This is a genomic window from Dietzia sp. UCD-THP, assembly GCF_000349585.1.
Lineage (GTDB): Bacteria > Actinomycetota > Actinomycetes > Mycobacteriales > Mycobacteriaceae > Dietzia > Dietzia natronolimnaea_A.
In genome coordinates, this window is sequence record NZ_AOSR01000032.1 from 57672 (window position 1) to 146493 (window position 88822).

Annotated in this window: 83 protein-coding genes and 2 pseudogenes; 52 read left to right on the forward strand and 33 right to left on the reverse strand. The window is 70.9% G+C overall.

The window, feature by feature from the left end; translation table 11 throughout:
• The first annotated feature begins 241 nt into the window (after nucleotides 1–241).
• From H483_RS24610 to chrA, 3 genes are all read left to right on the forward strand, one after another.
• A complete protein-coding gene (locus H483_RS24610; protein WP_238556230.1) occupies nucleotides 242–724 on the forward strand; it encodes a Chromate resistance protein ChrB in 483 nt (160 codons plus the stop codon).
• Nucleotides 721–1152, forward strand: a complete 432-nt coding sequence (locus tag H483_RS24615; RefSeq protein ID WP_017835938.1) for a chromate resistance protein ChrB domain-containing protein — start codon at nucleotides 721–723, stop codon at nucleotides 1150–1152. The genes H483_RS24610 and H483_RS24615 overlap by 4 nt, the downstream gene beginning before the upstream one ends.
• Nucleotides 1153–1226: 74 nt before the next feature.
• Complete coding sequence (gene chrA, locus H483_RS24620; protein ID WP_017835939.1) at nucleotides 1227–2558, forward strand: chromate efflux transporter; 1332 nt, start codon at nucleotides 1227–1229, stop codon at nucleotides 2556–2558.
• Nucleotides 2559–2661: 103 nt separating this feature from the next.
• Here the strand turns inward: chrA and H483_RS24625 are convergent, their stop codons facing one another.
• From H483_RS24625 to H483_RS24640, 4 genes are all read right to left on the reverse strand, one after another.
• The gene (locus H483_RS24625) at nucleotides 2662–3699 is read right to left on the reverse strand and encodes an NAD(P)/FAD-dependent oxidoreductase (protein WP_017835940.1); all 1038 of its coding nucleotides are present in this window, start codon (nucleotides 3697–3699) and stop codon (nucleotides 2662–2664) included.
• A complete protein-coding gene (locus H483_RS24630; RefSeq protein ID WP_017835941.1) occupies nucleotides 3696–4409 on the reverse strand; it encodes a hemerythrin domain-containing protein in 714 nt (237 codons plus the stop codon). Before H483_RS24630 ends, H483_RS24625 begins: the two co-directional genes overlap by 4 nt.
• Nucleotides 4410–4720: 311 nt before the next feature.
• The gene (locus H483_RS24635; protein ID WP_031264599.1) at nucleotides 4721–5602 is read right to left on the reverse strand and encodes a manganese catalase family protein; all 882 of its coding nucleotides are present in this window, start codon (nucleotides 5600–5602) and stop codon (nucleotides 4721–4723) included.
• A gap of 468 nt (nucleotides 5603–6070) precedes the next feature.
• Nucleotides 6071–6397, reverse strand: a complete 327-nt coding sequence (locus tag H483_RS24640; protein WP_017835943.1) for a YrhK family protein — start codon at nucleotides 6395–6397, stop codon at nucleotides 6071–6073.
• Nucleotides 6398–6790: 393 nt separating this feature from the next.
• Here H483_RS24640 and H483_RS24645 point away from each other — a divergent pair, with 393 nt between their 5' ends.
• The 3 genes from H483_RS24645 (at nucleotide 6791) to H483_RS24655 (ending at nucleotide 9569) form a co-directional block, all read left to right on the forward strand.
• Entirely contained in the window at nucleotides 6791–8353 is a 1563-nt protein-coding gene (locus tag H483_RS24645) for an acyl-CoA synthetase (RefSeq protein ID WP_017835944.1), read from the forward strand.
• 7 nt (nucleotides 8354–8360) lie between these two features.
• A complete protein-coding gene (locus H483_RS24650) occupies nucleotides 8361–9233 on the forward strand; it encodes a sigma-70 family RNA polymerase sigma factor (protein ID WP_017835945.1) in 873 nt (290 codons plus the stop codon).
• 99 nt (nucleotides 9234–9332) lie between these two features.
• Nucleotides 9333–9569: a DUF1059 domain-containing protein gene (locus tag H483_RS24655; protein ID WP_017835946.1), complete on the forward strand. Its 237-nt coding sequence runs from the start codon at nucleotides 9333–9335 to the stop codon at nucleotides 9567–9569.
• A 24-nt stretch (nucleotides 9570–9593) separates the two neighbouring features.
• On the opposite strand, the gene H483_RS24660 is transcribed toward H483_RS24655, so the two are convergent.
• The gene (locus H483_RS24660) at nucleotides 9594–10937 is read right to left on the reverse strand and encodes an amidase (RefSeq protein ID WP_031264616.1); all 1344 of its coding nucleotides are present in this window, start codon (nucleotides 10935–10937) and stop codon (nucleotides 9594–9596) included.
• Nucleotides 10938–11127: 190 nt separating this feature from the next.
• On the opposite strand from H483_RS24660, the gene ftsH reads away from it, so the two are divergent.
• The 12 genes from ftsH to H483_RS24720 all read left to right on the forward strand — a co-directional run bounded on the left by ftsH (nucleotide 11128) and on the right by H483_RS24720 (nucleotide 21642).
• Nucleotides 11128–13653 (forward strand): ATP-dependent zinc metalloprotease FtsH, encoded by a 2526-nt coding sequence (gene ftsH, locus H483_RS24665; protein WP_042329030.1) that lies wholly within the window; start codon nucleotides 11128–11130, stop codon nucleotides 13651–13653.
• Between the two features lie 32 nt (nucleotides 13654–13685).
• Nucleotides 13686–14309, forward strand: a complete 624-nt coding sequence (gene folE, locus H483_RS24670) for a GTP cyclohydrolase I FolE (protein ID WP_017835949.1) — start codon at nucleotides 13686–13688, stop codon at nucleotides 14307–14309.
• A gap of 59 nt (nucleotides 14310–14368) precedes the next feature.
• Nucleotides 14369–15190 carry a dihydropteroate synthase gene (gene folP / locus H483_RS24675; RefSeq protein ID WP_042329052.1) on the forward strand — a complete coding sequence of 274 codons (822 nt, stop codon included), beginning with the start codon at nucleotides 14369–14371 and terminating at the stop codon, nucleotides 15188–15190.
• A complete protein-coding gene (gene folB / locus H483_RS24680) occupies nucleotides 15190–15582 on the forward strand; it encodes a dihydroneopterin aldolase (protein WP_017835951.1) in 393 nt (130 codons plus the stop codon). The genes folP and folB overlap by 1 nt, the downstream gene beginning before the upstream one ends.
• Complete coding sequence (gene folK, locus H483_RS24685; RefSeq protein WP_017835952.1) at nucleotides 15579–16103, forward strand: 2-amino-4-hydroxy-6-hydroxymethyldihydropteridine diphosphokinase; 525 nt, start codon at nucleotides 15579–15581, stop codon at nucleotides 16101–16103. The genes folB and folK overlap by 4 nt, the downstream gene beginning before the upstream one ends.
• A 1-nt stretch (nucleotide 16104) precedes the next feature.
• Entirely contained in the window at nucleotides 16105–16581 is a 477-nt protein-coding gene (locus tag H483_RS24690) for a DUF3180 domain-containing protein (RefSeq protein WP_017835953.1), read from the forward strand.
• A gap of 104 nt (nucleotides 16582–16685) precedes the next feature.
• Nucleotides 16686–17624, forward strand: a complete 939-nt coding sequence (locus tag H483_RS24695) for a DUF6779 domain-containing protein (RefSeq protein WP_017835954.1) — start codon at nucleotides 16686–16688, stop codon at nucleotides 17622–17624.
• Between the two features lie 172 nt (nucleotides 17625–17796).
• The gene (locus H483_RS24700; protein ID WP_031264602.1) at nucleotides 17797–18750 is read left to right on the forward strand and encodes a Rossmann-like and DUF2520 domain-containing protein; all 954 of its coding nucleotides are present in this window, start codon (nucleotides 17797–17799) and stop codon (nucleotides 18748–18750) included.
• Nucleotides 18747–19733 carry a pantoate--beta-alanine ligase gene (gene panC, locus H483_RS24705; protein ID WP_017835956.1) on the forward strand — a complete coding sequence of 329 codons (987 nt, stop codon included), beginning with the start codon at nucleotides 18747–18749 and terminating at the stop codon, nucleotides 19731–19733. Before H483_RS24700 ends, panC begins: the two co-directional genes overlap by 4 nt.
• Nucleotides 19734–20159 carry an aspartate 1-decarboxylase gene (gene panD / locus H483_RS24710; protein WP_017835957.1) on the forward strand — a complete coding sequence of 142 codons (426 nt, stop codon included), beginning with the start codon at nucleotides 19734–19736 and terminating at the stop codon, nucleotides 20157–20159.
• A gap of 16 nt (nucleotides 20160–20175) precedes the next feature.
• Complete coding sequence (locus H483_RS24715) at nucleotides 20176–20946, forward strand: type III pantothenate kinase (protein WP_017835958.1); 771 nt, start codon at nucleotides 20176–20178, stop codon at nucleotides 20944–20946.
• A gap of 33 nt (nucleotides 20947–20979) precedes the next feature.
• Nucleotides 20980–21642, forward strand: a complete 663-nt coding sequence (locus H483_RS24720; protein ID WP_152427872.1) for a TMEM175 family protein — start codon at nucleotides 20980–20982, stop codon at nucleotides 21640–21642.
• Between the two features lie 64 nt (nucleotides 21643–21706).
• Here H483_RS24720 and ygiD read toward each other — a convergent pair whose 3' ends face one another.
• Nucleotides 21707–22498, reverse strand: coding sequence for a 4,5-DOPA dioxygenase extradiol (gene ygiD / locus H483_RS24725; protein ID WP_017835960.1), 792 nt, complete (start codon nucleotides 22496–22498; stop codon nucleotides 21707–21709).
• A 251-nt stretch (nucleotides 22499–22749) separates the two neighbouring features.
• Here ygiD and H483_RS24730 point away from each other — a divergent pair, with 251 nt between their 5' ends.
• From H483_RS24730 to H483_RS24745, 4 genes are all read left to right on the forward strand, one after another.
• A complete protein-coding gene (locus H483_RS24730; protein ID WP_042329054.1) occupies nucleotides 22750–23178 on the forward strand; it encodes a rhodanese-like domain-containing protein in 429 nt (142 codons plus the stop codon).
• A 104-nt stretch (nucleotides 23179–23282) separates the two neighbouring features.
• Complete coding sequence (gene glsA / locus H483_RS24735; RefSeq protein WP_017835962.1) at nucleotides 23283–24245, forward strand: glutaminase A; 963 nt, start codon at nucleotides 23283–23285, stop codon at nucleotides 24243–24245.
• Nucleotides 24246–24266: 21 nt separating this feature from the next.
• Nucleotides 24267–25919, forward strand: coding sequence for a lysine--tRNA ligase (gene lysS / locus H483_RS24740; RefSeq protein WP_017835963.1), 1653 nt, complete (start codon nucleotides 24267–24269; stop codon nucleotides 25917–25919).
• A 103-nt stretch (nucleotides 25920–26022) separates the two neighbouring features.
• Nucleotides 26023–26634: a L,D-transpeptidase gene (locus H483_RS24745; RefSeq protein ID WP_017835964.1), complete on the forward strand. Its 612-nt coding sequence runs from the start codon at nucleotides 26023–26025 to the stop codon at nucleotides 26632–26634.
• Nucleotides 26635–26651: 17 nt separating this feature from the next.
• On the opposite strand, the gene H483_RS24750 is transcribed toward H483_RS24745, so the two are convergent.
• The 3 genes from H483_RS24750 to hrpB all read right to left on the reverse strand — a co-directional run bounded on the left by H483_RS24750 (nucleotide 26652) and on the right by hrpB (nucleotide 30589).
• Nucleotides 26652–27248 (reverse strand): hypothetical protein, encoded by a 597-nt coding sequence (locus H483_RS24750; protein ID WP_017835965.1) that lies wholly within the window; start codon nucleotides 27246–27248, stop codon nucleotides 26652–26654.
• 106 nt (nucleotides 27249–27354) lie between these two features.
• A complete protein-coding gene (locus H483_RS24755; RefSeq protein ID WP_017835966.1) occupies nucleotides 27355–27891 on the reverse strand; it encodes a hypothetical protein in 537 nt (178 codons plus the stop codon).
• A gap of 112 nt (nucleotides 27892–28003) precedes the next feature.
• A complete protein-coding gene (gene hrpB / locus H483_RS24760) occupies nucleotides 28004–30589 on the reverse strand; it encodes an ATP-dependent helicase HrpB (RefSeq protein WP_017835967.1) in 2586 nt (861 codons plus the stop codon).
• A 218-nt stretch (nucleotides 30590–30807) separates the two neighbouring features.
• Between hrpB and H483_RS24765 the strand changes: the two genes are divergently transcribed.
• On the forward strand, nucleotides 30808–33459 hold the full coding sequence (locus H483_RS24765; RefSeq protein ID WP_017835968.1) for an ATP-dependent Clp protease ATP-binding subunit: 2652 nt from the start codon (nucleotides 30808–30810) through the stop codon (nucleotides 33457–33459).
• A 96-nt stretch (nucleotides 33460–33555) separates the two neighbouring features.
• Here H483_RS24765 and H483_RS24770 read toward each other — a convergent pair whose 3' ends face one another.
• Entirely contained in the window at nucleotides 33556–34080 is a 525-nt protein-coding gene (locus tag H483_RS24770) for a flavin reductase family protein (RefSeq protein ID WP_017835969.1), read from the reverse strand.
• Between the two features lie 82 nt (nucleotides 34081–34162).
• Nucleotides 34163–35338: an ROK family protein gene (locus tag H483_RS24775; protein ID WP_031264606.1), complete on the reverse strand. Its 1176-nt coding sequence runs from the start codon at nucleotides 35336–35338 to the stop codon at nucleotides 34163–34165.
• A 149-nt stretch (nucleotides 35339–35487) separates the two neighbouring features.
• On the opposite strand from H483_RS24775, the gene H483_RS24780 reads away from it, so the two are divergent.
• Genes H483_RS24780 through H483_RS24795 form a run of 4 tightly spaced genes read left to right on the forward strand, consistent with a single transcriptional unit; the run spans nucleotide 35488 to nucleotide 39434 of the window.
• Complete coding sequence (locus tag H483_RS24780) at nucleotides 35488–36714, forward strand: LLM class flavin-dependent oxidoreductase (protein WP_017835971.1); 1227 nt, start codon at nucleotides 35488–35490, stop codon at nucleotides 36712–36714.
• A 20-nt stretch (nucleotides 36715–36734) separates the two neighbouring features.
• Nucleotides 36735–37601: an ABC transporter permease gene (locus H483_RS24785; protein WP_017835972.1), complete on the forward strand. Its 867-nt coding sequence runs from the start codon at nucleotides 36735–36737 to the stop codon at nucleotides 37599–37601.
• Between the two features lie 16 nt (nucleotides 37602–37617).
• Nucleotides 37618–38385, forward strand: coding sequence for an ABC transporter ATP-binding protein (locus H483_RS24790; RefSeq protein ID WP_042329036.1), 768 nt, complete (start codon nucleotides 37618–37620; stop codon nucleotides 38383–38385).
• Entirely contained in the window at nucleotides 38382–39434 is a 1053-nt protein-coding gene (locus H483_RS24795) for an ABC transporter substrate-binding protein (protein WP_017835974.1), read from the forward strand. Before H483_RS24790 ends, H483_RS24795 begins: the two co-directional genes overlap by 4 nt.
• 52 nt (nucleotides 39435–39486) lie before the next feature.
• Here H483_RS24795 and H483_RS24800 read toward each other — a convergent pair whose 3' ends face one another.
• The 3 genes from H483_RS24800 to H483_RS24810 are packed head-to-tail and all read right to left on the reverse strand — an operon-like array spanning nucleotide 39487 to nucleotide 41134.
• On the reverse strand, nucleotides 39487–39879 hold the full coding sequence (locus H483_RS24800) for a DedA family protein (RefSeq protein ID WP_017835975.1): 393 nt from the start codon (nucleotides 39877–39879) through the stop codon (nucleotides 39487–39489).
• Nucleotides 39880–39916: 37 nt separating this feature from the next.
• A complete protein-coding gene (locus H483_RS24805; RefSeq protein ID WP_017835976.1) occupies nucleotides 39917–40225 on the reverse strand; it encodes an antibiotic biosynthesis monooxygenase in 309 nt (102 codons plus the stop codon).
• A gap of 39 nt (nucleotides 40226–40264) precedes the next feature.
• Nucleotides 40265–41134, reverse strand: a complete 870-nt coding sequence (locus H483_RS24810) for an A/G-specific adenine glycosylase (protein WP_017835977.1) — start codon at nucleotides 41132–41134, stop codon at nucleotides 40265–40267.
• Between the two features lie 38 nt (nucleotides 41135–41172).
• On the opposite strand from H483_RS24810, the gene H483_RS24815 reads away from it, so the two are divergent.
• A complete protein-coding gene (locus H483_RS24815) occupies nucleotides 41173–41826 on the forward strand; it encodes a carbonic anhydrase (RefSeq protein ID WP_017835978.1) in 654 nt (217 codons plus the stop codon).
• A 56-nt stretch (nucleotides 41827–41882) separates the two neighbouring features.
• The gene (locus H483_RS24820) at nucleotides 41883–42533 is read left to right on the forward strand and encodes a hypothetical protein (protein WP_017835979.1); all 651 of its coding nucleotides are present in this window, start codon (nucleotides 41883–41885) and stop codon (nucleotides 42531–42533) included.
• A gap of 59 nt (nucleotides 42534–42592) precedes the next feature.
• Here the strand turns inward: H483_RS24820 and disA are convergent, their stop codons facing one another.
• A complete protein-coding gene (disA, locus tag H483_RS24825) occupies nucleotides 42593–43684 on the reverse strand; it encodes a DNA integrity scanning diadenylate cyclase DisA (RefSeq protein ID WP_042329058.1) in 1092 nt (363 codons plus the stop codon).
• A gap of 10 nt (nucleotides 43685–43694) precedes the next feature.
• The gene (locus H483_RS24830; RefSeq protein WP_017835981.1) at nucleotides 43695–44258 is read right to left on the reverse strand and encodes a hypothetical protein; all 564 of its coding nucleotides are present in this window, start codon (nucleotides 44256–44258) and stop codon (nucleotides 43695–43697) included.
• A gap of 197 nt (nucleotides 44259–44455) precedes the next feature.
• Between H483_RS24830 and H483_RS24835 the strand changes: the two genes are divergently transcribed.
• The 5 genes and pseudogenes from H483_RS24835 to rlmB all read left to right on the forward strand — a co-directional run bounded on the left by H483_RS24835 (nucleotide 44456) and on the right by rlmB (nucleotide 48669).
• Nucleotides 44456–44950: a CarD family transcriptional regulator gene (locus tag H483_RS24835; protein WP_017835982.1), complete on the forward strand. Its 495-nt coding sequence runs from the start codon at nucleotides 44456–44458 to the stop codon at nucleotides 44948–44950.
• Nucleotides 44951–45023: 73 nt separating this feature from the next.
• Nucleotides 45024–45707, forward strand: a pseudogene (ispD, locus tag H483_RS39995) (2-C-methyl-D-erythritol 4-phosphate cytidylyltransferase); the annotation flags it as partial.
• Nucleotides 45708–45758: 51 nt separating this feature from the next.
• A complete protein-coding gene (gene ispF, locus H483_RS40000) occupies nucleotides 45759–46241 on the forward strand; it encodes a 2-C-methyl-D-erythritol 2,4-cyclodiphosphate synthase (protein ID WP_238556233.1) in 483 nt (160 codons plus the stop codon).
• Nucleotides 46242–46283: 42 nt separating this feature from the next.
• Nucleotides 46284–47699, forward strand: coding sequence for a cysteine--tRNA ligase (gene cysS, locus H483_RS24845; protein WP_017835984.1), 1416 nt, complete (start codon nucleotides 46284–46286; stop codon nucleotides 47697–47699).
• Nucleotide 47700: 1 nt separating this feature from the next.
• Complete coding sequence (rlmB, locus tag H483_RS24850) at nucleotides 47701–48669, forward strand: 23S rRNA (guanosine(2251)-2'-O)-methyltransferase RlmB (RefSeq protein ID WP_017835985.1); 969 nt, start codon at nucleotides 47701–47703, stop codon at nucleotides 48667–48669.
• Between the two features lie 19 nt (nucleotides 48670–48688).
• Here rlmB and H483_RS24855 read toward each other — a convergent pair whose 3' ends face one another.
• The 5 genes from H483_RS24855 to otsB all read right to left on the reverse strand — a co-directional run bounded on the left by H483_RS24855 (nucleotide 48689) and on the right by otsB (nucleotide 53482).
• Nucleotides 48689–49702 carry an aminoglycoside phosphotransferase family protein gene (locus H483_RS24855; RefSeq protein ID WP_017835986.1) on the reverse strand — a complete coding sequence of 338 codons (1014 nt, stop codon included), beginning with the start codon at nucleotides 49700–49702 and terminating at the stop codon, nucleotides 48689–48691.
• 34 nt (nucleotides 49703–49736) lie between these two features.
• A complete protein-coding gene (locus tag H483_RS24860; protein ID WP_017835987.1) occupies nucleotides 49737–50585 on the reverse strand; it encodes a metal ABC transporter permease in 849 nt (282 codons plus the stop codon).
• 2 nt (nucleotides 50586–50587) lie between these two features.
• A complete protein-coding gene (locus H483_RS24865) occupies nucleotides 50588–51457 on the reverse strand; it encodes an ATP-binding cassette domain-containing protein (RefSeq protein ID WP_042329060.1) in 870 nt (289 codons plus the stop codon).
• A gap of 41 nt (nucleotides 51458–51498) precedes the next feature.
• A complete protein-coding gene (locus H483_RS24870; protein ID WP_017835989.1) occupies nucleotides 51499–52626 on the reverse strand; it encodes a metal ABC transporter solute-binding protein, Zn/Mn family in 1128 nt (375 codons plus the stop codon).
• An 85-nt stretch (nucleotides 52627–52711) separates the two neighbouring features.
• Nucleotides 52712–53482 (reverse strand): trehalose-phosphatase, encoded by a 771-nt coding sequence (gene otsB / locus H483_RS24875; RefSeq protein ID WP_017835990.1) that lies wholly within the window; start codon nucleotides 53480–53482, stop codon nucleotides 52712–52714.
• A gap of 118 nt (nucleotides 53483–53600) precedes the next feature.
• On the opposite strand from otsB, the gene H483_RS24880 reads away from it, so the two are divergent.
• Nucleotides 53601–55082 (forward strand): amidase, encoded by a 1482-nt coding sequence (locus tag H483_RS24880; RefSeq protein WP_017835991.1) that lies wholly within the window; start codon nucleotides 53601–53603, stop codon nucleotides 55080–55082.
• Nucleotides 55079–55804: a GntR family transcriptional regulator gene (locus H483_RS24885; RefSeq protein ID WP_017835992.1), complete on the forward strand. Its 726-nt coding sequence runs from the start codon at nucleotides 55079–55081 to the stop codon at nucleotides 55802–55804. The genes H483_RS24880 and H483_RS24885 overlap by 4 nt, the downstream gene beginning before the upstream one ends.
• 9 nt (nucleotides 55805–55813) lie before the next feature.
• Here the strand turns inward: H483_RS24885 and H483_RS24890 are convergent, their stop codons facing one another.
• Nucleotides 55814–56431: a response regulator transcription factor gene (locus H483_RS24890; protein ID WP_017835993.1), complete on the reverse strand. Its 618-nt coding sequence runs from the start codon at nucleotides 56429–56431 to the stop codon at nucleotides 55814–55816.
• 95 nt (nucleotides 56432–56526) lie between these two features.
• Between H483_RS24890 and H483_RS24895 the strand changes: the two genes are divergently transcribed.
• Entirely contained in the window at nucleotides 56527–56799 is a 273-nt protein-coding gene (locus tag H483_RS24895) for a WhiB family transcriptional regulator (protein ID WP_017835994.1), read from the forward strand.
• A gap of 69 nt (nucleotides 56800–56868) precedes the next feature.
• On the opposite strand, the gene H483_RS24900 is transcribed toward H483_RS24895, so the two are convergent.
• The 3 genes from H483_RS24900 to H483_RS24910 are packed head-to-tail and all read right to left on the reverse strand — an operon-like array spanning nucleotide 56869 to nucleotide 62725.
• Entirely contained in the window at nucleotides 56869–58332 is a 1464-nt protein-coding gene (locus H483_RS24900) for an NAD-dependent succinate-semialdehyde dehydrogenase (RefSeq protein ID WP_017835995.1), read from the reverse strand.
• A complete protein-coding gene (locus H483_RS24905; RefSeq protein ID WP_017835996.1) occupies nucleotides 58329–61454 on the reverse strand; it encodes an FAD-binding and (Fe-S)-binding domain-containing protein in 3126 nt (1041 codons plus the stop codon). The genes H483_RS24900 and H483_RS24905 overlap by 4 nt, the downstream gene beginning before the upstream one ends.
• The gene (locus tag H483_RS24910; protein ID WP_017835997.1) at nucleotides 61436–62725 is read right to left on the reverse strand and encodes an aspartate aminotransferase family protein; all 1290 of its coding nucleotides are present in this window, start codon (nucleotides 62723–62725) and stop codon (nucleotides 61436–61438) included. The genes H483_RS24905 and H483_RS24910 overlap by 19 nt, the downstream gene beginning before the upstream one ends.
• 85 nt (nucleotides 62726–62810) lie before the next feature.
• Here H483_RS24910 and H483_RS24915 point away from each other — a divergent pair, with 85 nt between their 5' ends.
• Together H483_RS24915 and H483_RS24920 are read left to right on the forward strand one after the other, a co-directional pair.
• Entirely contained in the window at nucleotides 62811–63800 is a 990-nt protein-coding gene (locus H483_RS24915; protein WP_017835998.1) for a D-2-hydroxyacid dehydrogenase, read from the forward strand.
• 83 nt (nucleotides 63801–63883) lie between these two features.
• Nucleotides 63884–64744 carry a phytanoyl-CoA dioxygenase family protein gene (locus H483_RS24920; RefSeq protein WP_017835999.1) on the forward strand — a complete coding sequence of 287 codons (861 nt, stop codon included), beginning with the start codon at nucleotides 63884–63886 and terminating at the stop codon, nucleotides 64742–64744.
• Nucleotides 64745–64783: 39 nt separating this feature from the next.
• Here H483_RS24920 and H483_RS24925 read toward each other — a convergent pair whose 3' ends face one another.
• Nucleotides 64784–65695 (reverse strand): LysR family transcriptional regulator, encoded by a 912-nt coding sequence (locus tag H483_RS24925; protein WP_017836000.1) that lies wholly within the window; start codon nucleotides 65693–65695, stop codon nucleotides 64784–64786.
• Nucleotides 65696–65845: 150 nt separating this feature from the next.
• Here H483_RS24925 and H483_RS24930 point away from each other — a divergent pair, with 150 nt between their 5' ends.
• Nucleotides 65846–67081, forward strand: coding sequence for a Glu/Leu/Phe/Val dehydrogenase (locus H483_RS24930; RefSeq protein WP_017836001.1), 1236 nt, complete (start codon nucleotides 65846–65848; stop codon nucleotides 67079–67081).
• Between the two features lie 152 nt (nucleotides 67082–67233).
• Here H483_RS24930 and kstR read toward each other — a convergent pair whose 3' ends face one another.
• On the reverse strand, nucleotides 67234–67983 hold the full coding sequence (kstR, locus tag H483_RS24935; protein ID WP_017836002.1) for a cholesterol catabolism transcriptional regulator KstR: 750 nt from the start codon (nucleotides 67981–67983) through the stop codon (nucleotides 67234–67236).
• Nucleotides 67984–68149: 166 nt separating this feature from the next.
• On the opposite strand from kstR, the gene H483_RS24940 reads away from it, so the two are divergent.
• From H483_RS24940 to H483_RS24960, 6 genes and pseudogenes are all read left to right on the forward strand, one after another.
• Nucleotides 68150–70381 (forward strand): acyl-CoA dehydrogenase, encoded by a 2232-nt coding sequence (locus H483_RS24940; protein ID WP_017836003.1) that lies wholly within the window; start codon nucleotides 68150–68152, stop codon nucleotides 70379–70381.
• An 89-nt stretch (nucleotides 70382–70470) separates the two neighbouring features.
• Nucleotides 70471–71520, forward strand: a pseudogene (locus H483_RS40510) (acyl-CoA dehydrogenase family protein); the annotation flags it as partial.
• A 42-nt stretch (nucleotides 71521–71562) separates the two neighbouring features.
• A complete protein-coding gene (locus H483_RS40515; protein ID WP_371204011.1) occupies nucleotides 71563–72780 on the forward strand; it encodes an acyl-CoA dehydrogenase family protein in 1218 nt (405 codons plus the stop codon).
• Between the two features lie 45 nt (nucleotides 72781–72825).
• Complete coding sequence (locus tag H483_RS24950) at nucleotides 72826–73935, forward strand: bifunctional MaoC family dehydratase N-terminal/OB-fold nucleic acid binding domain-containing protein (RefSeq protein WP_017836005.1); 1110 nt, start codon at nucleotides 72826–72828, stop codon at nucleotides 73933–73935.
• Nucleotides 73932–74366: a MaoC family dehydratase gene (locus H483_RS24955; protein WP_017836006.1), complete on the forward strand. Its 435-nt coding sequence runs from the start codon at nucleotides 73932–73934 to the stop codon at nucleotides 74364–74366. Before H483_RS24950 ends, H483_RS24955 begins: the two co-directional genes overlap by 4 nt.
• Nucleotides 74363–75550 carry a lipid-transfer protein gene (locus H483_RS24960; protein WP_017836007.1) on the forward strand — a complete coding sequence of 396 codons (1188 nt, stop codon included), beginning with the start codon at nucleotides 74363–74365 and terminating at the stop codon, nucleotides 75548–75550. Before H483_RS24955 ends, H483_RS24960 begins: the two co-directional genes overlap by 4 nt.
• Before the next feature lie 21 nt (nucleotides 75551–75571).
• On the opposite strand, the gene H483_RS24965 is transcribed toward H483_RS24960, so the two are convergent.
• Nucleotides 75572–76651, reverse strand: coding sequence for an alpha/beta hydrolase (locus tag H483_RS24965; RefSeq protein ID WP_042329040.1), 1080 nt, complete (start codon nucleotides 76649–76651; stop codon nucleotides 75572–75574).
• Nucleotides 76652–76838: 187 nt separating this feature from the next.
• Between H483_RS24965 and H483_RS24970 the strand changes: the two genes are divergently transcribed.
• On the forward strand, nucleotides 76839–78488 hold the full coding sequence (locus tag H483_RS24970) for an AMP-binding protein (RefSeq protein WP_017836009.1): 1650 nt from the start codon (nucleotides 76839–76841) through the stop codon (nucleotides 78486–78488).
• Between the two features lie 9 nt (nucleotides 78489–78497).
• On the opposite strand, the gene H483_RS24975 is transcribed toward H483_RS24970, so the two are convergent.
• Complete coding sequence (locus H483_RS24975; protein WP_017836010.1) at nucleotides 78498–79883, reverse strand: hypothetical protein; 1386 nt, start codon at nucleotides 79881–79883, stop codon at nucleotides 78498–78500.
• A gap of 11 nt (nucleotides 79884–79894) precedes the next feature.
• Nucleotides 79895–81706, reverse strand: a complete 1812-nt coding sequence (treS, locus tag H483_RS24980) for a maltose alpha-D-glucosyltransferase (RefSeq protein ID WP_017836011.1) — start codon at nucleotides 81704–81706, stop codon at nucleotides 79895–79897.
• Nucleotides 81707–81749: 43 nt separating this feature from the next.
• Between treS and H483_RS24985 the strand changes: the two genes are divergently transcribed.
• From H483_RS24985 to H483_RS24995, 3 genes are read left to right on the forward strand one after another with little or no spacing between them, the layout of a single operon-like run.
• The gene (locus H483_RS24985) at nucleotides 81750–82052 is read left to right on the forward strand and encodes a hypothetical protein (protein ID WP_031264614.1); all 303 of its coding nucleotides are present in this window, start codon (nucleotides 81750–81752) and stop codon (nucleotides 82050–82052) included.
• Nucleotides 82049–82456: a hypothetical protein gene (locus H483_RS24990; protein ID WP_017836013.1), complete on the forward strand. Its 408-nt coding sequence runs from the start codon at nucleotides 82049–82051 to the stop codon at nucleotides 82454–82456. The genes H483_RS24985 and H483_RS24990 overlap by 4 nt, the downstream gene beginning before the upstream one ends.
• Before the next feature lie 10 nt (nucleotides 82457–82466).
• The gene (locus H483_RS24995) at nucleotides 82467–83510 is read left to right on the forward strand and encodes an LLM class F420-dependent oxidoreductase (RefSeq protein WP_017836014.1); all 1044 of its coding nucleotides are present in this window, start codon (nucleotides 82467–82469) and stop codon (nucleotides 83508–83510) included.
• Between the two features lie 40 nt (nucleotides 83511–83550).
• Here the strand turns inward: H483_RS24995 and H483_RS25000 are convergent, their stop codons facing one another.
• Nucleotides 83551–84411, reverse strand: a complete 861-nt coding sequence (locus tag H483_RS25000) for a MaoC/PaaZ C-terminal domain-containing protein (protein ID WP_017836015.1) — start codon at nucleotides 84409–84411, stop codon at nucleotides 83551–83553.
• A 2-nt stretch (nucleotides 84412–84413) separates the two neighbouring features.
• Nucleotides 84414–86162, reverse strand: coding sequence for a 3-oxosteroid 1-dehydrogenase (gene kstD, locus H483_RS25005; RefSeq protein ID WP_042329070.1), 1749 nt, complete (start codon nucleotides 86160–86162; stop codon nucleotides 84414–84416).
• 60 nt (nucleotides 86163–86222) lie between these two features.
• Here kstD and H483_RS25010 point away from each other — a divergent pair, with 60 nt between their 5' ends.
• Nucleotides 86223–87008 carry a 2-keto-4-pentenoate hydratase gene (locus tag H483_RS25010; RefSeq protein WP_017836017.1) on the forward strand — a complete coding sequence of 262 codons (786 nt, stop codon included), beginning with the start codon at nucleotides 86223–86225 and terminating at the stop codon, nucleotides 87006–87008.
• Nucleotides 87009–87021: 13 nt separating this feature from the next.
• Here the strand turns inward: H483_RS25010 and H483_RS25015 are convergent, their stop codons facing one another.
• Complete coding sequence (locus tag H483_RS25015; RefSeq protein WP_017836018.1) at nucleotides 87022–87789, reverse strand: IclR family transcriptional regulator; 768 nt, start codon at nucleotides 87787–87789, stop codon at nucleotides 87022–87024.
• A gap of 127 nt (nucleotides 87790–87916) precedes the next feature.
• Here H483_RS25015 and H483_RS25020 point away from each other — a divergent pair.
• The coding region (locus H483_RS25020; protein WP_017836019.1) for a DUF222 domain-containing protein at nucleotides 87917–88822 on the forward strand (906 nt) is incomplete at its 3' end.

Below are 88822 nucleotides of genomic sequence, written 5' to 3' on the forward strand. Positions count from 1 at the left end.
CCCAGAAGGGACCCGATCTGCCCGATCGAAAGATTTGACTCGCGTCCCCACATCGAGTACTTCCCGTAGTGGATCTCGCGTGCGCCCCCTGGACAACGGAGCGCAGAGTGCTCGAGGGACCAATGCGCCCTGAGAAGACCGGAGGTCTGACTATCTGCGATTCGTCACGAGTTCCCGATGTAACCGTGGTTGCATTATGATGTGTCTGCGGGGCCAGTGTGCCTGGGTGGGGGGTGGCGTGGTGGATTCCGGACCGGGGGAGTGGGTGTTGTTGAGCTATCGGATACCTCGCGAGCCCTCCACCCCGCGTATCGCCGTGTGGCGCAAGCTCAAGAGGCTCGGGGTGGCGCAGGTCGGTGACGGGTTGGTCGCTCTGCCCGCTGATGCGCGCACCCGGGAACACCTGGACTGGATCGCCGAGGAGGTCATCGAGGCCGCAGGGTCGGCGACCGTCTGGATGGCCAGGCCCGCCTCCCTTGCGCAGGAGCGACGATTGGTGGAGGCCATGGTTCAGGATCGAGCGGCGGAGTATCTCGCCGTCCGGTCTGAGGCGATCGCCGCTCTGGGCGCAGCCGAGCCGGAGCGCCTTCGTGCGTTGAATCGCTTGCGCTCCCACCTGCGCCGCATCACCCGTCGCGATTACTTTCCCCCGCCCGAGCGCCGACTGGCCCGGGACGCGGTGGAGGCGCTACACCCAGATCACATCGACCAGGAGCGAACATGAAGTGGTCCACCCGAGCCGGTATTCACATCGACCGGGCCGCATGCGCCTGGCTGATTCGTCGGCACATCGACCCCGAAGCCGAGTTCGTGTTCGTCACCGACCCCTCGGAAGTGCCCGACCAGGCGATCGCCTTCGACATGCGTGGCGTCGAACTGGGACACCACGACGGTGACTGCAGCTTCGAGACCATCCTGCGCAGTTACGAGCTCACCGACCCGGCCCTGTGGCGGATCGCTGAGATCGTCCACGAAGCCGACCTGGAAGACGAACGGTATGACGCCCCGGAAGCGCCCGGAATGGATGTGGTCCTGCGCGGGCTGTCGATGATCGGTAACGACGAGGACACGATGGCGGTGTCCGGACCGGTCTTCGACGGACTCTACGAGTACTACCGGCGTCAGTTCCTGATCGGGCGTGATCCCGCATGAGCGAGGCGCCCCGGGAGCACGTGCCAGCAGATCCCGATGGTCGCTCGCCCGGGTCTTCGCCTGCCCGAGACCTGGTGCCCTTCCGGGAGGCTGTCTGGGTCTGGTTCCTGATCTCCCTGCAAACTTTCGGTGGCCCGGCCGGACAGATCGCTGTCATGCAACGGGTCCTGGTCGAAGACCGGCGGTGGATCGGGCAGCGGCGGTTCAATCACGCCCTGAACTACTGCATGCTGCTGCCCGGACCTGAAGCCCAGCAGCTGTCGATCTATCTGGGATGGCTGCTCAACGGCACTCGAGGCGGGATCGCCGCCGGCACACTGTTCGTTCTCCCCGGGGTCGTCACCCTGGGCGCGTTGTCGGCGATCTATGTCGCCTACGGTGACACCACCGCGGTGTCCGCGGTGTTCGCCGGGCTTGCTCCGGCGGTGCTGGCCATCGTCGCCCAGGCCGTTCTTCGGGTTGCTGGCAGGTCGCTGACCCACCGGTCGCTCATCGTCCTCGCCGTGGGCGCCTTCGTGGCGTTGGCCGTGTTCGCGGTGCCGTTCCCCGTCGTAATCGCCCTGGCCGCGCTCGCGGGTTGGATCCTCTCCCGCCGGGTGCCGGGCTTTGCCGAACCGCCCCAGAGTGCGGACGATCGGTCCGGCCCGGCCCCGGTCATCTCCGATGACGCGCTGCACTACGACCGGCCCACCCGGGGCCGATTCGTGCGGATACTGACGATCGGACTGGGATTGTGGGGGGCTCCGATCCTCGTAATCGTCGCGGTGTTCGGAGCGCAGAGCATCTTCACGACCCAGGGGCTGTTCTTCTCGTTGACCGCGGTGGTCACCTTCGGTGGCGCCTACGCGGTGTTGGCGTTCATCGCCCAGCAGGCGGTCGAGACCTACGGGTGGCTGGCGCCGGGGGAGATGGTGCGGGGTCTGGCTCTGGCCGAGACGACACCGGGACCGCTGATCATGGTGGTGCAATTCGTGGGGTTCCTCGCCGCCTACCGCAACCCCGGCGGTCTGGACCCCTGGGTTGCCGCGGTGCTCGGAGCGCTGCTGGTCACCTGGGTGACCTTCGTGCCCTGCTTCCTGTTCATCCTACTGGGCGCCCCGTACGTCGAGCGGTTGCGCCACAACACCGCGATCTCCGCAGCGCTGGCAGGAATCACCGCCGCCGTTGTAGGGGTGATCGCCAACCTCGCCCTGTACTTTGCGCTCAACACCCTGTTCACCACCACCGGTGTCTGGACCTGGGGGCCGGTCCGGCTCACCGTTCCCGACTTCGCGTCTGTCAACCCGGTGGCGATGGGTATCACCCTGATAGCGCTGCTGCTGACCTTCGTCCTGCGCTGGCCGGTCCTACGCATCCTCGGCGCATGCGCGGCGCTAGGTCTAGCGAGCGCCCTGCTCCCGCTATAGGTCGACTCGCGCGTCAAGACCATGGCCACAGGCGTTTCTTCTGCCCGGATTCCTTTCACTTCTGGGTGGAGGATGCTCTCGCCGCCTCCCCCTCGCAATAGAGCTAGCTGTCTGGCCGCGTGAAGGTCCGCGTCGGTGGCGCGGGGTCTGGAACATCCGCCGCGGTGGAGTGCCCGCGCAGCGACGTCGCACAGGCCACGCCCGCCGCGGCCCCGGTGCCCACCGCGATGGGGACGAGCTGCAGTCCGGTCACGATGTCACCGGCGGCGTACACACCGGCCACGCTGGTCAACTGCATCGCGTTGACCGAGAGTCCGCCCTCGTCGTCGATCTGGCAGCCCAGGTTCTTCGCGAGTTCGTTCGTCGGATGGTGCGCGTAGGAGAAGAACACCTTCGATCCGGTGATCATCGTGCCGTCGGCCAGGCGCACGCCCTGCAGTGCACCGGGTTCACCCACCAGTTCCCGGGCGACGCCGTCGACCACCTGGATGTCGTGTACGGCGCAGGCGGCGCGCTGATCGTCGTCGAAGGCCGGGTCGGAGTCGCTTTCGGTGATAATCACGACCTCAGACGCCCAGTCCAGCAGTTCCGAGGCGTACGCGGGTAAGTGCGCGCCGCCGCCGAGCACGATGACCCGCTGATCCGCGGCGGTGAGACCGTCGCAGGCGGGGCAGTGGTGGACGTCGACACCGTAGTGCTGGTCGATCCCGTCGAGCTCGGGGCGCCGGTCTCGGACTCCGGTGGCGAGGATGACCCGAGTGGCGGTGACAGAGATCGGGGCCCCGTCCCCGTCGCCCGATTCCGTGGCTCGCGCGATGCGGGCGACGAAACGGTCGTCGGATTCTCTGGCCAGTTCCGAGACGACACCGTCGAATCTCCGCACGGTCGGATAGCGGCGCAGGCCTTCGTGGACGTCGGCGTAGTACTCGTCCGGTGAGGTCGGGCCTGTGCCGAGGATGCCGTGGATCTTCTCGGCGGGCAGATTGCGTTGGCCTCCGTCGTCAACGAGCAGGGTGGAACGGCGATACCGGCCGAGCCATGTCGCAGCGGACAGCCCCGCCGGTCCTCCGCCCACGACGAGGACGTCGACCGTGTCGGGTGGCGGGTTGTCCGACGCGCCGGGAGAAGGTGGCCGGGTCATCGGTTCTCTGTGCGGGTGGTGGGATCCTCACCGCGGCGCAGGAGCGGTAGGTGCTCGATGGCGTGGGCGAGTGCGCCGAGGCGGGCGCTGGCCCGGTGAAGCGGCGATGCGGAGAGCGCCGGTCGGCGCAGCGCCGCGGTGTCGAGGGCATCGCGCACGCGATCGATGACGGTCAGCGGCAGTGCTGCGGCGACGTTGCCCGGCGGGCGGCGCGCGACCACCGGGTGAGCTCGTGTGGGGGCGGTACGGCGGACCACTTCCCAGGCCAGGCCGAGTGCGGTGAGTCGCCCGTGGCCCAGGCGCTCCTGGAGCCGGGGCAGCAATTGGTCCTCCTCGTCGCGGACGTCGTCGCGCAGCACCTCGACGAACCGCGCCAGGACGCCGGGCCTCGCAGGATCATCTGCGGGCAGGTTCTCGAGTCGGACGACCAGCTCGTTGACCTCCTGGTGCTCGTGTTCCACCTCGAGGGTCAGTTGGTGCCCGTCTGGGAGGACCCGTCGAAGCACGGGCCACAGCACGGCCTCCTCGGCGAACGCGTGGGGGAACACCAGGCGGTACACACGGAGAAGCACTTGTCGTTCTTCACGGGCGTCGGCGTGGTCGAGCTGGCGCAGGAGACGGTCCAGCTTGACGTGATCGAGCTTCTGTCGGCTCAGGACGCTCAGGCGGCCGCCGAGCTGGGTCGTCGTCTGGTCGGCGATCGATGTCACGTTCGCTCTCGTTTCTCTAGAGGGGGTCGGTGAGGGGGTCGCGGCCAAGGTGGCTGCGGTGAAATAGGAGACGGGGCCGGGGGAGATCCCCGCGACCCCGTCGCGCGCGCGAATCGAGCGGTGTCTCACTCTGTGCGTCGCTCCGTCTGAACCTCGTCGTCGCCGGCCCAGGGATCCGGGTGGCCCGACTCGGGATGGCAGCGGAGACCATGGTGATGCCCAGCAGATCGGCTGGCGTGTTCACCTCGGGTGCGCGCCACAAGATGACTTCCTCCGCGATGACGCGTGCCGGGGTGGTCCGTGGGTGGACCTCACTCCTTGTTGAGCTTGTCCTGGACGGTGCCCGCCACTTTCTCCACCGTGTTCGGCAGCTCCGTGGTGCCGTAGAAACGGGCATCCGGATGGGTCGGGGGTGGCATCGGCGGTCCCTCGAGCGGCTCGTCTGAGTACGAGAACTCACCGTGGCCGTCCGGGGTGGGGCCGGAGGCCCAGGAACCGTCGGCGGCGGTCGCACCGTCGGAGAAGTTGTACAGCGTGTACGCGTGCTCTTCGGCCTCCTTGGACTTGGGGAAGTTCGAGGGCACGGGCAGCTCCTCGAGGCCCTCGGCCTTGAGATCGTTGATCGCCGCGAGCCACTGGTTCTGGTGCATCGTGTCGCGGGCGAGCAGGAACGACAGCAGTTCCCGGATACCGGGGTCGTCAGTCATGTGGTACAGCCGGGCGACTGCGACGCGGCCCTGTGACTCGGCGTTGACGTTGGCGTACATGTCCGCGAGGAGATTGCCGCTCGCGGTGACGAACGCGCCCGACCAGGGGTTGCCCATCGAGTCGACGGGCCGGGCCCCGGCGCCGGCGAGGATGCCGTGCTGGACGTTGGTGCCGCCGACCACAGCGGCCACCGCCGGGTCGTTCTGAACGGCGTGATCGGTGACGCCGAGTGGTGCCTTCTCGAGCAGTTGGGCGACCATCGTCGCGAGCATCTCGACGTGACCGAACTCCTCGGTCGCGGTGCTGAAGAGCAGGTCCCGGTACTTCCCGGGAATATGGGCGTTCCACGCCTGGAAGCTGTACTGCATGGCCACGGTGATCTCGCCGTACTGTCCGCCGATGACCTCTTGTAGCTTGCGCGCATACACGGCATCGGGCTTCTCCGGCTTGGACTGAAATTGCAGTTTCTGCCTGTGATAGAATATGAGAACTCCAGCTCTGGACACTATGAATTCATCGAATTTCGACGAATGGATCCAGTGGATGCAACGGTAGGCTCGGCAACAGGGTATGGCCACCGCACGCACCCCCGGGTAGCCGCGTCGGATCGGCATACTTGCTGTTCCAAGCGATTTCTCGGACGGAAGATTCGGCGTGGTCGATGAAATGGCACCGGAGGCGGTGATCGAACCGCTCGGCCTCGACAGCGCGTGTCCGATTATCGTGCGCCAGGTCCACGGTCTTTTCTCGCGGTGGTGATTGAGGCACCCGCGGGCGTATAAGGATCGCTGCCCATCAATCGCATTATTTCCTCTCTGAGGCGTGCAGGAGAGATCAGCATGCCGAGAAGCCCTCAGACTGACCTGCCCGCCAAACCGGGTCCGAGTGCGCCGGTCTGACATCGATCAGGGCCAGGCGGACGTGCTGGGTCCCGCCATCAGCAGAGCCTCGGCTCAGTAGTCGTGGTCAGCGCCGCTGCTGCCCGTGGTCGCGCCGATCCGCCTGAGGTGGATCCGGCGGGCGAGACGAATGGCGGGCCGTGCCAAGAACTCCACTGAACCGAGAATGAACAGCCAGGTGCCGATGGTCTGGGTGGAGTCGGAGAGGAACAGGACGCTGCCGATGAGGAAGAACAGCGCTATGAGCACGTCGTTGGCGATCGACAGCGTCTCGTAACGATCGTTGATGACCACCTCGTCGTCCCCGAGGGGGAGCCGCAGTGACCAGTCGGATCCGGAGGCGGCAGTCGATGGGGTGCCCGTGTTGGGAGTGGCATTCATGGAAAAGCAACCTTGAAGTGAGTGGGTGTGGCCGTCGACCACGGCATCGCGGCGGCGGGCGGACTGCGCGCGGTCGCTTGGATTCCGGCCTCGTGGGCGCCTGCGACGCTACGCCGGGCGCCTGGAGGTCACTACCGAAGCCGATCCCGTCACTCGGAATGGATGAGAGGGTTCCCGGTGCCGGGGTGAGGGCTGCCCCAAGAAGTGACGGGCCCGACGGGGCCCGACTTCGCGTATGGCAGCGTGCCTCCTCCGTCGGGGTAACCGGAGCCGGAGGCGCCGTAGCCGTTGTCAGCGAGCCCACCCACGAATGCGCCAACGGCCCCGAAGGCGCGCTATCGCCGCCCTGATTCGGATCGCCCGATCGCGTGATCCGGATCACATGTGGGATATATGCTCCGAAGCAGGTTCCCGGGAACCTTCGCCGCCACCACGCCCGACAAGCCCGCCGTGATCCGCCCCGCGACGGGCGAGCAGATCACCTACGCCGGGCTCGAGGCCAGGTCGGCCCAGTTCGCGCACGTGCTCACCGACGACTGGGGGTTGCGCCCCGGTGACACCGTCGCCGTGGTCTCGGACAACACCCTCGAGATGGTCGAGATCTACTGGGCGGCGCTGCGGACCGGGCTCTACATCGCGGCCATCAACCATCATCTGACGGCCGACGAGTCCTCCTACATCATCGGCGACTGCGGAGCCCGCGCCCTCGTCGTCTCCGCGCCGGTGGCCGACCACGTGGACCTGTCCCCGGACGCGCACCCCGGCGTCGAACATCGGGTCGTGTTCGGCGGAACGCTCGACGGGTTCGCGGACTATCGCCAGCTGCTGGCCGGCAAGCCCACCGATCCGCCCGCCGACCAGCCCCGGGGCCACGACTTCCTCTACTCCTCCGGCACCACCGGCCGGCCCAAGGGCGTGCGCGTGGACCCGCCGGAGGGGCAGATCGACGAGTTGCCAGACGTTTACACCCCGGTGTTCAGCTTCCTCTACGCGTTCGACGCCGACAGCGTGTACCTGTGCCCCGCGCCGCTGTACCACGCGGCCCCGCTACGGTTCTGCGGCGTGGTCAACTCGGTCGGCGGAACGGTGGTCCTCATGGACCGCTTCGACGCCGAGGAGTCACTGCGGCTCATCCAGGAGTACCGCGTGACCCACTCGCAGTGGGTGCCGACGATGTTCGTGCGCATGCTCAAGCTGCCCGAGGAGACGCGGGAGCGCTACGACCTGTCCAGCATGACCCACGCGATCCACGCCGCCGCGCCGTGCCCGCCCGAGGTCAAGCGCAGGATGATCGAGTGGTGGGGCCCGGTGATCCACGAGTACTACTCGGCCACCGAGGGCATGGGAATCACGTTCATCAACTCGCAGGAGGCGCTCGAGCGTCCGGGGTCGGTGGGCCGTGACGGGCTCAAGGGCATCGCGCACATCTGTGACGAGGAGGGCCGCGAACTCCCCATCGGCGAGATCGGCACCATCTACTGGCAGCAGGACGAGGGCACCTTCTCTTACCACGGCGATCCGGACAAGACCGCGTCCGTCTTCCACCCCGAGCACCCCAACTGGTCCACCTTCGGCGACGTGGGGTACCTGGATGAAGATCGTTTCCTCTACCTCACCGACCGCAAGGCGTTCACCATCATCTCCGGAGGCGTGAACATCTACCCGCAGGAGATCGAGAACGCACTCGCATTGCACCCGGCGGTCGACGACGTCGCCGTGATCGGGATCCCCGACGAGGAGATGGGAGAGAGGGTCCACGCCGTGGTGGTGCCGGCTCCCGAGCGCGCCGGCGACCCCGGCCTGGCTGACGAGATCCTCGGATCGCTCCGCGGCCACGTCTCGGACTTCAAGATCCCGCGCGCGGTGGACTTCGTCGACGAACTCCCCCGGACCCCCACCGGGAAGTTGGTCAAGCGCCGGATCCTTGACCGCTACACGACCGGGGCCACGGCCTGAGCCGTCGATGGACCTGACCGCCGAATTCGAGCGCGAGCGGCCCAGACTCACCCGCATCGCCGCCCGCGTCCTCGGCGATCCGGTCGAGGCCGAGGACGCAGTTCAGCACGCGTGGCTCCGACTGGCGAGGGCTGACGTCTCCGCCGTCGACAACCTGCAGGGGTGGCTGACGACCGTCGTCACCAGGGTGTGCCTGGACCGTCTCAAGGCGGCGGTGCCGGCGCCCGGCGAACCACCCGACCGCGTGGGATCCGACCCCGACCCCGCAGAGGAGGCGGTCCTCGCCGAGTCCGTGGGTTCGGCGCTGCGCCTGGTGCTCGACCGGCTGACCCCTGCCGAGAGGGTGGCGTTGGTCCTGCACGACTCGTTCGGCGTCGACTTCGCCACCATCGCCGGAATCCTGGACAGCACCCCGGCCTCCGCCCGCAAGCACGCCTCCAGGGCCCGGTCCAAGGTCCGGGGGCCGTCGGAGGCACCCTCGGGCACGCAGTCGGAGGGCCGTGAAACGGCGGACTGGCGCGTCGTCGACGCCTTCCTCGCCGCCGCCCGCGAGGGTGAGTTCTCCCGACTGCTCGAACTCCTCGCGCCGGACGTCGTGGTGGTGGGTGACCCGGTTTCCGTGGACCTCGGAACCCCTGCGCTCATCGAGGGGCGCGACGCGGTGGCGGAGTTCTTCAACGGCGCCGCGGCCGCCGCTCTACCGGTCTTCGTCCACGACCGACCGGGGGCGGCGTGGTTCGACCGCGGTGTCGCCCGGGTGGCCTTTGACTTCCGCGTCGCGGGCGGCATGGTGACCCGCATCGACTTCCGGGCCCGGCCCGAGGCGCTGGAGACGATCGACCGCCGGCGGGACGGCGACCGGCGCTCACCTCCGGGGTAGAGCACCTCGCTGTCAGGGGACGGTCACATCTCCGGGCGACCGCTCGTCATCATGGTGGGGAGCGCACACCGCGCCACCCGGAACCGGGAGGAACCACCCATGAAGACCATGACCTGCAGAGACCTCGGCGGCCCCTGCGACCTCGCCCATTCCGGAGAGACCGCGGACGACGTGATCAACGCCCAGGACGCCCACCTGAAGGACCTCGTCAAGGCGGGGGACGAGGCGCACGGGCCTGCGCGCAAGGAGATGAGGGGGCGGTGGATGCGGCCCCGTCAGGCCCTCGGGTGGTACAACGACGTCAAGAAGCGCTTCGCCGAGCTGCCGGAGGACTGACGCGGACCCGGGCTCGCCCCCGGTTCAGCCAGCCCTCTCGATCGCGCCCGCACTCTCGACCACAGCGGCCAGCGAGAGCAGTGTCGACTCGGAACCCGGCCGACCGACGAGCTGCACCGACGTCGGCAGGTCCCGGCCGGCCGGGGTCGCGGTGCGACCGCACGGGACGGTCATCGCGGGCCAGCCCAGCACATTGGCCAGCGGGGTGAACGGCGAGAACCTCATCGACGCCCACAGGGAACGTCCCCAGGACCGCTGGTGCCAGTCGGTCGCCTCGGGCGGGAGGTCGGCCAGTGCCGGGGTGAGCCACACGTCCACGCCGGCGGTGTCCATGGCGCGCTCCACCTCAGTCCGCAGCGCCTCGGTGGCCCGGTTCCACCTGGTGTCCCCGTCGCCCGCCCCACCGCGGCGGAACACGGTACGACCGAGTAGTGCGTGGTGCCGGGTGCGGCGCTCCATCGCGGAGAGCGGGAGGTTCTCGTCCTCCGCGGCGCGGGCGACCGCGGAGGTCCATCGCGCCAGGTAGAGCATCGGGTCGCGGGGGGACGGCAGGGAGGACTCGACGACGACGAGATCGCGGTCCCGGAGCACCTCTGCGGCCTCCCGGGCCGCTCGGCTCCACGGCTCCCGGATCCGGACGAGATCCCGCCCGAGCCGGATCGGACTCGTGGTGGACAGGCCCACCCGCGTCTCACCGGGCACGGGTCCGACGGAGGCCAACTCGGGTCGCCCGGCCATCACCGACAGGGCCAGCGCCGTGTCCTCGACCGTCCGGGCCAGGGGCCCCGACTCGGCCAACCGGCCCCAGTTGTCGCCGGCGAGCCGGGTGGGGACGACCCCCGGGCCGGGCTTGATGGTGACGATGCCGCAGGCGGCGGCGGGGATCCGCAGTGACCCCATCCCGTCGTCACCCACCGCCAGCGGGACCATGCCGGAGGCGACCGCCGCGGCCGATCCCCCCGACGACCCGCCCGCGGACAGGGACTCGTCGCCAGGATTGCGGGTGATGCCGTGTTCCTCCGAATCCGTCATCCCCCACGTGCACAGCTGGGGTGCGGCGGTGATGCCCACCGGTATCGAGCCGGCCGCGAGAAGGGGGGTGATCACGGGGTTGTCGAGGGACACCGTGCTCTTGATGGCCAGGGGGACCCCCGCCAGTGGCAGCCCGGACCGTCCGGTCTCATCTGATGCGTCCACGGCGGCCGCGGCCGATCTGCCCTCGTCGTCGAGCAGGCTGGTGAAGGCGCGGAGGGCCGGGTCGAGACAGGTGATCCGGTCCAGGGCCGAGTTGAGCGCCTCTGTCGCGGTGCCGACCCCGGAACGCACGTCCTCTGCGGTCCGGCACGCGGGCGGTGTGGGGGTGGTCACGGTCCCGATGGTACGGGGCGGGTACGACACCGCGGCCCTGTCCGCCCACGGCGATCAGCCCGGTCGGGTGTCGGGCTTCGCAGGTAGCCTGGTGCGACAGAAACGACGTCGCGCACGAGACATCGGGCAGGACGTCGCGCACGACCAGGCCCGCCGACCGGTAGGGCTGTCCTTCGCATCCGAGGACCGAATGGAACGCAAGAGCAACACCGTCTTCCGCAACGTGGCGATCGCGGGCGTCATCATCCTGGCGATCGTCGGGTTCTCGTTTTTCGCGAACGACGAGCGGGGGTACACCGAGGTCGACACCTCGGTGGCGCTCGCCCAGATCGACGCCGGGAACATCCGGGAGGCGACGATCGAGGACCGGGAGCAGCAGCTCCGGCTCACCCTCGAGTCGCCGATCACCCCGGAGGAGGGTGCGGACGAGACCGATCAGGTGCTCGCCAAGTATCCGGAGGGGGCTGCGGAACAGATCTTCGACCGGATCGCCGCCGCCGAACCCGAGAACTTCGACACCACGGTGACGCAGCAGGGGTTCCTCACCCAGATGCTGTCGTTCCTGCTCCCCATGCTCATCCTCTTCGGGCTGCTGTTCTACTTCATGTCCCGGATGCAGGGGGGCAAGGGTGGCCTGTTCGGCGTCGGCAAGTCGCGGGCCGTCGAGTTCACCAAGGACATGCCCCAGACCACCTTCGCCGACGTCGCGGGTGAGGACGAGGCGGTGGAGGAGCTCAACGAGATCAAGGACTTCCTCCAGAACCCCGCACGCTACGAACGGCTGGGCGCCAAGATCCCCCGCGGTGTCCTGCTCTACGGGCCGCCCGGGACGGGCAAGACCCTGCTGGCGCGGGCCGTGGCCGGTGAGGCCGGGGTGCCGTTCTTCTCGATCTCCGGTTCGGATTTCGTGGAGATGTTCGTGGGCGTCGGCGCCTCGCGCGTCCGCGACCTCTTCGAGAAGGCCAAGCAGAACGCGCCGTGCATCGTGTTCGTCGACGAGATCGACGCGGTCGGCCGGCACCGCGGCTCCGGGACGGGTGGCGGACACGACGAGCGCGAGCAGACCCTCAACCAGCTCCTCGTCGAGATGGACGGGTTCAGTGACCGCGAGACGGTCATCATGATCGCGGCGACCAACCGGCCCGACGTGCTCGATCCGGCCCTGCTGCGCCCCGGCCGATTCGACCGGCAGGTGCCGGTGACGAACCCGGACCTGCGTGGGCGCGAGTCGATCCTCGGCGTCCACTCGGTGGGCAAGCCGCTGGCGGCCGACGTGGACATGAAGTCGCTGGCCCGGCGCACGATAGGCATGTCCGGGGCCGACCTGGCCAACGTGCTCAACGAGGGCGCACTGCTGGCGGCGCGGATGGGGCGGGACGAGATCTCGACCGACATCCTCGAGGAGGCCACCGACCGGGTGGTGGGCGGCCCTCGTCGCAAGCACCGCGTGATCAGCGAGCACGAGAAGAAGGTCACCGCCTACCACGAGTCCGGCCACGCCCTGGCCGCGTGGGCGATGGAGGATCTGGAGCCGGTCCACAAGGTCACGATCCTCGCGCGCGGCCGGACCGGCGGTCACGCCCTGGTCGTCCCGGAGGACGACAAGTCCCTCATGACCCGTGCGGACATGATCGCGCGGATCGTCATGGCCATGGGCGGCCGTGCGGCCGAGGAGTACGTCTTCGGCGAACCGACCTCCGGCGCCAGTTCCGATATCGAACAGGCCACCCGGATCGCCCGCACGATGGTCGCCGAGTACGGCATGAGTTCCAAGCTGGGCGCGGTCAAGTACGGCGGCGAAGGCGGGGACCCGTTCCTCGGACGTGGCGGCGGCGCGGGTTCCGAGTACTCCCCGGAGGTGGCCAAGGCCATCGACGACGAGGTCCGCAGGATCATCGACGCCGCGCACTCCGAGGCGTGGCGGGTCCTCGAGTCCAACAGGGACGTGCTCGACGCGATCGCGGCGGAGTTGCTGGAGAAGGAGACGCTCCGCCAGGACGACCTCGAGCGACTGTTCGCGGATGTGGTCAAGCGTCCGAGGATCACGGAGTTCGACGACTTCTCCGGTCGCGTCCCCTCGACCCGGCCGCCCGTCAAGACGCCGGGTGAGCTGGCGAAGGAGCGCGGTGAGCCGTGGCCGCCCCCGGTGAGTGACCCCTTCGCGATGCCCGTCCTGCCGGCGAGCCGTGACAACGGGGATGCCGGCCAGGACGGGGACACCGTTCAGGACTTGGGCCGGGGTCCGGTCGACCAGACCGGACGCGGGCGGGAGTCGGTCCCTGCGGGAGCCTCACCGACCGGGTCACCCGGGATCCCGGCTTACGGCACGCCACCGCCGCCCGGGTGGTCGGCCCCCGGCTGGCCGCCGCCGGGAGCCTCCCCGGGTGCGTCCTCTGGTGCGTCGCAGAGCGCGCCGACGGGTGCGGGCCGGGCACCGGTCACGCGGCCGGGCGGCGGCGCGGCACCCGACGAAGACCGGCCCCGGAGCGCGACGTATGGTCCGAGCGGAGCCGAGACGACTCGACTTCCGGCCGCGCCGGCCGAGCCGGAGCAATTGGACGTCGATCCCGAGCACACCGGAGACCGGGACGAGTCGCCGTCCGGTCGGTCGACCCGGGCGTGGTCGGCGGTGGACGGTGACGGGCGCCGGAGCGGGTCCCGCCGTCGCGAGGACAAGGAACCCGGGTGGCGGGCCCCGTGGGAACGTGACGACTGACCACCGGTCGGTTTCGTGCGAGAAGAGGATTGATGACGACCCCTGACCACATCCCCGCGGCAAACGCCCGGTCGGTGTCCGCCGGCCGGGTGTTCGATGCCGAGCGCGCCGAGGCGGCTGTCCGGGAACTGCTGATCGCCGTGGGTGAGGACCCGGAGCGCGAGGGCCTCCAGGACACCCCTGCGCGCGTCGCACGGGCGTACCGGGAGGTGTTCGCGGGGCTCTACACCGACCCTGCGGACGTGTTGTCCAAGACCTTCAACGAGGACCACCGGGAACTGGTCCTGGTGCGGGACATCCCCATCTATTCCACCTGCGAGCACCACCTGGTGCCGTTCCACGGGGTGGCACACATCGGCTACATCCCGGGGCGCTCGGGTGCGGTGACCGGGCTGAGCAAGCTCGCCCGGCTCGTCGACCTCTACGCCAAGCGGCCGCAGGTGCAGGAACGCCTGACCAGCCAGGTCGCCGACGCCCTGGTGGACAAGCTCCAGCCCACCGGGGTCCTCGTGGTGATCGAGTGCGAACACCTGTGCATGAGCATGCGCGGGATCCGCAAGCCGGGCTCCGTCACCACCACCTCCGCGGTCCGGGGCAGCATGCGGTCCAATGCCTCCACCAGGGCGGAGGCACTCGGCCTCCTGCGGGGTACGTGAACCACCCGGCCGCTCCGACGCGCCCCGCCGTGCTGTCGCGCCCGGGCCGCTGTGCGGTGATGGGCATCGTCAACGTCACGGAGGACTCGTTCTCCGACGGGGGGCGTCACCTCGCCCCGGAGGCTGCCCTCGCCCACGCCCGGCGACTGGTCTCGGAGGGGGCCGACCTCCTCGACGTCGGCGGGGAGTCCACGAGACCGGGGGCGATCCGGGTCGACCGGACCGACGAGGCGGACCGCGTGATCCCCCTCGTCCGCGCACTCGTGGAGGACGGGGTCACGGTCTCGGTCGACACCATGCGCGCCTCGGTCGCCGCCGAGGCCCTCGAGTCCGGCGCGGCGCTGATCAACGACGTCTCCGGTGGCCTAGCCGATTCCGGGATGCTGCCGGTCGTCGCCGACCACGGGTGCCCCGTGGTGCTCATGCACTGGGTCTCGCCCGACCAGTACCGGGCGGGCGCCGGAGGCCGCGCCGACTACGGCGGGGACGTGGTGACCTCGGTCCGTGACCACCTCTCGCGCCGTGCCGACGCGGCGGTGTCCGCCGGGGTCGACGCGGGTTCGATCGTGCTGGACCCCGGACTGGGGTTCGCCAAGAACGCCGCCGACAACTGGGCGCTGCTCCACCGGCTCGACGTGCTCCTCGACCTGGGGTTCCCGGTGTTGGTCGCCGCGTCGCGCAAACGCTTCCTCGGTGCGCTCCTCGCGGACACCGCGGGTGAGCCCCGCGCAGTGGCCGGCCGGGACCCGGCGACGGCGGCCGTCACCGCACTGGCGGCCGCGGCTGGGGCGTGGGCCGTGCGCGTCCACGATGTCCCGCCGAGCGCCGACGCCGTCCGGGTGGCCGCCGCGTGGGCGGCCGGAGCGGTGGGGGAGGACTGATGGCGGACCGGATCGAATTGAGGGGCCTACGGGTGCGCGGCCACCACGGTGTCTTCGAGCACGAGCGGCGCGACGGCCAGGACTTCCTCGTGGACCTGGTCCTGTGGACCGACTTCACCGCGGCCGCCGCGTCCGACGATCTGGCCGACACCGTCGACTACGGCGCGTTGGCGCTGTTCGCCCGGGACGTGGTGTCCGGGACTCCCCGCGACCTGATCGAGACCGTGGCCTCGCAGATCGCCGACGGGGTGATGGACCTGGCCCCCCACGCGCACGCGGTCGAGGTGACCGTGCACAAACCCCAGGCGCCCATCCCCGCCGAGTTCGCGGACGTCGCGGTGGTGGCCAGACGATCGCGTGGGAACGACGACGGTCCGGGTGCGGACCGGTGACCTGTCGGGCCGTCCTGTCGATCGGCGGAAACCACGGTGACTCACTCGAGCTCCTCCGCGGTGTCGTGGCCGCCGCCGCCGGAGCGGGCACCCTCCGCGACGTCTCGTCCGTCTATGCGACCCCTCCGTGGGGCGGGGTGGAGCAGGACGACTTCCTCAACGCGGTCCTCGTCGTCGACCACCCGGGTTCCCCCCGCGACGTGCTCGACTGGGGACTCGCGCAGGAGCGGGCCGCGGGCCGCACCCGTCGGGTCCGATGGGGGCCGCGGTCCCTCGACGTGGACGTGGTCTCCGCCGAGGTGGACGGTGTCCCGGTGAGCTTCAGGGACGACTCCCTGACCCTGCCCCACCCCCGGGCGGCCGAGCGTGCGTTCGTCCTGGTCCCCTGGTCGGAGATCGACCCGGGCGCACAGTTGGACGGCGCGCCGCTCTCGGCCCACCTCGAGGCCCTCGACCCCGCCGAAGTGGCCGCGATCCGGCGCACGCGCGACCGGCTGGCACCCGAAGGGTGGGTCCGCTGACATGGCCCGCATCGCGGTGTCCACCCTCGTCCTGGTCGCGCTCGTCACCGGCGTGGCCGCCTACTTCCTCACCGGCTCGTTCCTCGGGTCGCTTCCTCCGCTCGGGTGGGGATGGGTCACTCTGCCGGTGGTGGCGGTGATCGACCTCCTGTTGGCACTCCGCGTCCGATCCGCGATCTCTGACGGAGGAGTGGGTCAGGACCGCAGCCAGATGCACCCGGTGACGATCGCGCGGTGCGCAGCCCTCGGGCAGGCGTCGGCGGTCCTGGGAGCGGCGGCCGGCGGACTGGGAACCGGGCTGGTCCTGTACTTCCTGCCGAGACTGGGCGAGCTGGCCGCGGCCGGAGACGAGCTACCGGTGGCCGGGGCGGTACTGGTCTCGGGTGCGGTACTCGTGGGCGCGGGGCTGTTCCTCGAGGCGGCCTGCCAGACCCCTCCTTCCGACGATGACCTCGGGGGGCTGGCCCAGTCGACCTGACCGGCCCGACCTGACCGGCCCGAGGGACCGCGAGCGGCGGACATCTCGACGAACACGCGCAAGTTACCCGTGTGACTAGTGATTCTCCGCGTATTATCCCGGGCATGAGTTCCGACGGCGCGATCGACAAACCCCGATCCGTCCGCCCCGCTCGTGGTGACGATCGCGGCCTGGCGGGCATCGCTCTCGGTGCCCTCTTGGTGCTCGCGCTCGTCGCGACCGTCGTGATGGTCTTCTCGGACGATCCGGTGTGGATGCGGATCGGCACCCTCGCGGCGCTCTGGGCGGCGTTCATCGGGGCCTTCCTGGTGGCCCGCTACAGGCGGCAGGCAGCGGCTGAGGCCGCCCGGGTCCGCGACCTGCACACCGTGTACGAGCTGCAGCTCGAGCGTGAGATCTCGGCCCGTCGCGAACACGAGCTGGTGGTGGAGAAGGACCTCCGCGACTCCGTGCGCGCGGAGACCACCGATTCGATCCGCGCACTGCGCCACGAGATCGCCGCGTTGCGCGAGCAACTCGGGCAGATGGGCGTCCCCCTGAGCGACGAGCGCCCCGCCGTGGGCGGCGACACCGCCGCCGGGGAGCTGGGCGCCGGGTCGTACCTGCCGTCGGTCCCGTCCGTGCGTGTCGAGCCCCGCCGCCGGGCCCCGGAGCCGACCGTCACCGGCGTCGGTCGTGACGTCACCCCGAGCACCGAGCGCACCGAGAAGTTCTCTCCGGTCGAGGCGGAGACGGCGCGCCCCGCCGGCGCCGAGGACGGGCCGCCCCGGGGCCCGGCCGTCCGTCCGGTCGTGCGTCCGAGGTCGGAACCCTCGACGACGACGACGTCGGAGACCTCGACCGGGTCCGACACGCCGACCACCCGGCCGACGGAATCCGACACACCGGCCCCCCGGACGCCGAGGACCGAACCGCCGGCCGCCGAGTCCGGGCCGCACAGCAGGCACGGGGAGGGGGGTGGCCTCTCCGTGGCCGAGCTCATGGCCCGACTCGGGGACGAGGCCCCCGGGCGTGGTCGCCGCCACCGTCGCTCGGCGGACTGAGACGGACTGAGGCGGACTGAGGCGGCCTCCTCGTCCGGACGGTCCCGATCTTTGTGAGGTACGCCACTCGGGCGTGCCTCGCTCTCCATGGGCGACTACTCTCGCCCCCGAGATGTCCGGGACCCGTCATCCGCACGGGCCTGGAACGGATCGAGCACTGGAGCACCTCATGATGGCCGAGTTCGGCGTCACCGGAACCACCCCTGCCCGCCTGTCGGTCGGCCTCGTGTCCGCGGGACGCGTGGGCACGGCGATCGGCGCGGCGCTCGAACGGCGGGGACACGTCGTCTCCGCGGTCGTCGCGCGGTCCGAGCGCTCGCGCGACCTGGCCTCCCGCCGCCTGCCGGACGCGCGACTCGCCGATCCGGTCGAGGTGGCCGGAGCCGGGGAACTGCTGATCCTCGCCGTGCCCGACAAGGCGCTACCGGCAGTGGTCGCGGACCTCGCCGCCGCTGATGCCTTCCGTCCCGGCCACATCGTGGTCCACGTGGCCGGCGCGCTGGGAGCGGACGTGCTCCGCCCCGCGTCGGACGCCGGCGCGGTGGTCGTGGCGGCCCACCCGGCGATGACCTTCACGGGGGGCGAGGCGGACATCGAGCGCATGGAGGGCTGCTCGTGGGCCCTGACCTCCCCGGACGAGGTGGGGCTCGTCGTCGGACAGATGTTGGTGATGGAGACGGGTGGACTTCCCGTCACCGTCGCCGAATCCCACCGGGCTCTCTACCACGCCGCGCTCGCGCACGGTGCCAACCACCTGGTCACGCTGGTCAACGACGCCGCCGAGGCGCTCGCGGCGTCGTTCTCGGTGCTCCCCGGTGGCGGGGTCCAGGGGGACCCGGACGGCATGCTCGGCTCGGACGCCGGGGCGCTCGCCCGTCGCACCCTCGAGCCGCTGCTGCGGGCCGCCCTCGACAACGTCCTGGCCTCCGGCGACTCGGCGCTCACCGGTCCGGTCATGCGGGGCGACGCGGTGACCGTCTCGCGCCACCTCGACGCGCTCGAGGACGTCGACAGCGGAATCGCCGCCGGGTACCGCGCGCTCGCGTTGCGCACTGCGGACCGCTGCGGGGCCGGCCGCGACGTCACCGACCTCCTCGCCCCCGACCTGACGGAGCAGCTGCGATGACCACCTCGACCCTTCCCGTGCGGACGGCGGTCCCCGGTCGACCGGGGACCGGGTACAACCGGGGCGAGTTGACCGTCCACCACGAGCCCGAGTCCCTGCGCGCGGTCACCCGCTCACTGCGCAAGGTCGGGAGGCAGATCACCTTCGTCCCCACGATGGGCGCGTTGCACGAAGGGCACCTGGCCCTGGTCGAGGCCGCCCGCCGGACCCCGGGGTCCGTGGTGGTGGTGTCGATCTTCGTCAACCCGCTGCAGTTCGGACCAGGGGAGGACCTCGACGCCTACCCGCGGACACTCGACGAGGACGTGGCCAGGCTGGCCGCGGCCGGCGTCGAGCTGGTCCTGGCCCCGAGCGCCGCGGCGATGTACCCGAGCGGGCCGAGGACCACCGTCCTGCCCGGGCCGACGGGCGACATCCTCGACGGCGCCGCCCGCCCCGGCCACTTCGCCGGAATGCTCACCGTGGTGGCCAAGCTGTTCAACATCGTCGCCCCTCACCAGGCGTTCTTCGGCGAGAAGGACTATCAGCAGCTCGTCCTGATCCGTCAGATGGTCGCGGACCTGGACATGGACGTGCGCGTGGTGGGCGTCCCCACCGTCCGGGAGTCCGACGGCCTGGCCATGAGCTCACGCAACCGCTACCTCTCCGAGGACGAGCGGGAGCTGGCCACCACCCTCAACGCGGCGCTCGTCGCGGGGACGTTCGCGGCCAAGGGCGGTCGGCAGGCGGTGCTCGACGCCGCCCTCGCCGTCCTGGCCGAGCGCCCGCAGATCTCCGTTGACTACCTCGAACTCCGGGCGGGCGACCTCGGCGAGCCACCGGAGGAGGGGCCGGGGCGGCTTCTCGTGGCGGCCCGGATCGGGTCCGCCCGCCTCATCGACAACGTCGGCGTGGCCATCGGCACGGGATTCCTCGCCGCCGCCGAGGCGACCGTCGCCGCCCAGCAGGCCGAGTTGGCCGCAGACCTCAAGGAAGGCCTCTAGATGCAGCGCACCATGCTCCACTCCAAGATCCACCGGGCGACCGTGACCCAGGCCGACCTGCACTACGTGGGCTCCTGCACCATCGACGCCGATCTCATGGACGCCGCGGACCTGCTCGAGGGGCAGCAGATCGACATCGTCGACATCGACAACGGCGCACGCCTGACGACCTACGCCATCACCGGTGAGCGGGGTTCCGGGGTCATCAGCATCAACGGCGCGGCCGCGCATCTGGTCCATCCCGGCGATCTGGTGATCATCATCGCTTACGCGGTGATGGAGGACGCCGAGGCTCGCGCCTACTCGCCGCGGGTCGTGTTCGTCGACCCCCACAACCGGATGCTCACGGAGGGCACCGATCCGGCGGACGTCCCCGAGGGGTCGGGACTCAAGAACCCGCGCGTCCCCGAGCCCGTCACCGTCTAGGTGCCGGGGTAGGGCCGTGTTACTCACCGTCGACGTCGGCAACACCCACATCCGTCTCGGTGTCTTCCCGCCGGACGGCGGGCCGCTCGAGCGCACCTGGAGCATGAGGACGTCGCCGGCGGTGACCTCCGACGAGCTGGCGTTGACCATCCGGGGCCTGCTCGGGGACTGCGCCGGGCGCCTCTCGGGCATCTCGGCGATGTCGGTCGTGCCCTCGGTGACCGGCGAGCTGCGGCGGATGGCCGGCGACTACTGGCCCGAGCTGCCCGCGGTCGTGGTGGCTCCCGGCGTGAAGACCGGCGTACCGCTGCTCGTGGACAATCCCCGGGAGGTGGGGTCGGACAGGGTCGTCAACGCCCTGGCCGCCCACACGCTGTTCGAGGGCGCGGTGATCGTCGTCGACGTGGACACGGCGACCACGGTCGACGCCGTCTCCGCGCGCGGCGAGTTGCTTGGCGGGGCGATCGCACCCGGGATCGACATCTCCGTGGACGCGCTGGCCGAGCGCGCGGCGGCGTTGCGGAAGATCGAGGTGGTGCGGCCCCGGAGTGCTCTGGGCAAGAACACCGTCGCCGCGCTGCAGGCCGGGATCGTGATCGGGTTCGCGGGCCAGATCGACGCCCTGGTCGACCGCCTGCGGACGGACGTCGCCCAACTGTCCGACGCGGCGGTGGTGCTGACCGGACTGCGGGCGGACGTGGTGTCCGAGGAGTCGCGCACCATCACCGACGTGGAACCGGAACTCGCCCTCGAGGGTCTGCGGCTGGTGTTCGAGAGGAACGCCTGACCGACGCCCCGGGCCGATGGCATGCTGTCCGACATGGGCGGGAGCGGGCGGGAGAGGACCGATGACGACGAGGTGATCCGCCGGGACACCTCCGAGTTCGACCGCGGACTGTCCTTCTTCGACGCCATCTACGGCTTCGCCGTGACGCTGCTCATCGTGAACGTCGACCTTCCGGAGCCGGAGGCGTGGCAGGACCTCGGTTCCCTGGCGGCGTCGGGGGTGGGGCAGCAGTTGCTCGGGGTCGCGCTGAGTTTCGTGGTGATCTGTGCGCTGTGGCGGGTCAACGTCAGGATGATCAAGAGGCTGACCGGTCTCGACGGCCCGATGGTGTTCGGCAACCTCCTGGCCACGGGTCTGGTGATCCTGGTGCCGTTCACAACCGACGCGATCAGCAACCCGGCCACGGCGGATCTGGCCCTGCCGACCGCTCTCTACGCCCTGAACATCGCCGGGGTCGCCCTCGCGCAGGCCGCCGTGTACCAACGAGGTCGCGCAGCCGGACTGGAGCGCCGCCCGACGTCCGCGAGGGAGAACGGGCGGGTGCTCCTCGCGGCGACCACCACCCCGGCGGTCTTCCTGGCATCGGTCCCGGTGGCGCTGACGGTCGGCGCGCCGGCGGCCCAGTTCATGTGGGTGTCGTTGGTCGTGCTGCTGCCGTTGATGGGACGACTCGCGAACCGGGCGAGGGGAACCTGACGGCGGGTGTCGGCCAGGGGTCCCGGCGGTGCCGCCGGGACAGGCGAGCCACGCGGTCGGGGGGTCAGGCAGCAGAGCGGTAGCTGGTCATGGAGACCGACCCCCAGGCGTACCCCTCGCTGAAGGCATCGAGTCTTTCGCCGGACCCGGCGGCCATCCCCGCCGTGTAGAGCAGGGGCAGGAAGTGGTCGGCGCTGGGCACGGCCAGGCGGGCATCGGGGTGGTCGAGCAGCGACACCGCGTCCTCGGGTCGGTCGGTGAGCAGCGCCCGGGCGTGGTCGTCGAAGCGGTGCGCCCAGTCGGTCCCCGAGTCGCCGAGGGAGGGGTCGACGGCGGCAAGGTTGTGCACCACGTTGCCGCTGGCCAGGATCAGGACCCCGGAGTCCCGCAGCGCCGAGAGCCTGGTGCCCAGGTCGAAGTGGTAGTCGGCGGGTTTGGAGGCGTCGACCGACAACTGCGCCACCGGCACGTCGGCGTCGGGGAAGACGTGGGCCAGGACGGACCACGTGCCGTGATCGAGTCCCCACGAGTCGCGATCCTCGCCGATCCAGGTGGGACGGACCACCTCGGCCACCTCGGACGCGAGTTCGGGGGCGCCGGCGGCCGGGTAGTCGTACTCGTTGAGTTCCCGGGGGAAGCCGTAGAAGTCGTGGATCGTCCGGGGGCGCGCCATGGTGGTCACCGCCGTGGCGCCGATGTACCAGTGGGCCGAGACGGCCAGCACGGCCCGGGGGCGTTCGGTGAGTCCGGCTCCGAACGCAGCCCACTGTCGGGTCCACTGGTTGTCCTCGAGCGCGTTGAGGGGGACGCCGTGTCCGATGAAGACGGCGGGCTGGCGCGAGGGTGTGGTGGTCATGATGCTCCTTCTCTCTAGATATATGATGCATCAACTAACGGGCGGGCGCCAGTGGATGGGGGGCGGGGGTGTCCGACAGGCGCTCACCCTTGCGATAGATAGACCGGTCTGTCTATTATCGTGCTCGTGAACGCACGACGAATGCCCTCGGCCGGTCCGGTGGCATCCGCACGTGCGCAGCACTGGTGTCCCCGACCGGCAGCAACCCCCTCGACCCCGCCGCCCGGGACCCGCCTCACCAGGAGCACACGATGACCACTGTCGCCGTCGTCACCACCGACACCGTCACCGACACCACCGCCGTCACCGTGGACGTGACGGACTACCGCGCCACGATCGAGGCGGGCGCGCTGGTCGTGGACATCCGCTCGCGGGCCCAGCGCGAGCGGCAGGGCGTGCTGGCGGGCGCGGTCGCCGTCGAGGCACGTCCCGTCGTCGAGCTCCTCGATCCCCGGTCGCCGGCGCCGCTCGCCGCCGTGGAAGAGGGTCGCCAGGTGGTCCTGGTCAGTGACGACGGGCTCGACGCCGAGCTGTTCGCGCTGGAACTGCGCTCCCGCGGGGTGCGAGGGGTGCGAGCGGTGGACGGGGGGCACGAGGCACTCCGGGTAGCCGGGGCGCTCGGCCTGCTCTCGGATGCGGAGCACCTGCTGCGCGAGCGGTCCGCGATCTCCGCCCACTGAGTTCTTCGCGCTGAGCCCGACCCGCTCAGTTCGACCCGCTCAGTCCGACCCACTGAGAGCCCGACCGGGGGCGCGCCGACACCGACGACGGTACGGTCACGTCCATGACGGACCACATCTCGGCGGACCTGCTCGATGGCATTCTCGACGAGGTCCGCGACGACTCCTCGGGAGAGCTGGTCCCTCACCTCGGCGACTACGAACACCCGAACCCCGACGCGTTGGCGATCGCGGTGTGCGACCTCGGGGGCACAGTGGTCTCGGCGGGGGACGACGACATCCGCTTCGACCTGCAGTCCGCGTCGAAGCCGTTCGTGTACGCCCTGGCCCTGGACCAGAAGGGCGTCGGCGAGGTGGCCAAGCGGATCGGGGTGGAGCCCTCGGGTGAGGCGTTCAACGAGATCTCCCTGGAGGCCGGTACCGGCCGCGCCCCCAACGGGCTGGTCAACGCCGGGGCGTTGGCCGCCCACGCCCTGGTGGGGGACACCGACGACGACGAGGTCTCCCGCTTCGAGCACATCCGCGCGCTGCTCTCCCGGCTCGTCGGGCGAGAGGTGGAGGTGGACGAGGAGATCGCCGACATCGAGGCGAAGAGCGCCCACCGTAACCAGGCGCTCGCGCACCTCCTCGCCGAGGAGGGCACCCTCGCGGACGACCCCCACGAGGTGGTGGCGGGATACGGACGCCAGTGCGCGGTCCGCGTGGACGTCCGTGAACTCGCCCACATGGCGGCCATGTTCGCCAACGGCGGGGTGATCCCCGGCAGCGACGAGCGGATCCTCGGGCGCAAGGCGGTGCGCTACGCCAACAGTGTGATGTTCACCTGCGGAATGTACGACGCGGCCGGCGACTGGGTCTACCAGGTGGGGCTGCCCGCCAAGAGCGGGGTGTCGGGATGCCTGTTGGCGGTGGCGCCCGGCAAGTACGGCATCGCGGCGTACTCGCCGCGCCTGGACGAACACGGCAACAGCGTCCGGGCGGCGGCAGCGATCGAAGAGCTCTCGGACAGGTTGGACCTCCATGTGCTCGACCACGTGGGTGCCGACGGGTTCGGCTCCGACGCCTAGCGGCGACTATCCTCGACAGTCGTGACCGACACGACTCCCGCCGCGCCCGGGGCCGCCTCGACCGAGCCCGCTTCGACCGAGCCCGCCGACGACACCCCCGAGCAGTTGCGCATCCGTCGCGACAAGCGGCAGCGCATCCTCGACTCCGGCGTCGACGCCTATCCGGTCGGGGTCCCCCGCACGCACGGGCTCGTCGAGATCGCCTCGGATCCACGCTTCGTCGGACTCGAGCCGGGGGAGGAGACCGACGTCGTGGTCTCGGTCGCCGGCCGGGTCCTGTTCGTCCGAAACACCGGCAAGCTCTGCTTCGTCCGACTCCAGGACGGTGTGAGCCCCGAGGCGGACCTGTCGGTCCCGGCGGTCGAGGGCGAGCCCGATTCGTTCGCCCCGCAATTGCAGGCGATGCTCTCGCTCGCCAACGTGGGCGAGGAACGGCTCGAGGCGTGGAAGCAGGACGTGGACCTGGGTGATCACGTCTCGGTGACCGGCCGCGTGGTGCGCTCCAAGCGGGGCGAGCTGTCCGTCATGGCGGATTCGTGGGTGCTGGCGGCCAAGTCGCTCCGCCCGCTGCCGGTGGCGCACAAGGAGCTGAGCGAGGACACGCGTGTCCGCCAGCGCTACACCGACCTCATCATGCGAGACACGGCCCGGCGCAACGCCGTCACCCGCATCAAGGTCGTCCGGGCGCTGCGCGACGCGCTCGACCGGCGGGGATTCCTCGAGGTGGAGACCCCCATGTTGCAGACGCTGCACGGCGGCGCCGCCGCGCGGCCCTTCGTCACCCACTCCAACGCGCTGGACCTCGACCTGTACCTGCGCATCGCCCCCGAGCTCTACCTCAAGCGGTGCGTGGTGGGTGGGATCGAGCGGGTCTTCGAGATCAACCGGAACTTCCGGAACGAGGGCGTGGACTCCTCGCACAGTCCCGAGTTCGCGATGCTCGAGACCTACCAGGCCTACGGGGACTACAACACCTCCGCCACCATGATCCGCGAGGTCATCCAGGAGGTGGCGCTCGAAGTCTTCGGTTCCACGACCGTGACCCTGGCCGACGGCACCGAATACGACCTCGGCGGGCAGTGGCGCGAGATGCGGATGTACCCCTCGCTCAACGAGGCGCTGCGCGCCACGCACCCCGAGCTGGTGTCCGGTGACGACGACGAGGACATCGTCACGGTCGACTCGACGGTCGCCGAACTGACCGAGTTGGCCGGCGGGGTCGGGCTCGAGGTCCCCAGTGGCAGGGGGTGGCTGCACGGCAAACTCGTCGAGGAGCTGTGGGAGCACCTGTGCGGTGACCAGCTCGAGGGGCCGGTGTTCGTCCGCGATTTCCCGGTGGAGACCTCGCCCCTGACCCGCGACCACCGCACCGATCGCGGGGTCACGGAGAAGTGGGACCTTTACGTCCGTGGATTCGAGCTGGCGACCGGGTATTCGGAGCTCGTCGATCCGGTGATCCAGCGTCGCCGGTTCGAGGACCAGGCACGGCTCGCCGCGGCCGGTGACGACGAGGCGATGGTCCTGGACGAGGACTTCCTGGCGGCCATGGAGCAGGGGATGCCGCCCACCACCGGGCTGGGAATGGGTATCGACCGCCTGCTCATGGCGCTCACCGGGCTGGGGATCAGGGAGACGATCCTGTTCCCGATGGTCAAGCCGCTGCCGCGCGACTGAGGTGGCGCGGGCCCGGGTCCTGCGGTGGGCACCGGTGCGGGTCGAGACCCGAACGTGACTCCAGACGCCTGTCGAGGTGGCCGCCCCCGGAGATAATCACGGCATGAGAAGCACACTGTCGCGGCTGGCGATCGGTCTGGTGGCGGGGCTCGTCGCGGTGGGGACCGCGACGCCCGCCGCGTCGGCCCAGCCGGCGCTCCCGGTCGAAGTCCAACAGGTGGTCGATCAGGCCGCGGCCGGCTCAGCGCAGGTCGACGCGGACCTGCGCACCGCCGCCGGCGGCCTGTTGGAGTCGGCGGGGATCACCCCGCCGCCCGGATTCGTGCCCCCTCCACCGGCACCACCGCCGCCGCCGGACCCCACCCCGCAGAGTCCGTGCCCGCGCACGGCCGCCGCGTGCGTGGACCTCGACGGGAACCGGACCTGGCTGCAGTCCGGGGAGCGGCTGAGCTACGGGCCGGTACGGATGTCCCATGGACGGGCCGGATGGGAGACCCCTCGGGGGACGTACCAGGTCACCCGCAAGGTCCGCCACGAGGTCAGTCGTCTGTTCGACAATGCCCCGATGCCGTTCGCGGTGTACTTCGTGGGCGGGATCGCGTTCCACGAGGGGGACCCGGCCCACCTGTCGCACGGGTGCATCCGGATGGACCGGCCCGCAGCCGAGACCTACTTCGAGAGGCTGCAGGTCGGGGACACGGTCGTGGTGTTCTGACGACCGCGAAATCCGTCTCAGGAGCCCTGGGGGTCCTTGAACATGCGGGCTTCGGCCCGGTCCGGGAGGAGGTACTCGGCGGACTTGGCCGCCAGTACCGATCCGGCGATGACCAGGATGAAGCCGACGGCGGCGACGAACGGCCCGTAGGTGACGGAGGTGCCGTCTGGGAGTCCCGCCAGCATCGGATCGGCGGTGTCGGTCGAGTTGAACAGCACCCAGACGAAGATCAGATGGGCGATCAGCACCAGCGTCGCGAGAACCGCGTTGGCGGCAGCGAAGAATCCCAGTCGGGTGAACACGGTGACGGCCACCAGAACCAACAGCACGAGCAGGCCCAGGAAGTTCAGGGGCGCCATCGCGCGGAGGTCCAGCACCTCGGTGAGGTCGAGCGCGGTGATGCCCCCGCCGGTCGCTGTGGACAGCCAGGGGAGGTACAGGCTGAGAAGGGCGAGTGCCAGACCCGCGACCGCGATGAGTCCGCCGACGCGGCTGCGCAGAAGGGGGACGATCTTGCCGCCCCGCGTGGTCGCCGCCGGGGGCGGTGTCTGGGGGGTGGACCCTGTCTGGGAGGTGGGCGGCGTGGAGGAGGTGGGCGTTGTCTGTGCGGCCATGGCGTGCCCCTTAGTCGGACCGGAGTCTCCGAAGTGAGATAGGTCACATAATAGGTGGGTTTGTCCGCTCGTGCCACACCGGTGCGCGTCCGCCGGTGGGCGTCTGTCACTCTCGACGCGAGAGGGGATCGCTGGCGTACCTCGCCGACCGGGCAGCCCACGCTGAGGCGGCGGCGACCACCACGAACCCGGACGCCGCGACATAGGGCCCGAAGGTCACCGTGGCGTTGGCGGGCAGTCCCGACAGTGCCCGCGTCGTCGATCCCGTGGACAGGATGAGGGTCCAGACAAAGGCGAGGTGGCCCGCGAGCACTCCTACCGCCATCACCGCCGCCGCCACGGCGAACGCCCCGAGTCGGGTGAGCGCGGTCACCGTCACGAGCAGGGCAAGGACGATCAACCCGAGGAACAGCACCGGGGCGACACTGCGGACGTCGATGATCTCGGTGATGCCCAGGCCGGAGATCCGCTCGCCACCAGCGGACAACCACGGCAGAAAGAGGCTGAGCAGCGATACGGCCAGGCCGGCGAACGCCGTCAGGGCCCCGATCCGGTTCCGGACGCGCGGGATCCTCTTGGTGCGTGCGGGTGTCCTGGTCGGGAGGGGCGCACGGTGGGGTGAGGGTGGTGTGTACGGTGGCATGGCGATCACCCTCCGGGCGGAGTCGGATGGCGCAGGTGCGTCCCGTCCCATGGTAGAGGCCGGCCCGGACCGGGACCGTGCCGAAACGCACCCCGTTACGGGACCGGAATCGTCAGCGCCGGCGGTTGGTCCGGCGAGTGGGCTCCGCGACCAACGGATCCTCCGGCCAGGGATGCCGGGGATAGCGGCCCCGCATCTCCGCCCGCACTCCGGGATAGGCCTCGCGCCAGAAGAACTCCAGGTCGCGGGACACCCCGAGTGGCCGGCCGGCGGGGGAGAGCAGGTGGACCGTCACGGGTACCCGTCCGTCGCAGATCCGGGGTGAGGAGGTCCACCCGAAGCACTCCTGCAGCTTGACCGCCAGTACGGGGGACGCGTCGGATCCGGGTTCCGGGTAGTCGACGCGGTAGGAGGACGAACTGGGCACCTGCAGGCGATCGGGCACGAGCTCGTCGAACCGGGTTGCCTCCGGCCACGGGAGCAGTCGCCGCAGCGCGGCGCCGACATCGCGCCCCGCCAGCGTGCCACCTCGCGTCAGGGCCTCGATCTCCGGCCCGAGCCACTCCGAGAGGCGTTCAGCGAGTGCCTCGGTGGCCACGTCGGGCCAGGGGGGCCCGAGTTCCCGCCGGGCGAGCGCGAGCCGGTGCCACAGCCGTCGTGCGTCGTCGTCGGGTCCGAGCGCGTCGAGGCCACCTGATCGGATGGCGTCCGCGACCGCCGTCGCGGCGGCCTCGGGGCCCGGACGCACGGGGGTGACGGAGAGTTCGATCGCGCCGAGCCGTCGGATCCCTCTGGCCGTCACCGCGCCGCCCGAGAAGCGGGCCGTCTCGTCGTCGTCGAGTAGCCCCGACGCCGCGCTCTCGGCTCCCGCCCGGCTCAGTGGGGCCGCCGAACGGATCACGGCTCCTGCGTCCCCGGCGGTGCGCCCCGAGGCGCGGGCGACCTCGGCCACCGCGAGCCACTCGTGGCCGGCGAGGGCGGACCCCGCCGGGAGTACCGCGCCGGTGCCCGACGCGAACGTGTACTGCCCGCCCCGGCGGCGCGCGACCCGATCGGGGTGCGCCAGGGCCACGACCAGGCCGGCCGCCTCCTCGAGCGGGACCCCGTCCTCACCGCCACCGGTGTTCTTGCCGCCACCGGTACGGACGAGCCGTTCCAGGCGGCGGGCCTCGAGCTCCCAGGTCCGGTTGTCCGCGGTTCGGCGGCCGCGCAGCGCCCGCAGGTCCGCCACCAGGTCACCCGTCGGCGAGCGGCGGCCCGACGCCAGCAGCGCCACCACCTCCGCGGCCGTCGCGCGGCCCACCACAGGGGCGCCGTCGAGTAGCGCGCGGGCGTGACGCGGGTCCGCGGGGATCCGGGCCAGGTCACGCCCGCGGCCGGTGGCCCGGCCCAGCGCATCGAGCGCGCCCAGTCCCTGCAGCACCGCCTGCGCGCGACGGATCTCCCCCGACGGCGGGGGGTCGGTCAGCGCCAGGCCCTCGCCGCGGGGGGCGCCCCAGCAGGCGACGTCCAGGGCGAAGGACGTCAGGTCGGAGGTGGCGATCGCCGGGGTGCGGTGCGGGGCCAACCGTGCGAAGTCGTCCTCGGACAGGCAGCGCACCGCGATCCCCGGGCCGAGACGGGCCGCGCGACCCGAGCGCTGCACGCAGGAGTCGCGGGAAGCCGAGACGGTGACGAGGCCGGTCATGTCGCGGGCGGTGTCCCTGCGGGGTTCGCGGTTCAGGCACGCGTCCACCACCACCCGCACCCCGGGAACGGTGAGCGAGGACTCCGCCAGGTCGGTCGCGACCACGATCCGGGGCGGTGGGGCGGACCCGCCCTGACTATGCGGACCACCGCGGCCGGATCCCGAGACCACCCGGTCCTGCTCGGCGGCGTCGAGACCACCGTGCAGCGGCAGGATCTCGGCGCGCCCGCCCAGTCGCGCGGTGAGCGACCGCACCACCCGCTCGATCTCCCGCACCCCGGGGAGGAAGACGAGGGTGTCCGAGCCGCTCGCGGCCACCTCCTCGGCCGTGATGCCCGCGACGTGTTCGAGGAAGCCGTCGGTCACGCCCCGGGCGTCGAGGCGGGGAACGGGCGACGGACGGTAGTGGATGTCGAGGGGATGCAGGACGGCGGGGAGGTCGATCACCGGCGCCGCCCCGGTGGCGCCCGCTCCCGTGTCCTCCAGCAGGCGGGCGATGCGGCCGGAGTCGAGGGTCGCGGACATCGCCACCACCGGCAGGTCGTCGCGGAGCTGGCGTACCTCGCACAACAGGGCCAGCGCAAGGTCGGACTCGACGTCCCGCTCGTGGATCTCGTCGAGCACCACCGCTCCCGTCCCGGACAGGTCCGGGTCGGCGATCAGCCTCCTCACCAGCACGCCCGGGGTCACGAACTCCACGAGTGTGTCCCGGCCGACCCGCGTGTCCCCCCGTACGGAGTACCCCACCAGGCTGCCGACCGGCGTTCCGGACAGCGCCGCCAGTCGCCGCGCCGCCGAGCGGGCGGCCACCCGCCGGGGCTGGGTGACGACGACCCGTCCCGCGATCCCGTCCGCCGAGGCGACCGCCGGTGGTGCGAGCGTGGTCTTTCCCGTCCCGGGTGGAGCCTGGACCACCGCGGTACCCGTCGAGGCGAGCGCGTCAAGCAGGGCCGGGAGCGCGTCGGTGAAGGGCAGGCCGCGGCCGATCCGTTCCAGATCGAACGGGCTCATCACCCGGTCCCGCCCGACGCCACCATGTCCCCGAGGGTAGATGTCCGCTGCGTCCCGCACGGATTCGGCGGCGTTCGCTGACGGCGTACACGTATCCGCAATGATTCCCCGACCTGCCGCGTTGAACCCTGGTGACGGGCCGACTGCCACTCCTGTGGCTCCGGGCGTCAGACCGGGCCACTACAGTGGTGAACACCCGAGGAATGTGAGGTAGCACGATGTTCGAACGGTTTACCGACCGCGCGCGTCGCGTCGTCGTCCTGGCCCAGGAAGAGGCCCGGATGCTCAACCACAATTACATCGGCACCGAGCACATTCTGCTTGGTCTCATCCACGAGGGCGAGGGAGTAGCCGCCAAGGCGCTCGAGTCCCTGGGGATCTCGCTGGAAGCGGTGCGGAGTCAGGTCGAGGAGATCATCGGCCAGGGCCAGCAGGCGCCCAGCGGGCACATCCCGTTCACGCCGCGGGCCAAGAAGGTCCTCGAGTTGAGCCTGCGCGAGGCGCTGCAGCTCGGCCACAACTACATCGGGACCGAGCACATCCTGCTCGGACTCATCCGCGAGGGTGAGGGAGTGGCCGCGCAGGTGCTGGTCAAGCTCGGAGCGGACCTCACCCGGGTCCGTCAGCAGGTCATCCAGCTGCTCTCCGGCTACCAGGGCAAGGAGGCGGAGTCCACGGGCGCGCCGGCGGGGACCGGCGGTCGCGAGTCCGGTACGCCGTCGTCCTCGACGGTCCTGGACCAGTTCGGTCGCAACCTCACGCAGGCCGCCATGGAGGGCAAGCTCGACCCGGTGGTCGGCCGCGCCAAGGAGGTCGAGCGCATCATGCAGGTGCTCTCCCGGCGCACCAAGAACAACCCGGTGCTCATCGGGGAGCCCGGCGTGGGCAAGACCGCGGTCGTCGAGGGCCTGGCGCAGGCCATCGTCAACAACGAGGTCCCCGAGACCCTCAAGGACAAGCAGGTCTACTCGCTCGATCTGGGGTCGCTGGTGGCCGGGTCCCGCTACCGCGGTGATTTCGAGGAGCGCCTGAAGAAGGTGCTCAAGGAGATCAACCAGCGGGGCGACATCATCCTGTTCATCGACGAGATCCACACGCTCGTCGGCGCGGGTGCCGCCGAGGGCGCGATCGACGCGGCGTCGATCCTCAAGCCCAAGCTGGCCCGCGGTGAGCTGCAGACCATCGGCGCCACCACGCTCGAGGAGTACCGCAAGCACATCGAGAAGGACGCGGCGCTCGAGCGTCGTTTCCAGCCGGTGCAGGTCCCCGAGCCCAGCGTCGAGTTGTCCATCGAGATCCTCAAGGGTCTGCGGGACCGTTACGAGGCGCACCACCGCGTCACCATCACGGACGCCGCCCTGGCCGCGGCGGCCCAGCTGGCGGACAGGTACATCAACGACCGCTTCCTGCCGGACAAGGCGATCGACCTCATCGACGAGGCCGGCGCCCGCATGCGGATCAAGCGGATGACCGCTCCGCCGGACCTCCGGGAGTTCGACGAGAAGATCGCCGAGGCCCGGCGCGAGAAGGAGTCCGCGATCGACGCGCAGGACTTCGAGAAGGCAGCTGGTCTGCGCGACACGGAGAAGAAGCTCATCGCCGAGCGCTCGGAGCGTGAGAAGCAGTGGCGTGCGGGCGACATGGACGTGGCCGCGGTGGTCGACGAGGAGCAGATCGCCGAGGTGCTGGGCAACTGGACCGGGATCCCCGTGTTCAAGCTCACCGAGGAGGAGACCACGCGTCTGCTCCGCATGGAGGACGAGCTGCACAAGCGGATCATCGGTCAGGAGGACGCCATCAAGGCGGTCTCCCGGGCCATCCGCCGCACGCGAGCCGGTCTCAAGGACCCCAAGCGCCCGTCGGGGTCGTTCATCTTCGCCGGCCCGTCCGGTGTCGGTAAGACCGAGCTCTCCAAGGCGCTGGCCAACTTCCTGTTCGGCGAGGACGATGCGCTCATCCAGATCGACATGGGGGAGTTCCACGACCGCTTCACCGCCTCCCGCCTGTTCGGCGCACCTCCCGGGTACGTCGGATACGAGGAGGGTGGCCAGCTGACGGAGAAGGTCCGGCGCAAGCCGTTCTCGGTGGTCCTGTTCGACGAGATCGAGAAGGCCCACTCCGAGATCTACAACACGCTCCTGCAGGTGTTGGAGGACGGCCGTCTCACTGACGGGCAGGGTCGCATGGTGGACTTCAAGAACACCGTGCTGATCTTCACCTCCAACCTCGGCACGAGGGACATCTCCAAGGCTGTCGGGATGGGCTTCCAGTCCGCCGACAACACCGAGGACGCCTACGACCGGATGAAGCAGAAGGTCAACGACGAGCTCAAGAAGCACTTCCGGCCCGAGTTCCTCAACCGTATCGACGAGATCGTGGTGTTCCACCAGCTCACCAAGGACCAGATCGTCGAGATGGTCGACCTGATGCTCAGCCGTGTGGGCGTGGCGCTCAAGGCCAAGGACATGACCATCGAGGTCACGGACCGGGCCAAGGAGCTCCTGGCCAAGCGGGGCTTCGACCCGGTTCTGGGTGCGCGGCCGCTGCGTCGCACCATCCAGCGCGAGATCGAGGACACGCTCTCGGAGAAGATCCTGTTCGGCGAGGTCGCGGCCGGCGAGCTGATCACGGTCGACGTCGAGGGCTGGGACGGCGAGTCCGATCAGACGGAGAACGCCAGGTTCACCTTCACCGGGGTCCCGCGGCCGGACGCCGCCGAGTCCCGCGAGGGTGAGGAGATCACCGCGAGTGTCGCTCCGACCGGCGAGGCCGGACCGGGGGACTCGCTTCCGCCGAGCTCGGGTGGCTTCGGTGGTGGTGCCCCCGGTGGCTCCTCGGGTAGTGGTGGGGCGGCCCCCGCCACCACCTAGGCCGAAGGCGCCGTACCAACGAGGCGGCCCCCGCTCAGATGGGCGGGGGCCGCCTCGTCGTCAGTCGTGTTGTCGGCCCCGGGGGGCGTCCCGCCGTCAGTCGCGGGCCGTCGGCACGGCCCACAGGCCACCGTCGACCACCACGAGTGGATCACTCGGCTCGTCGTCGTCGAACCATGCGTCCAGCAGACGCGCGATCACCAGGACGTGGTCGCCCGCAGGCACGAGACGGTCCAGTGCGACCCGCAGTCGCGCCCGCCCGCCGTGGAGGAGAGGTTCGCCGGTCTCGGCCCGGGTCCACAGAGAGTGGTCGGCGAACCTCTGTGTCGCGGGCCCCGAGAACCTCAGCGCCAGGTGCCGGTCGGATTCCCCCAGCAGGTGGATCACCGCGGTGCGGGCGTCGAGCACCGCGGCCAGGCTGGACGAGGAGATCCCGACGTTGAAGCTCACCAGGGCCGGTTCGGACGACAGACTGGACGGCGACGACGCGGTGAACCCCACCGGGCCGTCGGCGCCGTCGAGGGTGATGATCGTGACCCCGGCGGGATGCAGACGCATCGCCCGGCGGTGGGTCTCCGCCGAGACGCTCTGGCGGTCGGAGGACAGGCTTCGTTCGGTCATGTCTGAAGTCTGGAGGCTCGTGCTACGGATGTCGAACGTTCTGGTCGCGGTGACGCGAAGTGCTGATGCCACAGGCACCACGTCAGGACACCGACAACAACCTGGCAGGCAGCGCGCTCGTGGGGTCCGCGGAGATGGCGTCGAGAGCCACCGCCATGGCCGCCAACTGCTGGATCCGCCCTCCCGCCGTCGACACCCTCAGTTCGGGTGCTTCTCCCGGCAAGGGGGTCTCCCGTGAGGCTCTCAGTACGGGGCCCAGGTATCGCGGATGGTCGGTGAAGGCCTGACCGCAGAGCACCACCGAATCAGGGCGGGTGATGGTCGAGAGCAGCCCCACCAGGCGGCCGAGTGCCGTGGCCCGCTCGACGAGGATCGCCTCGGCCATCGGATCGCCGTGTGCGCGTGCGGCGAGTTCCGCCACCGACCCGACGACGATGCCGCGGGCGGCCGCGGCGCGGACCAGTCCGGAATCGCCCACCACGTCCGTGAGGCCGCCTCCGCGGTCGTCGAGATACGTCGTGGGGCCCACGGGCAGGTGCGCCAGTTCGGCCGAGCCGGCGCGCGGCAGGTGCACGGCGCCGTCGATCACCAGGGCGGAGCCGAGATGCTCGCGGGCGTAGACGACGAGCGTCGTCCCGGTGTGTGTCTCATGCCCCACGAGGAGTTCCGCCGCGGCCATGGCCTCGACGTGCGGGGCCACGGAGAACGGCACCCCGAGCCGATCTGCGAACAGCTCGGTCACCGGGACGTCCCGCCACCCCAGCAAGTCTTGGTCGATCCTGCCCGGGGAGGTGATCCTCGCCGCCGTGGCCACACCACCCCAGACGAGCCGACGTCCACGGTGGCCGTCGAGAAGACGGAACGCGATCGCGGACAGCTCGTCCGCGATCTGCTCCGGATCCCGGCCCGGGGTGGGGATCGCGAACTCGGACAGGATCCGGCAGGCGAGGTCACTGATCGCCACGACGCAGCGGCTGAGGCCGATGTGGACAGCCACCACCACCGGCCCGCCCGGATCAATCTCGACAGGGATGCTCGGTCGACCCACGGAACCGTCGTGCATGAGTTCCGGTCGCTCCCGGATGACTCCTGCGGACAGCAGCGCCGCCGTGGCGCGGCCGACCGTCGCCACCGACAAGCCCGTGGACACCGCCACCTCCGGGCGGGTGACGGGCCCCCGGAACCGGATCGTGCGCATGACCCGGGCCGCGCTCACGTCGGACAAGCGCAGGACAGGGGCGACTGATCGGGTGGTCATGACGAGCAGGGTAACACAGGCTATAGACTGATCTGTCTACTGCGGTTATCGGAATCGATCCTCGTGATGTGAATTGTGGCTCCACGCCACCGCCCGGTCCCACGATGAGTCGGTCCGAAGTCCGATCCCAGACTCCCCAGGAGCCGTCAGTGGCCACCGACCCCACCAGTCCCCGTGCCGACCAGGCCTACCAGGCCGACCAGGCCGACCAGGCCGACCAGGCCAAGACCCACTTCCACTGGTTCCTGCCCACCTACGGGGACTCGCGCAACCTCGTCGCCGGGGGGCACGGCACGTTCATGTCGGGGGACCGTCCGGCGACGCTGTCGTACCTGCGGCAGATCGTCGCGGCGGCCGAGCACAACGGGTTCGAGTCGCTTCTCACGCCGACCGGCGCATGGTGCGAGGACGCCCTCATCACCAGCGCTCTGCTCGCCGAGTCGAGCGACCGCATCAAGTTCCTCGTCGCGCTGCGCCCGGGCCTCATGAGCCCCACACTCGCCGCGCAGATGGCGGCCACCTTCCAGTGGCAGACCGGAGGACGACTGCTCCTCAACGTGGTCACCGGAGGCGAGTCGCGGGAGCAACGCGCCTACGGGGACTTTCTGGACAAGGAGGCGAGATACGCCCGAGCCGACGAATTCCTCGACATCGTGCGGGGACTGTGGCGCTCCGGGGAGGCGCTGACCTACAGGGGCGACCACCTCGCCGTCGTCGACTCCGTCCTGGCCCGGCGGCCCGACCCTGCGCCGCCGATCTTCTTCGGCGGTTCCTCCGCGGCCGGGATCCGTGTCGCGGCGCGCCACGCCGACACGTACCTGACCTGGGGAGAACCGCCAGCCGCGGTCGCCGAGAAGCTCGACCGGGTCCGGGGCGCCGCGGCCGCTCACGGGCGGAGCCCGTCGTTCGGGATCCGGCTGCACGTGATCTCCCGGGACACCTCGGAGCAGGCGTGGGCGGAGGCGGATCGACTCCTGGCGGGGATCGACCCCGCGGACGTCGCGCGCGTCCAGGCCTCTCTGGCCGCCAGTGAGTCCGAGGGGCAACGCCGCATGCTCGATCTCCACGGCGGCCGGACCGACTCCCTGGAGATCTCACCCAACCTGTGGGCCGGTGTCGGACTGGTCCGCGGGGGCGCGGGGACCGCGCTCGTCGGCTCCCACGAGGAGGTCGCCGACCGGATCGCCGAGTACGCGGCGCTCGGGCTCAGCCACTTCGTCCTGTCCGGATACCCGCATCTCGAGGAGTCGTACCACTTCGGAGAGGGAGTGCTGCCCGTCCTGGCCCGACGCGGGCTGTGGTCCACCGGTGAGCGCCGCCGGGAGACGGTGTCGGTCCCGTTCGCCACGGCCGAACCCGCGGTCGCCCGCGGGTGAGTGCAGGAGGAGAGACCACCATGACCACCGTTCTCACCGCGTCGTCCGCCGGGACCCCGGCCGCGCCGGCGGGCCCGACCCGGCACGAACCGACCCCGGGCCGAGGCCGCCGCCGCCGCGTCGCGAGGCGCAGCCGACCGCGTCGAGCCACCACCTGGCTGCGTTGGCTCAGTCCCGTCGTGCTGATCCTGATCTGGCAGGTCGCCGGCGCCACCGGCGTCCTGCCGGAGCGTATTCTTCCCGCCCCGCAGCTGATCGCCTCGTCGGCGCTGGAGCTCATCGCCTCCGGCGAACTCGCAGAGGCGCTGGCGGTCTCGGGCGTCCGCGTGGCCCAGGGGTTCGTCCTGGGGGCCGTGGCCGGACTGGTCCTCGGGGTGATCGTCGGGACCTCGCGGGTCGCGGACGCCCTCGTCGACCCCCCGCTGCAGATGCTTCGCGCGCTTCCCCACCTCGGGCTGATCCCGCTGTTCATCCTGTGGTTCGGCATCGGCGAGACGCCCAAGGTGCTCCTCATCGCACTCGGGGTGGTCTTCCCCATCTACCTCAACACCGCCTCGGGGTTGCGGCAGGTGGATCCCAGGCTGCAGGACATGGCGACGGTCTTCGGATTCAGCCGACGCCAGCGACTGACGGAGGTGATCCTGCCGTCGATCGCGCCCCAGGTCCTGGTAGGTGTGCGGCAGTCGCTCGCGATCGCCTGGTTGACCCTCATCGTGGCCGAGCAGCTCAACGCGACCAACGGCATCGGCTACCTGATCATGAACGCCCGCGACTACTTCCGGATCGACGTGATCATCGTCGGCCTGGTCGTGTACGCGCTGCTGGGGATCCTCACCGACGCTCTCGTGCGCGTCGCCGAGGCCCGCGCACTGCGCCACTACCGATGACCACCGCGCAGCGCACATGAGAACCACCCAGCGATCAGGAGCCCCAGCAATGTCCACCACCCTCGCCCCCGCGGGCGCGCTCCGCGGTGTCACCCGCAGCTTCGGGGACACCGCCGTTCTCCGGAATCTCGACCTCACCATCCCCCGCGGCGAGATCGTCGCCCTGCTCGGTCGGAGTGGCAGCGGGAAGTCGACCGCGCTACGCATACTGGCCGGACTGGACCGGGATCTCGAGTCAGGCGACGTCCATATCGACGGCCCTCCGGCGGTCGTGTTCCAGGATTCCCGGCTGCTGCCCTGGCGGACCGTGGCCCAGAACGTCCGGCACGGCCTCAACAGGGTCGAGGTCGGGCGCGCCGAGAAGTCGGACCGGGTCACCGAGATCCTCGCCGAGGTGGGCCTGGAGGGCCGGGAGGGTGCCTACCCCGGAGAACTCTCCGGCGGCCAGGCGCAGCGGACCTCGCTCGCCCGGGCGCTCGTCGCGGAGCCCGCGTTGCTGCTCCTCGACGAGCCCTTCGGCGCGCTCGACGCCCTCACCCGGCGGACCATGCACCGACTCCTGCTGAGACTGTGGGCCCACCACGGCCTCGGGGTCCTGCTGGTGACGCACGACGTCGACGAGGCGGTGTCACTGGCCGACCGGGTGCACGTCCTGGACGACGGCGTCGTCGGCCACACCGAGACCATCGACCTGCCCCGCGGTGGGGGCGAGACGGGCCACCACCGACGGCTTCTCCTCGACGCGCTGGGCGTCGACCACACAGACGAGGACTATTCGATATGACCACCACCCTCTCGCCGATCCACCGCCGATCCGCGTTCCCGGCCGTTCTGCTGGCGCTGTCGTTGATCGTGCTCCTCGTCGGAGCCGGGTGCGCCACGAGGGATTCCGAGGCCTCGGTCCCGGTGCCCGATCGTGTCGATCTCGAGGACCTGTCCGATCTCGTTCTGCGCGTGGGGGACCAGAAGGGCGGCACGCAGGCCTTGCTCACCGCGGCGGGAGAGCTCGATGATCTCCCCTACGAGATCGAGTTCTCCACGTTCACCTCCGGGCCGCCCCAGGTGGAGGCGCTCAACGCGGGGCAGATCGACCTGGCCGTCACGGGTAACACCCCGCCGGTCTTCGGGGCGGCCGCGGGGGCGCGGGCGTCCATCGTCTCGGCCTACGCCAACGGGGGTGAGGGGGACCGGATCCTCGTCCCCGGTGACTCTCCCGTGCGGTCCGTGGCGGACCTCGCGGGACGCAAGGTGCTGGTGGCCAAGGGCACCTCGGCGCACGGGCATCTCCTGCTGCAACTCCGCGGGGCAGGGCTCTCGCCGGACTCCGTCGAGATGGTCTTTCTCCAGCCGGCCGAGGCGGGGTCCGCCTTCGCGCGCGGTGACGCCGACGCGTGGGCCATCTGGGATCCGTACACGGCCATCACGCAGACCACCACCGACGCCCGGACCATCGCGACGGCGGCGGAGGCGTCCAACGGTTTCTGGTTCGGGCTCGCCTCCCACGACGCACTCGCGGACGCGCGGCGTCAGACCGCGATCGCGGATCTCCTTGTCCGGCTCGCCCAGGCGGGGACCTGGACGGTCGAGAACCCGGCGCAGTGGGCCGAGTTCTACGGGGAGGCCGTGGGACTGACCCCGGAGGCCGCCGACCTCTCGCAGGGTCGCAGTACCCGCAGGCCTGTGTCTCTCGCGGACACGGTGGAGCGCGAGCAGCAGCTCGCCGACGTGTTCACCGAGGACGGACAGATCGACCCCGTGGACATCGAGGGCCTTGTCGACGACAGGTACGCGGACGTGCTCGGGCCGGTGGTCGGGCCCGTCCCCGGGCGGTAGTGGCCCGTTCGGATGATCGGGTCGGTCCGGACGGTCGACTTGTCCCGTCGGGTCAGGAGGTGACCCCGGACCAGAGCGTGGTGATCGCGTTCCACCCCACCATGCCCACGGTGGAGTAGAGCAGTGCCCACAGCACGCAGCCGACGGCCACGGCGGGAAGGTACCGGGTCAGCGGCATGCGGGTGAACCCGGCGGAGAAGTTGATCGCCGTCTGCACACCCACGGTGAGGAACGACAGGGGTACCGCGAACAAGCCGTAGCGTGCGGACAGCCGCTGCGCACGCTGCATGTGTCGACCCTCCAGGTGACGTGCGGCCCGGTCGCTCAGCCTGCCGCCGCTCAGCGCGCCCCGGCCCAGCCAGTAGGTGGCGTTGGCGCGCAGCATCACGATGACGAAGAGCAGGCCGAAGGCGATCGGATACGGCTGTTCCGAGATCCGGTCCACGTGGGATGTGGGGGTGCGCCGGTCGAGGTGCCGGGGGTCAGGCGGACGGTGCGACGTCCAGCACGACGTCGAACTCGAGGAGGGTGGCTCCCTCGGCGACGGGCTTGCCGTGCTGGCCGGCGTGGGCGGTCCGGGCGTCGCCGTCGCGCCAGGCGGCGAAGGACGCCTCGTCCTCCCAGGTGGTCACCACGAAGTAGCGGTCCTCGCCGGCGGTGGGCCGCAGCAGTTGGAATCCGAGGAAGCCGGGGGAGTTCTCCACGGTGTGGGCGCGCTCGGCGAAGCGACGCTCCAGTTCGGGACCGGCCTGGCTCGGTACGGACAGGGCATTGATCTTGACGACGGCCATGTAGGTGAGCCTACGCTTCGTCGCGGCGTCGACGGTCGGTCAGCCCGGCAGCGAGTACACATCTCCGGTCCTCACCATCAACCCGTCGGCCACGAGCGAGTCGAGGGCGCGTCCGCGCTGGGCAGGATCGGGCCACACCGCGTCGAGGCGGTCCCGTCCCGCCGTGCCGTCGCCGTCGCGCAGGACGTCGAGGAGCAGTCCGCGAACCTGGCGATCGGTTCCGGCAAAGGTCTGGGTCCGGCGCCGTGGACCGTCCCATTCGGGTCTGCCGGCGGCCAGCCATGCGCACGACGGGGCGAGCGGGCAGTCCTCGCACCGCGGCGACCGGGCCGTGCAGACCAACGCGCCGAGCTCCATCAGGGCCACGGAGAAGGCCACCGCCCGTTCACGGCCCGCCGGCAGCAGGGCGTCGACCGCCGAGAGGTCCCGACGGGTGGACGGCGGCCCCGCCTCGGCCGCCCCTCCCACCGCCCGGGCGACGACCCGTCGCACGTTGGTGTCGACCACCGGGACGCGTTGGCCGTGGGCGAAGCACGCCACCGCGCGGGCGGTGTAGTCACCGACCCCGGGGAGGCCGAGCAGTTCGTCGACGTCGGTGGGGACCTCACCGCCGTGCTGTTCGACGACGACGAGTGCGCACTCCCGCAGACGGAGTGCGCGGCGTGGGTAGCCGAGTTTGCCCCACATCCGGATGACCTCGGCGGTCGGCGCCGCGGCGAGCTCGGCCGGGCCGGGCCACTTCTCGAGCCACGCCCGCCAGACGGGCTCTACGCGGGCCACGGGGGTCTGCTGGCTCATGATCTCGCAGAGCAGGATCTCCCACGCACTCACGTCCGGCCCGCGCCAGGGCAGCGGGCGCCCGGCGCGGTCGAACCAGGACAGCAGGGCAGGGGTGTCGACGGCAGTCACCGCGCACCCGTCAGGTACCGGTGTGCACAATATGAGTCATGCCTCATACCGATCCCATCAAGGCCTGGGCCTCCCTCCGTGACGGTAACCATCGATTCGTCGAGGGCGAGATGCGTCATCCCGGTCAGAATACCGAGCACCGCCAGACCCTCGTCGCCGCGCAGCACCCCAAGGCCGTGCTCTTCGGGTGCTCGGACTCCCGGGTCGCCGCGGAGATCATCTTCGACCAGGGACTCGGGGACCTCTTCGTGATCCGCACCGCGGGCCACATCAGCGACTCGGCGGTGCTCGGGTCGATCGAGTACGCGGTCCACGTTCTCGAGACCCCGTTGATCGTGGTGCTCGGCCACGACAGCTGCGGCGCCGTCAAGGCCACGGTCGACGCGCTCAACACCGGGGAGATCCCGCCCGGTTTCCTGCGGGACGTGGTCGAGAAGGTCTCGCCCTCGATCCTCAACGGGCGCCGCGAGGGACTCACCGCGATCGACGATTTCGAGGCCCGCCACGTCCTCGAGACCGGCGAACTGCTCAAGCAGCGGTCCAAGATCATCAGCGACCGGATCGACGAGGGGAGGTTGGCCATCGTCGGCGTCACCTACAAGCTCTCCGACGGCCACGCGTACCTGCGCAGCGTGTTGGGGGATGTCGACGACACCCCCCACGGCCCGGGTGAGGAGATGATCGCGGTCTAGGGACACGCCGCGGGGGGGATCGGGTGCGACGCCACCCCGGCTCTAGAGTTGGGCGCGTGCACGAACCCCAGGGCTCCCTCCCGCGCGAAGTCTATGTGCGTCGCCGCGTCGCCGCGGTCGCCATCGCGGTCGTCGCGGTCCTGGCCGTGGTTCTGGCGCTCTTCCTCGCCTCCAGGGACAGCGGGACGGACACCCAGGACTCCGCGGCTGGCGGCGACGTCGACTCGGCCGAGGCGGCCACCACCTCGGAGACCACGACCACGCAGACGACCACCCGGGACGACGGCGGAGCCTCGCGGGGCCGGTGCGCGGACGAGGATCTGAGCCTGGAGGTCTGGTCCGCCGAGCCCAACGTCCCGGTGGGGCAGGATGTCCGGTTCTTCGTCAACATCCTCAACACCTCGGACACCACGTGCGACCGCGACCTCTCGGAGGCGCCGCTGTCCTTCGAGGTCTACCGTCTGGACACCAACGTCAAGGTGTGGTCGAGCATCGACTGCACCACCCCTCGTGAGGACGACGAGGTGGAGCTCCGCCCCGGTGAGCCCGAGCCCCGCCAGATCGACTGGACCGGCCGCCGTTCCGCGGAGGGCGCCTGCACGGAGGCGGACCGGACCCCCGTCGAGGTCGGGGCCTACCAGGTGTACGCCCTGGTCGGGAACGTCTTCAGCCCGGCGGCCACGTTCAACGTGGTCGAGGGGGACTGACCCCGGGCTGCGGGCCCCTCTGACCCTGCGACGACACCGGCCCTAGAACGACACCAGCCCTAGGACACAAGGCCGGTGAGCCACTGACGAAGGTGCCTGGCCCAGAGGGCTCCGACGCCCTCCACATCCGCGAAGTCGGTCTGTTCGGCGGCGAGCAGTGCCGACACCGAGCCGAATCGTTCCACCAGGGCCGAGATCTGCACGGGCCGGAGCCTGGGGATGTGGGCGAGCATCCGGTGCCCACGCGCGGTGACGTGCTCGTCCAGGTCCTCGGGCTCCGCGGGAAGGCCGAGGCAGCGCGCGACGGGGCCGGGCAGGAGGAGATCGGCGTCGCTCAGCGCCGCCAGTCGCTCGAGCCCGGTCGCCACCTGCTCGGCGGTGGGGGCCGTGCTCCCTCCCGCGGGATCCACCGCGACGTGGTCGGCGACCAGGCCCCACAGCTCGTCCGGGGTGTCGGCCAGCAACTCCTCGAGCTGGAGCGTGGTCTGGCGCCCGTACTCGCCCATCTCCACGGCGAGCTCGGCGAGTTCGGCACCCAGACGGTCCAACCGGACCAGTCGTTGGGCCATCGTGACGACGTCGCGGACGGACGCGTACCCGCCGAGCTCCGCGCGGTCGAGCCGGTCGCGTGCCCGGGCGGTGCGGGCACCGTGTCGCTCCATGGTGGCCACCGTCTGGTCCGCGCGGGCCAGCAGGACCACGGGGTCGGCCAGGACGCGGGCCTGCCCGCCCGCGTAGACGGTCACGGTCGTCATCGAGGCGGAGACCGCCACCGACGGGACACCCGTGTGCAGTGCGGTTCGTTCGGCCGCGCGGTGCCGGGTCCCGGTCTCGACCGCCGGCAGGGTGGGATCGGGCACGAGGTGGACGTTGGCGTGGGTGATGCGCTCACCGTCCGAGGACAGGACCACGGCTCCGTCCATCTTGCTCAGCTCGCGCAGCCTGGCCGGGGTGAACTCCACGTCCAGCGTGACGCCGCCGTCGCAGATCTCCCGGACGGCGGGGTCGTCGCCCCGCACGATGAGACCACCGGTGCCGCTGCGCCGGATGCGGTCCAGTGCCTCACGCAGCGGGGTGCCGGGGGACAGGCGCCGGAGGACGGCCCGGACGGGTGCGTCGACGGGGGTCCCGTCCGAGGCGCGGGGGGCCAGGGCGGACGTCTCAGTGCCCGTCTGAGTGGATCTCGACCGGGCGGGTGTACTCGTCGCTGGGCGGGACCTCGGCGATGACTGCGGCGGCCATCTCGATCTGGTCGCCGTTGGAGAAGGACACGGTGGCGGGCACGGAGGTCCCGATCCGGAGGTCGTCGGAGTCCGGCAGCGTGGCGGTGCTGCGCTCGACACAGAGGTCGTCGCGCGGGGGGACGGGCTCGACGTCGGCCGCCGGCGAGACGATCAGGGAGCATCCGCGTTCGAGCGGCTGAGTCTCGCCGAGGTCCGCCTGGGTCCCGTCGATCTCGATCCGGTCGAGGGAGATCGACTCGCCCATGCCGGTCCCGGTGAAGGAGGCGGCGAACCCGAGACGCGCCTCGCCCTCCTCGGGGAGCACCACCACGAGATCGTTGACGTGGAGCTCACCCGCGGACCCCTGCCCGCCGTCCACCGCGGCGACCTGGTTGGCCGTCTGGGAGACCTGTCCGGCGCCACACGCGGACAAACCGACGGCGGTACCCACGGCCAGGACTACGAGCGCGGTGCGGCGCAGGCCGGTGTTCGGTGAAGTCACGTCAGGCTCCTCGGGGGATGGTCGTTCTCAGGCCGGTCTCATCGTAGTCCACGCCTGGTCGTGACCGGCGCCAGAGTGCGCTCCCGGCACCCCCCGGATGCGGCGCCCGGGCCGTACGGGTTTCTGACCTGCGCAAACGGAAAACCCCAGCACTGAGGGCGTGCTAAGATGTCTCAGTCGAAAGGGGAAAGCCACTCATGGAGTTCAAGGTCGGCGACACTGTCGTCTACCCGCATCACGGCGCCGCGAGCATTCAGGCGATCGAGATGCGGACGGTCAAGGGCACCGAGAAGGAATACCTCGTCCTCAAGGTTTCACAGGGTGATCTCACGGTCCGGGTTCCGGCCGAGAACGCCGAGTACGTGGGCGTTCGTGACGTTGTCGACGAGGCGGGGCTCGACAAGGTCTTCGACGTCCTACGCACCGAGCACGCCGAGGAGCCGACCAACTGGTCCCGCCGCTACAAGGCGAACGGCGAGAAGCTGGCGTCGGGGGACGTGAACAAGGTCGCCGAGGTCGTGCGCGATCTGTGGCGTCGTGACCTGGACCGTGGACTGTCCGCCGGAGAGAAGCGGATGCTCGCCAAGGCACGGCAGGTCCTGGTGGGCGAACTCGCGTTGGCCGACCGCGCCGACGAGCACCGCGCCGACGAGCTCCTCGAGCAGGTCCTGTCCGCCGCCACCCCCGCCTGACGCGTCCGCAGGGGTGACTCGATTCACGGAGGCGCCCGGAGCGGGCAGTGGCCACCCCGCCCCCCCGGGCAGGGTGGCCGCCGTCGTTCCCGCTGCGGGCTCCGGGCTACGCCTGGGAGCCGGGATCCCCAAGGCATTCGTCGAGCTGTCGGGCCGGACCATGCTCGAGCGGGCCGTCGCCGGTCTGCTGGCCAGCGGCGCCGTCGACGACGTGGTGGTGGTGGTCCCGGCAGACCGGGTCGCGGAGTCGGAGGCGCTGCTCGCACCCCTCCGGTCCGGCGAGCACCTCGTCGTCGTCGCGGTGGGTGGGCCGCAACGGACCGACTCGGTCCGTAACGGTCTGGCGGCCCTCACCGCCACCCTCGAGGGGTCCGGGTCGCCGGTCCACGACGTCGTCCTGGTCCACGACGCGGCACGCTGCCTGACCCCGGCCGCTCCGATCCTGCGGGTGGTGGAGGCGGTCCGATCGGGAGAGGGCGCGGTGGTCCCCGTCCTCCCCGTGGTCGACACCGTCAAGCAGGTCGACGCCGCCGGTTACGTGGTGGGCACGCCCGATCGCGGCGCCCTCCGAGCCGTCCAGACGCCGCAGAGTTTCGCGCCCGACGTGTTGCTGGCGGCCTACGACGCGGCCGGCGACGTGGCCACCGACGACGCCGGCCTGGTGGAGCGGCTGGGGCGGAAGGTGGCGACAGTGGAGGGCGATCCGCTCGCCTTCAAGATCACCACCGCGTCGGACCACGCCCGCGCCCTGGAGGAACTCCGCGACCAGCACGGGTTCCACGCACTTCAGAACCCGGAGGACACACCCGTGACCGAGCCCGTGATCCCTCGCGTCGGTATCGGCACCGACGCCCATCAGGTCCAACCCGGCAAGAAATGCATGATGGCCTGCCTGCATTTCCCCGACGACGACGGGTGCGAGGGCCACTCCGACGGTGACGTGGTGGCCCACTCCCTGGTCGACGCGCTGTTGTCCGCCGCCGGTCTCGGTGACCTCGGAACCCTGGTCGGCACCGGCCGCCCCGAGTACGACGACGTCTCCGGCGAGCGGCTCCTGCGTGAAGCGGTGGCCCATCTCACCGGTCAGGGGTGGACGATCGGAAACGCCGCTGTGCAGATGGTCGGCAACCGGCCCAAGATGGGCCCTCGACGGCTCGAGGCCCAGGACACGCTCTCGGCGATCATCGGCGCCCCGGTGTCCGTCTCGGCCACCACGACCGACGGGATGGGTTTCACCGGTCGTGGCGAGGGGGTCTCCGCGGTGGCGACGGCTCTGGTGTTCCGGAGCTGACGAAGCGGGCGCGAGGAGGCCTCACCGGTAGACTCGATCCCCGTGACGCTCCATCTGTACGACACCGCCACCCGCTCCCTCCGGGAGTTCACCCCTGTCCGGGAGGGTCACGCGTCGGTCTACCTCTGTGGAGCCACCCCCCAGGCCGTGCCCCACATAGGCCACGTCCGGTCGGGGGTCGCCTTCGACATCCTGCGCCGCTGGCTGCTGGCGTGCGGATACGACGTGGCGTTCGTCCGCAACGTCACGGACATCGACGACAAGATCCTCACCAAGGCCGCGGAGAACGGGCGGCCGTGGTGGGAATGGGTCGCCACGCACGAGCGGCAGTTCACCAGGGCCTACGACGCCCTGGGCGTCCTGCCGCCGTCCACGGAGCCCCGGGCCACCGGGCACGTCACGCAGATGATCGACTACATGGAGCGGCTCATCGAGCGCGGTTACGCATACCCGGCCGAGGGGAGTGTCTACTTCGACGTCGCGGCCTGGTCGGCCGCCCCCGAAGGCGATTACGGGCACCTGTCCGGCCACCGGCTCGACGAGGTCGACCAGGGCGAGGGGGCCGACCTGCGGGGCAAACGCGACCCCCGGGATTTCGCGCTGTGGAAGGCGGCCAAACCCGGGGAGCCCAGCTGGCCCACCCCGTGGGGGGAGGGCCGGCCCGGCTGGCACCTCGAGTGCTCGGCCATGGCCACCTGGTATCTCGGCCACACCTTCGACATCCACGGCGGCGGCCTGGACCTGCAGTTCCCGCATCACGAGAACGAGGCCGCCCAGTCCCACGCGGCCGGTGACGGCTTCGCCCGGTACTGGATGCACAACGGGTGGGTCACCATGGCCGGGGAGAAGATGAGCAAGTCGCTGGGCAACGTCCTCAGCGTCCCCAACATCCTCACCGCGGTGCGCCCCGTCGAACTGCGCTACTACCTGGGAAGTGCCCACTACCGGTCCATGCTCGAATACTCACCCGAGGCGCTGCAGGAGGCCGCCGCGGGATACCGGAGGATCGAGGCGTTCGTCCGGCGCGTGGCCGAGGTCGTCCCGGAGGTACCTGTCGGAGAGTGGACCGACGGATTCGCCGCGGCGATGGACGACGATCTGGGGGTCCCCGCAGCACTGGCGGAGATCCACGGGACCGTGCGCGGGGGGAACACCGCCCTGGCCGCCGGGGACCACGATTCTGCTCTGGCCGCGGCGTCGGCCGTCCGGGCCATGACGGCGGTGCTGGGCGTGGATCCCCTCGACCCCCACTGGGTGGCCGGCGGCGGCGGGGACGACGCCGCGACCACAGCGCTCGACTCGCTCGTGCGCGCAGAACTCGAGGCGCGCAACACCGCGCGCTCGAACAAGGACTTCGCCACCGCCGACGCGATCCGGGACCGACTGGTCGAGGCCGGCGTCGAGGTGGCAGACACCGCGGACGGCCAGAAATGGTCGCTCGCCAACCGGAAGGACTGACATGGCGGGCAATTCGAGCCGACGCGGGGCGATCCGCAAATCCGGCACCAAGAAGGGTCAGGTCGTGGGATCCGGCGGCCAGCGGCGACGGGGTCTCGAGGCCCGGGGCGCCACGCCCAAGGCGGAGGACCGCACGTATCACTCAGCGCACCGCAAGGCCAAGGCCGCCTCGCGGAAGGCGGAGACCACCCAGCAGCGCCGCCGGTACGCCCAGAAGCAGGCCGACGGCCCCGAATACGTGGTCGGCCGCAATCCGGTGGTGGAGTGTCTCCGGGCCGGCGTGCCCGCGACCGCGCTGTACGTGGCGGTCGGCTCGGAGGCCGACGAGCGTCTGACCGAGGCCGTACACCTGGCCGCCAACAAGGGCATCTCGATCCTCGAGGTGCCGCGCACCGACCTCGACCGCATGACGAGCAACGGCATGCACCAGGGCATCGGCCTGCAGGTGCCGCCGTACCAGTACACGGACCCCAAGGACCTCCTCGACATCGCGATGGGGTCGTCCCGCCCCGCGCTCCTGGTCGCACTCGACAACATCACCGACACCCGCAACCTCGGGGCCGTCATCAGGTCGACGGCTGCCTTCGGCGGGCACGGCGTCCTCATCCCCGAACGGCGCAGCGCGTCCATCACGGCCGTCGCGTGGCGTACCTCGGCCGGTGCGGCGGCCCGGCTGCCGGTCGCGCGTGCGACCAACCTCAACCGCACGCTTCTGGACTGGGCGAAGGCCGGCGTGCAGCTCGTGGGCCTGGACGCCGACGGCGACACCACGCTGGACAGCTACGACGGCACCGGCCCCACGGTCGTGGTGGTGGGATCCGAGGGCAAGGGGCTCTCGCGGCTCGTGCGGGAGAACTGCGACTCGATCCTCTCCATCCCGATCTCCGGTGGGGTGGAGAGCCTCAACGCCTCGGTCGCGGCCGGTGTTGTCCTCTCCGAGTTCGCCCGTCAGCGTCGCGTGACGGGCTGACGGGCACATCGGAACCAGCTCAGTCCAGCGGGCGCCGGGGCGACCGACAGCGGTCGAACGTCGCCCGCGCGTACTCCCACGTCTCCTCGCCGTAGTACAGGTGGCCGACGACCATGTAGAGCCCGGCGAACCGTTGGTAGGTCCAGGCCCTGTCCAGAAAGGTCTCGTCGATCCTGCCGACGTAGCGCGCGAGCACCTCGTCGACGAAGCGCGGGCCGTACTCGTACAGCTCGGCGAAGTCCACCGCGGGGTCGCCGAGGCACATGTCGGTGAAGTCGATGAGCCCCAGTCGGCCCGGGGACGTGCGACGGTCCCAGTACAGATGGCGTACATACACGTCGTTGTGCAGGAGGACCCGTGGCAACAGGGTGGACTGCAGCGCGGCGACCTCGTCGCAGATCTCCCGCGCCGTCCGCATCTCGTCCTCGGTGAACACCGCCGGGAGGTCGTTGGCCACGATTCCCCGCACGAAATCCAGGTTCTCGGGTTGGTAGGAATCCGGAACCCGGTACAGCGGAGGTACCGACGTGTCGGCCCCGTGCAGCGCGGCCAACAGTGACCCGAGCTGGCCGGCGATCATCGTCCTGTCCGTCGTGGGCAGGGACCGGAGCAGGTCAGGAGTGAGCCGGTCCCCACACACCAGTGGGTACCCGGCGAAGCCGCCGTCCGGGGGGACGTGCGAGTACCGGGGTATGGCGGCGTCGACACCGGCCGAGAGATGTTCGAGGACGGCGACCTCGTGGGGGAGCTGCGCGAGCGCCTGCTCGTCCGTGGGGAACCGGAACACCAGGTCCCGGTGCCCGAGCGAATCGGCGCCACGGCACCCGTGGAGCATCACCACCACGTGATCCCAGCCCTCGTCGATCCACTGCGCCGACTCCCAGACGAGGGCGGGGAAGGCGGCGCGGATCGCGTCGAGGGCAGTGCGTCGGTCCGCCGGGGAGACAGAGCCGGCTGAGGACACGGCGTGGTCGGGGGAAACGGCATCGGCCGGGGAGACCGGGTCGCTCGGGGGGTCGGGATCGACGGGCATTGGTCCGACCGTAGTCACACGGGCCGGTCGGCGCTCAGCGCCGGAGCGCGGCCACCGCCCGGCAGGCCAGGTAGATGACGAAGGAGATGGTGGTGACGAACACCGAGACCGGTACCCCGGGGGCGAGTGAGAGCAGCATCCCGCCGATCGCCGCGATCTGGGCGAACAGGATGGTCAGGGCGATCGCGCGCCCGGGGCTGGAGGTGACCGCGGCGGCGGCCGCGGCCGGCGTGATGAGCAGGGAGAGCACGAGCAGAGCTCCCACCACCTGGACCGCCTGAGCGGCCGCGAGCCCGACCAGGACGGCGAAAATGAGGTTGATGGCGCGCACGGGGACCCCCCGGGCCTCGGCGACCTCGGGATCCGCGGAGGAGAAGACCAACGGCCGGTAGAGGGCGATCAGCGTGACGCAGATGATCGCCGCGACCACCGCCATCTGGATCACGCCGTGTTCGGACACGCCCACGATCTGCCCGGTGAGCAGGGAGAAGCTGGTCCCGGATCGCCCCGGGTAGAGGTGGATGAACAGCACGGCCATGCCGAGGCCGAACGCCATGACCACACCGATCGAACTGTCGCGTTGCGAGGCGCGCGCCCCCATCAGTCCGAAGATCAGCGCGGCCACCACCGAACCGAGGATCGCTCCCAGGCCGAGATTCAGGCCGAACAACAGGGCGGCCGCGGCCCCGGTCAGGGCGAGTTCGCTGGCCCCGTGCACGGAGAACGACATCTGCCGCATCACGATGAACGGCCCGATCGCCCCGGCCAACAGGCCGAGCAGCGCGATCGCCACCAGACCGTAGAGCACGAAGTCCTGTCGGAGCAGGTGCGCGGTGACCTCGGTGTCGGCGATCGACCCGGCGATCTCGAGCAGGCGGTCCATGGTCAGGCTCCGTGTCCGGGGTGGGCGTCGTCGTGATGGTGGTGGCCGGTCGACCACGGCTCGGCCACCAGGTGCTGGGTGTCGCCCACCACGATGATCTGGCCGCGGACCCGCAGCACCTCGACGGGCGAGGAGTAGAGGTCGGACATGACATCGGTGGTGAACACCTCCTCCGGGGTGCCGATGCGGTGGCGGCCGCCCACCAGGTAGACGATCCGGTCCACCATCGGCAGGACCGGGTTGATCTCGTGGGTGACAAAGATGACGGCGGTGCCGTGCTCGCGGCGCCGGTGGTCGAGGACCGCGGCGACGGTGCGCTGGCCGGCGAGGTCCAGGCTCAGTAGCGGTTCGTCGCAGAGCATGACGCACGGATCGCAGGCGATGGCCTGAGCCACCCTGACGCGTTGCTGCTCGCCTCCGGACATGCGGCCGAGGGGCTTGTCCGCCAGTCGCCCCGCCCCAAGGCGGTCCAATGAGTCAGCGACCACCCGGCGCTTCTCGCCGCGACCCGTCGGCCACCCCGGACCCCAGCGGGTGCCGTCGATACCGAGTCCCACCAGGTCGCGCCCGCGCAGGGTGATCCCGGGGTCGAACGCCTTCTGCTGGGGCACGTAGCCGAGGTGGGTCCCGCGGTCGCCCGGGACACGTCCGTCGACGAGGACCGTGCCGGAATCGGGCGCGAGCTCGCCGAGGAGCACCTTGAGCAGGGTCGTCTTGCCGGCTCCGTTGGGGCCGAGGACGGCGACGAACTCCCCGGCGGCAACCTCGAGGTCGAGGTCGCGGATGAGCGTGCGACCCCCTCGCGAGACCGTCACCGAGTTCAAGGAGACGACCGGCCCGGGGCCGGGTTCCCCACTGGTGTGGGGGGACACCTGGTCGTCAGTGTCGTCAGTGTCGTCAGTGTCCACCCTCGTCAGTGCCCGCCGTCGTCGACCGGGGTCGCACCGTCGAGGGCCGAGGACAGGGAGTCGACGATCTGCGTCATCCACTCGGTGTAGTCCATGCCCTCGGGAAGGGTCTCGGTGAGGTCAAGGACGGCGACGTCCGCCGATTCGGCCGCGTCCCGGACCCGGGCGGTCACCGAGGTCTCGGTCTGGGTGTTGAACGCGAGGAACGCGACCTCCCGCTCGGCCATCAGGTCGAGCATCGCCGAGAGGTCGGCGGCGGACGGGTCGGTGTCGTCCTCGATCGAGGCGAGGAACCCGCGCGGGGTCAGGTCGACCATGTGGGCGGCGTCGAACAGGTGGGCGCCGATCCGCTCGGTCTGGGCGTAGGGGAAATGCCCGCGGTCGTGGATCTCGTCGAGCTGGGCCTCGAGCGGGGCGAGGGAGTCGGCGAACCGGTCGGCGTTCTCGCGGTACTCCTCGGCGTTGGCCTCGTCGATCGCCGCCAGTTCCTCGGCCACGCGCTCGGCGACGGCGGCGGCGGTGGGCAGGCTGAACCACACGTGCTCGTTGGTGTCCGAGTCGTAGTCGTGGCCACCGTGGGAGTCGTCCGCGCCGTGGTCGTCATGCCCGTGCTCGTCGCCGTGCTCGTCGTGGCCGTCCTCGGCACCGTGCTCGTCCTCATGCCCGTGCTCGTCGTCGTGCTCGTCGCCGTGATCGTGATCGCCGTGCGAGTGGCCGGCGATGGTCTCGCCGGTCACGCGCTCGAACTCGTCGACCGCCCGGACCACGTGCACGTCGTCGGCGTTCTCCAGTGCCCGGTCCACGAAGGAGTCGTACCCGGCGCCGTTGTAGACCACGAGGTCCGCGCCGGTGACCGCGGCCGCGTCGGCCGGGCTCGCCTCGTAGGAGTGCGGGTCGGCGGCCGGGTCCGAGATCACCGACTCCACTGTCGCGTTACCGCCGGCGACCTGCTCGGCGATATCGGCGTAGACGCTCGTGGACGCCACGACGACCGGCCCGGTCTGCGCGGACCCCTCGCCGGAACCGGCGTCGGATCCACACGCGGTCAGGACCGCCCCACCGAGGACTGCGACGGAGGCGAGGGCCACGACCCGGGCGGACAGGGGAGTACGGGGCAGGGTGGATGACGACATAACGAAGACCGCTCTCGTAGCAATGGGAACCGTTGTCGTTAATTCTATGCCGCCACCCTGACCCGGGGTCGAGCAGGCCCCCGGTCTAACCCCGGAGTTCGGCGAGGTGCGCGAGCAGCCCGACGACCGCGGGGATGTCGGCGACGCGATATCCGGCGAGGGTCTGGCCGTCCCCGACCTTGATCCCGATGTCCCCCTCGCGCAGGCGCGCGAAGCCTCGTTCGTCCGTCACGTCGTCGCCGATGAAGATCGCGATCTCGGCACCGGTCTGCTCGACGAGCCTCTCGATCGCGGCGCCCTTGCTCGCCTCGCGAACCGCGATCTCCACGACGTTCTTGCCCTCGGTCACGAATACTCCGTCGAAGGCGGCGGGCCCGGCCATGGCCTCGGACATCGCCGTCCGACGCCGATCCGGGTCCTCGACAGGCCGGACGTGGAGGACTGCGGCGGTGGGCTTGGGCTCGACGTGTGCGCCGGTGGTGTGCGAGACGATCTCCTCGAGTGCGGAACGCACCCGGGCGAGCCGCGCGAGCTCGTCGTCGTCCAGAGGGGTGTCGAAACCGCCCTCCCACTCGGACCCGTGGCTACCGACCAGGACCACCGGTGCGGCGGCGCCGCTCACCTGCGCCAGGGCCTCGCGGTTGCGGCCGGAGAGCAGGGCGACGGTGGTTCGCGGCAGCCCGGCGAGCCGTTCGAGGGCGTCGACGGCGCCGGGCGCCGGGACGGCGAGGGTCGGGTCGTCGACGAACGGCGCCAGGGTTCCGTCGTAGTCGCACGCGATCACCAGGGTGGGGGCCCCGGCGGCCCGGCGCAGGGCGTCGGCGAGTTCGGGGGACAGGTCGTCGGCGGGGGTCATGGCCCCAGCCTAGAAGGGCTGCCCGCCGGGGGGCGTGATGTCCGGATCCGCGCCGGTGTGAGTTGACGACGTGGTCGCCGACTGTAGGATTGTCGACAATCTGACGGAAGGTAGACGTATGACCACTTCCCTGACGGCGCTGGAGCTCTCCCAGCGCTTCCGCAGCGGCGCGTTGTCCCCGGTCGACGCCGCGGTGGACGCGCTGGAGGCGATCGAGCGGGTCGACGGCGAGATCAACGCCTTCTGCCACGTCGACCGGGCGGAGACCCTCGCGGCCGCCCGTCGCTCGGAGGACCGCTACCGGCAGGGCACACCCCTGAGTCCTCTCGACGGCGTTCCCACGTCCATCAAGGACATCTTCTACACCCGCGGGGTCCCCACGCTGCGCGGCTCGCGCCTGCTGGCCCGGAAGGACGGCGCCGCCGACCCCGCCTCATGGCCCGACGACGCCCCGGTGACCTCGGCCGTGCACGAGGCGGGATGCGTGGTGGTCGGTAAGACCACCACCCCCGAGTTCGCCTGGAAGGGGGTCACCGACAACACACTCACCGGTATCACCCGGAACCCCCACGACACCGACCTCACCCCGGGAGGGTCGAGCGGAGGCGCATCGGCCGCCGTCGCCGCCGGGCTCGGCCAGCTCGCGCTGGGCACCGATGGTGGCGGCTCGGTCCGGATCCCGGCGGCGTTCTGCGGGATCGTGGCGCTCAAGCCCACCTACGGCGTGATCCCCATGTTCCCCTCGAGTCCGTTCGGCACGCTCGCCCACGCCGGCCCCATGACCCGCACCGTCGCGGACACCGCCGCGTTCATGGACGCGCTCCTCAGGCCGGATCCCCGCGACTGGTCGGCGGTGCCGGCACGGGCGACGACCCCCGGCCCGGGCGGGTACCTCGCCGCGGCGACCGAGGGTGCGGGGAACGGCGCCGGGGATCGACCGCTCGAGGGTCTGCGGGTCGCCTACAGTCGCGACCTGGGTTTCGGCACCAACGACCCCGAGGTCGAGCGGGAGGTGACGCGCGCGGTGGACGTCCTGGCGTCGCTGGGAGCGCGGGTCGACTCGGTCGATCCCGGAGTCGCCGATCCCGTCGACGCCTTCCACGTGCTGTGGTTCGCGGGCCTCGCCGCGGTGCTCGCGCCGCACGGCCCAGACGCGATCGACCACGTCGACCCGTCGATGCGTGAGGCGCTGGGCCGGTACCACGACTACTCCGCGGCCGACTATCTCGATGCGGTGGCGGTCCGGATGGCGCTGGGCGCGCGGATGGCGGACTTCCACCAGGGGTACGACATCCTCATCACCCCCACCACCCCGATCCCCGCCTTCGCCGCCGGATCGGACGTGCCTCCGGCGTGGCACAGCCCCGACTGGACCTCGTGGACCCCGTACACCTATCCGTTCAACATGACCCAGCAACCGGCGCTGAGCGTGCCCTGCGGGACGACCGATGCGGGCCTGCCGGTGGGGATCCAGATCGTGGGGGCGCGGTTCGACGACAGGCTCGTCGTCCGGGTGGGCGCCGCTCTCGAGGCGGCACTCGGTCAGGTGGTCCCCGCCCCGCGGATCCACGCGTCCCCGGCCGGAAGCGCCGGGGGATGACGGTGCTCGGGTCGGACGCCGGTCCCGACCTCGGTCCGGATGCGGGGCCCGCCGCGGCCGCGGGGTTGGAACCGGTCGTCCGGGAGTCGACCCCGGCCCTCATCGCCCGTACCCTCCGACGGGCGATCTCCGACGGCACGTTCCCCCCGGGCGCGCAGCTCGGAGAGGCCGCGCTGGCTCGGTCGCTCGGGGTGAGCCGAGGGCCCCTGCGGGAGGCCATGCAGCGCCTGACCCAGGAGGGGCTGCTCGTCTCGCACCGGAACCGGGGTCTGTTCGTCGCGGACCTCTCCGCGGAGGCGGTCGAGGACATGTACCTCCTCCGGACCACGGTCGAAACCGCGGCGTTGGACCGGGTGCTCGAGCTGGGACTGGGTGCCGACACCGCGGATGCGCTGGACGCGGCCGTGGACGCGATGGCCTCCCTCGCCCACGAACCACGGTCGGGGGCCATGGTCGAGGCGGATCTGGACTTCCACCACGTCCTGGTGGAGGCGGCCCGGAGCCCCCGTCTGTCGCGGGTGCACGAGACCGTTCTGGTCGAGACGAGCATGTGTCTGCACGCCATGGCCGGCACCTATTCGGACGCGGAGTCCAGGCTCGCCGAACACCGGGCCATCGCCGGGGCCATGCGCGCCGGGGACCCTGACCGGGCCAGGGGGTTGCTGGTCGACCACATGAGGGACGGGCTCGCCAGGGTCAAGGAGGGCGGCCCGGTGCGGTGACCCTGCTGCTCAGCGGGTGACCGCGAGCCCGCTGCGCATCGCCCACGCCACCGCCTGCGGGCGGGTCGTCACCCCGATCTTGCGGTAGGCCTCTCGGATGTAGGTCTTGACCGTGTTGATCGACAGGTAGCAGACCGCGGCGATCTCCTCGTTGGACCTTCCCTGGGCGATGAGCGCCAGCATCTCCGATTCCCGGGGGGTCAGGCCCACGTCGCCTGTCGGCCACATACCCGCGGACCTGTGCTCGCCGTCGTGCCCCAGTAGTCGTACCCGTTCGCCCGCGGCGATCCGCTCCACGGAGCCGACCAGTTGTTCACCGGACAGAGACTTGGACAAGTACCCCGTGGCGCCGGAGGCGAAGGCGTCGTCGATCGCGCGCGGATCCGTGACGGCCGAGTAGACGGCGACGGCACCGATCATGGGGTCGAGCGTCATTGCGGAGCACCGGGCCTGCCAGTCGACGGGCGAGGCGAAGGTGTCGAACAGCACCACGTCTACCGGCGCGTTCCCCGGTGAACCGGGTCGGTTCACCACGACCTCCACGCGGTCGCAGAACGGGGAGAGCAGGGCGTGAACGCCGGCGATGATCACTGTGAAGTCGTTCTCCACCGAAACCCTGACGGACATATCAGAACTTTAACAGTCGCGCCCCATCCCACCCCTGGGGATGTGCCGAACAGTCTCGACCGTGAAAGAAGCTGGGTTGGACGGGAGGGAGAACAATGACGACCGCGGCTGCGAGGATCGTCGAACGATGGGCCTGGGCCGAGTACGGCAGGTGCAGGGACGTACCGGACCTCTTCTACAACGCCGACGACGACCCCAAAGGCCTCCGGCGGCGTAAGGAGGCGGCGGCCAAGAAGCTGTGTGAGCAGTGCCCTGTCATCCAACAGTGTCGAGCGCACGCCGTGGGCAACCGGGAACTCTACGGTGTCTGGGGAGGCATGACGGAGGCCGAGCGACACCGCCTCGCCGGCCGGGCCCGCACCGGCTGACCGCCCCTGACGAGCCGGCCCCGTGCGACCCGCCCCCGAACGACCCGGCCCAGGTCGGTCGGTGCCCCGTCAGCGCACCGGGATCGCCACGAGCTTGGTCTCCACGAACTCCTCGATTCCGGTCAGGCCGCCCTCCCGCCCCAGGCCGGACTGCTTGATGCCCCCGAACGGCGCGGCCGGGTTGGAAACGATCCCGGTGTTGACGCCCACCATGCCGGCCTGCAGCCGCTCCGACATGGTCATCGCGCGGTCCAGGTTCTCGGTCATCACGTAGGAGACGAGCCCGAACTCGGTGTCGTTGGCCAGCTCCACCGCCTCGTCGTCGGAGTCGAACGGGATCAGGGCGGCGACGGGGCCGAAGATCTCGGTCGACATCAGGGCGGAGTCCGCCGCGACCCCGGTCAGGACGGTCGGTGGGTAGAAGTACCCGGGGCCATCGACTCGCGACCCGCCGCACAGGACCTCGGCGCCGCGCCCCACGGCGTCGTCGACCAGCTCGACCACCTTCGTCACGGCCTTCTCTTCGACCAACGGGCCCACGTCGGTGCCCTCGCGCGTGCCGTCGCCGACGGTCAGCGCGGACATCCGCTCGGAGAGGCGCCGGCCGAACTCGTCCAGGACCGAACGGTGGACGAGGATCCGGTTGGCCGACGTGCAGGCCTCGCCCATGTTCCGCATCTTGGCGGCCATCGCGGCGTCGACCGCGGTGTCCATGTCCGCGTCCTCACACACCACGAACGGAGCGTTCCCGCCGAGCTCCATCGACGTGCGCAGCACCCCTCGCGCGCACTGCTCGAGCAGGGTGCGCCCGACCGGGGTGGACCCGGTGAACGACAGCTTGCGGGCGATCCCGGAGTCGATCCACGGCTCCACGACACTGCCGGGGTCGGTGGTGCACACCGTGTTGAGCACCCCGTCGGGCAGTCCCGCCTCGCGCAGGAGGTCCACCACGTACAGCGAGGTCAGCGGGGTGAGGTTGGCCGGCTTGAACACCATGGTGCAACCGGCGGCGATGGCGGGTCCGATCTTGCGGGTGGCCATGGCCAGGGGGAAGTTCCACGGGGTGATGAGGATGCACGGCCCCACCGGCTCGTGGGTCACCATGAGCCGGGTCTTGCCGTCGGGCGACCGGCGGGCGTCCCCTCGGACGCGGCAGGCCTCCTCGGAGAACCAGCGGAAGAACTCCGCGCCGTAGGTGACCTCGCCCTTCGCCTCGGCCAACGGCTTGCCCATCTCGGTGGTCATGAGCAGGGCCAGCTCGTCGGCGCGGTCGAGGATCAGCTCGTACGCCCTGCGCAGGATCTCGGCGCGGTCGCGTGCGGGCACGGCCGCCCACTCGGGCTGTACCCGCCCGGCGGTCTCGATCGCGGCGTCGGCGTCGGCGGCCCCGCCGTCGGCGAGGGTGGCGATCACCTCGCCCGTGGCCGGGTTGACCACCTCGAAGGTGGCGCCGGAGTCCGCGTCTCGCCAGGCCCCGTCCACGTGGATGCCGGTGCCGAGCGCGGCGATGATGTCGGTGGCGGATCGGGTCATGTGGGCCTCCTGGTGGGTGCGGAGCTGGGTGTGGAGCTGAGCGAGGGGCTGAGTGTGGGGTTGGGATCGGGGTCGAGGAGCTCGAACAGGTGCCGGCCGGCGCGGCCGGATCCGGTGGTGGGATCGGTGGCGCCCAGGTGGCCGACCTGCGTGGCGCAGGAGAATCCGTCGGTGAGCACGGGGGCGTCCGGATCGGCCCGCAGGGCTGGGGCCAGGGCCTGCTCGGCGACGGCCGCGGTGACGGCCTCGTGGCCGGCGGTGAACCCGAAATCCCCGGCCACGCCGCAACAACCGGTGGCCTCCCTGACCGAGCCCACGCCGAGGGCGGTGAGTGCCGCCCGTTGGACGCGGTTACCGAATGTCGCGTACTCGTGGCAGTGGGTCTGTACCGTCACCCGGTCCGGGGCCGTACCGCCGGGCCAGGAGGGGGCGCGGCCCTCGTCGGCGAGTCGTCCCAGGTGGTCGGCCGCCGAGCGGATGCGGGCGGCGACGCGGCGGGCGGTGTCGGCGTCGGGGGTGTCGGCGAGCAGGCGCGGGAGGTCCTCGCGGAGGGTGGCCGCGCAACTGGGTTCCACGACGACGACGGGGACCTCGCCCCCGTCCGGGCCGCGGATCGCGTCGAGGCGGCGGGCGGTCGCCCTCATGGTGCGGCGCGCCGCGGAGAGCCTGCCCGTGGTGACGTGGGTGAGCCCGCAGCACTGGTCGGCACTGCACGCGACGGACGTGTGCACACCGCCCAGGACCCGGGCCGCGGCTCCGGCGACGGCGGGGCGCAGGCCGCGGGTGAAGGAGTCGAGGAACAGCACGACCTCTGCCGAGGTGCGCGTCCCGGGAGGTCCGTGATCGCGGACGGACCACACGCTGTCCGGGACGCGGGCCAGTTCGCCCCGCAGCTGCGCGGCCGAGGTGAAGCGCGGCAGCGTCCGGTCGGTCGCGAGCCCGCCCAGTCGGGCGGCGGCGCGGCCCGCGCGGGTGGCGAGCACGGCGTTGAGTGGTCCGGACGCCCGCACGGTCCCGCGCAGCCAGAGGGGCAGCAGGCCCAGCGAGTAGTGGGCCAGGGGGCGGATCCGCCGCCGGTAGCGCCTGTGCAGTGCCTCGGACTTGAAGGTGGCCATGTCGACGCCGGTCGGGCAGTCGGAGGAGCACGCCTTGCAGGCCAGGCACAGTTCGAGCGAGTCCTCCACGGCCGGGGCGTCGATCGGCAGGGTGCCGCGGACCACCTCCTGCAGGACCCGGGCCCGGCCACGGGTGGAGTCCTTCTCGTCGCCCGTGGCGCGGAACGACGGACACATCACGCCGCCCGCCGACGAGCGGCATCGGCCAACGCCGATGCAGGCCTGGACGGGGTGGGCGCCGTCGGCGGTGACGATCGCGCCGAGGAGGTCACGGCCACGGAGGCCGACATCGGCCTGTGCGACACCGGCCTGTGCGACACCAGCCTGTGCGACACCGGCCAGTGCGAGGTCGCCGTCGAGGGGGCGGGTGGCGGTGAGCCCGCCCGGGGCGAGTATCCCCGCGGGATCCCAGATGCGGGCGAAGCGGGCGAAGGTGTCCAGCATCTCGGGCGAGTACATGACCGGGAGGAGCTCGGAGCGCGCCCGGCCGTCGCCGTGTTCCCCGGACAGCGAGCCACCGTGGTGCACGACGAGGTGGGCGGCGTCGGTGCAGAAGGCGCGCATGACCCGACGGCCCTCCTCGGACCGCAGGTCGAAGCTGATGCGGATGTGCATGCACCCGGCCCCGAAGTGCCCGTACATGACGCCGGTGAGGCGATGCCGCGCGAGCAGTTCCCGGAAATCGGCGAGGTAGTCGGCCAGACGGTCGGGCGCCACGGCCGAGTCCTCCCATCCCGGCCAGGACTCGATGGTCTCCCCGGTCGCGGGGTCGGTCAGTCTCGAGCTCAACCCGGCGCCGTCCTCGCGCACCCGCCACAGATCGGCGCGGGCCACCGGGTCCGTCACGACGAGCGCCTCGACGGCGTGGCCGCTGCCGGTGAGCTCACGCGCGAGGTCGGCGACCCGGTCGTCGAGGGTCGCCGACATCGGGCCCGCCCCGGCGCGGTCGGCATGCACGCCGTCGGTGTCGGTCGTGTCGTCGTCGAGTTCCACGAACAGCCACGCCCTGCCGGCGGGGAGCGCCGCGACGGCGTCGGCGCCGCGCCGCTCGCGCATGGTCTCGACGATCACCTCGTCGATCCCCTCGACCGCCGTGGGCTGGTGGCGCAGGATCGCGGTGACGTCCCGGGCGGCGTCCACGACGTCGGCGTACCCCACGACCAGGAGCCCGGTCCGCGCGGACCGGGGCACGGCGCGCATGGTCGCCGCGGTGACGACCGCGCACGTGCCCTCGGAACCCACCAGGGAGCGCGCCACGTCGAAGCCCTCCTCGGGCAGCAGGTGGCGCAGGTGGTAGCCCGAGACCTGGCGGGGCAGACGACCAAGTTCCGTGCGGATGACGGCCAGGTGGTCGGCGGCCAGCTCGCGCAGCTCGGTGTCGAGGTGGTGGGCGCGGGTCGTGGCGGCGGCGTCCGAGGGATCGGTGGCCTCGACGCCGCTGCGGGTGACGGTCAGGCGCAGGCCGTCGTAGGTGACGATCCGCATCGATAACACGTGGTCCGCGGTCCGGCCGTGGCGCACCGAGTGGTTACCGCAGGCGTCGTTGCCGATCGCCCCGCCCAGGCACGCCCGGGACTGGCTGGACGGATCGGGCGCGAAGGTCAGGCGCTCGTCGGTGGCGGCGTGAACGGCCGCACGCAGGTCGGTCAGGACGCACCCGGCCTCGGCGGTGACGGTCCGGCTCGTCCCGTCGACGGCCAGCACGCGGTTCATGTGCCGGGACAGGTCCAGGACCAGACCGGTCCCGATGGCGTTGCCCGCCATGGAGGTCCCGCCGCCCCGCGCGGTGGCGGGCACGCCGAGCCGATGGCAGACCGCCAGCGCGGCGGCGACCTCGGACTCCGACCGCGGGAACAGAACGGACTCCGGCACGACCCGGTAGTTGGAGGCGTCGTAGGAGTACTCGGCGATCCGGCGCGGGTCCGACTCGGGTGCGAGGCCCGCCGCGACGAGTTCCTCGTGGAGCCCGCCGCGCAGGTCGACGGAGGTCACGCCGCCCCGTCGCACACCCGGTGGACCGCGCGGGTGAACCGCTCCACTCCGGCGTCCACCTCGTCGGCGGTCACCACCAGCGCGGGGATGAGTCGCACCACCGACCCCGTGGGCCCGCAGGTGAGGGTGAGCAGGTCCTCGTCGATGCACGCCTGCTGCACCGCCCCGGCCAGGCGTGCGGCCTCGACCGCGCCGGCGCTCCCGGCGGGTGCGGTCGGGTCACCGAACTCGACGCCCAGCATGAGGCCGGTCCCGCGGATGTCACAGATCTCGCCCACGTCCCCGAGGCTACGCCGCAGGCCGTCGAGGAGCTGGGCCCCGCGCTCGGCGGAGTTGGCCACCAGGCCCTCCCTGGCGACCACCCCGAGGGTCGCCACCCCCGCCGCGGCCGCGACGGCGTTGCCGCCGTAGGTGCCACCCTGCGACCCGGGCCAGGCCTTGGACATGATGGCCTCGGGTGCGGCGATCGCGGAGATGGGGAAGCCGGAGGCGATCCCCTTGGCGGTGATGATGACGTCCGGGACCAGGCCCTCGGTGTGCTGGTGGCCCCAGAACCGGCCCGTGCGCCCGACGCCGGCCTGGACCTCGTCGAGCACGAGCAGCGCCCCGATCCGGTCGGCCCGGTCACGCAGTCCCTGCAGGTAGCGCGGCGGCGTGGCCATGTAGCCGCCGTCGCCGAGCACGGGCTCGATGAGGAACGCCGCGATCTCGCGGGCGTCGACGCGGGAGGCCATCAGGTAGTCCAGTTCGGCGAGCGCGAAGTCGATCGCGTCGTCCTGGGTCCACCCGTGCCGCAGCGCGTGCGGGAACGGGGTCATCACCACGCCTCCCATGAGGGGGGAGAAGCCCGCGGAGAAGCGCGTACCGGCGGTGGTGAGGCTGGCGGCGGCGACCGTGCGGCCGTGGAACCCGCCCTGGACGGTGACGATGTTGGGCCGGCCGGTGGCCATGCGGGCAAGTCGGACGGCCGCCTCGACCGCCTCGGAGCCGGAGTTGGCGTAGAAGACCGAATCGATCCCCTCGGGCAGGTGCTCGCCGAGCTTCTCCGTCAGCTGCAGCAGCGGCTGGTGCATGACGGTCGTGTACTGCGCGTGGATGATCTTTCCGCACTGCTCACGGGCGGCGGCGACCACGTCGGGGTGGCAGTGGCCGGTACTGGTCACGCCGATTCCGGTGGTGAAGTCCAGGTAGTCGCGGCCGTCGGTGCCGTGGATCCACGAGCCGAGGGCGTGGTCCACCACGACGGGCGTGGCCTGCTTGAGAAGGGGGGACAGGTGCGCGGTCATGGGGCCAGTGTGTGACCCGTCGCGGTAGATTGTCAACAATCCGACGATCCGCGGGTGGTCGGTGCCAGCACGCTACGGTGTGTCCATGACGCAGCACCACCGGGACCCGGCCACGCGACCGGCAGTCGTCCTGCTCACCGCCGGCGGCGTCGCCCCGCCCGCCCACCTCGACGAGCTGCGCGGCCTCGCCGAGGTCCGCCAGTGCACCGCCGACACCCTGGCCGAGGCGTTGCCGGGCGCAGAGGTGTTGCTCGTCTGGGACATCTTCTCCGACGCACTGGCCTCCGCCTGGCACGCCGCCGACGCGCTGCGATGGGTCCACGTGGCCGCCGCCGGGGTGGATGCGCTCCTCTTCGACGAGCTTCGCGACTCGGACGTCCTGGTCACCAACGCCCGGGGCGTGTTCGACGGGCCCATCGCCGAGTACGTCCTGGCCTGCGTGCTCGCCCACGACAAGCAGTTGCACCGGACGGAGGCGCTGCAGCGAGCGGGAGAGTGGCACCACCGCGAGACCACCCGGGTGGCGGGGCGCCGGGCGCTCGTCGTGGGTACCGGGGGGATAGGCCGGGCCACCGCGCGGCTGCTCAGGGCCGTCGGAATGAACGTCCGGGGGGCGGGGCGTCGACCCTCCGACGACGACGAGGACTTCGGCGTCGTCCTGGACTCGGCCCGGCTGGCAGATCACCTGGGCGACGTCGACCACCTGGTCATGGTGGCCCCGCTGACCGAGGCCACCCGCGGGATGCTCGGCGAGGTCGAGCTGGCCGCGCTCCCGGACGGCGCGCACGTGATCAACGTGGGGCGGGGCCAACTGGTGGACCAGGAGGCCCTCACGAGCGAGATCGCCGCGGGCAGGCTCTCGGCGCACCTGGACGTCCTCGTCGTCGAACCCCTCCCCGACGGCGACCCGCTGTGGACCCTCGACGGCGCGCACATCAGCCCCCACATGTCGGGCGACGTGGAGGGCTGGCGCGACACGCTCTCCCGGCAGTTCCTCGATCACCTGCAGACGTGGCTACGGGGTGCCGAGCCCGGGCCCGCGGTCGACAAGGGCCGGGGATACGTCAGCGGCTGACCGGTTGTGGGTGGTCAGTACCCTCCTTACGGTCGAGGTCAGAGGCGGGCATACGAGGTCCGCCGGCCACCGAGAGGAGCTGCATGGCACTGGCCGTCGACGACTACGTCACGCGCGTGACCACCACCCCGACCATCATCGACAGGCCCGTCCCGGTGGTGTGGTCCCGGGCCGACGATCCCGAGATCCAGCGATTCGCCGAATTCGGCTACGTGCAGCGACAGGGCGCACTGGACGCGGGCAGGGTGGACGCCTGTCTCGAGGAGGTGCACCGCATCGGTGCCGACGCCACGATGGCCACCGACCCACGGGTCATCCGCGAGGCCGGCAGCGACGCCGTGCGATCCATCTTCGACGTCCACATCCTGAGCGAGGTAGTGCAGGAGGCGGTCGAGTACTCCGGTGCCATCGAACTCGCCCGCGAGATCCTCGGCTCGGACGTCTACGTGCACCAGAGTCGGCTCAACTACAAGCCCGGCTTCGCAGGCGGCGCGTTCTACTGGCACTCGGACTTCGAGACGTGGCACGCCGAGGACGGCATGCCCCGTCCGCGGGCGTGCAGCGCCTCCCTCGCCCTCACCCGCAACGAGGTGTACAACGGCCCGCTGATGATCATGCCGGGGACGCAGAAGTACTTCGTCCAGTGCGCCGGCGAGACGCCGGAGGCGTACTACGAGGAGTCCCTCGTGAGCACGGCGCCGACGATCGGTGTGCCGTCCGAGGGGCACATCGCGGAGCTGTACCGCTCGCACGGACTGGACGTCCTCACGGGCGGGGCCGGGTCGATGACGATGTTCGACTGCAACACCCTCCACGCCTCCGGGGGGAACATCAGCCCGGTGCCGAGGGCGAACGTCTTCGTCGTCTTCAACAGCGTGGAGAACGAGCTGGCCAGCCCCTTCGCGGGGACTCCGCGACGACCCGACTTCCTCGCGCGGCGCTGAGACCCGGTGGCGTGCCCGCGGACCGGGTGCGGTCAGGTCCTACGGGGTGTCGAGCCCCAGGCCGAGGGCGGCCTCGGTGAACGCGTCCACGAAGGCCTGCAGCGGCCGGCGCCGGGCGTCCCGTTCCCGGTAGGCGATCGAGACCGTCCTGGTCAGGCCGTCGCTCAGCGGTAGTACGTCCACATCCGCGGTCGTGGTGCTCAGGCCGAGGTCGGAGGCCAGGGTCACGCCGAGGCCGGCCGTTATCAGGGCGAGTGCCGTCGACTGCTCGCCGGCCTCATGGCGGATGTCCGGTTCGAACCCCGCCTCGCGGCACGCGAGCCGCACCGCCCTTCCGAAATGCGAGCGGGGGTGGGCCAGGACCCAGGGCCTGCTCGCGAGGTCGGCCAACGCCACCTCGTCGGCGTCGATCCACCCGCGGGGGGCCACGACATGCAGGGATTCCACGGCGATCGGGGTACGGGTGAGTTCGGGGACGCGGGCCATCGTGTAGCTGGAGTAGTCCAGGACGAACGCCAGGTCGAGGGACCCGTCCCGGACGGCGCCCGTGGTGTCCTCCGGGGCGAGCTCACGGCTCCGCACCCCGATACCCGGGTGGTCCCGGGCGAGTACCCGGATCCCCTCCGGCAGCAGCCTGGTGGCCACCGACGCCCAGACGCCGGCGGTGAGAGTCGTGCCGACCCCGGCCCGGGCCGACTCCATCGCGTGCCCGGCGTCCTCCACCGCGGCGAGGATGGTCTCCGCGTGCCCGGCGAGGACCAATCCGGCATCGGTGAGTCCGATCCGCCGGCCGCGCCGCTCGAACAGAGGGGTCCCCGCCTCCCTTTCCAACAGCGCGAGCTGCTGGGAGACCGCGGAGACCGTGTAGTCCAGGGCACCGGCCACAGCGGTCACGGTCTCGCGACGCTCCAGCTCGCGGAGCAGCCTGAGACGATGCAGTGACGGCTCCATGCCCCCGAGAATAGGGGCTGACCGGGGACAGTGCAGAAAATCTGAACGGTCAGGTCCATCGATTCTCGCTGGACCCGGCCCCGTTCCCGCTCCCATCCTGGAATGACCCCGACGGAGAGTCGGACACAGGCGTTTCAGGAGGCGAGCACGATGACATCCATCGAGATTCCGGGTAGCACCGCGACGACCGGGTCGGTGCCGGTGGCTGTTCCCGCTCCGCCCGCGGAGCGGACCACCACGCGTGAGCCGTACCTGCGGCTGCACTGGAAGGACGACATCACGGGCGCTCGCGGCTTCCTCGTCGTCGACACCCTGGTCGGTGGCCTGGCCACCGGGGGCACCAGGATGCGGGCCGGCTGCACCCTGGGTGAGGTGGAGGACCTGGCCCGGGGCATGACACGCAAGACCGCGGCGTTCGACCTCCCCGTGGGCGGCGCCAAGGGCGGGATCGACTTCGACCCCAAGGATCCGCGCGCCGTCGAGGTGTTGTCGAGGTTCTGCGAGGCGATGCGCCCGTTCCTCGACCGTCACTGGGTGACCGCCGAGGACCTGGGGGTCCCGCAGCACCTGATCGACGAGGTCTTCGCGGGACTGGGGATGCGGCAGTCCTACCACGCCGCCATCGAGCGTTCCGGGGATCCCGCCGAGACCGCCGCGCGAATCTTCCGCGGGCTCACCGCCGAGGTGCCCGGCGGGTTGCTCGGCGACGTGATCGGCGGGTACGGGGTGGCGCAGGCGTGCCTGGCCGCGGCCTACGTCCGCGGCTGGGACGTCGGCCGCACGACCGTCGCGGTCCAGGGCGTGGGCACGATGGGTGGAGCGGCCGCCTGGTACCTGCACGAGGCCGGCATGACCGTGGTCGCGGTGGCCGACGCCGCCGGGACCCTCTACGACCCTGCGGGCCTCGACATCCCCGCGCTGCTCGCCACCCGCGACCGCTTCGGTGAGATCGACCGCGCGGCCGTTCCCGCCCGGGTCCAGTGTCTGGGGCGGGAGGAGATCATCGGGATGGACGTCGACGTCCTGGTCCCCGCCGCTGTCTCGTACGCCATCACCGCGGACAACTGCGCGTCCGTCACGGCGCCGATCGTGGTGGAGGCCGCCAACGCCGCCACCACCATCGACGCCGAACTCGACCTGACGGCGCGCGGGATCGCGGTGCTCCCGGACTTCGTGGCCAACGCAGGTGCGGTGGCCTGGGCCTGGTGGCTGATCCTCGGAGAGGTCGACGACCAGCCCGGGACCTCGTTCCTGCGGCTGAGCCGGGAGATGACGGCCAAGGTGTCGGACCTGCTCACCCGGTGGACCCCCGCGGACGGCCCGGTCCGCTGGACGGCCGACGTCTCGCACCTGGTGCGCGAGGTCCCGCCGGTCGTCGTGCCCTGACCGGGGTGCGCTCGGTCCCCGGGCCGGTAAGGCGCCTCAGGCGCGCGCAACAACTGCAGCCGCACACGAGATTTCGTGTGCGGCTGCAGTCTTAGCGCGCGTGTGGGGAGGGTCGAGTGGCGGCGCCCGATCAGGCCCCGGTCAGGCCCTGGTCAGGCCCCGGCCGCGGCGTCGGCGTCGGCCTCCACCCGCTCCTCGGCTGCCCTGTCCTCCGCAGCCCCGTTCCCCTTGCCGATCGCGGTGTGCAGACGCGCGCGGCGGGGTGAGTCGTCGGTGCCCAGCAGGAGGTCGATGGTCAGCCCCAGCCTGCTGTTGACGTCTGCGGCGGACGACCTCCTGGTGAGCCACGAGACGAGGTTCGACATCCACACGTCGGAGACCACGCGCGCGATCGAGAGCTGGACCTCGTCCGGCTCACCCTGGGCCATGGCGCGGGCGATGATCCGGTCCATGTAGAAGCCCACCTCCTCGACCTCGTTGGCCACCGAGGCGTCGGCGAACATGAACGCCCGGGTCATGGCCTCGGTGAGGTTGGGATCGCGCTGCATGGATTTGGTGATCATGTCCACCACGACCTTCATGCGCTCCTGGGCGGTGTCGCCGGGCGGTGCCGACCGTTCCGTGCGCTGGTCCAGCCGGCGGAACTCGCGGGCCAGTGCCGAGACCAGAAGGTGGACCTTGGAGGGGAAGTAGCGGTAGAGCGTGCCCACGGCGACCTCGGCCTTCTCGGCCACGGCCCGCATCTGGACCGCCTCGTACCCACCCTTGGCCGCCAGGGCCAGCGTGGCGTCGAGGATGCGACGACGACGCTCCCGCTGCGACGAGGTGCTGGGCTCGTCTGCGCGGGTGGCGGGATCGGACGCGCCTGGACCGGAACCGGTCTCGGTCGAGCTCTTGGTCATGAGGCGAGCCTCCTGGGCTGGCGACGGCCGATCGGGGGCCGGGTGCGGTCATCACGTCCTGCTGGTGCATTCTAGGACACGGTTGTTAGAACACGTTCTATTATGGGGGAGAGCGCCGGTCCCGGGACCCGCGCCGGTTCGAACCCCGTCGCGACGAGGAGCCACCGTGAGTATCGCCACCACCCCGGATCAGATCGAGATCCAGAACTCGATCAGGTCCTGGGCCAAGTCCGTCGATCCCGTGGACACAGTACGCGCACAGGAGACCGACCCGGACGCGTGGAAGGCACATTGGGCCCAGTTGGCCGAACTGGGGATCTTCGGCGTGGCCGTCGCGGAGGAGTACGGCGGGGCCGGGGCCGAGATCCTCGACCTGGCCTGCATGCTCGAGGAGGCCACCGCCCGGATGGCCCCCGGCCCGGTCCTGTCGACCACCGTCGCGGGCGTGCTGGTCTCCCGCGCCGGGGGCGAAGTGGCCTCCGCCCTGGGCGAGACCATCGCCGAGGGCGGGCTGCCGGTGGGCGTCTGCCTGGGCCACGGGGTGGCGACCCTCAAGGGGTCCACCACTGAGGGGCCGACCACTGAGGACACCACCACCGGGGGCTCGACCACCGAGGGTTCGACCACCGTGAGCGGCGACCCGGGTGTCGCCTACGGCGGGACCACGGGCGGCGGCATCCTTCTGGCGGTCGAGATCGGCGGACAGACCCGGTGGGCGCTGCTCGACGGGGACACCGAGGGACTCAGAGTGACCGCCGCGACCCCGTACGACCTGTCGGCCTCCATCGGCCACGTGACGCTCGAGGACGTGCGGATACCGGACGACCGCATCCTCGACGGCATCACCACGGACCATGTCCACCAGCTCTTCGTGACCCTCGCCGCCGCGGAGGCCGCCGGGGTCGCCGACTACACGCTCACCACCGCGGTCGAGTACGCCAAGATCCGCGAGCAGTTCGGCCGGACCATCGGTTCGTTCCAGTCCATCAAGCATCTGGCGGCCGACATGCTCTGCCGCACCGAGCAGATCCGTGCCGCGGCATGGGACGCCGCCGCGGCCGCCGAGGACCTGCTCGCCAAGGACTCCGAGCTGCCCGTCGCGGCCGCGGTCGCCGGGGCGCTGGCCTTCGACAACGCCGTTCGCAACGCGCAGGACTGCATCCAGATCCTCGGCGGGATCGGCTTCACCTTCGAGCACGACGCACACTTCTACATGCGACGGGCGGGCGCGCTGCGCCAGGCGATCGGCGGTTCGGCCCGCTGGCGGCGCTCGCTGGCCGAGCTCACCCTGGCCGGCGCTCGGCGACACCTCGAGATCGACCTGTCCGAGGTCGAGGGTCTGGACTCCCGGCGCGAGGAGATCAGGGCCCTGGTGGCGACGGTCGCCGCGGTCTCCGGTGACGAGCGCAAGCGAGCCCTGGCGGACACCGGCCTGTTCATGCCGCACCTTCCCGAGCCGTGGGGACTGGGCGCCTCGCCCGCCGAACAACTCCTGATCGACGAGGAGCTCGAGGCCGCGGGCGTGAGCCGCCACAACATCACCATCGGCGGCTGGGCCGTGCCGACCATCCTGCAGGCCGCACCCGAGCACGCCGACCGGCTGGTCCGCGGCACCATGGCCGGCGAGATCACGTGGTGTCAGCTGTTCTCCGAGCCCGGCGCCGGCTCCGATCTCGCCGCGCTGCGCGCGACCGCGGAGAAGGTCGACGGGGGGTGGCGGATCAACGGCCAGAAGGTGTGGACCTCCCTGGCGCGCGAGGCCGACTGGGCCATGTGCCTGGCCCGCACGGATCCCGACGCCCCCAAGCACAAGGGCATCACCTACTTCCTCGTGGACATGAAGTCCGAGGGCATCCGGACCAGGCCGCTGCGCGAGATCACCGGTGAGGCGCTGTTCAACGAGGTCTACCTCGAGGACCTGTTCGTCCCCGACGAGTTCCAGGTCGGACAGGTCAACGACGGCTGGAAGATCGCGCGCACGACCCTGGCCAACGAGCGTGTGGCGATGGGCGGCGGCTCCTCGCTCGGCGAGGCCGCCGAGGAGATCATCGGGCTCATCCGCGCGGCGGGGGCCCAGGAAGACGCCCTGGTCCTGGACGAGCTCGGCAGGCACGTCGCCGACGGGGTGGTGGGGAGCCTGCTCGACCTGCGCACCGCCCTGCGGACCCTTTCCGGCTCCGGCCCGGGCGCCGAGTCCTCCGTCCGCAAGATCGTGGGCGTGCGCCACCGCCAGGACATCGCGGAGTTCGGGCTCGAGCTCACCGGTACCGGCGGCGTCGAGTTCACCGAGCAGGGGCGCAAGTTCCTCATGGTCCGCTGCCTGTCGATCGCCGGCGGCACGGAACAGGTGCTGCTCAACGTGGTCGGGGAACGCATCCTCGGCCTGCCCAGGGATTGACCGAACCCGTGCCTGAACCCCTCTCGACTAAGGACTGATCTGACGTGGACTTCACCCGTACCGAGACCCAGGCCGCCGTCGCCGAGGCCGTGGCCGGCGCACTCACCACCGCCGCCCCGGCCGACGAGCTGCTCACCGCCCTGCCCAGCCGAGGTGTCGCCGACGCCGGGTACGACGAGCGGCTGTGGTCCGCGTTCGCCGGGTCGGGCCTGCTCTCGCTGGGCCTGCCCGCCGCGCTCGGAGGCGACGACCTCTCGGTGGCCGACATCGCCGTGGTCCTCGAGGAGGTCGGCCGGTCCGGAGTGGTGATCCCCGCGCTCGAGACCCTCGGCTTCGGCGTCCTGCCGATCGTCGCCCTGGGCACCGCGGACCAGCAGAAGGCGCTCCTCGAGGAGATCGAGGACGGCCGGATCCTCACCGCCGCCCTCGCCGAGCCCGGGAGCCCGCTGCCGCTCGAGCCCACCGTGCTCCTTGACGGCGGGACGATCTCCGGCACCGCCACCGCGGTCCGCTACGCCGCCCAGGCCCGATCGGTCCTGGTGCCGGTGTCCACGGCCGAGGGTGCCCCCGTCCTCGTCGTCGTCGCCCCCGACGCCCCCGGGGTCACCCTGACCCCGACCCTCGGGTCGCTCGGCGTGCCGGAATACGCGATGCGGTTCGACGCGACGCCGGTCGACGACGACGAGGTGCTCCGCGGCGCTGGGGACGGATCGGTTCTCGAGGAGTTCCGACGGCTCGTCCTGGCGGCCTGCATCGCCCACGGCGACGGCCTGGTCTCCGGTGCGTTGGACATGACCGCCGACTACCTCAAGAACCGGGTGCAGTTCGGCAAACCCCTCGGCTCGTTCCAGGCGGTCCAGCAGGAGCTGGCCGACGTCTACATCATCTCGCGCACGCTGCACGTCATCGCCCAGTCGGTGACCTGGCGGGTCTCGGAGGGGCTCACCGGCCCGGCCGACCGCTACGCCACCGACCCGACGATCGGCGCCTACTGGCTGGCCACCGAGGGGCCGCGGGCGGTGCAGATCCTGCACCACCTGCACGGCGGGGTCGGGGTGGACATCACGTACCCCATGTTCCGGTACTCATCGGCCGTCAAGGATCTGGCCCGCTTCGTCGGCGGCGCGCAGTCCCACCTGGACGACCTCGCGTCGGCGGTGGCGTCCGATCCCGTCGAGCACGTGGCGCCCGCCCCCGCCGACGCCGGCGCCGGTGCGGCTCCGGAGGGCACCTTCATCGACCTCACTCCAGACCAGCGGGCACTGCAGGCCGAACTCCGCGAGTACTTCTCCACGCTCATCTCGCCCGAGGAGGCCGCGGACATCGCCACCACCCGCCACGGCGACACCTACGCGACGATCATCGAGCGGATGGGCCGGGACGGGTGGCTGGGCGTGGGGTGGCCCACCGAGTTCGGCGGTAAGGGTTTCGGCCACATCGAGCAGTTGCTCTTCACCAACGAGGCCACCCGCGCCGACGTCCCGCTACCCTCGGTCACCCTGCAGACCGTGGGCCCGACCCTCCAGAAGTACGGCTCCGAGGCGCATAAGGAGAAGTTCCTCCCCGGCATCCTCGACGGCTCGATCCACTTCGCCATCGGCTACTCCGAGCCCGACGCCGGCACCGACCTCGCCGCGCTGCGGACCACCGCCAGGCGCGACGAGGCGACCGGCGACTGGATCATCAACGGGCAGAAGATGTGGACCACCGGTGGCCACCACGCCGACTACATCTGGTTGGCCGCCCGCACCGGGGCCCCGGACTCGCGGCACCGCGGGCTGACCATCTTCATCGTCGACACCACCGACCCCGGGTTCTCGTACACCCCGATCATCACCTGCGACGGCGCCCACCACGTCAACGCCACCTACTACTCGGACGTGCGCGTCCCGGCGGACATGGTGGTGGGCGAGGTCGACGGCGGGTGGAAGATGCTCACCACCCAGCTCAACCACGAGCGCGTGATGCTGGCCCCGTCCGGCCGGCCGGGCGGGTACTACGACGAGCTGGTCGGCTGGGCCCGCGGCACCGGGGCAGACGGGGTCCGGCACCTGGACAGGCCGGAGGTCCGGCGCGGGCTCGCCGAGATCTTCGCGTTCGTCCGACTCAACGAACTGCTCAACTGGCAGGTCTCCTCCGCCGGGGAGAACCCGTCGATGGGTGACTCGGCCGCGTCCAAGGTGTTCTCCACCGAGAGGATTCAACACGTCGGTCGGATCATCGAAGAACTACTGGGCCGCTTCGGTGACCCCACCGATCCCGACACCGCGAAACTGCAGCGGTGGTTCGACATGATGAACAAGCGCAACGTCGTGATCACCTTCGGGGGAGGCGTCAACGAGGTCATGCGCGAACTGACCTGCATGGGCGGTCTCGGCATGCCCCGCACCGCCCGCTGACCCGACCCTCTGTCAGCCCGCCCACGAACGAACGAGAAGGCACTCATGAGTGACGAGCAGGCCGCCCGCATCCTGGCCGCCGCCGAGGAGGTTCGAGCCTCCGGCGGCAGTGCGCGCCGCGCGGGCCGCGATCCCATCAACACGCCGATGATCCGCAACTGGACCGAGGCGATCGGGGACGTCAACCCGATCTACACCGACGAGGCCGCGGCCGGTGCGGCCGGTCACGGAGGCCTCGTGGCCCCACCGGCGATGGCGCAGGTGTGGACCATGCGCGGTCTGGGGAAGGCTCGGGAGGCCGACGACCCGCTGGGGCGCATGACCGACATCCTCGACGCAGAGGGCTTCACCTCCGTGGTGGCCACCAACTGCGACTCGACCTACCACCGGTACACCCGCCCGGGCGAGGAGGTCACCATCTCCTCGGTGCTCACCGACGTCGTGGGACCCAAGACCACGGGCCTGGGGGAGGGCTGGTTCTTCACCACCCGCAACTACTGGCGGGTCGGCGACGAGGTCGTGGCGGAGATGGATTTCCGGATCCTCAAGTTCCGCCCCGCCGCCCGCGCCGCCGAGCCCGCAACCGACCCCGCCGCCGAGCCCGCTGTGGCGCCCGCCGGGATCGTCTCGAGCTCCGGTTCCCCCACTGACGACCTGGTGGTGGGCAAGGTGATGCGCCCGTCCGTCTCGCAGGACACCCGCTTCTTCTGGGACGGCGTCCGCGCCCACGAACTGCGCATCCAGACACTCGAGGACGGATCACTGCACCACCCGCCCGTCCCGGCGCTGTGGAAGGACAGGTCCGAGCACACCGACTACGTCGTGTCCTGCGGCCGCGGCACCGTCTTCAGCTTCGTCACCCACCACGCCCCGCGCGTCCCGGGACGCACCCGGTTCCCGTTCGTCATCGCCCTCGTGGAACTGGAGGAGGGCGTGCGGATGCTCGGTGAGCTGCGCGACGTCGACCCGGCCGAAGTGTCGATCGGCATGCCGGTCGAGGTCGACTTCCTCGACATGCCCGGCGACCCCGGTGAGGACGCCGCCTTCGGCACCGAGCCGTGGACCCTCTACGCCTGGCGACCGATCGTCGACCGCGCGACCACTGACCGTGCCACCACCGACCGTGCCACCACCGATCAGGAGGAGTCGAAGTGAGCGATCGAGTGATCTGCCCGGCCGAGCCGCCCGCGGTGGCGGTGGGGGACCGTCTGCCCGAATTGACCATCGAGGGGACCCCGACGTTCATCGTGGCGTCCGCTCTGGCGACCCGGGATTTCCAGGACGTCCACCACGACCGCGACCTGGCCCATGCCAAGGGCTCCAAGGACATCTTCGTCAACATCCTCACGGACACCGGTCTGGTCCAGCGGTTCGTCACCGACTGGGCGGGACAGCGCGCCCGGATCACGTCGATCAGGCTGCGCCTCGGAGTGCCCTGGTACGCGTACGACACGCTCACCCTGGCCGGTGAGGTCACCGGGGTCGACGACGACGGGCTGGTCACGCTCACGATCGTCGGCACGGACTCGTTGGGCGCGCACGTCACCTCGACGGCGACCCTCTACATGAACGGAGACCCGCAGTGAGCACCCATGCGGCCGGATCACTCGCCAACCGGGCCGCGATCGTCGGCATCGGTGCCACCGACTTCTCCAAGGACTCGGGCCGCTCCGAGCTGCGCCTGGCCGCCGAGGCCGTGCGCGCGGCCGTCGCCGACGCGGGCCTGCAGCCGTCTGACGTCGACGGCTTGGTGTCCTTCACGATGGACACCAACACGGAGATCGCGGTGGCGCGGGCCGCCGGCATCGGCAGCCTGAACTTCTTCTCCCGGATCCACTACGGCGGCGGCGCGGCGTGCGCCACCGTGCAGCAGGCCGCGATGGCCGTGGCGACCGGGGTGGCCGAGGTGGTGGTCTGCTACCGGGCGTTCAACGAGCGATCGGGGATGCGGTTCGGCCAGGTCAACTCGGCCCTGGTGCAGCAGGTCAACTCGTCCGGGACGGACAACGCCTTCTCCTACCCGCACGGGCTGTCGACCCCGGCCGGGTTCGTGGCGATGGTCGCCCGGCGGTACATGCACGAGTACGGAGCCACGAGCGAGGATTTCGGCCGGGTCGCGGTGGTGGACCGCACCCATGCGGCCGTCAACCCGCACGCGTTCTTCTACGACAAGCCGATCACGCTCGCGGATCACCAGAGCTCGCGCTACATCGCCGAGCCACTGCACCTGCTGGACTGCTGCCAGGAGTCCGACGGCGGTCAGGCGATCGTCGTGACCACCCCCGAGCGCGCCCGGGACCTGCCGCACCGTCCGGTGTCGATCGCGGCGGCAGCCTCGGGTTCGGGGCCTGACCAGTTCATCATGACCTCGTACTACCGCCCGGAGCTCGCGGGACTGCCGGAGATGGGGATCGTCGGCGACCAGCTGTGGGCGCAGTCCGGGCTGCGGCCGCAGGACATGGACATGGCGGTGCTGTACGACCACTTCACGCCGTACGTCCTCATGCAGCTCGAGGAGCTCGGCTTCTGCGGCCGAGGAGAGGCCAAGGACTTCGTCCGTGAACCGGGCGCGCTCGAGGTGGGCGGGCGGTTGCCGCTCAACACCCACGGCGGGCAGCTCGGCGAGGCCTACATCCACGGCATGAACGGCATCGCGGAGGGCGTGCGTCAGCTGCGGGGCGACTCGGTGAACCAGGTGCCGGGTGCGGAGAAGCTGGTCGTCACCGCGGGCACCGGGGTGCCGACGTCGGGCCTGGTGCTCACGGTCTGACCGCCGGTCTGACCCCGTGGCTCAGCTGCGCAGGCACCCGCGGACGAACGACCCGATGTCGCGCACCGCGAGCTTGGCCTCGGGGACCAGGGGGTGGAACACCTGGAACACGTGGAACTGGTGGGGCCAGAGTTGGAATTCGTGCCGGACCCCGTGTTCGGCGAACCGCTCGGCGAGCTTCTCGATCCCCCCGCAGAAGATCTCCTCGCCCCCACACTGGATGAGGAACGGCGGCCAGTCCGGGGACGGGACGTGGTTGATCGGCGAGATGGCGGGGTCGTCCGGGTCCACCCCCGGGGCGTACTGGCGTCGGCACAGCTCGGCCAGGCCGAGGGCGAGGAACGGGTCCTTGCGGGTGCGGTCGCGGGCGGTCATGTCCGTGAAGTCCAGATCCACCCACGGCGAGAGCAGGACGACCCCCGCCGGCATCGCGGCCTGCTTCGCGCCGAGGGCGGCCACGAGTTGGAGGGCGAGGTTGCCGCCGGCGGAGTCCCCGGCCACCACGATGTCCTGCGCCCGGAAGCCCATACTCAGCAGCCACTCCCAGCCCGCGAGGGTGTCCTCGGTGGCCGCGGGGTGCGGGTGCTCGGGCGCGAGCCGGTAGTCGGGCAGGAAGACCGGCACGCCGGTCTCGCTGGCCATCCGCGAGGCGAGGGCCTTGTGCGACCAGGGGGATCCGAAGGTGAAGCCACCGCCGTGGATGTGGAAGATCACCTTGTCCGAGTGGAAGAACCGCTTGCGACCCACCCACAACCCGGGCACGGGACCGTCCGAGGACCAGTCGTTGGTCGTCTCGAGGGCGGCCGCCCGGCCGGCTCCGGAGGTCAGCGCACGAAGACGCCCGAGGGACACGTCGGTCGCCGGCATCTTGTCCAGGGCGGGGCGAACGAACATCCTCAGGCCGCCGGCGAGCCCGCGGGACCGGAGGGTCCCCTGCTCGCCGGGGCCCGTCAGCGTCGGCGTCCGGCCCGACGGTCGGTCCGCCTCGGGGGCGGCAGATCGGCGACCGTCCACCGGGACGGTCCCCGTCCTGGTGGCGTGGGGCAGCATCAGGCCCCCGTCATAGGGCGCGCCGCTCTGTGGGGACCGCCGTGAACTCATGTCCAAAATGTAGGCGCTCACGGGCGCGGGGTCACGGAGAATCGCATTCGCGGAGGGAAGTATAGCTAGAACCCGTTCTATTTATTGGGAGTTTGACCTGATCAGGGTGCCGTCTGGACATGAGAACAAGTTCAGGTCACAATGTGAGGACAGCCACATTTTGACTGACCTCGCGAAGGATTCCGCCATGACCGAAGCTGCTGACCACTCGACCGATCCGCTCGCCGGCACCAATCCTGAGATGAACCAGGCCGCGGTGTTCGAGGCCGTCGTCGACACGATCCCGGACAACCCGTTGCTGACCATGGACGGTGTCGAGTACTCCTATCGCCAGATCGACGAACTCGCCAACCGGATGGGCCACCTGCTCCTCGCGCACGGCGCGGAGCCGCGCAGCCACGTCGCCCTCTACATGAAGAACAGCACCGCCCACATGGCGGCCATCCTCGGGTGCATGAAGACCCGGGTGGCCGGGATCAACGTCAACTTCAGGTACACCCCGCCGGAGCTGGTCTACCTCTTCAACGACTCCAGGTCGATCGCCGTGCTGGTCGACGCCGAGTTCGCCGAGACCATGGCCGCCGCGATCCCGGACCTCGAGACCGTCCGCACGGTGATCGTGTTCGGCGGCGTCCCGGAGGTTATGGCCTCGGCGTGCGCCGCCAAGGGCCTCACCGTTGTCGACGGGGACACCGAATGGCCGGCGCAGTCGGCGGAGCGTGACTTCGAGCCCGTCCGTGGCGACGACCACTGGATCGTCTACACCGGCGGCACCACCGGCTTCCCCAAGGGCGTGCAGTGGCACATGTCGGACTACTTCTACGCGTGCCTGTCGGGCGGCAACCCCTACGGCGACAAGCGGCACAGCCCCGACGAGGTGGCCGAGAACATCTCGCCCGACGGCGGGTTGAAGGTGGTCATCTCCGCGCCGCTCATGCACGGCGCGGGCCTGTTCACGCTGCTGACCTTCGTCAACCTCGGCGGCCACCTCATCATGTTCCGGGAGTTCGACGCCGCGGAGATCATCCGGGCCACGGCGGAACACAAGGCCCACATCCTCATGTTCGTCGGTGACGGCATGGCGGTGCCGCTGACGGACGAGCTGGTCAAGGCCACCGAGACCATGGACTTCAGCACGCTGTTCATGATGGCCTCCGGCGGCGGTATCTGGTCCAAGTCCAGTCGCGATCGGGTGCTCGAGGTGCTGCCCAACATCATCATCCGCGACAACTTCGGCGCCTCCGAGGCCGGTAACGACGGCGAGCTGGGGATGAACGAGTCCGGCGAGATGACCATCCCGGCCAGCCCGAAGCTCGGCGTGGTCGACGAGGACTTCCGACCCATCGAGCCGGGCTCGGACGAGGTCGGCTACATCGTCCGCCGCGGGCACCTGCCGCTCGGCTACTGGAACGACCCGGAGAAGACCGCCAGGACCTTCCCCGTGGTCGACGGCCGCCGCGTCTCGATCCTGGGGGACATGGGTCAGATCCGGGAGGACGGCACGATCGTGTTCCTCGGCCGCGGGTCGGGATGCATCAACACCGGCGGGGAGAAGGTCTTCCCGGAGGAGGTCGAGCAGGCGATCAAGGCCCACCCGGCCGTGCACGACGCGCTGGTCGCCGGGGCGCCGGACCCACGCTACGGGCAGAAGGTCGCCGCGGTGGTCTCGTTCCGCGAGGGGCAGTCGGTCGAGCAGGACGAGCTGTCGGAGTTCCTGCGGCAGTCCCTGGCGAACTACAAGGTCCCCAAGGTGATCGTCGACGTGCCCGAGATCCGCCGCTCGCCCGCGGGCAAGGCCGACTACAAGTGGGCCAAGGACCAGCTCCCCGTGAGCTGACGCACGACGCTAGTCCGTCGCGAGGATTCGCTCGACCGCGCCCAGCGGGACCCCCATCCAGCTGGGCCGGTTGCGCGACTCGTACACCACCTCGTAGACGGCCTTGTCCAAGGTGTACGCCCTCAGGAGCGCGCCGGTCTCGCGCGGGTCGGAGTCGCTGACCTCGGCGTACCCGGCGCAGAAGGCGTCGACGTTGCGGTCCCGCCACTCCCGGGCCCGGAACCGCAACTGCCGGTCGTCGACCCCCACCAGCGTGTGCTGGGCGGCGTAGTCGAGACTGCGCAGGATCCCGGCCACGTCGCGGGCGGGGGAGTCCGGCACACGGCGCTCGGCCAGCGGGGCGGACGGTTCCCCCTCGAAGTCGATGATGATCCACCGGTCCGGGGCCCGGAGGGCCTGGCCCAGGTGCAGGTCGCCGTGGACGCGGTGGACCGGCACCGGCCCGGACCCGGCGACCTCGTCGAAGACCGCCCGCGCGGCGTCGGCGAACCCGTCGAGCGCGGGCACCTCGGCCACCGCGTCGTCGAGCCGCGCCCGCATGCCCGCCACGATCTCGGAGCCGTCCCGGGTGGTGGTGCCCGTCGCGGCCGCGAGGTCGTCGTGGACCTGCGCCACGGCCGCCCCGAGCCTTCTGGACTCGTCGGCGAAGTCGGTCCCGACCTCGTCCGCCAGCAGGTCGGCCTCCGCGAACAGGTCGCGCACGCTCGCCGTGGCCATCGCCCACCCGTCGGCGGCGCCGGCGAGGAACTCCTGGGCCATGGCCAGCGTGGTGGCCCCGTCGGCCCCGTCGGCCCCGTCTGCCATGTCGTCCTCGAGTTCCACCCAGCCCCGCAGCGACGCGACGGCCGGGCACTCCCGACCGGCCAACGCGGCGTGGAGCTCCACATCGGGGTTCAGCCCCGGTTGGACCAGGCGGAACACCTTGACCATGAGGTCGTCGCCGAAGACCAGGGACGAGTTGGACTGCTCTCCCTCGAGCAGCCTGCCGCGGGCGGGTTCAGGGGCCGGGGCGCCCTCCACCAGGCGGAAGCGCAGACCCCCCACGTGGTCCTGCGCGGCGAGGTGGGTCACGAGCGACTCGGTCCCGCGCGGGTCGCGCAGTCCGTCGTAGACCACCGGTGAGGCGCCCTCCGGGGTCAGCGGGAGCGCCCGGCGGTCGTCGGGCAGGGACTCCGCGGTGGCCAGCGGGACCTGGTAACGCTGCGGCCGACCGTCCACCTCCACGTCCACCAGCAGGTGCTCCACCAGGACGTCCTCGTGGTCCAGGAGGATCACGCGCCGGGCGATCCGCACCGCGGACAGCCGCCGGCCCTTGCCCGCGAACCACCGCTGTCCGGGAAGCCACTCGGTCAGCAGTGTGACCATGGTGTCGTCGTCGACCGGGGGGATGCTCATGGGAGTGCCTCTCATGCCGGTGTCTCGGTGGGACTGCGCAGCTCCAGCCAGTAGAAGCCGTACCCGGGGAGGGTGAGCTGGTACGGGTCGGCGTCGATCTCGGGAAACGGGACCCCGCCGGTGAGCTCGGTGGGTCGGCGGCCGGCGAACCCCGAGAGGTCGAGTCGCACGGCCTGCGGGAACCTCGAGAGGTTGTTGACACACAGGATCACGTCCGCCTGCGGGTCCTCGTCGGGGGACCCCATCGTCCGGAGGTAGGCCAGGATGCTGGGGTTGGACCCGCCCAGGTCGACGAACTCGCCGCGCCCGAACGCGGGGTGGCTCTTGCGCACGTGGATCATGCGACGCGTCCAGTGCAGCAGGCTCGCGGTGGAGTTGAGCTGCGCCTCGACGTTGACGCCCTGGTACCCGTACTGCGGGTCCATGATCACCGGCAGATAGAGCCGGCCCGGGTCGCAGCGGGAGAAGCCGGCGTTGCGGTCGGGGCTCCACTGCATGGGTGTGCGGACGGCGTCGCGGTCGCCGAGCCAGATGTTGTCTCCCATGCCGATCTCGTCGCCGTAGTAGAGCACCGGCGACCCGGGCAGGCTGAGCAGCAGTGCCGAGAACAGTTCCAACTGGTTGTGGTCGCCGTCGAGGAGCGGGGCCAGGCGCCGCCGGATGCCGATGTTGGCCTTCATCCGCGGGTCCTTGGCGTACTCGGCGTACATGTAGTCGCGTTCCTCGTCCGTGACCATCTCGAGTGTCAGCTCGTCGTGGTTGCGCAGGAAGATGCCCCACTGCGCGGAGGAGGGGATGTCGGGGGTGTGCGCGAGGATCTCCGTGACCGGGAACCGGGACTGGCGCCGCACCGCCATGAAGATCCGGGGCATCAGAGGGAAGTGGAAGGCCATGTGGCACTCGTCGCCCACCTCGGGCTCGCCGAAGTACTCCACCACGTCCTCGGGCCACTGGTTGGCCTCGGCCAGCAGCACCCGCCCGGGGTACTCCTCGTCCACGACCGCCCGGCACTTGCGGAGGAACTCGTGGGTCTCCGGCAGGTTCTCGCAGTTCGTGCCGTCGCGCTCGAAGAGGTACGGCACGGCGTCCAGGCGGAACCCGTCGATCCCCAGGTCCAGCCAGAACCGCAGGACGTCGATCATCGCGTCCTGGACCTCGGGGTTGTCGTAGTTGAGGTCGGGCTGGTGGGAGAAGAAGCGGTGCCAGTAGAACTGCCCCCGCACCGGGTCGTAGGTCCAGTTGGACGTCTCGGTGTCGACGAAGATGATGCGGGCGTCCGGGTACCGGGTGTCGTCGTCGGACCATACGTAGAAGTCCCCGTACGGCCCGGTGGGGTCGGAGCGCGACTCGGTGAACCAGGCATGGGTGTCGGAGGTGTGGTTCATCACCAGGTCGGTGATCACCCGGATGCCCCGCTGATGCGCCTGGTCGAGGAATTCGACGAAGTCCTCGACGGTGCCGAACTCGGGCAACACGGCGCGGAAGTCCCGGATGTCGTACCCGCCGTCGCGAAGCGGCGAGTCGTAGAACGGCGGCAGCCACAGGCAGTCCACCCCGAGCCACTCCAGGTAGTCGAGCTTCTCCGTGAGCCCGCGCAGGTCCCCGGTGCCGTTGCCGTCCGAGTCGTTGAACGCCCGCACCAGCACTTCGTAGAAGACCGCGGACTTGTACCAGTCACGATCGATCTCGAGCTCGGCCGCGTGCCGGTAGCTGTCGGCACTGGGCTCGACCACGTGCCCGTCGTCGGTGAGCTCGGGCTCCGCGTGCCGGGGATCGGGGTGGCGGGGATCGGCCTGGTGTTGGTCGGGCTTGTGGCGCGACATCGGAGACATGGGGGCGAGCCTACGGCCCAGTACGATCCGTTGCATGTGGAAAATCGGCCCGGCGGAGCGTATCCGCGGCCTGAGGGGCGTGGATCCCGCGCGGTCGTACCGCGGGCGGCACGGCCGCCGGGCGCGCGCGCTGGCGGCGTTGCTGGACGGCGACGACGACGAGGTGGTCGTCCGCCCCTGGGAGGTGCGACTGCCCCGGACGGTCATCCTCGCCGCGGCCCGGAGCAGGGGGCTGGAGCCGGTCGGCGCCCCGGGGGAGCTCGCGCGACGCGGACCGTGGCTGGATCCGATGCGCTTCGTCAGGTCGGACGGCGCCCGCTCGGCGGACCGGCGATGAGCATCGGATGGCTGCTGGTGCTGGTGGCGCTGCTGCCGATCGCCGCGTGGCTGGTGGCCCTCGCGGCGGTGGCCGGCCGCCGGGCGCTGCGACGCCGAGGGGATGACCAGACGCGGCGCCTGCGACTGGCGCGGATGCTGGGGTCCGCCGACCTCGTCGTCGTCCCCACCTCGGACGTCGATCTGCCGGAGTCCACCGTCCTGGCGGTCGCCACCGAGGCGGGGATGCGGTTTCTGGGGTACGAGCGCACCGACTCCCCGCTGCGTCGACGCGTCGGGGTGTTCGTGCGGGCCGGGGGAGAGGTCGATGCCGTGATCCGGGGCGACGCCGCGATCCTGGGCGACGCCGCGATCCGGGGCGACACCGGGCCGACCCGCGGCCGGGGCGCCCCGACCCCCCGGTAGCGTTGCCCCCATGCGCATCGGAATGGCTCTCAACTACAGCGGCGGGTTCGCCGAGACGGCCGCGGAGGCCGCCGACCTCGAGCGGGCGGGGCTGGACATCGCGTTCGTCCCCGAGGCCTACTCGTTCGACGCGGTGAGCCAGCTCGGCTACCTCGCGGCCAAGACCTCCACCATGGAACTGGCCTCGGGCATCCTGCAGATCTACACCCGTACGCCCACCCTGACCGCCATGACCGCCGCCGGCCTGGACTTCGTCTCCGACGGCCGCTTCACCCTGGGCCTCGGCGCCTCGGGCCCGCAGGTCGTCGAGGGCTTCCACGGCGTGCGCTACGACGCCCCGCTCGCCCGGACGCGCGAGGTCATCGAGATCTGCCGCAAGGTGTGGCGCCGGGAGAAGGTCGTGCACGACGGGGCCAAGTACCAGATCCCGCTGCCCGCCGACCAGGGCACGGGCCTGGGCAAGCCGCTCAAGCTCATCAACCACCCGGTGCGCTCGACCATCCCGATCGTGCTGGCGGCGCTCGGACCGAAGAACGTGGAGCTGGCCGCCGAGATCGCCGACGGGTGGCAGCCGATCTTCTTCCACCCCGAGAAGGCGCACGTGGCGTGGGGCGACCCGCTGGCCAAGGGACGCGCGAAGCGCGATCCCTCGCTCGGTGAGCTCGAGGTCTACGCCGGACCCCCGCTGGCGATCTGCGAGGAGAGCGAGGTCGCGGGCTACCTGGACTTCGTCCGTCCGCACCTGGCCCTCTACATCGGTGGCATGGGCGCCCGCGGCAAGAACTTCTACAACGAGCTCGCCTGCCGCTACGGCTACGAGGCCGAGGCCGCCCGCATCCAGGACCTGTACCTGGACGGTAAGAAGGACGAGGCCGCGGCAGCGGTGCCCGACGAGCTGGTCCGGTCGGTCTCGCTGATCGGCCCCCAGTCGTACGTGGCCGAGCGGGTCGAGGCGTTCCGTGAGGCCGGGGCCACCACCCTCACGGTCGTCCCGATGGCGATGGACGCCCCCGGCCGGATCCGGTTGGTGGAGCGGTTCCGCGACCTCTGCTGATCCACCGGCGTGGCCGCCGGGGGAGTTGGCCAGCCCCCGGTCAGGCGAGGTCGACCACCACGTTCTTGAGCACGGGGGCGTCGTCCCGCTCGGCGGCCGTGGCCGCCACGAGCAGATGCGAGCCGTCCTCCCAGACGCGGATGCGCATGGTCTCGCCGGGGAAGAAGATCCCACCGAACGTCACACCGTAGGCGCGGACCCGCTCGACGTCCCCGTCCAGGACGTGGTCCACGACGGCCCGCAGCACCATTCCATACGAGCACAGGCCGTGGAGGATCGGCCTCGGGAACCCGGCCGCCTCGGCGAACGCCGGATCCGAGTGCAGCGGGTTGCGGTCCCCGCAGAGGCGGTAGAGCAGCGCCTGCTGGGGCAGGCTCGCGACCTCGATGGTGTGATCGGCCTCCCGCTCGGGGTACTCGACCTTCTCCGAGGTCCCGCGCTCGCCGCCGAATCCCCCCTCGCCGCGCGCGAAGATCCCGGACCGCGAGGTCCACAGCTTCTCGCCCTCCGTGGAGACGGTCTCGGATTCCTGGATGATCACGGCCGCCGTGCCCTTGTCCTGGATCTCGGCGATCCTGGTCGTGGTGACGGCGGTGCCGGCAGCGGGGATGGGCCGGTGCAGGCTGACCGACTGGCTTCCGTGGACGACCTTCGCCAGGTCGATCTCCACCCCGGGGAAGGACACCCTCGGCGCCTCGGTGACGTTCATCGTGGCCGCGACGGTGGCGAACGACGGCAGCACCTTCGGGTTCGAGTCCTCCACGTACCGCAGCCCGGCCGTGTCAATGGGGTCCCCTGCAGCACCGACTCCGAGCGCGTACAGCGCCACGTCGGAGGCGGTCCAGGAGAACTCCTGCGAGGGGAGTTCGGCCCCCAGGGCCTTCGAGAGGTCGATCGGCACGGTCAGACTCCCGTCTTGTCGATGGTGGTGGGTGCGGCGGCGGTGGATCCGGCCGTCGCGCCGGCCAGAATGTGTTCGACCGCGAGGTACCCGAAGACCATCGCGGGACCGATGGTCGCCCCGGGCCCGGCGTAGGTGTGTCCCATGACCGGCGACGACGCGTTTCCGGCCGCGTAGAGTCCCTCGATCACGGAGCCGTCCGACCGGAGCACGCGGCCGTGGACGTCGGTGGTCGCCCCGCCCTTGGTCCCGAGGTCTCCGGGCACCATCTTGACGGCGAAGAACGGGGCCTTGCGGACGGGCCCGAGACTCGGGTTGGGCTTGTTGGTGGGGTCGCCGTAGTAGTGGTCGTACCCCGAGATGCCGCGCTGGAAGTCCTCGTCGACGCCCTTCTCGGCGAAGCCGTTGAACCGCGTGGCCGTCCGTTCCAGCGCGTCGGCCGGGACCCCGATCAGGCCGGCGAGTTCGGCCAGGGTGTCCGCCTTGTGGAAGTTCTCCGTCTCGAGCCACTTCTTCGGCAGCGGTTGCTTCGCCTGCAGTCCGGCGAAGAGGTACCGGTTCTTGTATTCCTGGTCGAAGATGAGCCAGGCCGGGACGTTCTCGCCCTCGGCTCCCTCCTGGCCGGCCGGCGCCTGACCGTACTCGCCGCCGTACATCCGGTGGCCGGCCTCGACGTACGGAAGCGACTCGTTCATGAACCGCTCGCCGCGCGAGTTGACGAGGAACGAGCAGGGCAGGGACCGCTCGGCCAGCGCGAACCACGGGCCGCGGGGGAGCAGGATCGTGGGACCCCACCAGGCGTCCTCCATGAGCGCCAGCTCCGCACCCAGCTTCTCCATGTATTCGATGCCCTCACCGGTGTTGCCGGCGGCGCCCACCGTCCAGGAGGTGGGGATGGGCTGACGCTGGTACTTGTCCCGCATCTCCTGGTTGTGCTCGAACCCGCCCGAGCCGATGATCACGCCCCGACGGGCGCGGAGCGTCTGCTCCTCGCCGCCGCGGGTCACGGTGATGCCCACGACCCGCTCCTCCAGGCCACTACCCTCGGTGACCAGTCCCGTCATCGGGGTGTTGAGCCACACCGGGACGCCCGCGTCGAGGAGACCCTTGCGCATGGCGCCGATGAGGGCGCGGCCCATGCCGACCATATTGGCCCCGCGGGCCTTGGCCACCAGCATGCGCATCGTCACGCGGACGGAGCGCCGGAAGCCCTTGGTGGTGGGGCGTTGGAGCAGGTTGAGCCAGCGGTAGTCCGACTGCTTGACCACCATGTTCGCCGGGGCCTTGGCGTAGGGGGGTTCGAGCCTCGACGCCTCGGATCCCAGTTGGCGGAGGTCGAACGGCCTGGGTTCCACGGACCTGCCACCGAGTCGTCCCCCCGGGGCCTCGGGGTAGTAGTCGGAGTAGTCCACCACCCACTCCAGCTCCAGGGGTGAGTTGGCGAGCACGAAGTCGAGGACCTCGGGGCCGCGGTCGACGTACGCGTCGATCCTCTCCGGGGCCACCACATCGCCGATGATCGAGCGCAGGTAGGTGCGGGCGGCCTCCGGGGTGTCCTGCACCCCGTCCCGCCGGAGGACGGAGTTCCCCGGGATCCACACGCCGCCTCCAGAGCGTGCGGTGGAGCCACCGTAGTGCGGCGCCTTCTCCACGAGGACCACGCTGAGGCCCTTCTTCGCTGCTGTGAGGGCGGCCGTCATGCCTGCTCCACCGCTACCGACGACGACGACGTCGAACTCCTGGTCTGCCATGTAGAACACGTTATAGAACCGGGGGCTCGAGCGCCAGACGATCGAGGTAGCATCCCCGTCATGCTCACCGAGGAGACCCGCGCCACACTCGCACAGCGACTCTGGGATGCCGAGGCCGAGGTGGCGCCCATCGCGCCGCTCACCGCCGACCACCCCGAGATGACCCCCGACGACGCCTTCGAGATCCAGCTCGTCAACATCCGTCGCAAGCTCGAGGCCGGCGCGGTGGTGACCGGCCACAAGGTGGGCCTGGCGTCCAAAGCGATGCAGGAGATGATGGGCGTCGACGAACCGGACTACGGCCATCTCCTCGACACGATGGAGTATCCGGAAGGGGCTCCGGTCGAGGCTGCGCGGTTCTGCTTCCCGCGCGTCGAGGTCGAGGTGGGGTTCATCCTCGGCGCCGACATCCCGCCGGAGGGGTGCTCTCAGGAGGAGGCTGCCGCCGCCATCGAGTGGGTCGTGCCGTCGATCGAGCTGATCGACTCCCGCATCCGCGACTGGAAGATCAGCCTGCCCGACACGATCGCGGACAACGCCTCGTCGTGCGGGTACGTCGTCGGTTCGCAGCGCGTGAGGCTGGCGGATCTCGACGTCGCGGCGATCGACGCGACCCTCTACAAGAACGGTGAGTTCCTCGCCTCCGGTCGCTCCGACGCGGTGCTGGGCAACCCGCTCAACTCGGTGGGGTGGCTGGCCTCGACGGTCGCCAAGTTCGGCGTTCGCCTGCGTAAGGGCGACGTGATCCTGCCCGGCACCGCGATCCGCGCCATGGACGCCGCTCCGGGCGATTCCTTCCGTGCGGAGTTCGCGGGTCTGGGCGAGGTCACCATGGAGTTCATCTAGAGCCGCCGACCCGCTACTCGTCCTCGGTCGTGGCCATCGCGCGACTGGCGGCCGCCGCGACCCTGGTGACGAGCGGCTCCAGTCGTGTGAGTGCCGATCTGTCTGCTGCGCTCGCGGACAGCGCCGCTATCGCACGGGTGCCGCTGGTGCCGCCCTCGTCGTCGTCGAACACGGGGGCGGCCACACAGTAGAGGCCGGGTGTCAGCTCGGCGCGGTCCACCGCCCGCCGGCGGCGCCGGATCTCCGCGAGCTCCATCGCGAGCGAGTCCGGCGAGGTGAGGGTGGTGTCAGTCCATGCGACCAGCGGGCCCTGGGAAACCCGCTCGGCGGCCGCGTCGTCGAACGCCAGCATGGCCTTGCCCACACCCGTGCAGTAGGCCGGCAGTCCTCCGCCGATCCGGGACGGGGACGGGATCGGTCGCGGACCGTGCAGCTTGTTGAGGTACACCACCTCGTCGCCGTGCAGCGTGGCCAGGTGCACCGTCGCCCGTGTCGCCTCGAAGAGGTGCGCGAGGAACGGTGTCAGGACACGGCGGGTTCGTTCGTACGCCGGGGAGGCGGGGATCGGGTCCAGCTCGTGCACCAGAGGTCCCAGCCGATAGCGCTGGCCGATCCGGGTCACCGCGTCGTTTCGTTCGAGCGCGCCCAGGAGCCGGAGGGTCGTGGACTTGGCCAAGCCGGCCTCGCGGGAGATCTCGCTCAGCGTCAATCCGGTCCCCGCGGCCGTCACCCGCAGCACGTCGAAGGCGCGGTCGACGGGGGAGGCGGGCGGTTCGTTCATGCGGTGAGTGTAGCGCGGGGGGCCGACAGGCCAGGTCGAGAGAATCGAACACTTGCGCGAACATGCACGTGCGAGTAACATCGAACGCGCGTTCGATTCACCTGGCGACGAAGGTGGGGTGGTTCCGATGATGACGACGACGAGCTCGGCGGCGTTCGGGGCGCTGCGCGCCGTGCCGGAGGCTCTGGACACGCTGGGCGCCGAGGCGCTCAGTGAGGTGGCGCGGTCGGCGACGCTGGCGCAGAATCTCGCGGCGGCGACCCGGTTGCGGGCCGCGCATCATCTCGTCGAGGCGTTGGCGCGTCTGGATGAGGCGGCGCACGATGACGGGGCGAGCCCGCGGCCGGCGTTCGCCCGCCTGGACCCGACCGACCGGGCCCGTGACCACCTGGCCGCGGCCATGTCCCTGACCTGCTGGCACGCCGCACGCCTGGTCACCGCCGGTACCCAGATCCACACCCGCCTGCCCCTGCTGCGCAAGGCCGTCGACCGGGGCCTGCTGCCAGAACAACTGGCCATCGACACCGCCTGCCGACTGGCCGACATCCCCGACCGGATCATCGCGGAAGTGGAGTCGGAGGTCGTCGGCGCCCTGGCCCGGGACCTGGACGGGGGCCACCGACCCAGCCGCACCGCCCTGGACACCGCGGTCGACGCAGCGAGAGAACGCCACGATCCCCGGGCCGCCGAACACGCCGTGGCCGACGCCGCCGAACAGCGCACCGTCCGGTTTCGCCCCGGCCGCAACGGCATGACCAGCATGTGGGCCCACCTGCCCAGCAGTGACGCCGAGAAGCTGCGCCGCCGCATCGAGGCCGCCGCCCGCACCGCCTGGCAGTCCGGCCATCCCCGCACCCGCAACCAACTACGCGCCGACGCCCTGTGCGCCCTCGGGGACCCCAACACCGACGACATCTGCACCCCCGTACGCCATGCCGAAGACACCGCCCACAACGCTGACAGCGCCGAAGGCGCCGACACCGCTAGCACGGAGGGGCCGCGGCTCGGGGCGTCCTGGGGCACCGAGCAACCA

Coding starts and splice junctions, on each gene's coding strand:
- H483_RS24615 (WP_017835938.1), top strand. CDS start 721: ATGAAGTGGTCCACCCGAGCCGGTATTCACATCGACCGGGCCGCATGC.
- H483_RS24625 (WP_017835940.1), bottom strand. CDS start 3,699: ATGACCCGGCCACCTTCTCCCGGCGCGTCGGACAACCCGCCACCCGAC.
- H483_RS24640 (WP_017835943.1), bottom strand. CDS start 6,397: ATGAATGCCACTCCCAACACGGGCACCCCATCGACTGCCGCCTCCGGA.
- H483_RS24645 (WP_017835944.1), top strand. CDS start 6,791: ATGCTCCGAAGCAGGTTCCCGGGAACCTTCGCCGCCACCACGCCCGAC.
- H483_RS24650 (WP_017835945.1), top strand. CDS start 8,361: ATGGACCTGACCGCCGAATTCGAGCGCGAGCGGCCCAGACTCACCCGC.
- H483_RS24655 (WP_017835946.1), top strand. CDS start 9,333: ATGAAGACCATGACCTGCAGAGACCTCGGCGGCCCCTGCGACCTCGCC.
- ftsH (WP_042329030.1), top strand. CDS start 11,128: ATGGAACGCAAGAGCAACACCGTCTTCCGCAACGTGGCGATCGCGGGC.
- folE (WP_017835949.1), top strand. CDS start 13,686: ATGACGACCCCTGACCACATCCCCGCGGCAAACGCCCGGTCGGTGTCC.
- folP (WP_042329052.1), top strand. CDS start 14,369: ATGGGCATCGTCAACGTCACGGAGGACTCGTTCTCCGACGGGGGGCGT.
- folB (WP_017835951.1), top strand. CDS start 15,190: ATGGCGGACCGGATCGAATTGAGGGGCCTACGGGTGCGCGGCCACCAC.
- H483_RS24690 (WP_017835953.1), top strand. CDS start 16,105: ATGGCCCGCATCGCGGTGTCCACCCTCGTCCTGGTCGCGCTCGTCACC.
- H483_RS24695 (WP_017835954.1), top strand. CDS start 16,686: ATGAGTTCCGACGGCGCGATCGACAAACCCCGATCCGTCCGCCCCGCT.
- H483_RS24700 (WP_031264602.1), top strand. CDS start 17,797: ATGGCCGAGTTCGGCGTCACCGGAACCACCCCTGCCCGCCTGTCGGTC.
- panC (WP_017835956.1), top strand. CDS start 18,747: ATGACCACCTCGACCCTTCCCGTGCGGACGGCGGTCCCCGGTCGACCG.
- panD (WP_017835957.1), top strand. CDS start 19,734: ATGCAGCGCACCATGCTCCACTCCAAGATCCACCGGGCGACCGTGACC.
- H483_RS24720 (WP_152427872.1), top strand. CDS start 20,980: ATGGGCGGGAGCGGGCGGGAGAGGACCGATGACGACGAGGTGATCCGC.
- ygiD (WP_017835960.1), bottom strand. CDS start 22,498: ATGACCACCACACCCTCGCGCCAGCCCGCCGTCTTCATCGGACACGGC.
- H483_RS24730 (WP_042329054.1), top strand. CDS start 22,750: ATGACCACTGTCGCCGTCGTCACCACCGACACCGTCACCGACACCACC.
- glsA (WP_017835962.1), top strand. CDS start 23,283: ATGACGGACCACATCTCGGCGGACCTGCTCGATGGCATTCTCGACGAG.
- H483_RS24745 (WP_017835964.1), top strand. CDS start 26,023: ATGAGAAGCACACTGTCGCGGCTGGCGATCGGTCTGGTGGCGGGGCTC.
- H483_RS24750 (WP_017835965.1), bottom strand. CDS start 27,248: ATGGCCGCACAGACAACGCCCACCTCCTCCACGCCGCCCACCTCCCAG.
- H483_RS24755 (WP_017835966.1), bottom strand. CDS start 27,891: ATGCCACCGTACACACCACCCTCACCCCACCGTGCGCCCCTCCCGACC.
- hrpB (WP_017835967.1), bottom strand. CDS start 30,589: ATGAGCCCGTTCGATCTGGAACGGATCGGCCGCGGCCTGCCCTTCACC.
- H483_RS24765 (WP_017835968.1), top strand. CDS start 30,808: ATGTTCGAACGGTTTACCGACCGCGCGCGTCGCGTCGTCGTCCTGGCC.
- H483_RS24770 (WP_017835969.1), bottom strand. CDS start 34,080: ATGACCGAACGAAGCCTGTCCTCCGACCGCCAGAGCGTCTCGGCGGAG.
- H483_RS24775 (WP_031264606.1), bottom strand. CDS start 35,338: ATGACCACCCGATCAGTCGCCCCTGTCCTGCGCTTGTCCGACGTGAGC.
- H483_RS24785 (WP_017835972.1), top strand. CDS start 36,735: ATGACCACCGTTCTCACCGCGTCGTCCGCCGGGACCCCGGCCGCGCCG.
- H483_RS24790 (WP_042329036.1), top strand. CDS start 37,618: ATGAGAACCACCCAGCGATCAGGAGCCCCAGCAATGTCCACCACCCTC.
- H483_RS24795 (WP_017835974.1), top strand. CDS start 38,382: ATGACCACCACCCTCTCGCCGATCCACCGCCGATCCGCGTTCCCGGCC.
- H483_RS24805 (WP_017835976.1), bottom strand. CDS start 40,225: ATGGCCGTCGTCAAGATCAATGCCCTGTCCGTACCGAGCCAGGCCGGT.
- H483_RS24815 (WP_017835978.1), top strand. CDS start 41,173: ATGCCTCATACCGATCCCATCAAGGCCTGGGCCTCCCTCCGTGACGGT.
- H483_RS24835 (WP_017835982.1), top strand. CDS start 44,456: ATGGAGTTCAAGGTCGGCGACACTGTCGTCTACCCGCATCACGGCGCC.
- rlmB (WP_017835985.1), top strand. CDS start 47,701: ATGGCGGGCAATTCGAGCCGACGCGGGGCGATCCGCAAATCCGGCACC.
- H483_RS24855 (WP_017835986.1), bottom strand. CDS start 49,702: ATGCCCGTCGATCCCGACCCCCCGAGCGACCCGGTCTCCCCGGCCGAT.
- H483_RS24860 (WP_017835987.1), bottom strand. CDS start 50,585: ATGGACCGCCTGCTCGAGATCGCCGGGTCGATCGCCGACACCGAGGTC.
- H483_RS24870 (WP_017835989.1), bottom strand. CDS start 52,626: ATGTCGTCATCCACCCTGCCCCGTACTCCCCTGTCCGCCCGGGTCGTG.
- otsB (WP_017835990.1), bottom strand. CDS start 53,482: ATGACCCCCGCCGACGACCTGTCCCCCGAACTCGCCGACGCCCTGCGC.
- H483_RS24880 (WP_017835991.1), top strand. CDS start 53,601: ATGACCACTTCCCTGACGGCGCTGGAGCTCTCCCAGCGCTTCCGCAGC.
- H483_RS24885 (WP_017835992.1), top strand. CDS start 55,079: ATGACGGTGCTCGGGTCGGACGCCGGTCCCGACCTCGGTCCGGATGCG.
- H483_RS24890 (WP_017835993.1), bottom strand. CDS start 56,431: ATGTCCGTCAGGGTTTCGGTGGAGAACGACTTCACAGTGATCATCGCC.
- H483_RS24895 (WP_017835994.1), top strand. CDS start 56,527: ATGACGACCGCGGCTGCGAGGATCGTCGAACGATGGGCCTGGGCCGAG.
- H483_RS24900 (WP_017835995.1), bottom strand. CDS start 58,332: ATGACCCGATCCGCCACCGACATCATCGCCGCGCTCGGCACCGGCATC.
- H483_RS24910 (WP_017835997.1), bottom strand. CDS start 62,725: ATGACCGCGCACCTGTCCCCCCTTCTCAAGCAGGCCACGCCCGTCGTG.
- H483_RS24915 (WP_017835998.1), top strand. CDS start 62,811: ATGACGCAGCACCACCGGGACCCGGCCACGCGACCGGCAGTCGTCCTG.
- H483_RS24920 (WP_017835999.1), top strand. CDS start 63,884: ATGGCACTGGCCGTCGACGACTACGTCACGCGCGTGACCACCACCCCG.
- H483_RS24925 (WP_017836000.1), bottom strand. CDS start 65,695: ATGGAGCCGTCACTGCATCGTCTCAGGCTGCTCCGCGAGCTGGAGCGT.
- H483_RS24930 (WP_017836001.1), top strand. CDS start 65,846: ATGACATCCATCGAGATTCCGGGTAGCACCGCGACGACCGGGTCGGTG.
- kstR (WP_017836002.1), bottom strand. CDS start 67,983: ATGACCAAGAGCTCGACCGAGACCGGTTCCGGTCCAGGCGCGTCCGAT.
- H483_RS24950 (WP_017836005.1), top strand. CDS start 72,826: ATGAGTGACGAGCAGGCCGCCCGCATCCTGGCCGCCGCCGAGGAGGTT.
- H483_RS24965 (WP_042329040.1), bottom strand. CDS start 76,651: ATGAGTTCACGGCGGTCCCCACAGAGCGGCGCGCCCTATGACGGGGGC.
- H483_RS24970 (WP_017836009.1), top strand. CDS start 76,839: ATGACCGAAGCTGCTGACCACTCGACCGATCCGCTCGCCGGCACCAAT.
- H483_RS24975 (WP_017836010.1), bottom strand. CDS start 79,883: ATGAGCATCCCCCCGGTCGACGACGACACCATGGTCACACTGCTGACC.
- treS (WP_017836011.1), bottom strand. CDS start 81,706: ATGTCGCGCCACAAGCCCGACCAACACCAGGCCGATCCCCGCCACCCC.
- H483_RS24985 (WP_031264614.1), top strand. CDS start 81,750: ATGTGGAAAATCGGCCCGGCGGAGCGTATCCGCGGCCTGAGGGGCGTG.
- H483_RS24990 (WP_017836013.1), top strand. CDS start 82,049: ATGAGCATCGGATGGCTGCTGGTGCTGGTGGCGCTGCTGCCGATCGCC.
- H483_RS24995 (WP_017836014.1), top strand. CDS start 82,467: ATGCGCATCGGAATGGCTCTCAACTACAGCGGCGGGTTCGCCGAGACG.
- kstD (WP_042329070.1), bottom strand. CDS start 86,162: ATGGCAGACCAGGAGTTCGACGTCGTCGTCGTCGGTAGCGGTGGAGCA.
- H483_RS25010 (WP_017836017.1), top strand. CDS start 86,223: ATGCTCACCGAGGAGACCCGCGCCACACTCGCACAGCGACTCTGGGAT.
- H483_RS25015 (WP_017836018.1), bottom strand. CDS start 87,789: ATGAACGAACCGCCCGCCTCCCCCGTCGACCGCGCCTTCGACGTGCTG.